Origin of the sequence: Bifidobacterium [indicum] DSM 20214 = LMG 11587 (assembly GCF_000706765.1) — a bacterium.
GTDB lineage: Bacteria > Actinomycetota > Actinomycetes > Actinomycetales > Bifidobacteriaceae > Bombiscardovia > Bombiscardovia coryneformis.
In genome coordinates this window covers 1,267,764-1,381,954 of sequence record NZ_CP006018.1, presented here as the reverse complement: position 1 = coordinate 1,381,954, position 114,191 = coordinate 1,267,764, and the positions used below count along the sequence as shown (strand labels likewise).

General features: G+C 60.5%; 99 protein-coding genes, 7 tRNA genes and 1 pseudogene (2 of these 107 cut by a window edge). 72 read left to right on the top strand and 35 right to left on the bottom strand.

What is annotated here, in order from left to right; all coding sequences use genetic code 11:
- From BINDI_RS05520 to BINDI_RS05485, 9 genes and pseudogenes are all read left to right on the top strand, one after another.
- Positions 1 to 139, top strand: the end of a protein-coding gene (locus BINDI_RS05520) for an Hsp20/alpha crystallin family protein (RefSeq protein ID WP_033490992.1). It extends 323 nt beyond the left edge of the window; the window shows 139 of its 462 coding nt (coding positions 324–462); the start codon falls outside the window, past its left edge; it ends in the stop codon at positions 137 to 139.
- Between the two features lie 295 nt (positions 140 to 434).
- Positions 435 to 653, top strand: a complete 219-nt coding sequence (gene infA, locus BINDI_RS05515) for a translation initiation factor IF-1 (RefSeq protein ID WP_004268611.1) — start codon at positions 435 to 437, stop codon at positions 651 to 653.
- A gap of 24 nt (positions 654 to 677) precedes the next feature.
- Positions 678 to 791 (top strand): 50S ribosomal protein L36, encoded by a 114-nt coding sequence (gene rpmJ, locus BINDI_RS07335; RefSeq protein ID WP_015022330.1) that lies wholly within the window; start codon positions 678 to 680, stop codon positions 789 to 791.
- 129 nt (positions 792 to 920) lie between these two features.
- Positions 921 to 1,298, top strand: coding sequence for a 30S ribosomal protein S13 (gene rpsM, locus BINDI_RS05510; protein WP_015022329.1), 378 nt, complete (start codon positions 921 to 923; stop codon positions 1,296 to 1,298).
- Positions 1,299 to 1,381: 83 nt separating this feature from the next.
- Positions 1,382 to 1,780 carry a 30S ribosomal protein S11 gene (gene rpsK / locus BINDI_RS05505; RefSeq protein WP_015022328.1) on the top strand — a complete coding sequence of 133 codons (399 nt, stop codon included), beginning with the start codon at positions 1,382 to 1,384 and terminating at the stop codon, positions 1,778 to 1,780.
- Between the two features lie 76 nt (positions 1,781 to 1,856).
- Complete coding sequence (locus BINDI_RS05500) at positions 1,857 to 2,852, top strand: DNA-directed RNA polymerase subunit alpha (protein WP_033490629.1); 996 nt, start codon at positions 1,857 to 1,859, stop codon at positions 2,850 to 2,852.
- Positions 2,853 to 2,983: 131 nt separating this feature from the next.
- A pseudogene (gene rplQ / locus BINDI_RS05495) lies at positions 2,984 to 3,478 on the top strand (50S ribosomal protein L17); the annotation flags it as partial.
- Between the two features lie 299 nt (positions 3,479 to 3,777).
- Positions 3,778 to 4,779 (top strand): tRNA pseudouridine synthase A, encoded by a 1,002-nt coding sequence (locus tag BINDI_RS05490; RefSeq protein ID WP_052108851.1) that lies wholly within the window; start codon positions 3,778 to 3,780, stop codon positions 4,777 to 4,779.
- An 88-nt stretch (positions 4,780 to 4,867) separates the two neighbouring features.
- Positions 4,868 to 4,956, top strand: a tRNA-Ser gene (locus BINDI_RS05485).
- Between the two features lie 392 nt (positions 4,957 to 5,348).
- On the opposite strand, the gene BINDI_RS07185 is transcribed toward BINDI_RS05485, so the two are convergent.
- The gene (locus BINDI_RS07185) at positions 5,349 to 6,284 is read right to left on the bottom strand and encodes a hypothetical protein (RefSeq protein WP_148301990.1); all 936 of its coding nucleotides are present in this window, start codon (positions 6,282 to 6,284) and stop codon (positions 5,349 to 5,351) included.
- A 71-nt stretch (positions 6,285 to 6,355) separates the two neighbouring features.
- Between BINDI_RS07185 and nusA the strand changes: the two genes are divergently transcribed.
- The 5 genes from nusA to ribF all read left to right on the top strand — a co-directional run bounded on the left by nusA (position 6,356) and on the right by ribF (position 13,796).
- Positions 6,356 to 7,414, top strand: coding sequence for a transcription termination factor NusA (nusA, locus tag BINDI_RS05475; RefSeq protein ID WP_033490626.1), 1,059 nt, complete (start codon positions 6,356 to 6,358; stop codon positions 7,412 to 7,414).
- A gap of 185 nt (positions 7,415 to 7,599) precedes the next feature.
- Positions 7,600 to 10,452, top strand: a complete 2,853-nt coding sequence (gene infB / locus BINDI_RS05470; protein WP_033490625.1) for a translation initiation factor IF-2 — start codon at positions 7,600 to 7,602, stop codon at positions 10,450 to 10,452.
- A 110-nt stretch (positions 10,453 to 10,562) separates the two neighbouring features.
- Complete coding sequence (gene rbfA, locus BINDI_RS05465; protein WP_237742934.1) at positions 10,563 to 11,198, top strand: 30S ribosome-binding factor RbfA; 636 nt, start codon at positions 10,563 to 10,565, stop codon at positions 11,196 to 11,198.
- A gap of 184 nt (positions 11,199 to 11,382) precedes the next feature.
- Entirely contained in the window at positions 11,383 to 12,519 is a 1,137-nt protein-coding gene (truB, locus tag BINDI_RS05460; RefSeq protein ID WP_033490617.1) for a tRNA pseudouridine(55) synthase TruB, read from the top strand.
- A 92-nt stretch (positions 12,520 to 12,611) separates the two neighbouring features.
- A complete protein-coding gene (ribF, locus tag BINDI_RS05455; RefSeq protein WP_033490615.1) occupies positions 12,612 to 13,796 on the top strand; it encodes a bifunctional riboflavin kinase/FMN adenylyltransferase in 1,185 nt (394 codons plus the stop codon).
- 214 nt (positions 13,797 to 14,010) lie between these two features.
- On the opposite strand, the gene BINDI_RS05450 is transcribed toward ribF, so the two are convergent.
- From BINDI_RS05450 to BINDI_RS05440, 3 genes are read right to left on the bottom strand one after another with little or no spacing between them, the layout of a single operon-like run.
- On the bottom strand, positions 14,011 to 14,784 hold the full coding sequence (locus BINDI_RS05450; protein WP_033490613.1) for an amino acid ABC transporter ATP-binding protein: 774 nt from the start codon (positions 14,782 to 14,784) through the stop codon (positions 14,011 to 14,013).
- Positions 14,781 to 15,638 (bottom strand): amino acid ABC transporter permease, encoded by an 858-nt coding sequence (locus BINDI_RS05445; RefSeq protein WP_033490611.1) that lies wholly within the window; start codon positions 15,636 to 15,638, stop codon positions 14,781 to 14,783. Before BINDI_RS05445 ends, BINDI_RS05450 begins: the two co-directional genes overlap by 4 nt.
- A 36-nt stretch (positions 15,639 to 15,674) precedes the next feature.
- Positions 15,675 to 16,538 carry an ABC transporter substrate-binding protein gene (locus BINDI_RS05440; RefSeq protein WP_052108849.1) on the bottom strand — a complete coding sequence of 288 codons (864 nt, stop codon included), beginning with the start codon at positions 16,536 to 16,538 and terminating at the stop codon, positions 15,675 to 15,677.
- A 243-nt stretch (positions 16,539 to 16,781) separates the two neighbouring features.
- On the opposite strand from BINDI_RS05440, the gene BINDI_RS05435 reads away from it, so the two are divergent.
- Positions 16,782 to 17,603 (top strand): 5'-methylthioadenosine/S-adenosylhomocysteine nucleosidase, encoded by an 822-nt coding sequence (locus BINDI_RS05435; RefSeq protein WP_158332604.1) that lies wholly within the window; start codon positions 16,782 to 16,784, stop codon positions 17,601 to 17,603.
- Here the strand turns inward: BINDI_RS05435 and BINDI_RS05430 are convergent.
- The 4 genes from BINDI_RS05430 to radA form a co-directional block, all read right to left on the bottom strand.
- On the bottom strand, positions 17,578 to 18,066 hold the full coding sequence (locus tag BINDI_RS05430; RefSeq protein ID WP_033490609.1) for a cupin domain-containing protein: 489 nt from the start codon (positions 18,064 to 18,066) through the stop codon (positions 17,578 to 17,580). The genes BINDI_RS05435 and BINDI_RS05430 overlap by 26 nt on opposite strands.
- Positions 18,067 to 18,092: 26 nt before the next feature.
- Positions 18,093 to 19,481, bottom strand: coding sequence for an amidohydrolase family protein (locus BINDI_RS05425; RefSeq protein WP_052108846.1), 1,389 nt, complete (start codon positions 19,479 to 19,481; stop codon positions 18,093 to 18,095).
- Positions 19,478 to 21,001, bottom strand: coding sequence for an adenosylhomocysteinase (locus BINDI_RS05420; RefSeq protein ID WP_033490608.1), 1,524 nt, complete (start codon positions 20,999 to 21,001; stop codon positions 19,478 to 19,480). Before BINDI_RS05420 ends, BINDI_RS05425 begins: the two co-directional genes overlap by 4 nt.
- Positions 21,002 to 21,069: 68 nt before the next feature.
- Positions 21,070 to 22,479, bottom strand: coding sequence for a DNA repair protein RadA (gene radA, locus BINDI_RS05415; protein WP_033490607.1), 1,410 nt, complete (start codon positions 22,477 to 22,479; stop codon positions 21,070 to 21,072).
- 131 nt (positions 22,480 to 22,610) lie between these two features.
- Here radA and BINDI_RS05410 point away from each other — a divergent pair, with 131 nt between their 5' ends.
- A complete protein-coding gene (locus BINDI_RS05410; RefSeq protein ID WP_033490606.1) occupies positions 22,611 to 23,234 on the top strand; it encodes a hypothetical protein in 624 nt (207 codons plus the stop codon).
- Between the two features lie 68 nt (positions 23,235 to 23,302).
- Positions 23,303 to 23,392, top strand: coding sequence for a 30S ribosomal protein bS22 (locus BINDI_RS07330; protein ID WP_003817716.1), 90 nt, complete (start codon positions 23,303 to 23,305; stop codon positions 23,390 to 23,392).
- 78 nt (positions 23,393 to 23,470) lie between these two features.
- On the opposite strand, the gene rpiA is transcribed toward BINDI_RS07330, so the two are convergent.
- From rpiA to BINDI_RS05390, 4 genes are all read right to left on the bottom strand, one after another.
- On the bottom strand, positions 23,471 to 24,169 hold the full coding sequence (rpiA, locus tag BINDI_RS05405) for a ribose-5-phosphate isomerase RpiA (RefSeq protein ID WP_033490605.1): 699 nt from the start codon (positions 24,167 to 24,169) through the stop codon (positions 23,471 to 23,473).
- 93 nt (positions 24,170 to 24,262) lie between these two features.
- Positions 24,263 to 25,381, bottom strand: a complete 1,119-nt coding sequence (locus tag BINDI_RS05400; RefSeq protein WP_033490604.1) for a ribonuclease H family protein — start codon at positions 25,379 to 25,381, stop codon at positions 24,263 to 24,265.
- An 81-nt stretch (positions 25,382 to 25,462) separates the two neighbouring features.
- Positions 25,463 to 27,136, bottom strand: a complete 1,674-nt coding sequence (gene pgm / locus BINDI_RS05395) for a phosphoglucomutase (alpha-D-glucose-1,6-bisphosphate-dependent) (RefSeq protein ID WP_033490602.1) — start codon at positions 27,134 to 27,136, stop codon at positions 25,463 to 25,465.
- Between the two features lie 64 nt (positions 27,137 to 27,200).
- Positions 27,201 to 28,289 (bottom strand): diacylglycerol/lipid kinase family protein, encoded by a 1,089-nt coding sequence (locus BINDI_RS05390; RefSeq protein ID WP_033490600.1) that lies wholly within the window; start codon positions 28,287 to 28,289, stop codon positions 27,201 to 27,203.
- A gap of 199 nt (positions 28,290 to 28,488) precedes the next feature.
- Here BINDI_RS05390 and BINDI_RS05385 point away from each other — a divergent pair, with 199 nt between their 5' ends.
- The 5 genes from BINDI_RS05385 to BINDI_RS05365 all read left to right on the top strand — a co-directional run bounded on the left by BINDI_RS05385 (position 28,489) and on the right by BINDI_RS05365 (position 32,259).
- Positions 28,489 to 29,169: a serine dehydratase beta chain gene (locus BINDI_RS05385; RefSeq protein ID WP_033490598.1), complete on the top strand. Its 681-nt coding sequence runs from the start codon at positions 28,489 to 28,491 to the stop codon at positions 29,167 to 29,169.
- A gap of 28 nt (positions 29,170 to 29,197) precedes the next feature.
- Positions 29,198 to 30,073, top strand: coding sequence for an L-serine ammonia-lyase, iron-sulfur-dependent, subunit alpha (gene sdaAA, locus BINDI_RS05380; protein WP_033490596.1), 876 nt, complete (start codon positions 29,198 to 29,200; stop codon positions 30,071 to 30,073).
- A gap of 85 nt (positions 30,074 to 30,158) precedes the next feature.
- Positions 30,159 to 31,445: a serine--tRNA ligase gene (serS, locus tag BINDI_RS05375; protein ID WP_033490594.1), complete on the top strand. Its 1,287-nt coding sequence runs from the start codon at positions 30,159 to 30,161 to the stop codon at positions 31,443 to 31,445.
- Between the two features lie 92 nt (positions 31,446 to 31,537).
- A tRNA-Ser gene (locus BINDI_RS05370) sits at positions 31,538 to 31,620 on the top strand.
- A gap of 141 nt (positions 31,621 to 31,761) precedes the next feature.
- Positions 31,762 to 32,259 (top strand): hypothetical protein, encoded by a 498-nt coding sequence (locus tag BINDI_RS05365; protein ID WP_033490592.1) that lies wholly within the window; start codon positions 31,762 to 31,764, stop codon positions 32,257 to 32,259.
- A 70-nt stretch (positions 32,260 to 32,329) separates the two neighbouring features.
- Here the strand turns inward: BINDI_RS05365 and BINDI_RS05360 are convergent, their stop codons facing one another.
- Entirely contained in the window at positions 32,330 to 32,941 is a 612-nt protein-coding gene (locus BINDI_RS05360) for a Type 1 glutamine amidotransferase-like domain-containing protein (protein ID WP_033490590.1), read from the bottom strand.
- A gap of 191 nt (positions 32,942 to 33,132) precedes the next feature.
- Between BINDI_RS05360 and BINDI_RS07180 the strand changes: the two genes are divergently transcribed.
- Entirely contained in the window at positions 33,133 to 33,792 is a 660-nt protein-coding gene (locus BINDI_RS07180; protein ID WP_051875712.1) for an HAD-IA family hydrolase, read from the top strand.
- Positions 33,793 to 33,879: 87 nt separating this feature from the next.
- On the opposite strand, the gene BINDI_RS05350 is transcribed toward BINDI_RS07180, so the two are convergent.
- A complete protein-coding gene (locus BINDI_RS05350) occupies positions 33,880 to 34,572 on the bottom strand; it encodes a LuxR C-terminal-related transcriptional regulator (protein WP_033490985.1) in 693 nt (230 codons plus the stop codon).
- A 124-nt stretch (positions 34,573 to 34,696) separates the two neighbouring features.
- Entirely contained in the window at positions 34,697 to 35,920 is a 1,224-nt protein-coding gene (locus BINDI_RS05345; protein ID WP_051875812.1) for an ATP-binding protein, read from the bottom strand.
- 269 nt (positions 35,921 to 36,189) lie between these two features.
- Between BINDI_RS05345 and BINDI_RS05340 the strand changes: the two genes are divergently transcribed.
- Together BINDI_RS05340 and BINDI_RS05335 are read left to right on the top strand one after the other, a co-directional pair.
- Positions 36,190 to 38,019 (top strand): PspC domain-containing protein, encoded by a 1,830-nt coding sequence (locus BINDI_RS05340; protein WP_158332603.1) that lies wholly within the window; start codon positions 36,190 to 36,192, stop codon positions 38,017 to 38,019.
- Positions 38,012 to 38,698, top strand: coding sequence for a Yip1 family protein (locus BINDI_RS05335; protein WP_033490584.1), 687 nt, complete (start codon positions 38,012 to 38,014; stop codon positions 38,696 to 38,698). Before BINDI_RS05340 ends, BINDI_RS05335 begins: the two co-directional genes overlap by 8 nt.
- Here BINDI_RS05335 and BINDI_RS05330 read toward each other — a convergent pair.
- The 4 genes from BINDI_RS05330 to BINDI_RS05315 form a co-directional block, all read right to left on the bottom strand.
- On the bottom strand, positions 38,688 to 40,304 hold the full coding sequence (locus BINDI_RS05330; protein ID WP_158332602.1) for an alpha/beta hydrolase family protein: 1,617 nt from the start codon (positions 40,302 to 40,304) through the stop codon (positions 38,688 to 38,690). The genes BINDI_RS05335 and BINDI_RS05330 overlap by 11 nt on opposite strands.
- A gap of 57 nt (positions 40,305 to 40,361) precedes the next feature.
- Positions 40,362 to 41,006: a DUF4125 family protein gene (locus BINDI_RS05325; protein ID WP_051875711.1), complete on the bottom strand. Its 645-nt coding sequence runs from the start codon at positions 41,004 to 41,006 to the stop codon at positions 40,362 to 40,364.
- A gap of 49 nt (positions 41,007 to 41,055) precedes the next feature.
- The gene (locus tag BINDI_RS05320) at positions 41,056 to 43,125 is read right to left on the bottom strand and encodes a DUF4037 domain-containing protein (RefSeq protein ID WP_033490580.1); all 2,070 of its coding nucleotides are present in this window, start codon (positions 43,123 to 43,125) and stop codon (positions 41,056 to 41,058) included.
- 252 nt (positions 43,126 to 43,377) lie between these two features.
- Positions 43,378 to 43,451 (bottom strand) — tRNA-Pro (locus BINDI_RS05315).
- A 108-nt stretch (positions 43,452 to 43,559) separates the two neighbouring features.
- On the opposite strand from BINDI_RS05315, the gene lysS reads away from it, so the two are divergent.
- From lysS to BINDI_RS05300, 3 genes are all read left to right on the top strand, one after another.
- Positions 43,560 to 45,218 carry a lysine--tRNA ligase gene (lysS, locus tag BINDI_RS05310; RefSeq protein ID WP_033490578.1) on the top strand — a complete coding sequence of 553 codons (1,659 nt, stop codon included), beginning with the start codon at positions 43,560 to 43,562 and terminating at the stop codon, positions 45,216 to 45,218.
- A gap of 74 nt (positions 45,219 to 45,292) precedes the next feature.
- Positions 45,293 to 46,276: a 1,4-dihydroxy-2-naphthoate octaprenyltransferase gene (gene menA / locus BINDI_RS05305; protein ID WP_081830812.1), complete on the top strand. Its 984-nt coding sequence runs from the start codon at positions 45,293 to 45,295 to the stop codon at positions 46,274 to 46,276.
- 308 nt (positions 46,277 to 46,584) lie between these two features.
- Positions 46,585 to 47,325, top strand: coding sequence for a phosphoglyceromutase (locus BINDI_RS05300; protein WP_033490576.1), 741 nt, complete (start codon positions 46,585 to 46,587; stop codon positions 47,323 to 47,325).
- Between the two features lie 124 nt (positions 47,326 to 47,449).
- Here the strand turns inward: BINDI_RS05300 and BINDI_RS05295 are convergent, their stop codons facing one another.
- Both BINDI_RS05295 and BINDI_RS05290 read right to left on the bottom strand, forming a co-directional pair.
- Positions 47,450 to 49,714: a hypothetical protein gene (locus tag BINDI_RS05295; RefSeq protein WP_033490574.1), complete on the bottom strand. Its 2,265-nt coding sequence runs from the start codon at positions 49,712 to 49,714 to the stop codon at positions 47,450 to 47,452.
- 168 nt (positions 49,715 to 49,882) lie between these two features.
- On the bottom strand, positions 49,883 to 50,896 hold the full coding sequence (locus tag BINDI_RS05290) for a LacI family DNA-binding transcriptional regulator (protein WP_033490572.1): 1,014 nt from the start codon (positions 50,894 to 50,896) through the stop codon (positions 49,883 to 49,885).
- Positions 50,897 to 51,241: 345 nt separating this feature from the next.
- Here BINDI_RS05290 and BINDI_RS05285 point away from each other — a divergent pair, with 345 nt between their 5' ends.
- The 3 genes from BINDI_RS05285 to BINDI_RS05275 are packed head-to-tail and all read left to right on the top strand — an operon-like array spanning position 51,242 to position 54,347.
- The gene (locus BINDI_RS05285) at positions 51,242 to 52,516 is read left to right on the top strand and encodes an ABC transporter substrate-binding protein (RefSeq protein WP_033490571.1); all 1,275 of its coding nucleotides are present in this window, start codon (positions 51,242 to 51,244) and stop codon (positions 52,514 to 52,516) included.
- Between the two features lie 14 nt (positions 52,517 to 52,530).
- Positions 52,531 to 53,439, top strand: a complete 909-nt coding sequence (locus BINDI_RS05280) for a carbohydrate ABC transporter permease (RefSeq protein ID WP_081830881.1) — start codon at positions 52,531 to 52,533, stop codon at positions 53,437 to 53,439.
- Positions 53,440 to 53,462: 23 nt separating this feature from the next.
- A complete protein-coding gene (locus tag BINDI_RS05275) occupies positions 53,463 to 54,347 on the top strand; it encodes a carbohydrate ABC transporter permease (RefSeq protein ID WP_033490569.1) in 885 nt (294 codons plus the stop codon).
- Positions 54,348 to 54,505: 158 nt separating this feature from the next.
- Here BINDI_RS05275 and phoU read toward each other — a convergent pair whose 3' ends face one another.
- Positions 54,506 to 55,183, bottom strand: coding sequence for a phosphate signaling complex protein PhoU (gene phoU, locus BINDI_RS05270; RefSeq protein ID WP_033490568.1), 678 nt, complete (start codon positions 55,181 to 55,183; stop codon positions 54,506 to 54,508).
- Positions 55,184 to 55,383: 200 nt separating this feature from the next.
- On the opposite strand from phoU, the gene BINDI_RS05265 reads away from it, so the two are divergent.
- A complete protein-coding gene (locus BINDI_RS05265; RefSeq protein ID WP_052108843.1) occupies positions 55,384 to 56,673 on the top strand; it encodes a sensor histidine kinase in 1,290 nt (429 codons plus the stop codon).
- Here the strand turns inward: BINDI_RS05265 and BINDI_RS05260 are convergent.
- Positions 56,639 to 56,893, bottom strand: coding sequence for a hypothetical protein (locus BINDI_RS05260; protein ID WP_033490566.1), 255 nt, complete (start codon positions 56,891 to 56,893; stop codon positions 56,639 to 56,641). The genes BINDI_RS05265 and BINDI_RS05260 overlap by 35 nt on opposite strands.
- A gap of 157 nt (positions 56,894 to 57,050) precedes the next feature.
- Here BINDI_RS05260 and manA point away from each other — a divergent pair, with 157 nt between their 5' ends.
- The 4 genes from manA to BINDI_RS05240 all read left to right on the top strand — a co-directional run bounded on the left by manA (position 57,051) and on the right by BINDI_RS05240 (position 61,862).
- Positions 57,051 to 58,454, top strand: a complete 1,404-nt coding sequence (gene manA, locus BINDI_RS05255) for a mannose-6-phosphate isomerase, class I (protein ID WP_033490564.1) — start codon at positions 57,051 to 57,053, stop codon at positions 58,452 to 58,454.
- Between the two features lie 292 nt (positions 58,455 to 58,746).
- Positions 58,747 to 59,649: a CHAP domain-containing protein gene (locus BINDI_RS05250; protein ID WP_033490562.1), complete on the top strand. Its 903-nt coding sequence runs from the start codon at positions 58,747 to 58,749 to the stop codon at positions 59,647 to 59,649.
- A gap of 291 nt (positions 59,650 to 59,940) precedes the next feature.
- Positions 59,941 to 60,522, top strand: a complete 582-nt coding sequence (locus BINDI_RS07715; RefSeq protein ID WP_052108842.1) for a C40 family peptidase — start codon at positions 59,941 to 59,943, stop codon at positions 60,520 to 60,522.
- Between the two features lie 284 nt (positions 60,523 to 60,806).
- Entirely contained in the window at positions 60,807 to 61,862 is a 1,056-nt protein-coding gene (locus BINDI_RS05240; protein WP_033490558.1) for a universal stress protein, read from the top strand.
- Between the two features lie 177 nt (positions 61,863 to 62,039).
- On the opposite strand, the gene BINDI_RS05235 is transcribed toward BINDI_RS05240, so the two are convergent.
- Complete coding sequence (locus tag BINDI_RS05235; RefSeq protein WP_033490556.1) at positions 62,040 to 62,453, bottom strand: OsmC family protein; 414 nt, start codon at positions 62,451 to 62,453, stop codon at positions 62,040 to 62,042.
- A 279-nt stretch (positions 62,454 to 62,732) separates the two neighbouring features.
- Here BINDI_RS05235 and BINDI_RS05230 point away from each other — a divergent pair, with 279 nt between their 5' ends.
- The 3 genes from BINDI_RS05230 (at position 62,733) to BINDI_RS05220 (ending at position 64,904) form a co-directional block, all read left to right on the top strand.
- The gene (locus BINDI_RS05230) at positions 62,733 to 63,605 is read left to right on the top strand and encodes a thymidylate synthase (protein WP_033490555.1); all 873 of its coding nucleotides are present in this window, start codon (positions 62,733 to 62,735) and stop codon (positions 63,603 to 63,605) included.
- 88 nt (positions 63,606 to 63,693) lie between these two features.
- On the top strand, positions 63,694 to 64,365 hold the full coding sequence (locus tag BINDI_RS05225) for a dihydrofolate reductase (RefSeq protein ID WP_033490553.1): 672 nt from the start codon (positions 63,694 to 63,696) through the stop codon (positions 64,363 to 64,365).
- Positions 64,365 to 64,904, top strand: a complete 540-nt coding sequence (locus BINDI_RS05220) for a low molecular weight protein-tyrosine-phosphatase (RefSeq protein WP_052108840.1) — start codon at positions 64,365 to 64,367, stop codon at positions 64,902 to 64,904. The genes BINDI_RS05225 and BINDI_RS05220 overlap by 1 nt, the downstream gene beginning before the upstream one ends.
- Positions 64,905 to 65,102: 198 nt before the next feature.
- Here BINDI_RS05220 and BINDI_RS05215 read toward each other — a convergent pair.
- From BINDI_RS05215 to galE, 3 genes are all read right to left on the bottom strand, one after another.
- Positions 65,103 to 65,178: transfer RNA gene (locus BINDI_RS05215), tRNA-Phe, on the bottom strand.
- Positions 65,179 to 65,225: 47 nt separating this feature from the next.
- Positions 65,226 to 65,299, bottom strand: a tRNA-Asp gene (locus tag BINDI_RS05210).
- A gap of 86 nt (positions 65,300 to 65,385) precedes the next feature.
- On the bottom strand, positions 65,386 to 66,396 hold the full coding sequence (gene galE / locus BINDI_RS05205) for a UDP-glucose 4-epimerase GalE (RefSeq protein ID WP_033490978.1): 1,011 nt from the start codon (positions 66,394 to 66,396) through the stop codon (positions 65,386 to 65,388).
- 148 nt (positions 66,397 to 66,544) lie between these two features.
- Here galE and trmB point away from each other — a divergent pair, with 148 nt between their 5' ends.
- Both trmB and BINDI_RS05195 read left to right on the top strand, forming a co-directional pair.
- Positions 66,545 to 67,360 (top strand): tRNA (guanosine(46)-N7)-methyltransferase TrmB, encoded by an 816-nt coding sequence (gene trmB / locus BINDI_RS05200; RefSeq protein ID WP_033490552.1) that lies wholly within the window; start codon positions 66,545 to 66,547, stop codon positions 67,358 to 67,360.
- Between the two features lie 150 nt (positions 67,361 to 67,510).
- Positions 67,511 to 69,484: an elongation factor G gene (locus BINDI_RS05195; RefSeq protein WP_033490551.1), complete on the top strand. Its 1,974-nt coding sequence runs from the start codon at positions 67,511 to 67,513 to the stop codon at positions 69,482 to 69,484.
- Between the two features lie 192 nt (positions 69,485 to 69,676).
- Here the strand turns inward: BINDI_RS05195 and BINDI_RS05190 are convergent.
- Positions 69,677 to 69,751, bottom strand: a tRNA-Glu gene (locus BINDI_RS05190).
- Positions 69,752 to 69,849: 98 nt separating this feature from the next.
- Positions 69,850 to 70,740: a glycosyltransferase family 2 protein gene (locus BINDI_RS05185; RefSeq protein WP_033490550.1), complete on the bottom strand. Its 891-nt coding sequence runs from the start codon at positions 70,738 to 70,740 to the stop codon at positions 69,850 to 69,852.
- Positions 70,741 to 70,857: 117 nt separating this feature from the next.
- On the opposite strand from BINDI_RS05185, the gene BINDI_RS05180 reads away from it, so the two are divergent.
- The 8 genes from BINDI_RS05180 to BINDI_RS05145 all read left to right on the top strand — a co-directional run bounded on the left by BINDI_RS05180 (position 70,858) and on the right by BINDI_RS05145 (position 80,754).
- Positions 70,858 to 72,327 carry an AI-2E family transporter gene (locus BINDI_RS05180; RefSeq protein ID WP_033490977.1) on the top strand — a complete coding sequence of 490 codons (1,470 nt, stop codon included), beginning with the start codon at positions 70,858 to 70,860 and terminating at the stop codon, positions 72,325 to 72,327.
- Complete coding sequence (locus tag BINDI_RS05175; RefSeq protein WP_033490549.1) at positions 72,327 to 73,553, top strand: glycosyltransferase family 2 protein; 1,227 nt, start codon at positions 72,327 to 72,329, stop codon at positions 73,551 to 73,553. The genes BINDI_RS05180 and BINDI_RS05175 overlap by 1 nt, the downstream gene beginning before the upstream one ends.
- A 108-nt stretch (positions 73,554 to 73,661) precedes the next feature.
- Positions 73,662 to 75,119 (top strand): D-alanyl-D-alanine carboxypeptidase/D-alanyl-D-alanine-endopeptidase, encoded by a 1,458-nt coding sequence (locus BINDI_RS05170; RefSeq protein WP_148301987.1) that lies wholly within the window; start codon positions 73,662 to 73,664, stop codon positions 75,117 to 75,119.
- Between the two features lie 31 nt (positions 75,120 to 75,150).
- Positions 75,151 to 76,260 (top strand): tRNA lysidine(34) synthetase TilS, encoded by a 1,110-nt coding sequence (tilS, locus tag BINDI_RS05165; protein ID WP_033490545.1) that lies wholly within the window; start codon positions 75,151 to 75,153, stop codon positions 76,258 to 76,260.
- On the top strand, positions 76,247 to 76,834 hold the full coding sequence (gene hpt, locus BINDI_RS05160; RefSeq protein WP_033490543.1) for a hypoxanthine phosphoribosyltransferase: 588 nt from the start codon (positions 76,247 to 76,249) through the stop codon (positions 76,832 to 76,834). Before tilS ends, hpt begins: the two co-directional genes overlap by 14 nt.
- Positions 76,831 to 78,999, top strand: a complete 2,169-nt coding sequence (gene ftsH / locus BINDI_RS05155) for an ATP-dependent zinc metalloprotease FtsH (RefSeq protein WP_052108837.1) — start codon at positions 76,831 to 76,833, stop codon at positions 78,997 to 78,999. The genes hpt and ftsH overlap by 4 nt, the downstream gene beginning before the upstream one ends.
- A 169-nt stretch (positions 79,000 to 79,168) precedes the next feature.
- Positions 79,169 to 80,233 carry a dihydroneopterin aldolase gene (locus BINDI_RS05150; protein WP_041031343.1) on the top strand — a complete coding sequence of 355 codons (1,065 nt, stop codon included), beginning with the start codon at positions 79,169 to 79,171 and terminating at the stop codon, positions 80,231 to 80,233.
- Positions 80,230 to 80,754 carry a DUF3180 domain-containing protein gene (locus tag BINDI_RS05145; RefSeq protein WP_033490539.1) on the top strand — a complete coding sequence of 175 codons (525 nt, stop codon included), beginning with the start codon at positions 80,230 to 80,232 and terminating at the stop codon, positions 80,752 to 80,754. Before BINDI_RS05150 ends, BINDI_RS05145 begins: the two co-directional genes overlap by 4 nt.
- Positions 80,755 to 80,834: 80 nt before the next feature.
- Here BINDI_RS05145 and BINDI_RS05140 read toward each other — a convergent pair whose 3' ends face one another.
- Together BINDI_RS05140 and ettA are read right to left on the bottom strand one after the other, a co-directional pair.
- Complete coding sequence (locus BINDI_RS05140; RefSeq protein WP_033490537.1) at positions 80,835 to 81,749, bottom strand: acyl-CoA thioesterase; 915 nt, start codon at positions 81,747 to 81,749, stop codon at positions 80,835 to 80,837.
- A 40-nt stretch (positions 81,750 to 81,789) separates the two neighbouring features.
- Positions 81,790 to 83,466 carry an energy-dependent translational throttle protein EttA gene (gene ettA, locus BINDI_RS05135; protein ID WP_033490535.1) on the bottom strand — a complete coding sequence of 559 codons (1,677 nt, stop codon included), beginning with the start codon at positions 83,464 to 83,466 and terminating at the stop codon, positions 81,790 to 81,792.
- Between the two features lie 300 nt (positions 83,467 to 83,766).
- Here ettA and BINDI_RS05130 point away from each other — a divergent pair, with 300 nt between their 5' ends.
- The 4 genes from BINDI_RS05130 (at position 83,767) to BINDI_RS05115 (ending at position 88,354) form a co-directional block, all read left to right on the top strand.
- On the top strand, positions 83,767 to 84,393 hold the full coding sequence (locus tag BINDI_RS05130) for an ECF transporter S component (RefSeq protein WP_033490533.1): 627 nt from the start codon (positions 83,767 to 83,769) through the stop codon (positions 84,391 to 84,393).
- Between the two features lie 80 nt (positions 84,394 to 84,473).
- On the top strand, positions 84,474 to 86,102 hold the full coding sequence (locus BINDI_RS05125; protein WP_033490531.1) for a peptide ABC transporter substrate-binding protein: 1,629 nt from the start codon (positions 84,474 to 84,476) through the stop codon (positions 86,100 to 86,102).
- Between the two features lie 70 nt (positions 86,103 to 86,172).
- Positions 86,173 to 86,249: transfer RNA gene (locus BINDI_RS05120), tRNA-Ile, on the top strand.
- Between the two features lie 893 nt (positions 86,250 to 87,142).
- Positions 87,143 to 88,354, top strand: coding sequence for a MalY/PatB family protein (locus BINDI_RS05115; protein ID WP_033490529.1), 1,212 nt, complete (start codon positions 87,143 to 87,145; stop codon positions 88,352 to 88,354).
- 27 nt (positions 88,355 to 88,381) lie between these two features.
- Here the strand turns inward: BINDI_RS05115 and BINDI_RS05110 are convergent, their stop codons facing one another.
- Positions 88,382 to 89,053 (bottom strand): acetoin reductase, encoded by a 672-nt coding sequence (locus tag BINDI_RS05110; protein ID WP_237742932.1) that lies wholly within the window; start codon positions 89,051 to 89,053, stop codon positions 88,382 to 88,384.
- Between the two features lie 311 nt (positions 89,054 to 89,364).
- Here BINDI_RS05110 and rpmE point away from each other — a divergent pair, with 311 nt between their 5' ends.
- The 9 genes from rpmE to BINDI_RS05065 all read left to right on the top strand — a co-directional run bounded on the left by rpmE (position 89,365) and on the right by BINDI_RS05065 (position 99,587).
- Positions 89,365 to 89,577, top strand: a complete 213-nt coding sequence (gene rpmE / locus BINDI_RS05105) for a 50S ribosomal protein L31 (RefSeq protein WP_033490525.1) — start codon at positions 89,365 to 89,367, stop codon at positions 89,575 to 89,577.
- A 93-nt stretch (positions 89,578 to 89,670) separates the two neighbouring features.
- Positions 89,671 to 90,759, top strand: coding sequence for a peptide chain release factor 1 (prfA, locus tag BINDI_RS05100; RefSeq protein WP_033490523.1), 1,089 nt, complete (start codon positions 89,671 to 89,673; stop codon positions 90,757 to 90,759).
- Entirely contained in the window at positions 90,756 to 91,691 is a 936-nt protein-coding gene (prmC, locus tag BINDI_RS05095; RefSeq protein ID WP_052108835.1) for a peptide chain release factor N(5)-glutamine methyltransferase, read from the top strand. Before prfA ends, prmC begins: the two co-directional genes overlap by 4 nt.
- Before the next feature lie 124 nt (positions 91,692 to 91,815).
- Complete coding sequence (locus BINDI_RS05090) at positions 91,816 to 92,475, top strand: L-threonylcarbamoyladenylate synthase (protein WP_033490521.1); 660 nt, start codon at positions 91,816 to 91,818, stop codon at positions 92,473 to 92,475.
- Positions 92,472 to 93,650, top strand: coding sequence for an MraY family glycosyltransferase (locus BINDI_RS05085; RefSeq protein ID WP_045921463.1), 1,179 nt, complete (start codon positions 92,472 to 92,474; stop codon positions 93,648 to 93,650). The genes BINDI_RS05090 and BINDI_RS05085 overlap by 4 nt, the downstream gene beginning before the upstream one ends.
- Before the next feature lie 36 nt (positions 93,651 to 93,686).
- Positions 93,687 to 95,234 carry an IMP dehydrogenase gene (gene guaB, locus BINDI_RS05080; RefSeq protein ID WP_033490519.1) on the top strand — a complete coding sequence of 516 codons (1,548 nt, stop codon included), beginning with the start codon at positions 93,687 to 93,689 and terminating at the stop codon, positions 95,232 to 95,234.
- Positions 95,235 to 95,482: 248 nt separating this feature from the next.
- Positions 95,483 to 96,184, top strand: a complete 702-nt coding sequence (orn, locus tag BINDI_RS05075) for an oligoribonuclease (protein WP_033490516.1) — start codon at positions 95,483 to 95,485, stop codon at positions 96,182 to 96,184.
- A gap of 60 nt (positions 96,185 to 96,244) precedes the next feature.
- A complete protein-coding gene (locus BINDI_RS05070) occupies positions 96,245 to 97,651 on the top strand; it encodes a PIF1 family DEAD/DEAH box helicase (protein ID WP_033490515.1) in 1,407 nt (468 codons plus the stop codon).
- A 121-nt stretch (positions 97,652 to 97,772) separates the two neighbouring features.
- Positions 97,773 to 99,587 (top strand): proline--tRNA ligase, encoded by a 1,815-nt coding sequence (locus BINDI_RS05065; protein ID WP_033490513.1) that lies wholly within the window; start codon positions 97,773 to 97,775, stop codon positions 99,585 to 99,587.
- Positions 99,588 to 99,729: 142 nt separating this feature from the next.
- Here the strand turns inward: BINDI_RS05065 and BINDI_RS05060 are convergent, their stop codons facing one another.
- Positions 99,730 to 100,584 carry an exodeoxyribonuclease III gene (locus BINDI_RS05060; protein ID WP_033490511.1) on the bottom strand — a complete coding sequence of 285 codons (855 nt, stop codon included), beginning with the start codon at positions 100,582 to 100,584 and terminating at the stop codon, positions 99,730 to 99,732.
- 357 nt (positions 100,585 to 100,941) lie between these two features.
- Here BINDI_RS05060 and BINDI_RS05055 point away from each other — a divergent pair, with 357 nt between their 5' ends.
- The gene (locus BINDI_RS05055) at positions 100,942 to 101,502 is read left to right on the top strand and encodes a single-stranded DNA-binding protein (RefSeq protein ID WP_052108833.1); all 561 of its coding nucleotides are present in this window, start codon (positions 100,942 to 100,944) and stop codon (positions 101,500 to 101,502) included.
- 58 nt (positions 101,503 to 101,560) lie between these two features.
- Here the strand turns inward: BINDI_RS05055 and BINDI_RS05050 are convergent, their stop codons facing one another.
- On the bottom strand, positions 101,561 to 103,654 hold the full coding sequence (locus BINDI_RS05050; protein WP_033490510.1) for a M13 family metallopeptidase: 2,094 nt from the start codon (positions 103,652 to 103,654) through the stop codon (positions 101,561 to 101,563).
- A 199-nt stretch (positions 103,655 to 103,853) separates the two neighbouring features.
- Between BINDI_RS05050 and BINDI_RS05045 the strand changes: the two genes are divergently transcribed.
- From BINDI_RS05045 to BINDI_RS05035, 3 genes are all read left to right on the top strand, one after another.
- Positions 103,854 to 104,537 (top strand): HdeD family acid-resistance protein, encoded by a 684-nt coding sequence (locus BINDI_RS05045; protein WP_033490508.1) that lies wholly within the window; start codon positions 103,854 to 103,856, stop codon positions 104,535 to 104,537.
- 141 nt (positions 104,538 to 104,678) lie between these two features.
- Positions 104,679 to 105,455, top strand: coding sequence for a type I methionyl aminopeptidase (gene map / locus BINDI_RS05040; protein ID WP_033490506.1), 777 nt, complete (start codon positions 104,679 to 104,681; stop codon positions 105,453 to 105,455).
- A gap of 191 nt (positions 105,456 to 105,646) precedes the next feature.
- On the top strand, positions 105,647 to 106,939 hold the full coding sequence (locus BINDI_RS05035) for a citrate synthase (RefSeq protein WP_033490504.1): 1,293 nt from the start codon (positions 105,647 to 105,649) through the stop codon (positions 106,937 to 106,939).
- Positions 106,940 to 107,007: 68 nt separating this feature from the next.
- On the opposite strand, the gene dapD is transcribed toward BINDI_RS05035, so the two are convergent.
- Positions 107,008 to 108,003 carry a 2,3,4,5-tetrahydropyridine-2,6-dicarboxylate N-succinyltransferase gene (gene dapD / locus BINDI_RS05030; RefSeq protein ID WP_033490503.1) on the bottom strand — a complete coding sequence of 332 codons (996 nt, stop codon included), beginning with the start codon at positions 108,001 to 108,003 and terminating at the stop codon, positions 107,008 to 107,010.
- A gap of 129 nt (positions 108,004 to 108,132) precedes the next feature.
- On the opposite strand from dapD, the gene BINDI_RS07710 reads away from it, so the two are divergent.
- The 6 genes from BINDI_RS07710 to smpB form a co-directional block, all read left to right on the top strand.
- Positions 108,133 to 108,264 (top strand): hypothetical protein, encoded by a 132-nt coding sequence (locus tag BINDI_RS07710; protein ID WP_258323549.1) that lies wholly within the window; start codon positions 108,133 to 108,135, stop codon positions 108,262 to 108,264.
- 177 nt (positions 108,265 to 108,441) lie between these two features.
- The gene (prfB, locus tag BINDI_RS05025; protein WP_033490501.1) at positions 108,442 to 109,581 is read left to right on the top strand and encodes a peptide chain release factor 2; all 1,140 of its coding nucleotides are present in this window, start codon (positions 108,442 to 108,444) and stop codon (positions 109,579 to 109,581) included.
- A 126-nt stretch (positions 109,582 to 109,707) separates the two neighbouring features.
- Positions 109,708 to 111,165 carry a cell division ATP-binding protein FtsE gene (gene ftsE / locus BINDI_RS05020; protein WP_081830807.1) on the top strand — a complete coding sequence of 486 codons (1,458 nt, stop codon included), beginning with the start codon at positions 109,708 to 109,710 and terminating at the stop codon, positions 111,163 to 111,165.
- Complete coding sequence (gene ftsX / locus BINDI_RS05015) at positions 111,162 to 112,085, top strand: permease-like cell division protein FtsX (protein WP_033490499.1); 924 nt, start codon at positions 111,162 to 111,164, stop codon at positions 112,083 to 112,085. Before ftsE ends, ftsX begins: the two co-directional genes overlap by 4 nt.
- A 90-nt stretch (positions 112,086 to 112,175) precedes the next feature.
- Complete coding sequence (locus BINDI_RS05010; protein WP_052108829.1) at positions 112,176 to 113,594, top strand: CHAP domain-containing protein; 1,419 nt, start codon at positions 112,176 to 112,178, stop codon at positions 113,592 to 113,594.
- A gap of 127 nt (positions 113,595 to 113,721) precedes the next feature.
- Positions 113,722 to 114,191, top strand: partial view of an SsrA-binding protein SmpB gene (gene smpB, locus BINDI_RS05005; RefSeq protein WP_033490497.1) — the 5' portion only. 7 nt of this gene lie beyond the right edge of the window; the window shows 470 of its 477 coding nt (coding positions 1–470); it begins with the start codon at positions 113,722 to 113,724; its stop codon lies off the right edge, out of view.

The following is a 114,191-nucleotide window of genomic DNA, read 5'->3' as shown; positions in this document are numbered from 1 at the left end:
CAGGAGTTTCTATGTGGGCGACCAGGTCCGTCAGGAAGACATCCATGCCAAGTACACCAACGGGACCTTGGCGATCAGCCTGCCCAAGGCCAGTGTCAAGCCGGTCGAGAACAAGAAGACCATCGCCATCGAGGACTGAGGTTCCCCTCTCGCCAAGGCGCTGAAGATCGCGTATCGGGCGGTTTAAAAGCTCCGCGGGCTGAATCGGGTAATCTCCACCACCGATCGGTCCGCGGTTTTTCATGTCTGCTGGCTGATTGGAGAAGCCGTTCCGATACGCTGCTATGATTGGATTGCATAGCGGGTCGTATGGGTGCGGCTTTTTTGCTATATCAACACGCCACTTTACTGAGCGTTATTGAAGGTGCTATACTTGCAAGTTGGCGTGTCTTCTGACACGTTGTGTAATCAGCCGAGGATCGGATAGAAGGCTTATGGCAAAAGATGGTGTGATTGAAGTTGAAGGGCGTGTCGTCGAGGCGTTGCCGAATGCAATGTTTCGCGTCGAGCTCGAGAACAAGCACATTGTCCTGGCCACCATTTCAGGCAAGATGCGCAAGAACTACATCCGTATCCTGCCCCAGGACAGGGTGGTGCTTGAAATGAGTCCCTACGATCTGAACCGCGGTCGTATTACGTACCGGTACAAGTGATAGGTACACAAGTAAAGGAAAACCATGAAGGTCAGCCCTAGTGTGAAGAGAATCTGCGAGAACTGCCGCGTGATTCGTCGACACGGCCGCGTCATGGTGATCTGCAAAAACCCGCGCCACAAGCAGCGCCAGGGCTGAGCGGATTTCCAGCGGCAATGAAACAAAGGCGCTAAGTCACAGCCGACAGGCTGAACCCCGGGTGCGCAGGCCCGGGCCGGGAGACCGGATGACTTGGTGCACGACCTGCGTAGAACAAAAGGAATCGCAATGGCACGTCTTGCCGGAGTCGACATCCCCAACGAGAAGCGCATCGAGATAGCCCTCACCTATATCTTCGGTGTCGGGCGCACTCGTGCCAAGGAAACACTTGCCGCGACCGGAGTGAATCCGGACACCCGCGTCAAGGATCTCACGGATGAGCAGCTGATTACGCTGCGTGATTACCTCGAAGGCAACTATAAGATCGAGGGTGATCTGCGTCGTGAGATTGACGCCGATATTCGCCGTAAGATCCAGATCAATTGCTATCAGGGCCAGCGCCACCGCAGGGGTCTGCCCGTGCGTGGTCAGCGCACCAAGACCAACGCCCGTACCCGTAAGGGACCGAAGCGCACAGTCGCCGGAAAGAAGAAGGCGACCAAGTAAGGCCGGATTCGGGATCGGGGGAGCGGTGCTCCGACCGTCCCGGGTAAGCAATTCAGTAATTCGTTAGAAGGAAACGAGGATCAATGGCAGCAGCAAAGCAGGCCGCGCGCAAGCCTCGTCGCAGGGACCGCAAGTCGGTTCCCGTCGGGCAGGCGCATATCAAGTCAACATTCAACAACACCATCATCTCCATCACTGACCCCTCCGGCGCAGTCGTCGCCTGGGCCTCCGGTGGCGATGTCGGTTTCAAGGGCTCCCGTAAGTCCACGCCCTACGCAGCGGGTATGGCCGCGGAGTCTGCCGCACGCAAGGCCATGGAGCATGGCGTCAAGAAGGTGGACGTTTTCGTCAAGGGCCCCGGCTCGGGTCGTGAGACCGCCATTCGTTCCCTGCAGTCCGCAGGTCTCGAGGTCGGTTCCATCTCCGATGTGACTCCACAGGCACATAATGGTGTCCGTCCCCCCAAGCGCCGTCGCGTCTGAGCACTAGAAAAACCATGGAATCCACCCGCGAAGACCGGTGTGTGCACCGCCGGTCGGAGCTGAAAGGATAGCAACAGTGCTTATTGCACAGCGTCCGACACTTACTGAAGAAGTCGTCAATGCCCAGCGCTCACGCTTCACCATCGAGCCCCTGGAGCCCGGTTTTGGTTACACACTGGGCAACTCGCTCCGACGTACCCTGCTGAGCTCCATCCCCGGTGCGGCCGTCACCTCGGTCCGTATTTCCGGAGCCCTGCATGAGTTCACCACCCTGCCCGGTGTGGAAGAGGACGTGACCGAGATCCTCCTCAACATCAAGGGCATCGTGCTGACCAGTGAGTACGACGAGCCTGTGGTCATGTACCTGCGTAAGAGCGGCAAGGGCGAGGCCACCGCCGGGGACATCACCCCGCCGGCCGGCGTCACCATCGCCAACCCCGACCTCCACATCGCCACCCTGGCCGATGATGGGGAGTTGGAGATTGAGTTCACCGTTGAGAGGGGTCGTGGCTATGTCCAGGCTCAGCTCAACAAGCAGGACGGCGACGAGATCGGCCGGATTCCGGTCGACTCCATCTACTCGCCCGTCCTGAAGGTCAGCTACAAGGTCGAGGCCACACGTGTTGAGCAGCGCACGGACTTCGACAAGCTGGTCCTGGATGTCGAGACCAAGCCGGCCATCTCTCCGCGTGATGCCGTCGCTTCGGCAGGTTCCACCCTGGTGGAGCTCTTCGGTCTCTGCCGTGAGCTCAACACCCAGGCCGAGGGCGTGGAAGTCGGCCCGGAGCCGGTCGTGGAAGAGGCCGATCCGGAGATGTCCGTGCCGATTGAGGACCTGAACCTGACGCAGCGTTCATACAACTGCCTCAAGCGCGAAGGTATCCATACCATCGGTGAGCTGGTTTCGCACACCGAGCAGGACCTGCTTGACATCCGCAACTTCGGTATGAAGTCCATCGACGAGGTCAAGGAGAAGCTCGAAAGCATGGGTCTCTCCCTGAAGGCTTCGCCTTTGGGATTCGATGCCAACAATCTCGAAGGGGGCACCTTCTTCTCGCCTGATGACGAGTGAGGATGCCGTCAGCCTTCGTAGGAGCGGATGCCGGAGTTCTGTCGCGGCGCCCGCTGAAGTAAGAGATCCCCGGGATCGGATGTTCGGGCGAATGCCCACCTGGTCACCGGGGCCTGTAAGGAGATAATCCAATGCCAAAACCCAGCAAGGGCCCACGTCTGGCCTCCAGCCCGGCCCATGAGCGGCTGATGCTGGCCAACATGGCCACCAGCCTGTTTGCCCATGGTCGTATCACCACCACCCTGCCCAAGGCCAAGAGGCTTCGTCCCCTGGCCGAGCGTCTGATCACCTTCGCCAAGCGTGGGGATCTTTCGTCCCGACGCAGGGTCATGAGGGTCATCCGCGACAAGTCCGTGGTCCACATCCTCTTCACCCAGATTGCAGAGCAGATGGAGCAGCGTGAAGGTGGATACACCCGTATCACCAAGATTGCTCCGCGTCGTGGAGACAACGCCCCGCAGGCTGTGATCGAGCTCGTGACCGAGCCCCTCTCCGCCAAGAAGGCCACCGTCAAGGAGGCCGAGGCTGCCGCCAAGGTGGCTGCCAAGGATGAGGATGCCGAGGTTGCAGCAGCAGCCGATGCCGCCATCGCCGATGGTGCTGCGGAGGATGCCGTGAACCAGGCTGTCGATGCCAATGAGTCCGGTGCGGACGTGGCCCAGGCTGATGAGGCCGCCGAGGATCTGGAGAAGACCGCTGATCAGGCTGACGAAGCTGCAGAAGCTGCTGAAGAGGCAGCTGACGTGGCCGAGGACGCCGAAGAGGCCTCCAAGAAGTAAGCCTCGAAAAGGCGCCAGCAGGTGCCGTTAAGGTCTGAACGAGGGTCGGGAGTTACTTCCCGACCCTCTTCCGTATTCCGTCCCTCTTGTTTTGTTGACTCCGGCTTGGAGTGTGGGGAGGGTATACCAAGTGCAAAGGAAAACCGATGGCTGAGAATCTGAGAGAGGGTAGCGCCCCGGAGGCGGATGAACCGTCAGATACCGTCAGGTTGCGCCTTGATCTGGCCTACCAGGGAGGGGACTTCTATGGATGGGCCAGGCAACCTTCGCTGAGGACCGTTCAGGGATGCCTGGAGGAAGCCCTGGCCCTGGTCACCCACCAACGGGGGAAGCGGGCAGACAACCAGGGAGTGGTGTGGAATCCCCGCCTGGTGGTGGCTGGTCGCACCGATACCGGTGTGCATGCATCCCATCAGGTCTGCCATCTGGATATGCCTCGACCCATCCTAGAATCCTGCAGGGGGCACATGGACGTGGATCCGGCAGAAGCCTTGAAGAGACGGCTCCGGCATCTTCTGCCCTCTGATATTGCCCTTCATGATTTAGGTCTGGCTCCAACAGGGTTTGATGCCCGATTTTCCGCACTTGAACGCACCTACGTCTATCGGGTCTGCGACCGGCCGGAAGACCTGGACCCAAGGATGCGCGGGTTTGTCCTTCCCGTTGATGGGCACCTGGATCTGGAGGCCATGAACCAGGCGGTTGGCTCCTGCCTGGGGTTGCATGACTTCGGGTCCTTTGCCACGGCCAACGAGGGTGGAACCACGATTCGGAAGGTTCTGCTGGCACGCTGGGACAGGGTTGAAAGACGCTCGCTGATTGAACCGTCCGCCAAGTCGATCGAGGGTGCAGGCTCTGGCCGAATGAACTACGACACACCGATGATGGAGTCAGGGCTGGTCTGCTTCACGATTGTGGCCGATGCCTTCGCCCACAACATGGTCCGATCCCTGGTCAATGCCTCGCTCCGAGTCGGGTTGGGCAAACGGTCCGTCTCATGGTTCGCCGATAAGGTGGAGCATCCCGTCCGGGAAGGATCGACAGGTCCCATTGCGGCTTGCGGTCTGACACTTGAGCATGTGCAGTATCCTCCTGACGACCAGTTAGCGGCACGGGCTGCGTCCATCCGGGCCAGGCGTACCCTGTAGCTCTGCTCCTGCGCCACGCGGTTTGTCAGACGGGGAAGGTGTGGCATAATGGAAAAGTTGTTGTTCGGCAGCGTCGTGCAACGACATTGGTTGAGTGTCCGAGCGGTCTAAGGAGCACGCCTCGAAAGCGTGTGAGGGCAACCCCCTCCGAGAGTTCGAATCTCTCCTCAACCGCCAATGAGAGCCCTGGGATTCCCGGGGCTTTTTCCTTATGTTCTGTCGGACTCGTGCACGGAGATGTTCGAGTGCGGAGTCCGGTAGAAGAACGAAGAGAGGCTGAAAGCGGTCTATTCGTCAGGTTTCTCGCACCATGCAAGCAGTTGAACCAGACTGATGAATCACCGGGACGGCTCAGTGAGGGTGGCAGCCGTATGCCGGACACCCGTCAACGCAGGGGAGCAGGAACAGTGTTCACCATCCCCTACGCTGACTTGGTGATACCCCCCGTGTTCCAACGGAATAGCCGCTCGGAACACGTTCTATCTTAACACCGTTAGATACCGTCAACACCATGAAAATCAACCGGGACAGGGGTTGAATTCCCGGCTTGCCCAACTGGAGGACCGGGGTCAGGATGCGGAGAGTGGCGCGAAGATGGCCGTCTTGGTATTGGGGTAACCGAACGCCAGGGAGAGGTATATGTGGGAGACGGCCAGGTCGGTCAACTCCCGCACGGCCTTCCGATGGTTCCTGGCGGCCTCGTCGGCCGAGCCTTCTTGGTGCTTACCGGTTCCTGATGTGGTCTTGGACATGGCATCGATGGAGGCCAGGATGGAACGGGCGGCGTTCATTTCCACAAGGGCAGTGGTTGGGGCCCGAAGCCCGTTGGCCTTGTCGATGATGGTGTCAGGGTGAGTCAGGAGTTCCTGGACCGAGTAGGTGCCTGGCCGCGGGTCGGCTTCCAGGTGGGAGACCAGAATCTGCCCGGCCGTGGTATGGGCGTCCGACAGGGACAGCATCCATTCCGCGCCGGCATGGCGTGCCGCCAGGACCGACATGGCGAAACCAGCCATGTCCTCGCCTTTGGCTGCCTGGGTGGCCGCCTCCTTCCCCATGGTTGCGGCGGCGGTATCCAGGTTGTCGGACGAGGAGATGGCGAGGCTTGTGGACGGCTTCGCCCCGGCGGCCTCCCCACTCTGTACATGCCAGGCTCGCATGTGGGCACGGGCGGCGTAGACGGCCGCTTCATCACGTCTGGAGGGGCACTCGACGGCTGCATCTATCCACGACTGGGCGGTTTCTTCATAAGACTCCGCCGTGGCGATACCGAAAGGCCCCATATCCAGGTGCTCCCGCGTGGAGGCCCTGGAATAGGCGGTTTCACAGGTACTGGTCCGGAGACCTCCCGGCTCCTGGACGGATACCTTGATGGGGGTGGGATTGGAACATGCAGCCAGGGCGGGAGTCAGCAGAAGTCCTGCAAAAGCCGTTGACATGAGACGGAGGATTCGCCCCCTCGAACGCCCTGAAGAGCTGGAGGGGCGGAAATCCTGGAGTGTCTGCATGAATGGCTAGAATAGTAGGGATTGCAGACCAGGAAGAAGCAGGGTCTGATAACTTCATAGGAGGTCTTGACATGGAACTGGACCTGGCTGAGATTCATCAGCTGGCTAACGAGCAAGGGATTGATGCCGAGACCTTGGACCAAGCCTTGAGCGAGGCCCTTTTGCTTGCCTACCAGAAATCGCCGCATGCAGCCCGCCATGCCAGGGTGGAACTGGATTCACGGGCAGGCACATTCACCGTCTGGGCCCAGGACGAAACCCCTCGGGAGCCCACAGAATACGATCCTCACCCCGGATATGACCTTGGGGAGGAATACGACGACACGCCCAAGGACTTCGGCAGATTGGCCGCTTCCACGGCAAGACAGGTTATTCGCCAGCTCTTCCGCCAGGCTGAGGATGAACGGATTTTCGGTGCCTTCTCCGGGCAGAAGGGACACCTGATTACCGGCGTGGTCCAACAGGACGCCAACGACCCGGGTAATGTGCATGTGGCCGTCGGAGACGTGGAGGCCATCCTCCCCAGGCGCGAGCAGGTTCCTGGTGAACGCTACAGGCATGGCGAGCGTATCCGGGTCTATGTGGTCAACGTGAACCGTGGACTCAAGGGGCCTGAGATTGTGGTTTCCCGGTCCCATCCCGAACTGGTCCGTCGTCTCTTCGAGCGGGAGGTGCCGGAGCTGGTGTCCGGGGCCGTTTCCATCATGTCCATCGCCCGCGAGGCCGGTGCGCGCACCAAGATTGCGGTCCGTGCCACCTCCAAGGGGGTCAACCCCAAGGGTGCCCTGATCGGCCCGTCCGGTGCCAGGGTCCGTGCCGTCATGGAGAACCTGGGACCCGAGAAGATCGACATCGTCGACTGGTCCGAGGACCCCGCAAAGTATGTGGCTGCGGCCCTCTCACCCGCTGTGGTGCGGCAGGTCGAAATCGTCAGCGAGACCAACCGCACGGCCATCGCCTTCATCAAGGATGCCCAGCTCTCACTGGCCATCGGCAAGGAGGGGCAGAACGCCCGTCTTGCCGCCAAACTGACCGGTTGGAAGATCGGCATCGAGTCCGAGGAGGCTCGCCAGCAGAAACTGCGCGAACAAGCGACGGGGGAGGCTTCTTCCACCGACGAAGAGAAGTGACCTGGAACATCCGACCAGGCGAGTATGCTGGACTTGATATTCCGAGCTTGGTGGCCCATGCCCCCAGCTCCGGCACTGAGACGAGGTAACACAATCATGGTCGCACGATGATACAGGATATGTTCGCCGTCATGGAAGAGTGATCGCGCCATTCATATGCGCGGTCCGGTAAAGGAGAAAAGTAAGTGCCCAAAGCACGCGTATATGAATTGGCCAAGGAACTTGGCGTGGACAGCAAGACTGTCCTTGAAAAGCTGAAGGACATGGGGGAGTTCGTCAAGTCCGCTTCCTCCACTGTCGAAGCGCCGGTGGTTCGCCGGCTCAAGAGCTCATTCCCCCAGGGCGGGGCCGGCCAGTCCTCCCCCGAGGGCGCAGCAAAGCCCGGACAGTCTGCCCGCGCAGCCTCGACGAATCGCACCAGTGCCAAGTCGGGCGCGGCGGCATCATCGTCGGAAACCGGTCCCAAGCCTGGAGCCCCAAGTCCCAAGCCAGGGCAGTCCCGCAAGGCCTCCCAGCCTGAGGCCCCTGTGTCTCAGCCCCAACAGTCTTCGGATGCACACACACCCAAGCCCGGTTCCTCCTCGGCCCGCGAGGACGGCAGGCCAGAGCGTGGAGCTCAGGCCCAGCCCTCCAAGGGCCGTGAGGACGGACAGCCCCGTCAGGCAAGGCCTGCCTCCTCCGCCGGCCGTCCCGGCCCGCAAGGGCAGCGTGGTGGTCGCCCCGGTGCAGCTACTCCCGGTGCTCCTGGTGCTCATGGTGGGCGTCCCGGTGCTTCGGCACCCCGCCCCGGCAACAACCCCTTCAGTCGCAAGCAGGGCATGAAGGCACCGGTTCCTTCCGATATCCCCAGGCCGCATCCCATGGCGAAGCCGACCGTCAACGACGGCCGCAGGGGCGGCGGTCATGGTGGGTTCCGCAATGGTCGAGGTGGCGGTGCTCCCAGAGGAGGCCAGGGTGCACGTCCGGGCCAGTGGGGCCATAACCGCCCCGGACAGCAGCCGCATCAGGGCGGTGGCAACAGGTTCGGAGCCTCATCGACTCCTGCTTCAGGCGGATTCCATCCTGGTGGCGGTAGCGCTGCCCCGCGTGGTCGTGGCCGGGGCGGTGCCGCAGGTGCATTCGGGCGCCAGGGCGGCAAGTCCTCCAAGGCCCGTAAGAACCGGATGGCCAAGAGGCAAGAATTCCAGGAGATGAAGGCACCCGTCATCGGCGGTGTGCGCATCCCCGCAGGTAACGGCCGTACCGTTCAGCTCCGTCAGGGCGCAACCCTGGCCGATCTGGCCGACAAGATCAACGTCAATCCCGCGGCCCTGGTCACGGTCCTCTTCCACCTGGGCGAGATGGCTACGGCCACGCAATCCCTGGACGAGGCCACCTTCCAGATTCTGGGTGAGGAGATTGGCTGGAACATCAAGATCGTCTCCGCCGAGGAGGAGGACAAGGAACTCCTTCAGCAGTTCGACATCGACCTTGATGAGGAGCAGCTGAGCCAGGACGACGAGAACCTGAAGCCGCGGCCCCCGGTGGTTACGGTCATGGGCCATGTCGATCACGGTAAGACGCGACTGCTGGATACCATCCGGCAGACCAACACCACGGCAAGCGAGGCCGGTGGCATCACCCAGAGGATCGGTGCCTACCAGGCCACCGTCAAGCTGGAGGGCGAGGATCGCAAGATCACCTTCCTGGATACCCCTGGTCACGAGGCCTTCACGGCCATGCGAGCCCGAGGTGCCGAGCTGACCGACGTGGCGATTCTGGTCGTTGCTGCGGATGACGGCGTTATGCCCCAGACGGTCGAGGCCATCAACCACGCCCAGGCGGCGCATGTGCCGATTGTCGTGGCGGTCAACAAGATCGATGTGGACGGGGCCAACCCCGAAAAGGTTCGTGGACAGCTGACCGAGTTCGGTTTGGTTTCCGAGGAGTACGGCGGCGACACCATGTTCGTCGACATCTCCGCCAAGATGGGCACCAACGTCGATAAGCTGCTCGAAGCCGTTCTCTTGACGGCTGATGCCGACCTGGATCTGAGGGCCAATCCCGACATGGACGCTCGAGGAGCCACCGTCGAGGCCCGACTGGACAAGGGCCGTGGAGCCGTGGCCACCGTGCTGGTCCAGCAGGGTACCCTGCACGTGGGCGATGCCATCGTGGCGGGTTCGGCCTATGGCCGCGTCCGTGCCATGTTGGATGAGAACGGCAAGCAGATGGATGCCGCGGGTCCCTCGACCCCGGTCCAGGTGCTTGGTCTCACCTCCGTGCCTACCGCAGGCGACCTCTTCCTTGTCGCCCCTGACGATCGCACAGCCCGTCAGATTGCCGAGAAGCGTGAGGCCACTGCCCGCGCGGCCCAGCTGGCCAAGCGTCGCAAGGTTGTCTCCCTGGAAAGCCTGAAGGAGCAGTTCGCCAAGTCCGAGGTCGACATGCTCAACATCGTCATCAAGGGCGATTCCTCCGGTTCCGTCGAGGCGCTGGAAGACTCCCTGATGAAGATCGAGGTATCCGACGAGGTTGGTATCCAGGTGATTCACCGCGGTGTGGGCGCCATCACCCAGAACGATGTCAACCTGGCAACCGTCGACAAGGCCGTTATCATCGGCTTCAACGTGCGTCCCAACCGTCAGGTCCAGGAGTTGGCGGACCGCGAGGGTGTGGAGATCAAGTACTACTCGGTCATCTACAACGCCATCGAGGATATCGAGGCCGCCCTCAAGGGTATGCTCAAGCCGGAGTACGAAGAGGCCACCACCTCCCACTCCGAGATCCGCGAGATATTCCGCTCCTCCAAGTTCGGCAACATCGCGGGTGTCATGGTTCAGGATGGTACGGTCAAGCGCGGCACCAAGGCTCGCATCGCCCGCAACGGTGTCGTCACCATCAACGACCTTGAGATATCCTCCCTGCGTCGTTTCAAGGACGATGTCAACGAGGTGTCCGAGGGGTATGAGGCAGGTATCAACCTGGGCTCCTTCAACGACATCGAAATCGGCGACATCATCGAGACCTTCGAAATGCGCGAGGTCGAGCGCAAATAATCACAGACAGACGGTATCGGGGGACCGATGGTTGAAGTCGCCGGTCCCCATCGGATGCCAGGTCTGGTCCTCCGCCCCGGTTCGGGTCATCCCGTCCGGGGCGGACTTCCATGACAGACCATGAGAAAGGAACCAGGATGGGAACCAATCCGCGCGCCGTACGAATCGCGGCGCTGATTCAGCGGGTCATTGCGTCATCCTTGGAATCACAACTGCACGATAAACGGCTGAGTGGTGTCACCATAACCGAGGTAAGGGTGACCAACGACCTGCAGATCGCCAAGGTCTACTGGACCCAGTTGGGCCGGGAGGGTCGAGAGCAGGGTGAGCGGAAGCGTGCCCAGCAGGCCCTTCGCCAGGCCAGCGGGCGTCTGCGCTCCCTGGTCGGTGCCAGGGCGGGCCTTCGCCTGACGCCGACCCTGCGGTTCATCTATGACGAGGTGCCGGCCGAAGCCACCGAAATCGAAGATGTGCTTACCGCCGCCCGTCACAGGGACGAGGAAATCGCCAAGGCCAGGGCCACCGCCCAGTATGCCGGAGACCCTGATCCCTACCGTCATGACGATGACGAAAACCAGGATTACGAAAACACGGACCAGGACGGGACCGCGACCGGTGACGTCGACTCGGGTACGGATGAGGAGCAGGCCGCAGAAGCTGCTGGGCTTGCTGAAGAACGGGACGATCAACCCCTCGGCCCCGCCTCCCGGACGGCTTCCATGCTGTCCTGGCCGGACGAGCAGTGACCGTTCCTGGTCTTTAAACAACCAGGAATGGTCTCATCCTCATGCTTACCGCCGCCGATGGTGTGCCGGTTTCGGCATCACCGGAACCGGCGCCCGGTGGTATCGCAGAGCACGAGGATGAAACCCGCTCCCCGTATGTAAGTTGCCCTGTATCGGTTGTATATGTGCCGGAAAGGTGGATGGTATGAAGGGTTCCGGACAGGAAAACCGGTCTGGTATTGTCCTGGTCGACAAACCCCAGGGGGTGACCAGCCATGACCTGGTGGCGGCTGTGCGTTCCAGGCTGGGCATGCGGCGGGTGGGACATGCCGGAACCCTGGACCCTATGGCCACAGGCCTGCTGATCATTGGGTTTGGGCAGGCCACCCGCCTGCTTAAGGTGGTCGTCGGTCATGACAAGACCTATCTCGCCACGATTCGTCTGGGACAGGCCACAACCACCGACGATGCCGAGGGAAGGATGCTTCCCTCCGGGCCGGACGTCCGGCAGGCAGTCAAGGGTCTGGACCGTGCAGCCGTGGAGCGGACCATCACCGACAGCCTTACGGGTGATATCAATCAGGTGCCCGATTCGTTCTCCGCCATCAAGGTGAACGGCCGCCGGGCCTATGATCTGGCCAGGCAGGGCAAGGAGGTCGAGCTGGCGGCTCGGCCCATACACATCGCTCGTTTCGAGGTGTTGGATTACCGCACCCTGGTCCTGCCGGGCAAGGACATGGGCGGTGTCGACCAGCAGCCTGAAACAGGTGAGTTCGATAGGTCGTCATCCTGCGAAGGTGCCTTACCTGCAGAAGCACCCGGTAGCCCGTCAGGCGGGCTGGAAGTGGTGGATCTGGATGTGGTGGTGACCTGTTCCAGCGGGACCTATATCCGTGCCTTGGCCAGGGATTTGGGTGACCTGCTGGGCACCGGTGGGCACCTGACCAGTCTGCGTAGGACCAGGGTAGGTCGGTTCGATCTTGAGGCTCCGGACCTGGAAGACAGGTTGGTCACCGGGCAGGTCTCGACCAGGACCTATACGGACCGTCAAGGTCAGACGGTCTCCAGGAACAGGGTCGATCTGGACCAGTCCTCCGAGGAGATACTGCGAGGCTCCATCAGCCTGGTCGATGCTGCCAGGCTGATCATGCCCACCATCGAGGTCGATGGGGAGGAGGCCGCCATGCTGGCAAACGGCCGCTTCCTGAAAGTGGGGGTCGAGGGGGCCACGGCCGCCATCGCCAGGGATGAAACAGGCCCATACCTCGCTGCCGTCCTGGTACCCCATGGGGGCCAGCTGTCGAAACCCGATGTCGTCTTCCGCCGTGATTCCCAGCGGTGAATCGTATTGCCTGGCTTTCCAGGCTGGGTTAAAGTGCTAATGAGTCTGGCCTTGTCCGTTCTGGGAAGGCCTCAACAGTCGACGGGACACAGATGAAAGTCAGCAGGTTGAAACCGAATCCGGCCGGTATCGTGGAGTGGCCGGTGCTGAGTACGACCAGGGGTTCCGTGCTGACCGTGGGTGAGTTCGATGGGGTCCATCGGGGTCATCAGGCTGTTCTGGAACGTGTGGTGGACCTTGCTGCCGAATCGGACTCCACAGCGGTGGCCATCATGTTCGACCCCAGTCCCAAGCGGGTTCATCTCTATGCGGACACGCATGCCATGGCTGATTTGCCCAATGACCTGCTGGGCCATGACTCCGAAGAGGTCATGGGGGTTGATGAGCGCGTCCGCCTTATGGAGGAGATGGGGCTGGACCGGGTACTGATTGTTCACTACACATTGGCATTTGCTGCCAAGTCATACCGCTTTTTCATCAGGCAGTTGGTCGACAGGCTGGGCATGCAGACTCTCGTTCTGGGCCGGGATGCTCGGATGGGTGCCGGGCGGACCGGCGATGTCGCTGCCATCGGAGACTTGGCGGAAGAGACGGGCATGTTCCGTTTGGATGTAGTCGACGACAGGGGTCCGGGATATGTCTCCCTGGGCGGGGACGGGGCAGTTGAACCCAGCGAAGCCTCCTCTGGTGAAGGGCGCCGGAGGGTCCGGGTCTGGAGCACCACGAACCTGCGTCACCTCCTGGCCGAGGGGCGTGTTCGGGAGGCTTCCGAGATTATGGGTCGAGTCCACTCGGTCGAGGGGCTGGTGGTTCATGGGGAGCAGCGTGGACGGGAGCTTGGTTTTCCCACTGCGAATCTGAGCAGTGAGCATAGCGGATATATGCCGATGGATGGAGTCTATGCCGGCTGGCTGGTCGACATGGGGCCGGTACGTGATGCCAGCCGAGATGGTGAGGGGGAGGGGCCAACCGGGGGTGTGGCCAAGACGCTTGACAGACATGTTCGTCTGGCTTCCGGTTCTCCCTGGCGGATGCCGGCGGCGATCTCCATCGGTACCAAGGAGACCTTCCAGTCCGAAGGCGGGCATGCAGAGCGGGTGCTGGAAGCCAATGTCATCACCGATAACTGGCTGGAACTGTATGGGCACCGGGTCCGTATCGAGTTCCTTGACTTCCTGCGTCCCCAAGAGCGGTACGCGGATGCTGACGAGCTCAAGGACCAACTTGCATTGGATGCTCAGCACACCGGCGTCTTGACCGACAAGGCGGTGGGGTAACCCGACAGGGCTCCGGTGTGATGCGACAGCCCCGCCCAGATTGGAATCGTGGATGGGGCCGGCCTGGCCGGGTGCTTGTTCCGGTTCTGAGATTCTGTCTGAGGTGATGACGATCGTGCCGCTCAGTACCGGGCTCCGAGTCGAAGATGAGTGATTGACATATGGGTGTGCCCCACCGGTTGCAACCGGTGGGGCACACCCATACATACCCTGTCTACAGACCTCGGAAGTGGCTGAAGAACTCCTTGGTCTTGGGATTTTCCGATTCGTCCATGACTTCGCGGGGAGTTCCGTTTTCGGCGATGACCCCGTTCAGGAGGAGGACGATTCTGTCTGCCGCGTGGTGGGCGAAGCTCATCTCATGGGTGGCCATAAGGATGGTGGTTCCCTTGTCGGTCAGCTCTGAGACCATCTCCAGGACCTCGCCAACCAGCATCGGGTCCAGAGCCGATGTGATTTCGTCAAGCAGAAGGAGCTCGGGGTCGGTCATCAGGGACCGCACGATGGCCACACGCTGCTGCTGGCCTCCGGAGAGCTGGTCGGGATAGGCGCCGGCTTTCTGCTTCATGCCAATCCTGTCCAGGAGTTCCAGGGCCCTCTCCCTGGCCTGGTCCTTGGGGACACCGTGGACCTTGATGGCACCCAGGGTGACGTTCTTCAGAACGTTCATATGGGGGAAGAGGTTGAACTGCTGGAAGACCACACCAATCCGCGACCTGCACTGATCCCGGTTCACCCGCGGGTCGGTGATGTCGGTGTCGCCCAACCAGATCTGTCCATCGTTGACCCGCTCCAGCAGGTTGATGCACTTCATCAGGGTGGATTTACCCGACCCGGAGGGACCCAGGAGGGCTACGGTCTCGTGGGGCTTGATGTCGAAGGAGATTCCCTTGAGAACCTCGTTGCCTCCATAGGACTTGCGAACCTGGTCCAGGCGCAGGACCGGGGTTTCCCCACCGGTTTCGGGAACGCGTGTCGTGGTGCTCATACCATCCCTCCACTCTGCTCGCGCTTGCGAAGTCTGTTGGAATACCAGTCATTGAGAAGAATGAAGGGCACCGAGGTGCAGATGAAGAGGACCGATGCAACCACATAAGGTGTGAAGTTGTAGCTGGTGGCAACCACGATTTGGGCGGCCCGTACCGCGTCGACGGCACCCAGGACCGAAATCAGCCCCACATCCTTCTGCATGGAGATGAAGTCGTTCATCAGGGCAGGGGCCACCTTGCGCAGGGCCTGGGGGATGACCACGATACGCATGGTCTGGCCCGAGGTCAGGCCCAGGGAACGGGCCGATGCCCGCTGTGAAGGGCTTACATCCTCAAAGCCGGCCCTGAGGACCTCGGCCACATACGAGGAGTAGGAGAGAATCACGGCCACCGTGCCCAGGAGAGCCACCGGAATCCGGCCGAAGATGGCCAGGCCGGGAATGCCGAACCCGATCAGGTAGAGGACCACAATCATGGGGATACCGCGCATGATTGTGGTGTAGACCTGGGCCAAGGCCCGGAGCGGGAAGAGGAAGGGGGAACGGCTGGTCCGGATCATGGCCAGGAGGGTTCCCAGAATCGCCACCCCGATTACTGCGAAGAAGAGGACCTGGAGGTTGAGCCAGAGTCCCTGGAGCACCTTGGGGAAGGCGAGGGCGAAGTACTTGCCCGAGAAGAAGGATTCCTTGACCCTGGGCCAGCCCGGGGCGTAATGGAGACCCAGGGCCACCAGGAAGGCCAGCACCAGGGTGCTGACGATGCTGGTGGCCACTGACTTCAGGTTCTGGTGACGGTCATACTGCTCCCGTTCCCTCTGAACCTCACTGATGTGTATTTGCGCGGTTGAAGACATACCTGACCGATTCTGATCCGTCTGTTCCGACTCTGGTCAGCCCAGGGTGGGGGTGGAGGTGTACTCGTGCAGCCACTGCTCCTGCAGCTTCTTCAAGGTGCCGTCCTTGTCCAGTTCGGTCACGGCCTTGGAGGCTGCTTCCGTCAGCTTGGAATCCTTGGGGAGGACGATGCCCATGCCCTCGGGATCCTCGGACCCCTTGATCTGACCGAGTACGGCGCCCTCCTTGACCTGCTTGGATTCGACGATGTTGTAGGCCGAAGGGGTATCGATGACCAGTGCGTCGATCTGGTTGGTATCCAGTGCCTGGGCCAGGGTGGCGTTGTCGTTGAAGGTCTGGACGTCCTTCTTGAGCTTGTCCTGTGCCACAGTGTATGAGGTCGAACCCACCATGGCGCCGATCTTGGCGTCCTTGAGCTCGCTCAGGGACTTCACCGAGGCGTACTTGGAATCCTTGTGGACAACCAGGGATTGGGTGGAGTTGTAGTAGCTGGGGGTGAAATCGACGGCATTCTTGCGTTCTGAAGTGATCGAGAACTGCTGGATGTTCATGTCGAAGTCCTTGGTGCCCGGGGCGATGGCGGCATCGAAGGAGGTGCGGGTCCACTTGACCTTGTCCTTGCTGAAGCCCATCTTCTCGGCGACCGCGTAGGCGACGGCGGCCTCATAGCCCTTGCCGCTCTCGGGATCGTTGTCTTCGACGTAGGGCGTGTATGCGGGATCCCCCGTGGCGATGGTCAGGGTACCGGGATTGATGGTCTCTTCGGTGATGGCTCCCGACTTGGTGTCGTCCTTGGCCGAGGACGAGCCGGAACCGCAGGCCGCTCCCGACATCAGGGTGGCGAAGGTGAGTGCTGCGACCATGAACCTGGTCGTTGTCTTCCTGGTGAAGAGGGTCATGTGTGGATTGCTCCTTAGTGACAATGACTGTGGTGGCTACTGGGATCGGATCCGGTCAACAACCAGTCTCGGCGATAATCTCCTCAACCGTCCGGACGGGAACCATACTAGCGGCAAAGGTCTACCGGAGCGCGCCCGTACAGACATCCATATGGAGGATAGCACTTCAGTTTTTCTTATAAGGGCCTCTAGATTTCATCTATGCGACCAATGTTTGTCGGCCATGTCGGCGACCATCGAACCATGGACAGGAAACAGATCAGCACCGTGACCATTCAATGCGCCTTGGACAGGGAAGCGGCCCCAATCAGGGCCGCACTGGAGGGGCGGCAGGAGCTTGCCCTGCTTGGGAACCATGTATGGACCGGAACCTATGCCGGCATGAATCTGGCGGTCTGCGTCGGTGGTATGGGAGTGGCCAATTCGGCCTCCTGCGCCCAGTTCCTGATTGACCGGTTCAATCCGCAGGCGGTGATTTTCAGCGGAATCGCAGGATCGATCAACCCCAACCTGGCCATTGGAGACCTGCTTATCGGGGCCGAGCAGCATTATGCGGAAACCAACACGGCAATCATCGCCGAGTGTCCTCCCTACCTGGAGTACTTCCCGGCTGATTCGGACCTTCTCCAAGCCGCCACTTCAGCGGCCGAGGCACTGGGCTACCAGCGGGCTGAATCCGTAGGGGACCTGGTCGCATCGGGGCGTTGGAGGGGACGCGATGCCCGCCCGGCACCGATAGTGGAACCAGGAGGGGAAAGGAGTGGCCAGGAGACTCATTTTGTGGTCGGCAACATCTCGACCAGCGATCGCTTCAACACCGCTCCTGAGGTGTTGGACGAGCTGGTCACCAGGTTCCGGGCCGACGGGGAGGCCATGGAGGAGGCCTCCGCGGCTCAGGTCTGCGGTAAGTGTGCGGTGCCCTTCCTCTGTGTGCGGGGCATCAGCAACCCTTGCGGCCAGGCCTATGATGACCTGAACAGCCATGAGGCCGATATGGATATGGCCGCCGATGCCGCCGCGCGTGTTGCCCTCAAGACGGTCAGTCTGTTGAATCCTCAAGGATGAAGCCGTCGAAGGTGAAGCCGGGGCTGACCACGCAGGAAACCAACGCATCGCCCTGGCCCGGGAGAGTCCGCTGCCAGCATCCCTCAGGAACCAGATAGTGCCCGCAAGGGGTTGCATCGGCTGCGGTGTCTCCGCCCTCGGTCAGCTGTGATCCCAGCGTGATATCGGTCAGCTGGTCCGGCTCCCGGGCGGGGGAGTCGCCGTATCCTCCCAGTTGCAGATGGACGGGTGCCGGTCCGTGCCAGAGCCAGATTTCGTCGGCATCCACCTTGTGCCATGCGCTGGCATCGCCCTGGGCCAGGAGGAAGTAAATCAGGGATGAGAGCGGCCTCTCGCTGGCGGTGTCCATACGGGTGCTCCGCCAATCACTCACATACCAGCCGCCTTCGGGGTGGGGCTCCAGTCCCAGGCGGTCCACCAGGGAACGTGCGTAGGGACTCATGTCCTGTAGTGCCAAGCTCATAAGGGTCTCCGTCCTTCTCGGTTCAATCAGAAGATACCGGCATTGTAGGCCACCCGGCCGGATATGAGGGTGGCTCGGTTGTGGCCGCCGCCGGAGGCGACCAGCTCTTCCAGGGTCCGATCGATGGCGTCCGCGTTTTCCGTCCTGACGGGAATATCCATGAAGGCGAGATCGGCCAGTGATCCGGCGTTGATCTGCCCTATCCGGTTGGCTGCCAGATGCAATCCCATGGCGGAGGCCCCGTTCAGGGTCAGCATGTGGATCAGTCTGCGGGGGAGGTCCCTGCCTCCGTACCCTTGTTGGCGTGCCAGCCGGTACAGCGCAGCGGCCTCGTCCATAAGGTCCAGGCTGGGGGAGCTGGAGAGGGAATCGGTACCCACGCAGAGGGCGTTTCCCTCCTTGAGGTACCGGCTTACCGGTGCGTCCTTGCCGGTGTTGGTGATTCGGTTGGACCTGGGGCAGAGGGCCACGGAGACCTGGCGCTGACGGAGGGTTCGACGGTCCTCCTCATCCGCCCAGACCCCATGGGCGATGTGCACGTCCGGCCCCAGGGAGCCCAGCTGGTCCACGAACTGGATGGCCGAGAGTCCCTGTCCCTCCCGCTTGTATTCTCGATAGCTGGTCCAGGTCTCGTCGCCTCGGATGGCGGACGATATGGCCCGTTCCGATTCAGGGGCCTCCGTTCGTGCCTCCAAGGGTGTTTCAGCCAGATGGATGTGGAGCCGCATGTTCAGACGCCTGGCGATGTCGGGCAGGTCCACAAAAGGCTCGGCCTCCAGGGTGTAGGGGGCATGGGGGCTGATGCCCAACTGCCGGACGTGCTCCTCCTCCAGTCGATGCAGCTCGAGGTTGAGGCGGTACCGGCCCCTGTCGTCCCAGTCCTCGTTTCCCCAGCCCATGACCTCCCAGTAGGTGATGCCGTGCATACCTTGGGACACCATGCCCGCGGCCGCGTCCAGGTCGGTGACGATATCGGCCGCGGCCGTGGTGCCGGACTCGACACACTGACGGGCTCCCTCCACGGCCCAGTAGCGCCAGGCGTGGGGCAGGCTCTCATCGTCGTAAATCAGGTTGAAGGCCTCTTCCCAGGCGTGGAAGTCCTTGTACTCGCCCTGACCCACCTCGGCCATGCCCGTGTACTGCAGGTGGGTGTGGGCGTTGACCAGACCCGGCATGAGAATCCCGTCCCAGTACCGTTCGGTCACCTTGCCCCCGGGTGCCTCCTCCTTGAGCTCCTGGAGGACCCAGGCCCGTGTGCCCACATGGACCACCCTGTCGCCGCTTACCGCAACGGCCCCATTGACGATGACCGGTGCGGTGACGGGGATGACGAGCTTGGCGGAGTATACGGTCACATCCGCCAAGCGGTCTTCTCCCAGCCCCAGGTTGCCCAGTGCCGATGATGCTGTCTTCATGCCTGCGATTTCTCCCTTCGGGCATCAAAACGGGTGGTTCTCCAATCCTGGACGGTCTCGGATGCCTGATGGCGTACCTGGTAGCCGCGGGCCTCCAATGCCAGTGAAGCGATGCGCCTGTCGACCTGATCGGGGAGCCGGTGGACCCTCCGATCCAACTCCCTGCCATGCCTGATCAGATGGGCCAGGGCGGATACCTGGACGGCGAAGCTCAGGTCCATGATTTCAATCGGATTGCCGCCCCCTGCCGTGTAGTTGACCCCATCACCCTGGCTGATCAGGGTGAGCTCCGGCCCGTCCGGGACACTGATGGTCATGACCTCATCGACCTGGGAAGGGAGCCAGTTCGGGATTCGGTCCAGGGCCACCTCATTGGCGATTCCCCCAATGACGGCCAGGACCGCTCCCGATTTCATGGCTTGCATGTCTTCCAGGTCGATGGTGTGGGTGACCCCCGTGGCCGAGATGACCATATCGGCCACGGGCAGGGCCTCCGAGGTGTCCTGGGAGGGGAAGCCATCAAATACCGCACGGAGCGCGGCCCGGGGGTCGGTGTCGCTGACGCTGACATGGGCGCCCAGAGCCCGGGCGCCCAGGGCGAACCCGCGCCCGACAGGTCCGTATCCGACAACAAGGACCCGCTGCCCTTGGAAACAGTGTGCCCCCAGGAGTGATTGCATGGTGGTCAGGCAGGTCTCACCGGTGCCGTGGGCGTTGTCGAAGTCCGTCTTCATCAGGCTGTCGTTGACGGCGATGACCGGGAAGGTCAGGGCTTCATCCCTTTCCATGGCGGCAAAGGCCCTCACTCCGGATGTGGTCTCCTCGGCGACGCCCATCAGGTCCGCAGCCATGTGCGGGCGCTCGCGGAGAGCCAGGCGGGCGAAGGAGGCGCCGTCATCGATGATCAGGTTGGGGTTGATCCTGTCCATCAGGTCCAGGGCACCCTGCCTGGCCTGGTCGTCGTCCCAGGAGGAGTCGGCGCATACGGTGATTCCCTCCTGCTTGAGCTGATCGGCGACACGCTGGTCCACGGCCCCGGGTTCGCAGTAGACACCCACCTCGGCCCCTGCACGCTTCAGCTCCCTGAGCAGCACGGCGGTCTTGGGTTCCAGGATCAGACAGGTGGCGATCCGTGCCGAGCCGAAGTCCACTTCGGACTTGAGCCTTGCCATAAGCCCGGTCAGGATGGGCATCCGGGATTGGGCCCAGTCTATGGCCTCGCCCCCGCTGGACCGACGCATATCCACCATGGTCTCCGTGGGGCCGAATGGCAGGTCGAAGTCAGCGGGATGGGGGCGGGCGGAATCCTCGGATGCGGTGGCGTCCACACTGTCGACATCCTGCACGACCATTCCCCACTCCTGGGCCTGGCTGATCAGTCGCTGTCGCTGGCAATCGGTCATGGTGTCGTCGGGCAGCACCAGCCTGGCTCCGGCCAGTGACCGGTTGCTGGTTTGCGACATGGCTGCCGCCCAGGTGGGGAAGTCAGGGACTTCCCCATGCGCGTGATTGATGGGCATGCTCTCTCCTGAGACTAGGGTTTCCTGCCATCTTATAGCCTTTCGGGCACCGGCCCGTATGGCTGTGGTCAGCGGACCCCCAGGGCATCCAGGGCATCGGTCAGGGTGGATACCTCAACAACCTCCAACCCGGGAATGGGCTTGGTGGTTCTTTTCCCCCTGGCGACAGGTATCAGGGCACGGGTGAATCCCAACCGGGCGGCCTCGTTCAGCCGATGGTTCAGTTGGGGCACCGGCCGTACCTGGCCGGTCAGGGAAATCTCTCCGATGGCGCAGGTGGTCTTTTCGATGGGCTTGGCGCTGGCGGCGCTGGCCAGGGCCGAGACGATGGCCAGGTCGCAACCCGGCTCCTTGGCCAGCCCGCCGGCAATCGTGGACACGTACAAGTCCTTGGTAAGCAGGTTCACATGCCCGTGCCGGTAGAGGACCGCAGCCAGCATGGACAGACGGTTGGTGTCGATGCCGTTGGTGTTCCGCCTGGGTGTCGGCAGGACGGAGGCTGTGACCAGTGCCTGGATCTCGATGGGCAGGCTCCTGTGTCCGTCAAGTGTGAAGGTGACACAGGTCCCATCCACCTGGTCCTGGGAGGCCGAAAGGAAGAGGCCGGTGGGGTCGGTCACCTCTTCGATGCCCTGCTCGCCCATGTCGAAGCAACCGACCTCGTCGGTAGGACCGAACCGGTTCTTGGTCGCTCTCAGCATGCGCAGGGCGGTCTGGGAGTCGCCCTCGAACTGGCAGACCACATCGACCAGATGCTCCAGGGTGCGTGGACCCGCAATGGACCCATCCTTGGTTACGTGACCCACCAGGAGGACGGGAATGTCATAGGTCTTGGCCATGTCGATCAGGGATATGGCCACCTCCCGTACCTGGGTCGACCCTCCCGAGATTCCATCGACCTTGTCGGAAACGATGGTCTGGGCCGAATCGACGATGACCAGGTCGGGCTTCTCCTGTTCGATAAGCCCCAGCACCGTGGCCAGATCTGTTGTGGAGGCCAGGAGGAGTGAATCCTTGACGGCCCCGACACGGATGGCCCTCATGCGCACCTGGGCCTGGGATTCCTCTCCGGATACATAGAGGACCTTGGTGCCGTCATTGTTCCTGCCGGCCACCCGGCCAGCCGTTTCCAGGAGAAGTGTGGACTTGCCGATTCCGGGCTCCCCGGCCACCAATATGACCGACCCGGGCACGATCCCACCGCCCAGGACCCTGTCGAACTCGGTGAATCCGGTGGGTACCCTGGTGGGGTCTTCGGAACCTACCCGGGTGATGGGTTTCGCCTCTTCCGAGCCGGGCTTGGCCGGGCGTGTGTGACCTCCGCCTGCGGCGGAACCCGGCCCCTCCGCACTCCTGGATCGGGGTTCGCGGAACTCTTCGACGGTTCCCCACTGCCCGCATTGAGGGCAGCGCCCGAACCACTTTGCGCCGGTCCATCCGCAGTCGGTGCAGACGTATTGCAATCCAGTCTTGGCCATACCAGCACGCTATCCAAATTGAGCGACAAGGGGTAGTCATATTCACTCGGAGGTGGATGGTTCATCGAAAGGCGAATCGCTTGCAACGACTCTTCGCATCGGTCGCGTCGCGCCTATGAGAGAATAGGGGTATGCCAACTACTCCATCAACTGCTGTTCGTCGTCGCCGTATCAGGCTGGTCATCGCCCTGGCTGCCGTGGTTGTTCTGGTCCTTCTCTCCGCATTCGTCTGGCCTCATTGGGCCGTTAAGGGTCAGGGGCCAAACGCGGGAGCGACTGCAACGGCCGGGCAGAGCCAGGGGCAGTCAGCCAAGCCCAGTCCCAGGATCGCCGCCGTGCCGCTTCCGGAGAACTCAAGTGAGCTGCTCAAGGCCATGCCCGATGCGGTCTCCGATTTTGCCCGTACCAAGGCCGAAGCCGCCACGGACTGGGGGACCAGGGTGCCGGTCGAGGAATATACCCTGGTCTATTCCACCGGTCAGGACGGCGAGGAGGTGACCCTCCACCTGGCGCAGTGGACCAAGGCCGCTGATGCCAAACAGGCCTACGACGCCTTTGCGGCCGGGATGACCGGCAAGGAGCTTGCTTCCGGCAGGGTCAAGGCCGAAGGCGGCGCCACCGGTGTCTATGTGGAGAGGGAAGTCGCCGGGGATGCCAAAACCGCCCAGGCGCTATGGCAGAATGACACCGTTGTCTTCCAGGCTCAGGGGCCCAAGGCGGCCCTGGAAGCCTTTTACAAGGCATTCCCTCTCTAGTAGTCGCCCAAGCGGTGTACTATTGGGCAAGTTGGACACTTCCAGGTATATAAGGATCGGAGGCTCGGATGGGTTCTGTCATCAAGAAGCGCCGCAAGCGGATGAGCAAGAAGAAGCACCGCAAAATGCTGCGTAAGACTCGTCACCAGCGCAAGTAGCTTTATGACTTACGGCCCCCAGGGTCGGAGAAACCCCCGAATCGGTTTGATTCGGGGGTTTCTTGTTTCTTCTGCTGCCTACTTGTTGGAGTTCGTCATGACTCGTGGGCCGTTGGGGTCGCCGACAATGACGGTGTCGACCATGTTCAGGAAGAGTCCATGCTCCACCACGCCTACGGTGGTGATCAGGTCCTGGGCCAGATCCTCGGGATGCTCGATCTTCTCCATGTGGAGGTCGATGACGTGATTGTGCTCATCGGTCAGTACCGGCTGGCCCTGGTCGTCGAGACGGAGGACGGGTTCGTAGCCCCGCTCCTTGAAGCGGTCCAGGACGTGGCGCTCGCCGAAGGGGATGACTTCCACGGGCAGGGGGAATCGGCCGATGGTGTCAACGACCTTTGACTCATCGACGATCCAAACGATCTTGCTGGAATTGGTGGCGACGATCTTCTCCCAGAGCAGTGCGGCGCCGCCACCCTTGATGCCGTCGAAGTTCTTGTCAACCTCGTCGGCGCCGTCGATGGTGATGTCGATATGGTCCACATCATCCACGTCAACGATGTTGATGCCGTACCCCTCGGCCTGTTCCTTGGTGCGGAGGGAGGTGGTGACCCCTGTGAACGTCAGCCCCTCCTCCTGTACGCGGCGACCCAGTTCATCGACGAAGAATCGCACCGTCGATCCGGTGCCCAGGCCGACGATCATGTCGTTCTCGACCAGCTTGGCCGCTTCGATGCCGGCGGCCATCTTCAGCCTGTCCTGTTCGGTCTTGTCCATTGTTCTCCTTATCCAGCCCCATTACGAGGTGTGGCCTATACAAAGCTTGGTTCCATAGTACGCGAACCCGTTCGTCATCTTGCTGCCGGGCGGTCAGTCATCGATTTCGATGCCGTGCAGGCGGAAGGGGGCCTGGTCGATGACCACCCTGCCCTCCTGGTCTATGTACCCGTCGATTTCAATCGAGCCGGTGATGTGGAGCCTGTGTCTAGCGAAACTGGGGCTCTGCGAGGGAGGCGGGGTTATGACGACCTCGCCCTCGGTCAGCAGTCCCCGGGAGGTCGGGGGAGTGTCCGTCGGCTCTGCTGATGATGGGGCCCTGTCCTCTTCGGGCGGACAGGCCATGTCTGGTTCTGTGCTCTCCGGGGAATCAGGGACCTGTGCGTTCATTGCCTGTGCCGACGCATCGTCATTCCGCTCCTCAGGTGCTGCATCTGCCGATTGTTTTAAATCATCCTGCCCTTCCGGCTCCGCTTGTTCATTGATGTCAGAATCGTTTTCAGGCGGCTGTTCGGCTTGCGACTGGGTGTTTGTGATTGACGAATCTTCTGCTTCTGCGGTCGTTGCTTCCATCTCTTCCTCCTCGGCGGGAAGCGGCCGGTCGTCGGAGCTGGTGGCGCTGCGCTTGCGTCCCCGGGCATCCAGAACGGCAGGTCCCCCATCCAGCTCCTGCTGTACCTCATCCGGTACCTGCAGCCCCTGGGTGTAGTCGGAGCATAGGAGCGACTGCCACCCCTCGATGGGCAGGCATCCGGTGCGTCCACCGTTCTTGGCTGATTCGGCGTACCCCCGGGCCAGGGAGTCGACCTTTTCGTTGAAGGCATCACCGGCATGGCCCTTGACCCATACGAAGGTCACGGACCCCTGGCGTTGCCTGATTTCCTTGTCGATGGCCTCAATCAGCTGGCGGTTCTTGACCGGCTTGCCTGCGGCGTTCTTCCACCCCTTCTTCTTCCATCCGTGCACCCACTTGGAGGAGCAGTTGATGGCGTACTGCGAGTCGGTCTGAATTACCAGGGAGTCGCTTCCGGGGTGGGCACGCAGGGCCTGGAGCACGGCGCAGAGCTCGCCGATCTGGTTGGTGCCGTTGCTGGCCCCTCCTGCGTCTGCATCCCCACCCTGGTGGTCGGCCCAGGCCCATCCCATGGGTCCGTTGGGATTGCTCAGGGCGCTGCCGTCTGTTGAGACGACCACGGTCTTATCGTTTGTCATGGTTTCCAGATTAGACAGCATGTCAGAAAACCCCCGCAACCAGCCAGTTTGGTTGTGGGGGTATGAGATTTCGTATATGGCTCAGCCCAGGGCCTTGTCAACCACCTGGCCGGCCTCGTCCAGGACCTGGTCCAAGGCCTCGGGGGAGACGAAGGACTCGGCGTAGACCTTATAGATGTTCTCGGTGCCGGAGGGGCGGGCGGCGAACCAATTGTCCTTGGTGGTCACCTTGATGCCGCCTATCCTTGCCTGGTTGCCCGGTGCCTCGGTCAGCTTGGCGGTGATGGGTTCACCGGCCAGGGTCGAAGCGGTGACGTCGTCGCCGTTCAGACGGGCGAACTTCTGCTTCTGTTCCAGGGTGGTGGGGGTGTCGACACGCGTATACCAACTCTGACCGAAGCGTTCGACCTGCTCCTGGTGGAGTTGGGCCGGGTTCTTCCCTGTCCGCGCCGTGATTTCCGCGGCCAGGAGGTCGGGAATCAGTCCGTCCTTGTCCGTCGTCCAGACCCGGCCGTCCCGACGCAGGAAACTCATGCCGGAGCTCTCCTCGCCGCCGAAGGCGACCTCACCCTTGAAGAGGGGGTCAACGAACCACTTGAAGCCCACGGGCACCTCGACCAGTCTTGCCCCAATGGAGGCGGCCACGCGGTCGATCAGGGATGAGGAGACCAGGGTCTTGCCGATACCGGCGCCCTCGGGCCATCCGGGCCGGTTGCCCGAGAAGAGGTACTCGGCGCAGACGGCGATGTAATGGTTGGGATTCATGACTCCACTGCCCGGGCAGACGATGCCGTGACGGTCCGCATCGGGGTCTGTGCCGCCTACCAGGTCGTAAGCATCCCAGGCCCCGGCTTCGAGCCTGTTCACCAGGCCCTTCATGGCAAAGGGGGAGCTGGGATCCATCCGTATCTTTCCGTCGTGGTCGACGGTCATGAACCGCCAGGTTGGGTCCACCTCAGGATTCACGACACCGATGTTCAGCCCATACCGTTCGTTTATCAGGGGCCAGTAGTTGACCGATGCACCGCCGAGCGGGTCGATGCCCAGACGTACGCCCGAGGAGCGAATCAGGTCGAAGTCGATGACATTGCCCAGGTCGGCCACGTAGTGCTCGCGGAAGTCGAACCGCTCCACCAGATCGGACTCGATGGCCTGCTCGAAGGGAATCCGCCTTACCTGCCGGTAGTCGCCCAGAAGCTCATTGGCTCGTGCGGCGATGGCATTGGTCGTCTCGGCGGGGGCCGGCCCCCCTGTGGGCGGGTCATACTTGAATCCGCCGTCGGTGGGCGGGTTGTGTGAGGGGGTCACCACGATTCCGTCCGCCAGGTCAGAGCCAGTGAAGCGCTGGGTTCCGTCAGTGGCACGGTTGTGGGTCAATATGGCTTGGGAGACGGTGGGGGTGGGGGTGTAGTCGTCGTTGGCGTCTATCCGGACCCGGACCCCGTTGGCTGTCAGTACCTCGATTGCGGTCTTCCATGCAGGAAGGGATAGGCCGTGGGTATCCCGCCCGAGGTAGAGGGGGCCGGTGACCCCCTCGGCCTTGCGTCGTTCGGCAATTGCCTGGCTGATGGCGACGATATGAGCCTCGTTGAACGAGGTGGTCAGGGCCGACCCGCGATGACCTGAGGTGCCGAAGGAGACCTTCTGGGCATCGTTGCCGGGATCGGGAACAAGGTCGTAGTACTTGCCGATCAGGTCGTCCAGGTTGATCAGATCATCAGGTGTGGCGGGCATGCCCGCATTCTGTGCTGCCATGCCTTCTATCATGCCACCGGCATGGGAGAACTATCCGAGGGGAGTGGAGGCAGGGAGGAAGGTGTCAGTCGGTCTGGGGCACCCGGACGTTCAGGGCCTGACGCTCCACCTCAAGGGCGATGTGGCGGGTCTCTCCCAGGATGTCCCCGTCAACCTGTGCCAGGGCAGGGTCATCCAGTTTGATTTCCGCCCGGGGCCCCTGGAGCTGGACGATGGTCGAGTTGGTGGAAAGAGGTGACTTGCTGGCCTTGCGGGTGATGGTCTGGTGCATGACATCGCCGAACAGGTTGGCCCAGCCTATGAGTCCCGCCGAGGTGTCGATGATTTCGAAGTCCAGGTTTCCGTCGTCCCAGGACGCGTTGGGCATCAGGGAGAATCCCGGAATCTCGCCGCAGTTGCCGGCCATGAAGGTGCGGAAGGTCACTGATGTGTTGGTCTGGGTCACTTGGTCGGGGCGGGTGATGGATATGTCGCCGGTGTATTTGGGGGCGAACAGGTGCTTAGCTCCACTGATGAAGTAGGCCAGCCAGCTCACGGTCTTCTTGAGATTGGGGTCCGTGTCGTCGATCATCAGTGCGTCGAACCCGATGCCGGCGATGATCAGGAAGGCATGTCCGCGGTCCTTGTCCTGTCCGTCCAGGAGGAACATGCGGCCCACGTCCACCAGGTTGGATCCGTGTGAGGTCGCCACGGTCAGGGCGGCGTCCAGATTGCCGACGGGAATGCCCATGTTCCTAGCGAAGAGGTTGCCGGTTCCGATGGGAATGATGCCCATGGCCTGCCCGGTTCCAGCCAGGGCGCTTGCCACTGTCCGAACCGTCCCGTCGCCACCGACGGCGACGACCACCTGGGCCCCCTGTTCAAGTGCCATCAGGGCGCATGCCTTTCCATCCCTGTCCAGCCGGGTCTCAATGAAGCGAACCTCACGGATGTGTTTGGCCTTGCAGTAGGCCTGGATGTGTTTACGGGTCTCGGCGGCCTGGGGTTTGGAGGGGTTGATGATGAAGGCGTAACTGACCTGGTCGTCGTCCCTGGCCTCCAGTCTGCGAGCGAACTCCCGCTGTTTGTAAGCGCGCATGAGAAGGGCCACCGCCGCAAAGACAATGGCAAGTCCTGCCAGAGTGCACAGGAAGACGACTGCTGGAGTTGGCATGATTCCATTGTGCCGTCCCTGGCGGCGAGGCATCGGGAGCCGGCCAGACATGAACGAATCCTCTACGTTGCCTGTCACCTTGCGCATTCATGATTCGGGGTGTAAACAATGCAAGGACGTGATGTGCCGCTTGAAGTCGGGCGTGACTGCCGATGCAGGTGAGAAAACGATGGTTGAAGGGTGATGATGGGGCTCAGCAATGGGTAAGTACCGCAGTGTGTTCGACATCATCGGCCCTGTGATGATCGGGCCCTCCAGTTCCCATACGGCGGGGGCCGTCTCCATCGGGAGAATCGGTCATATCCTTGCAGGTGGCATACCCGACAGGGCCGTGATTCATCACTATGAGTCCTTTGCCCGGACCCACAAGGGGCACGGTACCGATTACGCCATCGCCAGCGGTCTTCTTGGCCTGGCCCCGGATGATCCCAAGGTTCCCAACGCCTTGGCCATCGCCTGCGGTATGGGTGTGGATATCGAGTTCATCGAGGAGGATGGCGACAGCCCCATCCACCATCCCAATACGGCCGTCCTGGATATGGAAAAGGACGGGAAGGTCGTCTCCTTCTGGGCCTGTTCCATCGGCGGAGGGACCATCGAGGTCCGTCGAATCCGAATGGATGGTTATGACATGAGGCCTTCTGGTCTCCTGCCCATGCTCTTCATCGAGGAGAACCATTCCCGGAGTGACTCCGACAAGGCGCTTTCAACCGTTGAGGCAATGCTGGGCCGGGGCGGCCATGTCATGCAGAAGACCATATATCCCAAAATTGATGGCGAGGGTCGGCGGATGATTGGTTTTGAGTTGGAGCATCCCCTCTCCGCGGATCAACAGGACGAGATCGATGTCCTCGCGTCGCGGCTGATCTACCTTCACTGAATTCAAATCGAGAAATAAGGAATGTGTCATGTTCGGTTCGATTGCTGAGTTGGTCGGCGCTGCAGAGAAGACAGGGACACCCATCTCCGAGCTGATGATCCAGCAGGAGTGCGCCAGATCGGGGCGGACCCGGGACCAGGTCTGGTCGAGGATGTCGCAGGATCTGGATGTCATGCTGGCCGCCGCCAAGAAAGGGTCGGAGGGCCGGGGCGTTTTCTCCAAGACCGGGCTGAGCGGGGGAGAGGCCGCGCTCCTGGACAGGTATAGGCGAAGTCGGACCACCTTGAGCGGTGACACCATGGTCGGGGCGGTGGTTGCGGCCATGGCCACCAATGAGGTCAACGCCGCCATGGGGGTTATCTGCGCAACGCCGACGGCAGGTTCCTCCGGCACTCTGCCAGGGGTCATCAATGCCCTCAGGGAGCGGATTGACCTTTCCAGGGAGGGGCAGGTCAGATGTCTGTTCACTGCTGGGGCCTTCGGTCTGGTTACTGCCAACAAGGCGATGATTGCCGGGGCCACTGGTGGCTGCCAGGCCGAGGTCGGGAGTGCGTCCGCCATGGCCGCGGCTGCCGCGGTCGAAGCCGCAGGTGGGGATCCGGCAACCTGTGCCGAGGCATTCGCCATGGCGTTGAGCAACCTCCTCGGCCTGGTCTGCGATCCGGTGGCCGGACTCGTTGAGGTTCCTTGTATCAAGAGGAACGCCATAGGTACGGCCAACGCCCTGATTTGCGCCGACATTGCCCTCTCCGGAGGGACAAGCAAGATTCCTGCCGACCAGGTGGTTGCGGCCATGAAATCCATCGGAGAGGCCATGCCTGCATCCCTGCGCGAGACCGGGGCGGGTGGTCTGGCCGATACCCCTGCCGGCAGGGAGTTCAGAAAGACCGTTTTCGGCGAATAGGTGCCGTAGGCGGGGTGGTCCGATTCGTTGATTACCGCGCCCCGGCGAAGCCATCCGTGTCGATTGGCGGAAGTAGAATCCAACTATGCTAGATATCCAGTTCATTCGCGAGCATCCCGATGTGGTTAAGGAATCCCAGCGAAAGCGCGGCGAGTCCGTGGAACTCGTCGACGAGGTTCTCAAGGCCGACGACCAGCGCAGATCGGCGCTCCAGGCCTACGAAACCTCCAGGGCCGAGCAGAAGTCCTTGGGCAGACAGGTGGCCTCGGCATCAGGTGATTCCAAGGCGGAGCTGATTGCCGGGACCAAGAAGCTGGCCGAGCAGGTCGGACGCAACAAGACCGCTGCTGATGAGGCTACGGCCAAATACACGAATCTCCTGTGGCGATTCAGCAATCTCGTGGAGCCCGAGGCACCCGAAGGCGGCGAGGATGATTACGTGGTCGTCAAGCAGGTCGGCACGCCGCGGAACTTCAAGTCCGAAGGCTTCGACCCCAAGAACCATCTGGACCTGGGTGTGGGTGTGGCCGGAATCGACATGCGCCGGGGCGTCAAGATCTCAGGATCCCGCTTCTACTTCCTCCGGGGAGATGTGGCCCGTATGGAGATCGCCATGCTGACCATGGCCGTGGATCAGGCGCAGGAGCATGGCTTCATCCCGACCATCACCCCGACACTGGTCCGCCCCGAGGTCATGGCAGGCACCGGCTTCCTCAATTCGCATGCAGATGAGATATATCGTCTGCGTGAGCCCGATGACCAATACCTGGTGGGCACTTCTGAGGTGGCCCTTGCCGGTATGCATGAGGGCGAGATTCTCGATTTGTCCGATGGGCCCCTGCGTTACTGCGGATGGTCCAGCTGCTACCGCCGTGAGGCAGGCGCCGCCGGCAAGGACACCATGGGCATCATCCGTGTCCATCAGTTCAACAAGGTGGAGATGTTCGTCTACTGCAAGCAGGAGGATTCCCGCGAACAGCACCAGCAGCTGCTGGCCATGGAGCAGGAGATGCTGGAGAAGGTCGACGTGCCCTATCGCATCATCGATACGGCGGCGGGCGATTTGGGATCCTCTGCCGCAAGGAAGTTCGACTGCGAGGCCTGGGTGCCTACTCAGAACCGTTATCGCGAGCTGACCTCCACCTCCAACTGCACCGAGTACCAGGCCCGCCGTCTGAACGAGCGTGAACGCCTGGAAGACGGGTCGACCCGCTCGGTCAGCACCCTGAACGGCACGCTTGCCACGACTCGCTGGCTGGTTGCCATCCTGGAGAACCACCAGAACGCCGACGGATCCATAGTGGTACCGGAGGCCATGCGCTCCTATATGGGTGGCAAGGAGGTCCTTGAACCCACCAAGTGGGAGGTCTGAGCCAGATTTGCGGTGCGGCCCGCGACCCTCGGCGGAATGTCGATGGAGCGGATGTCGTATCATGATAGTTGTGCCTGATGGTTCAGGCTCATGGACAGGTGTCTGAGCGGTCGAAAGAGACGGTCTTGAAAACCGTTGAACGAAAGTTCCGCGGGTTCGAATCCCGCCCTGTCCGCACGGCTGGCCCTGGAAGAGATTCCAGGGCCTCTTTGTATATGGGGCGACGGGCGTGAAATGCGCGAGGACGGTGCGTCTTGGCCCTGTATCGGTACTATCGTGGCAGCGTCGGCGATGTTCATATGAAAGGTGCAGAATCATGACCTACTTCGTCACTATCGTCTCCCTGTTGGGTGACTGGCTCCTTTTCACCTTCCCCCTGTATCAGGGGCTGATGGAGCTGAACGACTACCAGGAGCTCCTGGTGGGTTTCGATGAGATAAGCGGGAAATGGAAGATGATATCACCCTGGTGGTGGTTGGTTCCCGTGGTCAAGATACAAAAGGAACGTACCCGGGGGTACAGGATTCTGCGCGAGGCCACCAAGAGCAAGAGTGAACGGCATCGGGCGCTCAGTTTCATCGATAAGGCCACTGCCTGGTACTTCGTCGCACTGGCCGGATGGTTGAAGATGATTGCCTCCTCCTACGAGGTCCTGGAGGCCTTTGGCTGCGGCGAGGCAGTTTGGCTCCTCATCGTCATGGTTGTGCTGATGACGGTCGGCGGCCTCTTCAATGCCTACTACCGTATCGGGAAGAAGCGTGTAAGCCGTAAGGAGGAGGAGTTCAAACCTGGGGATGAAGTCACCAACGACTGACTCTTCGCCGCTCATCCCATCCCCGCGTCAGGACAGCTTACGCATGGGTTTCAGATGGTGACCAAGCGATTCAAAGGATGGACAGGCACCTGTCGCATACCCTGATGACCTGGCTGTTGGTGATGGCGACGATGGGGAGGGAATCCCGGTACTGCTCGATGATCTGGTAGTTGGTTTCGGCGAAGGGTTCCTCGGTGTAATGGGGTAATGGATGGAAATCCACCAGGTTGAGTCCCTCGGTGGAGGTCAGGTCCGGGGCTGCCGATCTCGGGTCCATGGCCTCCAGGTAAGCGATGTCCGGTCCGGTGACGACGGAGCCTGCTGACTCGCCGATGTAGAGTTTGCCGCGGTTGACCTGGTCCTTGATCTGCTCGCCGGCACCGGTCTTCTGCAGTTCCTGCAGGAGAAAGAAGGTATTGCCTCCTGACAGGTAAATCAGCTCATCCTCTTCCAGGCTCTTCCTGATGGTGTCCTGGTCGGCGGTCGATATTTCCAGCTCGTCAATCCGGCATCCTAGGTCGGCAAAGGCCTTACGGGCATCCCGTACGTACCAATCGGATTCCTCTGGCAGGTTGGCCGTAGCAATGAAGGCGACGGTCCGTCCTTTCAGGGAATCTCCGGCAGCGTCTTCAACCTTGTCGGCTACTTCGGCGAACGATGAAGTCAGGAAAAGCTGTTTCATTTCTGTCCTTAGGCATATGGGCGGGGCTCCGTGTCCCGGTTATGCAGACCCGGTTTCCGCTCCATTGCGCGGTCCGCCTGTTCACTTGTGTACATCTGGCAGTATACCCGCCGGTTGTTTCCTCGCCTGCCCAGGTCGGGGTGGGGCATTGGAGGAGCGACTTGTAGTTCAGCCTGGTTACCATATGGACCATGGGTACGCAGGGAGAGGGAATCGGCGGTTTTCAAACGGATGAAGAGGACGGACGCATCCGTCATCTGCTGTTTTCCGCACGAGGGGTGCTGGTCGATTGGAACCCCCGCAAAGCGCTGGCAGGGCAGTATCCTCAGGGTGTCATCGACATGGTCCTTGATCCTTGCGACGAGTGGGGAATCTGGCGTTACCGGACCCTGATGAATCTGGGCTGGGACGAGGAGCGTGCCCTGACCGATTACGAGAGCACCCATGGGCCTGCCGTGGCCTGGGTATTCCGCCTCTACCTGGAGCGATTCGCCCTGACGATCACGGGAATGCAACCCGGCATGGACGAGCTGCTTGATGGCCTTCACGATCAGGGCTTCACCTTGTGGGGACTGTCCAATACCACACGGTCCCATGCCAGGTTGGCTGAACGGAAACTGGAGACGCTCGGCCTCCTGGATGGCGCCCTTATATCCGCTGAAGAGCATGTGCAAATGCCTGATTCTCTGTTCTTCCAGCTTGCCCTGCGCCGGTTTGGTATATCTCCCACCCAGGCGGTTTTCATCGGTGACTCACCAGATCAGGTGGAAGCCGCCGAGTCCTGCGGAATAAGGAGCATCCTCTTCAAAGGCGCAGACCATCTTCGTGAGGAAATACTGAAACTGTCATGACTTCCTGACTTTGATCCAGGGATCTCAACGTACGCATACAGCAGGCAGATGCGTCTTATCGGTAGGCGCCCGAATGCCTGTCCTGCATCAGACGATGCGGCGGTCAGCCGCCCAACGCGTGAGCTCGCTCCGGTTGGAGAGCTGGAGTTTGCGCAGCACGCTGGAAACGTGGGTCTCCACCGTCTTGACCGAGATGAAGAGTTCGGAGGCCACCTCCCGGTAGGTGTATCCGCGAGCAATCAGGCGCATGACCTCCTGCTCCCGGGAGGAGAGTCTGTCCAGTTCATCGTCCTGGGCGGGTAGGCCGGTCTCTGTGGTCTCGTCGTCCTGGAAGGCCGAGAGGACGAATCCCGCCAGTTTGGGTGAGAAGACCGCATACCCTTCGTGAACCTGGCGGATGGCTGAAATCAGATCGTTGGAGGAGATGGTCTTGGTCACATACCCCTGAGCACCGGCCCTGATGACCGAACCGACGTCCTTGGGCGAGTCGGAAACGGACAGGGCCAGGAAGACGGAGTTCGGCGAAAGGGGGTGGGACCTGGTCAGGATTTCAGCGCCTCCGCCACCCTGCCCGCCCGGTACGTGAACGTCGAGGAGGACAACATCCGGCTGGGTCTCCCGCACCATGAGAATGGATGATTCCACATCCGGGGCCTGCCCGACAATGATGAAGTGGGGTTGGAGCGTGGCGATGACGCCGGTGCGGAACATCTCATGGTCGTCAACAACGGCGACACGTATTGACTGAGTGTCATCCGGCCTGCCGGCGGAGGCATCAATGCCCGGATCCGGACCGTCCCCGACTGTCCTCCGACCGCCGTTCTTTGCGGTCAAATCATGGTTTTCCACAAGCAGAATCCTATCATTCCGTCGTCTGTCGGAGGTCTCGGCCTCCATTGGTCTCTTACTGTTTGCCCGCCTGCTGGCTGGCTGTCGAAAGAGGCATGTGCATCCTCACCTCTGTGCCCCAGCCAGGTCGTGAAACTATCTCGACCGTACCGCCCTGTCGCTTGATACGCCCCACGATGGACTGCCTGATGCCCAGACGGTCCGGTGGCACCTTGTCCATGTCGAAGCCGGAACCGTGGTCTCGCACGAACAACTCGACCTTGCTGTGCCCGGCCTCGCAGTATACCGATATGGGTTCGCCCCCGTGGGTCACCGCATTGACCAGGGCCTGGCGTGAGGCATCGAGAAGGGCGTCCGTCTGGGCGCAGGGCATGGCATCGCCGACGGTGACCACCTCGATTGGCCTTCCAAACGAATCCTCGATCTCGGCGGCTATGTCGCGGATGCCGGTCCCTACCGACCGCTCCGAGGGGGTCCGGTCCTGGTAGAGCCAGTTGCGCAGGTCGCGTTCCTGGGACCTGGCCAGGGTGAAGACGGTCTGGGGATTGTCGGCATGGAGCTGGATGAGTGCCAGGGTCTGCAATACCCCGTCATGCAGGTGGGCGGTCATGTCGGCGCGTTCCTCCTCGCGTTCCTTCAAAGCGCTCTCCCTGCTGAGTTGGTGGATCAGGGAGCCGATCCAGGGTACGGCGACGGCCGTGATTCCCAACAGGAGTATGGCTGCCATCGACATCATGGTCAGCGCCCGGTTGAGCGGGAGGGTGGAAAGGAGGAAGGTGATGACCGAAGCGAGTATGAGGCCCAGGCTGGTCAGTAGGAGGGGGATGCGGAGACCGGAGTCCCCGGTTTGGATCCAGGAGAGGCCGATGCCGGTCAGGAAGAGGAGAGCCGGTATGACGACCGCGGGTCTCACGTTGCCGATGAGCATGAAAAGGGCCAGAAGCAGAAGGATGATGCCCAGGCCTGCTATCAGTTTCGGCTTGGAGGTGTTGCCGAAGAGCCGGCCCAGGACAGTGTGCTGCCTTTCTTCGGGGTGTTGCCCCGGAGTGGAGGTTGTGTTGCCCCGAGAGAGCGGGGACTGACTTTGGGGAGGGGCCATTGCTGCGGCAACCGGGTCTCCGGAGGGAAGTGTCAGCCAGAGAAAGACATACGGGATGGCGCCCACAATAGTCAGAGCCAGGAGGAGGGCGACGATGCGCACCCATCCCACCTTGATGCCGAGATGAAGACTGATTCCTTTGCAGACACCGCAGACCATACGTCCGTCTTGGGGGCGCATCAGAGGAAGCCTTGCAGGATGGATGGGGGCCGGGAACTGTTCCGGATAAGGGCGTTCCTGCCATTGGTATACCTGCTGGGGCGGCACCCCCTGCCGGTCTTCAGGATTCTGTTGCGAACCAAACCGACCTTGGAAGTTCCTCTGTGTCGAGTTCATGCTTCCATTATTTACCGTCGGGAGTAATCAGGGGGGAGGTTTCAGGGTTTTTCAGGGTCGAATCAGGGTGTTTCCCTATGCCCGGGCAGACTTCTTTCTGCTGTAATACAAGTATGAGCGGATATCAAAACAATCGTAACGGGCAGCCCGATGAAAGGCTGAGCGATAAGCTGTTCCGGATGAGCCGGGAATCCTACCTGGTGCGTCCGGATGACAGGTGGATTGGTGGGGTCTGTGGTGCCATCGCCCGGCGTATGGGCTGGAACGTGGCCCTGGTCAGGGCCGTGATGATTCTCTGCATATTCCTGTTCGGGGCTGGTGCAGCCTTCTATGGGTTCGCCTGGTTCGTGTTCCCTGACAGTTACGGAGCCATCATCGCCGAGGACATACGTGACGGGCAGTGGCAGGGTTCCATGGTCGGCATCATCATCTGCTGGCTCTTGGCTGCAGGGGCCTTGGGAATCGGAGTGGCTTCCTTCCTTATTGCGGGACTCCTGCTGTATTGCCTCATCAGATGGAGCAGGCAGGAGGCCTTACGGTATTTTGCCGGCAACGCTGGCCCCGACGGAGGTCCAAACGCCGCTCCTGGGTATGGCTCAGGACCGCTCGGTCCCTCTCCGGCAGGTCCTGGCCCATATGCTCCCGGGCCATATGGTGCACAGGGGCCATACGGAGCAGGTCCTTACGGTTATGGTGGCAATGGTTCCGGCGGTTTCAACCCGGGTGCGGGTGCCTCAAGTGGTAGTGGCCCCGACCCTCGTGGTCAGGGGATTCAGAACCCCGGCCCCTACGCCTTGGGTTCCGGCGTTCCCGGTTGGCAGGGCGGACAGCAGCCTCAGGCCGCGTGGCAACCCCATTCCACCGGAGTTGGTCCGGACCAGCATCAGTCCGGTACCGGTGGCGGACCCGCTTCCCCAGGCGTTCGTGCGGCTTCTTACCCCTCTGCGAGTGCTCCGGCTCCGGCCTATACAGGTCTGTCGCCGGAGCCTCGGCCCCGTGTGCGCAGGCTGCGTCGGAAACCCGCAGGCCCGGGGTTGGTCAGCCTGATGCTGGGGCTGATACTGGTCTCTGGCGGAGTCGTCTGGATAGCTGCCGTCAATCCATACCGCGGCCTCCCCGATACCATACGGATGGCGCTGGTCTGGGCTGCTGCTGTGACCCTGGTGTTGGGAATCACCATCCTGGTCCTTGGATGCATCGGGCGGCGTTCCGGAGGGCTGACCCCGATTGCGATTATTTCGGCCTTGGTGGTTTTGGTTTTGAGTTGCATCAGCATAGGGGTCGGTAATGCGGAATACGCCATTCGCTCCAACCTGGATACCTACCACACGATCCGCGTGGGTGAGAGTGGTAGGAAAATGGGGTCGACCAGAGAGGAGATGGAGAGGTACAGGTCCGGAATTCTCCTGAAGGGTGATGTCGACCACCGGGGCAAGGCGGTCATTGACCTGACCGACTTTGAAAAGAACAATGGCACCCATCAGGTCGAGATGACCGACTCGGACATTTCAACCTCAGGCTGTCCGACCGGTGAAATCCGTCTTGCTGCCTTATTCGCCGATATTGAGGTCATCCTGCCCCAAGGTTGCACGTATTCCTTTGCGCATCCGGGCGACGATCTCCTCAACTACGGACCCGATGTCGAGCCGCGCCTACTGATGAACAGGGACTGGTGGAAGCAGCAGATACAGGACCGGAAAGAGAACGGTCTGGTGCCTTGGTATTGGAGTAATTTCGATCAGGGCGACGAAAAGCACATGCCGGACAATCCGGAGTTGAATATCATGCTTCGGCCGGACATCGGAGGCCACCTCGAGGTCACTACAAGGGGTACCGCCACCCTGCCTGAGAGGAAGACGGTTAACAACGACAACCACCGGAACAGGTACCACGACGACGATGAAGATTGGTACACGGATCAGGGGGATGAGGACGATGAGTGAGCGGACCGATTCCGAGAGGGGTAAGAACGAAATGGGTGCGGAGGAAGTGAAGCCAACCGGGCCGGAAACCACTGAGATGGAATCGACGGGCACAGACCCATCCGAGCTGAATACGGCTGAGATGGGTGAAACCGCAAGGGGTGCCGAGGCGCATCTTGGAAGCGGTGCACCCGTTGATGCCGCCGATAAGGGTGGGTCGGATACCGATACGCTACGTATGGATGAAACAAACATGACCGGGGCAACGGCACCGGGGTCGGGCCCTCAGAAGGCTCCCTTCCAGCCCAACTCCGCTCCCATGTACCGGGCCCCCAGACAGCCCGACCCTGAACCGATACGACCAACCGGGGCAAGCACCCCGACCATCGTTCTGGGGTGCGTCATTTCGCTCTTCGCCCTTGTTTTCCTTATCCTGGGCCTGATTTACCTCCACTACGGGCAGAAGATGACAGAGGTCCTCAACTGGTCGGTCATCTTCCCTGTCTTCTTTGCGGTCATCGGCTGCCTTCTGGTGGTCATTGCCATCATGTACTGGATGTCTGGAGTGTACAGGAGGCATCGAGATTCCAAGGACCTGCGAGGAACAGCCGAATTCCATGAGGACCAATCGTCACAGGTGAGCGAGAAGGACGCTTCGGCGGTCAATCGGTCAGATACCGGGCCCACGGTCAGAAGCTGAACAGCCCCCAGAAGGCCAGGGTGGCGAGAATCATGATGGATCCGATCACGGTCAGGACCAGGGTGAGCCAGTGTCCCCAGCCTGCGGCCAGGTGGATTCCACGGGGCGGCACTTCCGTCCCCTCCTCCTGATGATGCGAAGAGATTCTGGTCACGGCCCGTGTAATCAACGAGGCCAGGACCAGGGGCAGGACCAGGGCCAGGCACCTGAGCCCGGTCCATCCGGCCACGGCCGCCGACGACAGGGGTTCGAGGGTCAGGGCGTGGCGCACCACCCGCAGTGCATACCAGACCAAGAGCCCCATAACCACCAGTGATCCCAGGCCCAGGCCGCATAGTCTGGCGGCGATCCCACTACCGTATCCGGTCGTTCCGGCCCGAGTCCCCTCCGGGTTGCGCTGCAATTTCCGCTTCCTGACCCAGGCTGCCAGGGCCGTCCCGCAGGAAGACAGGAGCGCAAGCAGGAGAAGGACGGGTCCGCCCACCATCAGTATCAGGAGTGTGTTCAGCGAGCGCAGGAGCCCAGGGCTGGTCTTCTGGGGTGCGGCAAAGAGCTGATTGGGGCTGCTTCCGGCAATCATGGGTGTTGCCCACTGGTCGGCTCCGGTGCCCTCGGCAACCCCGTTGATCCAATCCTCCAGGTCGTGCGTGTAATGGGACTCCAGCGGGAGCCCATCCTTGGCCAGGCGCGATCCGGTTCTGATTTGATGGTTGGTGGGGTAATACCGGACGGTCACGTTTCGGTTGCCGGCATCCCGGGCGCGGCGCATGATTTCCCTGGCCCCCTGTTCCACCGGCATGGAGACATCCTCGGTACCGTAGTTGACCAGGGTCGGCTGGGTGATGTGGTCAAGATAGGGGAGGGATGCAAAGTCGGCATATTCGAGACCCAGGGATGAGAAGTCCATCCCCAGGAGTTTCGGTATGACCTTCTTGATGCCCGACGGGGCCTTGATCAGATCGAGATATGAGGTTGCGGCCATGGGCATCTGCTGGCGCCCCGGATAGACGGGGGCGGAGGTCAGGATGGTGTAGGCCACGTCATGTCGGAGGGCGGTCATGATGCTTGAAATCCATGTGCCCTCGGATTCGGCGTATATGCCGACCATGGCCGGGTTGACTCCGGGCCAGGACCTCAGCTTCTCGAAGGACTTGTCGTAATCTCGCGACATGGCCTCGTAGTTCCTGTGCAGGGTGGAGTACGTGTCCATGCGCTTGTCGGGTACCAGGGTGGTGATGCCTGCCGAGGCCATGGCTGAGGCAAGATCTCCGTATACCTCGGAAGCCTTGCCGGTTCCCGCCCCGTGGATGAAGAGGCAGGCCGGTCTGGGGCCGGGGGCCCCCACGGGTTGGCGCACGATGGCATCGATGGCATGTCCAGGAGCCAGCTCGATTTGGATTTGGCTCTCCCGTACCTTATATGTGCCTTCAGGGGTGGTCGGCCCTTTTGTGGAGGCGATGGCCGTCTTCCTGGTGTCGACCTTGATATGGTCCTGGTACCGTTCCACCTGCCAGTTCGTGTTCATGGCCGAACCCAGCTGGACAAAGGCCACCAGGATGATGATGTATGTGGCCGCCAGGACCATCAAGCGTTTTCCGATTCGCACTGGACCAACTTTAGCGAGTCCCTGACCCATACATGGTGCGAGGAGGTCTCGCCCTGCCTAGGACTGCGCCCGCTCAGCCTCATCCAGGCTGTTGAACCCGTTCTGCTTGACTGTGAACAGGATTGTCTCCGCCGTCAGATTTCGCCCTTGGGAGACCATGTCGGCAATCATCCGCTCATACAGGCCCAGGGTCCTGGCTGAATAGGTGCTCAACTCCCCTCGGAGGTAGGTTTCGAACGAGGTGGAATCAGGGGTGTCCTGGCTGGTTCTGAGCACCCTCATCTCCCTGCCAAGTCTGGGGTAGCGCTCGCGGAATTCCTTGGCCCAGGCCACCTGCTGGTCGATGATGGCCTCCTGTCGGGTCTGACGCTCGATGCCCAGTTTCGGCAGGTAGGGGGCGATGTCGCGCCGGTACTGGTCGGGGACCGTGGACTCCATCATCCTTCCGTACTTCTCGGTCAGGAGGTTGCGCCCCGTGGCATCGGCCTGGTTCAGATCGTCGCCATAGCTGGATAGGAGGTCGGCCGGCCAGGTCATGAACTGGCTCAGTCTCATCTGGTGGAAAATCGGCCAGTTCCCCTGGCAGTTTGCAGGGCCGCCCTCGTTGTTGACACCTTGGAACTGAGCCCACTCGTGCCTGACGATATCCTCCCGCAGGGATTGGTCATCCCGCTGGTCTTGTTCGTCGTCTTCGCTTGTCATTCGACGTCCTTTCCGGATTCGCCCCGTTTTGCTGCCCTTCGCGGGTCCCTTAGATGCTGTGCAGGACCGGGTCGGTGCCATGGATATGTGCCTCGATATAGGGGCGCTGCCATTCCAGGAAGGTCTCCTGACTGTTCGTGAGCCCCTCGGCCTGCAGTTCATGGACGATCCGAGCGCAGATGCCCTCTATCTTCTCCTGTACCTGCTTGGCGGCAGGGCCTGCCCCCTTGCCACCCTCGCCGAATCCGGCTCCGCCGTAGCAGGCGGCCGAGGCGAGCCTGAGAACGTCCTCCAGTTCCTGGGTGACCTCTCCCAGTCGGGCGGCCATGAGTCTGCTGAGACGACGCAGGGCCGCGAACTGCCACTTGTAGTAGGGGAGGTAACCGACGGTCAGGGGGTTGTTGACCAGGAAGACCAGGGAGGCGGTGGCCCGAACGAATTCGTTGATGGAGAGCATCGCCGCCGCCCCATCCCCACGTGCCAGGGACCTGGGAAGGTTGTACTGACCCGCCTGGGATATCATGCCCAGGCGGCGCGATATGAGGCTGAAACGCACGTCATCCGGCATGTTCTTGAAACCCTGCCGGACTGAGAGCATCCTGCCCAGGGGGTCGGCGAAGATCTTCCCGTTCGTGGCGGCGGCCAAGGTCGGCTCGTCCAGGAGGAGCCACTCGTGAGGATGATCCTCGGGAGGCGCCTGCCTGTACCCGGTCAGGGATTCGAAGAAGTCGCCGATTTCAAAAACGCCGACCCTCCTGTTGGCCCCCTTGGCCCGGACACTGTCGGTACGGGGATGGAAGCCCATGAAGTCCTGGGGGAGGGCCAGGTAGTCGGCTTCCAGATCCTCGCCAATGGCCTGGTAGTCCTCCTCCGTCAGCCAGATGCAGAACCCGGGTCCGAAATCATGGTCCCTGGAGACGGCATCGTCAAAACCGTAACAGTCCGACCCATGCCCCATCAGTCCCACAGCCATACGACTGAAATATCGGGGGTACCTTTCCTGAATCATGGGTTTGCCGACTTGCTCCCAGTATGCCTTTGACAGGGCCAGACCACTGATGTCAGGTGTGGTCGAAGTCTTGTAGGAATCCAGATTGTATCCGGTAACTGAATCGTTGTCGGTGCCGGTATTCCTTCCATTTGCCAACGGACGTGTGGCAGTGGGGAGGGAGGCTTCGACGGCATCGGGATCCTGTCTGGCCTCCTTGGCTGCCTCTTCTGCCTGCTCTAGGTTCTGACTGGTGATGGTGTAGTAGTCGCTGCCTTTGCCGTACCTGGACTCGATGATTGCCAGGGATTGACGATAGGCCTGTACTGCCTGGTCGAACCGGCCGGCGAAGAATCTGACCTGGGCGTATCCAGCCAGCGCCGAGGCATAGTGGGCGCTCTCCTCCAGATGACCTTGCCGGTAGATTTCCAGGGCTTTGACGGCGTGGTTCGTGGCATCCTGAACGATTGCCTCGCGTTTATCCTCGTGCTTGCCGTCCGTACCCTCCTGGAGGAGCAGGAGAGCCAAATTGGTGTTGGTTGATGCCAGATCCAGGTCTGCTGAGGGATCGGGGCTTGAGTCCTTCAATATGGTCATCGCCTGGCGTAGTTCCTGCTCGGCCTGGTCGAACCGCCCGGTCTCGCTGTAGAGCATGGAGAGGTTGTTGTGCAGGGCCGCCAGTCGCCTATCGTTGGGCTTCAGGGTTTTTGCGGCCGAGGACAGGGCCTGCTGGTAGAGGTCCTCTGCCTGGCCATACTGTTTGGCTGCGCGCAGGCCGGTGGCTGCATTGATCAGTGTGGTGGTCCAGGCCTCGGAGCCTTCGATCCGCATCCGTGTGGCCAGCTCGATGGCCCGCTGAATAATCCACATGTTCTCCTTGTGCCGTCCCTGGGAGCGGTAGAAGCCCATGGTCTCGTTGAGTACGGTCAGGAGTCCTGCGTCGTCTCCGGCATTTTCGGCATCCACCAGGGCCTGCTGGAGGTAAGGTTCGGCATCGTCCTTGGCCTTGCCTGCCTGGAAGATGGCATCCAGACCGTCCAGGAACGCCTGGCTGTCAAATTCCCCGTCAGTCTGCATGTGTACTGCGGAGTCTTCCCCCTGATGATTGTCGGCCTGCCTGTCGTCGACCATGTGGCCTCCCTCGCCTTTGATGACACTGCGAACCTGGCGGTACGTAGAGCAGTGTTCCCATTCTAAAGCCGCTAGCATGACTGAACGCGGGAAACGGACGTTGATTTGGTCACACCGTTGCCGTGGTCTTGTCTGCATCGGTGATGGAAGTGATTACGTGCAGAGGAACGTCCGGTTGCGATTACGGATAGACGCATCAGGGCAAATAAAACGCAAGGGCAGACGATAACCGTCTGCCCTTGCGTGTGTCCGTCGGGGTAGGGGGATTTGAACCCCCGGCCTCTTCGTCCCGAACGAAGCGCGCTACCAAGCTGCGCTATACCCCGTGACAAGTCCTTGATTTTACACGGTGGGGTGGTACAAGACCATTCGGCGTGGCGGTTGGGGCTCATCTATAGGTGCCGTGTATCGGCTTTTGCGTACACTGTTGGGTTATGAGTGAGACTAGCGAAACCACTGAAAGACCACAGGACCAGGAGCCCGGCGAAGAGGGCATGAATACCATCCAGCGTGCCCAGATGCTGCTGGATCAGGACAACGCCATCGCTGCCCGGGTTGAATCCGGAGCCAGCCCCGAAGAGGCCATAGACTCCAGCAACAAGGAATTCGGTCCCCAGGCGCATCCCGAGCAGGTGCAGATCCGTGTGGCCAAGCGTGCGCAGATGCTCAAGGATGGCCTTGAGCCATATCCGGTTCATCTTGATGTGACGGAGACCATCAACCAGGTTCGGGACCGTTATGAAGGCAAGCTTGAACCCGGCCAGGAGACCGAGGACGTGGTCGGCATCGCCGGGCGCGTTCTCTTCCTCCGCAACGGCGGTGGTCTCTGCTTCGTTCAGCTCTCCTCGGGCGACGGTACCCGTATTCAGGGCATGGTCTCCAAGAGGGAGATAGGTGCCGATTCCCTGAAGCGGTTCAAGCAGCTGGTCGACCTGGGCGACCACCTGTACCTGCGCGGCAGGGTGGTGTCGTCCAAGACCGGTGAACTCTCGGTCTTCGCCACCGAATGGGATATCGCCGCCAAGGCATTGCGGCCCATGCCGGCCCTCCACAAGGACCTGACCGAAGAGCAGCGTACCCGCAAGCCCTACCTGGCCATGATCGCCGATGAAAAGGCGCGCGATATGGTCAGGCACCGTTCGGCGGCCGTCTCCTCCCTGCGTCGCACCTTCGACGGGCATGACTTCATGGAGGTGGAGACCCCCATGCTGCAGACCGTCCATGGGGGAGCGGCGGCGCGACCCTTCACCACCCACATGAACGCCTTCGATATCGATCTCTTCCTGCGCATCGCCCCTGAACTCTTCCTCAAGCGTTGCCTGGTCGGAGGCATTGAGCGGGTCTTCGAAATTAACCGTGATTTCCGCAACGAGGGTGCCGACGGCACCCACGCCCCGGAGTTCACCATGCTTGAGGCATATCAGGCCTATGGCACCTACGACACCATCGGTGATCTGACCAAGGAACTGATACAGAACGCCGCCAAGGACGCCTTCGGCTCCATGGAGGTCACCCTGCTCGACGGGCAGAAGTACGACTTCGGTGGCGAATGGAAACAGATCAGCATGTACGAGTCCCTGTCTGAATCCTTGGGTGAGGAAATCACCCCGGAGACAGGCAAGGATCACCTGCGGGCCATCGCCGACAAGCTGGGCCTGGAGGAGGAGCCGGCCGAAAACCACGGCAAGCTGGTCGAGCATCTCTGGGAGCACTTCTGGCAGGACAAGCTGTACGAGCCCACCTTCGTGCGGGACTTCCCCGTAGAGACCTCCCCTCTGGTCAAGGCCCACCGAACCAAGAAGGGCGTCGTGGAGAAGTGGGACCTCTACGTGCGCGGGTTCGAATTGGCGACCGGATATTCCGAGCTGAACGATCCGGTGGTCCAGCGTCAGCGCTTCGTAGAGCAGGCCAAGATGGCGAGCCAGGGCGATGTGGAGGCCATGGATATCGACGAGGACTTCCTGGAGGCTCTGGGTGTCGGTATGCCGCCGGCCGGGGGTATGGGCATGGGTATCGATCGGCTTCTGATTGCTCTGACCGGTGCCTCCATCCGGGAGACCATCACCTTCCCCCTGGTCAAGCCCCTGGCTTGATTCGTCCCACCGGCGCGACCGGCGGATACAGCTGGGCCAGGTTTGTGGCAATTGCCAATGCATGAGGAGTTGCGATGAATACAAGATTGTGGATTAACGGTATGAGGCCCAAGACCCTTCCTGCCTCGGTGGCGCCTGTCTGTGTGGGCATGGCCGCCGCTCTGGTGGTCCGGGCCCGCCTTCAGGAGCAGTGCAACAGTGGCTGTTCGGTCACCCCTCCCGATCCCAATCTGATTCAGGCCACTCCCGGCAGGATTGCAGTGGTCTTCGTCCTGCTCGTCTTCCTGGCCCTGTCCATGCAGATTGCCGCGAACTTCTCCAATGACTATTCGGATGGCATACGCGGAACCGACGAGAATCGCGGGGCTGCCGAGGCGGTCTCAGGGAAGCCCCAACGCCTGGTCGCAGCAGGGGTGGATCCCCGGAAGGTCCTTCGAGCCACCCTGATCGCTGCTGGAATTACCTGTGTCATGGGGCTGGCTGTCATGGCCATCACCGGTCATTGGTGGATGATTCTGGTGGGCATCTGCTGTCTGGCTGCCGGATGGTTCTATGTCGGCGGCAAGCACCCGTACGGATACCATGGCCTGGGTGAGCTCAGTGTCTTCATCTTCTTCGGGCTGGTGGCAACCCTGGGTACCGAGTACTTCATCATCGGGTCCGTGGACCTGACCGGAATCCTGGCTGCCTGTGTCTGCGGGCTGAACTCCGTGGGCCTGCTCATGGTCAATAACTATCGCGACATCGACTCGGACCGGGAGGCCGGCAAACACACGTATGCGGTCCTGGTGGGAAAGAGGATGGCGCGTATTTCCCTCTATCTGGTCTATGCAATCAGCATTCTGATTTCCCTGGTCCAGTTCGTCACGATTTCCTGGACCTTCGGCACGGTTTCCGTCCCGGCTGTCATCATCGTCATCCCCATCGCGGCCTTCCTCCTCCTCATTTGCATGAAGTTCGCCAAGGGGCATCAGTCCAAGGCCTCTGTGCTGGCAGGCAAGGGAACCTTGGTGTCGGCTCTGTGCTGGACTGTCGGGCTTCTTCTGGAACTGGTGTGACTCTCAGCCGACGAGTGGTAGGTCTTTGAACCGTCGGTAGCTCTGTGACAGGTTGCGTTGCAGTGCTCCGCCCGTCTTGTTGGCGCCGCACTGATTTGGATGGTCGACTGCGGCGACACTCAACCACTGGGGCCGGGCGATTTCGGGATATCGCCCGGCCGATAGGCCCTCTGATGAGATGTCTCATTCTCCCGCGATATGCCGTGTACTCGGGAGAACCTCGGTAATCCCCTCCGCTTGTTTCAGGAAGGGGAGCAGGTTGAGATAAACCTGGTCGGGAGTCCCACTCAAGTCTTAGACTCTTGTATATGACTTACAAACTAGTACTGCTCCGGCATGGCCAGAGCGCATGGAACAAAACCAATCAGTTCACCGGTTGGGTGGATGTCCCGCTGACCGAGCAGGGTGAGGCTGAAGCCAAGAAGGGCGGCAAGCTCCTCAAGGACAAGGGTGTTCTGCCTGATATCGTCTTCACCTCCCTCCTGCGTCGCGCCATCAACACCGCTAACATCGCCCTGGATGAGGCGGACCGTCTCTGGATTCCCGTCAAGCGCGACTGGAGGCTGAACGAGCGTCATTACGGAGCCCTGCAGGGTAAGGACAAGAGCGAGATTCGCGAAGAGTACGGCGATGAGAAGTTCATGCTCTGGCGTCGCTCCTATGCCACCCCTCCGCCCGAGATCGATCCGGACGACAAGTACTCCCAGTCGCATGATTCCCGTTACGCAGGCGATCCCGTGCCTCGTGCAGAGGCTCTGGCCAACGTGGTCACGCGCGTCACCCCGTATTGGGAGAGCGATATCGTTCCCGAGCTCAAGACCGGCAAGACCGTCATGATTGCCGCCCACGGCAACTCGTTGCGGGCCATCGTCAAGATGCTTGACAACCTGACCGAGGAAGAGATTGCCAAGGTGAACATCCCCACGGCCATCCCCCTGCTCTACGAGCTGGATGAGAACTTCAAGCCCATCAAGCCCCGTGGTGAGTATCTGGACCCGGAGGCGGCCGCCGCCGGTGCCGCTGCCGTCGCCGCCCAGGGCCAGAAGTGATTCTGAGTCGGTAATTCAGTCCGGCCTGGTATCACCAGTCCACATAAAAGGTGGTGCCCCCTCAATGAGGGGGCACCACCTTTTATATACCGGGCGAGTCTGGTGTCTTCCCGATGCCCGGTGATTATCTGGTCCTGATCTGCAGGTTGATGCTTGTCCCGGGGGCGACTTTCTCTTCCACTCTGACGGCGGACCCGTCATGCAGGTGGAGCACGCTGGCCTGGTATCGTCTGCTCTCGCCATTCAGCGTCACATCTTCCAGCATGGTGTTTGGTTGCATGGCGATCTGAAGGCTGACATGGAGGGTTTCGTCGGTCCGGTTGGTGAAATGGAGGGTGTTCCCATCCTGTCCGAAGTCGATTGTCCCCCCGCAGAAGGCCAACCCCTCCCAGGTGAAGCTCCCCCATGGCGTATAGGGGGCCACCTTGATGCTGCGGGTATCCTGGTCGCGCTCGATGCCCATGATGTCGTGGAGGAAGAAGCTGACGAATTCGCCGGCGCACCAACCGCACTTGCCCAGACCGCGCTTGACTCGGGTCGGGTCCTGCTCGGCATGTTCAAAGGGCCACCACCAGAATGAGCCGTCCAGGTCGGTGGTCTTGCGCAGTTCGAGCAGGCTCCGATTGAGCTCCTCCCGGGTGTTCGCCCGGCAGAGGCCATGGATGTGACCGGGATAGGTGATTCCATTGCTGTCATCGAAGTCCCAGAAGTCGATTCCTCCGGTAACTGGGGCGTAGTAGGGGTCGCTGGTGCTGTGGGCCCAGATGGCGTGATTGCGGATTCGTTCGTCGTCGCGGCTGGCGAACCCATAGACCGATGCCAGGGTCAGGTCGCTCTCCTCCCCATCATGGACACCGATGATGGTTCCATCCTCGTTGGCTCCTTCCACGTACATGGGCATGCCGTCGATGGTTTGGACACACTCGTCGTTCAGTGACCGGCGAAGTTGGTCCGCTATGTCGTCCAACTGCTCAGCCTGGTCTTCGTCCAGGAGGTCGGTGAAGTCCTCGGCCATGGCTTTGGCCGCCTTCCAGGCCAGTATGTTGGATCCGGTGTGGTAGTCGCCGCGAGAGGGTCCATCCGAGATATACAGAGTCTCATAAAGGCGTCCGGGTGCTGGTCGCTTTGCAATCAGGTCCGAGGCGAGTCTGCGCACGTAGTCGGAGAACACCGCTTGGTTGACTTGGAGGGCCTTTGCCCCGTGCCGGTGCGTCAGCATCGAGGCCAGGATGACGGCCAGGCAAGAGTTACCCAGAGAGTGTTCGAATCCGCTGGCATCCGGATGCATTCTGGCCTCGCGTTCCCAGGCCTGCTCTGGTATGCCGTATTGGGCCAGGAACTCAATCATCGGGTTGGCCAGGTCTGGATTGCTGTCGACCAGCCCCATGGCGCAATATCCGAAGTCGCGGGTCCACACATCCGGGAGCGGGTTGGCGTTGGATCCCCAGAACGAGCCGGCAGCCCGCCCGTCGTCAAGGAGCAGGAGACTCTGCCGGGCCAGTTCGGCTGAGCGGGTCACAAGTTCGCCGTACCAGGGATCCTCGGGAATGGTCATCCTTCCCAGGTGGTTGCGCCGGACGGTCAGGGTCTCTTCAAGGGCCTTCCGGCAGTCTTGGACGCTTGCATACGTGGTTAGATTCCTCCGGTCTTCGGAGAAATCGAGGACGGCAGCCACGTCCTGGCTCTCACCTGCTTCCAGATGGATCCTTCCGGTTCCTTGAAGGGGTATGTCAGGTTTTGAGGCATCCCGGTCGATACGGTCCTGGCTCTTCGGGTGGTCGTCCAGGAGATTGACCGACAGGGGGAGGGGAGCCGTTCCGTCCTTTCCTTGAACGGAGGTGAGGGTGGACAGGTCCACGTCCACCGGCCCACTGCCCTTGTTGGTCAGCCTGCACAGCTGGATCATGCTCAGGGGCCGCCGCCCGCCCTGCTGCGGCACGAAGACCGTGGTCCGACTGTGAAGGCCGTCGATGCTTGCGTCGAAAACGGGAATGAGGTCATCAATGAAGGAGAGTGCGGGGGACTGGCTCCTGCGGCCATGGCAGGAGACCTGCAACCCCATGTGTCCCTGGCAGAATGCCATTTTCTTATATACGTAGACACCGGGAATGGTCTTGCCTCGTACGTCATCGAGTCCGACCGCGGTAACGGCTCTTCTGACCTGACCGCTCCTGTCCAGGGCGGCCAGGAGTCGGTTGTTGGACACATCCACGCTGAAGGGGTAGTCGGTGAACCTGCCCAGGTCGCACTCCATGACCATACCGTCGGGCCATTCGAGACCGGCTGCGGCGAAGAGGCTGGTCCTGTTTCGTGCCGCCCCTTTCCGGTCGTATCCCATCAGAGAGATATCGGCGGTGGTTTCCTGGGTTTCCGGGGTTGGAACCGGCATCAATTGCTCCTTCCAGCAAGAGTGTGGAAAGTCCGTATCGCGCCGGGCATCGATCCTTGGCCGGCACACGTTCCAGGAGTCCCCTCATTGCGGATTCCTGCTTTCCTCAGCCAATGATAACGTATACATCGATAAAATCAAACGTCGGGATGACCTGACGGATACCTGTCAGTGTTCCGGGGGTGCCGTGGTGCTGCGGACAGCCAGGAAGGAGGGTTGGATCCGTACGCTCTCGGAGGGCTCCTGACCAGCGAGCAGTCCAAGGAGGGTAGTGGCCGCTGACCGTCCCATTTCGTAGGGGTCCTGGTGAATGGTGGTCAGCCCGATCTCGCGAGCATAGGTCGAATCGTCGAATCCGACCACCGACATGTCCCGGGGCACCATCCAGCCTGAGCGTTGCATGCAGAATATGAGTGGGAGGGCGTATTCGTCGTTCATGCAGATTACGGCCGTGGGGGGTCGATTCATCCTGGACAGCTGGGAAAGGGCGTAATCCGCCCGCGTCTCGTCCTTGGGCGCATGGATGACTGTGGGTTCCACCTGGTCGCCGAGCTTGGAACACGAGGAAAGAAAAGCCTGGAGTCGAGCACGGCCGTTCCACTTGAAGGACTCGGTATCCGGGTCCAGGCATACGTAGGCAATGCTGCGGTGTCCCTGGTTGAACAGGTGGTTGACAACCAGTTCCATGCTGCTGGTCTCGTCAATGCCGACCGTTGCAGAGAACTCCGGAATCGGCTCGGTGTTGATTCCCAATAGGGGGATGCCGGTCGTTGCCAGTTTGTCCGCTTCAGTGTGGGATATCTGGAAGGACACGACCATGACGGCATCAGCGTTGCGTTTGATGGACATGTCGGAGAAGAAGGCGTGACGCTCCTGAACATCGGATACGGCATAGAGGGGTATGTCGTACCCCTCGTCATGGAGGATGGAGTTCAGTCCCGCCAGGACGTGGGAGTCGTACCAGGAGTCCAACTCCCCGCCTGTCAGGAAAGCGATTCGTGATGACTTCCCCGATTTCAGGGCCGATGCGGATCTGGATATGGTGTAGTCAAGTTCCCGGGCGGCTTCGAGGACCTTCTTCCTGGTTTCCGGAAGCACCTTGTCGGGGAGGGTGAAGGTCCGGGAGACTGTGGCTATGGAGACCCCGGCCCGTTCGGCCACGTCCTGTATGGATGCTCCCACGATGCCCCCTCCATTCCCCCGCTCAGGCTTGCAATACCAAGGGAATACTATCATGGGGAGCTATGTGAGTGGATACGTATACATAGAATGCCTGGTTTTTAGTCAGCGCTCATCTCTTTCCCCGTAGCGCGAGTTTTGGTAGAGCGCTGATTTTAAGCCATTCCATCGTGACGACCTTATAAGGCTCTGATGTGCTTGCCAATCGCAGAAGCGGGTGCTAACGTTTACATCAACAATCGGGGTGCCAATGGCGGTTCAGGTGTTCACCATCCCGATGGGTTGCAATCGCAAGTCGAACTTCGGCATCAATCCAGGCCGGTTCGGACGGGCAGAGGAGAACTGTCAATGAAGATAAAAGAGAACAAGCTGATGCGTGCCATTACCGTGGGGCTTGCCGTGGTGGTTCTGGCACCCCTGTCTGCGTGTGCCGGCTCGGGAGGGGGCGAAGTGACAACCCTGAGCTTTTTCCAGACCAAGCCTGAAGCAGTGGAGGACTACTCCAGAATCATCGCCGATTTCGAGAAGTCGCACCCGAATATCAAGGTGGTGCAGAATCAGGTCTCATCCGCAGATACGGCTCTGAGGGCCCTCCTGGTCAAGGACCGCACCCCCGATGTCATAGCTCTGAACCCAAATGGAAGCATGGGTAAGATGGCCAAGGCCGGCGTCTTCTATGATTTCAGCAAGACTTCGATCGCCCCACGGGTGCGGCCGGCCATGCAGTCTGTGATTAACGGGCTGGGGCGCGACGGTGGGCAGATCAATATGCTTCCCTACGCAGGCAACGTCTGCGGCATCACCTACAACATCGATATTTTCAAACGCTACGGCATTGAGGAACCACGTACCTGGAAGGACCTTGAAAATGCCGTGACCGTGCTGGAGGCCAACGGAGTGGCTCCCTTCATCGGCACCCTTGGCGACCCCAACCGTGTTTCCACGCCCTTCGACGGCCTGGCACCTTATTACGACAATGACGGGTTCTGGGACAAGATGCGTGACGAGGGCAGGAGTGTGGGACCGGATTCACCCGTCTCCTTCGAAAAGAACTTCAAGCCTCTGTTGGAACGACTCCATTGGATATACCAGCACTCGACCAATGATGTCAGAACCATGACATACGAGGACGGCAACTCGGCCTTCGCCAGGGGCGAGGGGGCCATGCTCCTGGCCGGGAACTGGTCCATGGCCCCGGTCACGCAGATCAACCCCAAGATACATATAGGCTTTTTCCCCTATCCGACGGACGACGCCAGGGATGCCATCCTGGTCTCGGGAGGGGATGTGGCCATCACCATGGGTGCCGATCCCAAGCATGAGAAGGAATCAATGGCCTTCATCGACTATCTCTTCTCCGATGAGGTGCAGCGCAGATTCGTCAAGTCCCAGCAGCTCATCCCCTCCCTCTCGTCCATTCCGGTCGATGAGGTCCCTACCCTGAAACCGGCGCAGTACTGGATCGATTCCGGCAGGATCAAGGGGTATGCGGATCATCAGATACCCTCAAGCATCAGTTACAACCCCATTCTGAACAAGGCCATGCTGGATGGCGACCTTGATTCGGCCCTGTCCACACTCGACAAGGAGTGGGGCAAGGTCGCGGCCAGGACCATCGAGTGAGCGGAGGCAATCCCATGACTATGACACAGGCTCGACCCGCAGTGGGCGGGGGTACGATGAGGCGCAAGCGCCGCAAACTGGCGGAGGCAACCTATTATTGGATGGTCTGGCCCTTTGTCATTCTGTTCGCCATCTTCCACACCATCCCCATGCTGGCCGGCATCTTCTTCAGCTTCACGAACTATGCCGGCTACGGCAAGTGGCGCATGGTAGGGTTCTCGAACTACATCAACCTCTTCGGGGACGACAGGGTTATGCACTCCTACCTGTTCACCATATTCTTCTCCTTGGTGGCCACGATACTGACCAATGTCATTTCCCTGGCGGTCGCCCTGGCCTTGAATGCCAAAATCAAGGCCAGGAACTTCTTCAGGGGGATATTCTTCATACCCTACGTCCTGTCCATGCTCATCATCGGCTATGTCTTCCAGTTCTTCTTCTCCAAGTCGGTGCCGAGGATATTCTCTTCGATTCCCCTGCTCAGGGACAACATCCTGACCAACGAGCACTGGGCCTGGATTCCCATCGTCATCGTGACGGTCTGGCAGGCCTGTGCTTTCGCCATCATCATCTATCTGGCGGGTCTGCAGACCATACCCGAGGACCTGTATGAGGCCGCCTCGCTTGATGGGGCCACGGGGTTCAAGGCCTTCAAGTCCATCACCCTGCCCCTGATCATGGGGTACGTGACCATCAACGTGGTGCTCAACATCAAGAACTTCATGCAGGCCTTCGACCAGATAGTCGCCCTGACCGATGGAGGGCCTGGCATGGCCACCGAGTCCGTGACTTTGCAGATATACCAGGGAGGGTTCACGGGAGGGGAATTCGCCTACCAGTCCGCCGATGCCGCGATTCTCTTCCTTATTATCACGGCCCTCTCCTTTATCCAGCTCCGTTACCTTAATCCGAAGGAGGATTAAGAGCCATGACCGCCAGTCAAGTTATGAACTCAGCCCCGGCACAGTCGACCGATGCGTCGCCTCATACCGGAAGAAGCTTCGGCAGGCGCCTCCACGGTGTCAATTGGTGGTTGACGGCCCTGGTTGCCGTTTGCTCCCTGACCGTTCTGGTGCCGCTTTATTTCGCTGTTGCCATTGCCCTGAAGAGCCCTGAACAGTTGGCCCAGGGAACCGGCTTCGAGTGGCCGAACCCGGTGCACTGGAGCAATTTCGCCGAGGCCTGGGAGCGGACCAACTTCCCCAGCGCCCTGCTGAACACGGCACTGATAACGGTTTGCTCTGTGGTTCTGACCCTGCTGACCAGTTCCGTATTGGCCTATGCTCTGGCAAGAAACATGCACAGGCCGTTCTTCAAGATCGTCTACTACTACTTCCTGGCAGCCATGTTCATCCCCTTCCCGATCGTCATGTTGCCGGTCGTGAAAGAGACGGGTCTGCTCGGGTTGGACAATCAGGCCGGACTGATTGTGCTCTATACCCTGTATGGGTTCTCGATGAACATCTTCCTCTACACGACCTATCTGCACTCCATTCCCATGGAGCTGGAGGAGGCCGCCCGGGTTGATGGCGCCTCTACCTGGCGGGTCTTCAGGCAGATCATTTTCCCCCTCCTGATGCCGATGAACGCTACGGTGGGCATCCTGACCTGTGTCTGGGCATGGAACGACTTCATCATGCCCTTGGTGGTGCTGACGGACCCTAGCGCAAGAACCCTGCCGCTGGCCCAGTACGTCTTCCAGGGTCAGTACAACACCAACTACACCGTGGCATTTGCTTCCTATCTGATGGCCATGGCGCCACTGCTGCTTGTCTATATCTTCTCCCAGCGGTGGGTCATCTCCGGTGTGGTTCGCGGCTCCGTCAAGTAGCCGGATGGTTTGACCGGTGGTCCTTTTTATCAGTAGAGCTGTCCGACACCAGGGTGCCGGACAGCTCTGATTCATGCATCGATTGTTTTACTCCGCTCAGGGAGCGTATGGAAAGGCGGCCCCTTCCAATGTCGGCTACGCCAGATGCGGGGGAGGGGTCAGTCCAGGTCGGAGTCCAGGTCCCTGGGGTCCTTTGACGGATCGAATCCCGATACGATGTAGACCACGCGGCGGGCGGCCGAGACGCCGTGGTCGCCAAGGCGCTCCATGAAGCGGGCCACCAGGACCATATCGATCAACTGTTGCCTGGACCCCCTCCAATCGTCGGAAAGCGCATATTCAAACGTCTTTTGGTGGAGTTTGTCCATTTTGTCGTCGTTGATGATGATCCGCTCGGCAATGGTCGTGTCCCTGTCGGAGAGCATATCGACCAGGCGGTCGGCCAGGACGTCCAGGAACTCCTGCATCTGCTGGAAGAGGGGGACGACCTCTTCGGGCAGGGTGGGGTCGGGGTAGGACCGGCGGGCGGTCTCGGCGATATGCCGTGCCAGGTCACCCATGCGCTCGAAGGTCGCCGAAAGACTCAGCGTGGAGACCACTACACGCAAGTCGGTGGCCACAGGACTCTGCTTGGCCAGTAGCCTGATGCACTGGTCGATGATACTGGCGTGGAGGCGGTCGATGTCGGCATCGCCGTCGATGACTTCCTGGGCGGTCTCGACGTCGCACTTCAGCATGGAACGACCGGCCTTCTTGATGGCATCGCGGACACTCAGAGCCATACGGTCGAGGTCGTCGGCAACCAGCCCCAGTTCCTCGTTGAAGATCACTCGCATGTCTGTTCCCTTTCGGCCTTGGTCAACGGTATGGTTCCAGTCTATGCGACCGGGGCGGCAAGGAAAAGTCCGGAGCAAGCGGCGGGTGGGTGTGCTGAATCGGAATCGGGTATGCGAGAATGGTGCCGAAACGATCAATGGCAATCGGTCCACGACACGACGTCCACCGTCGGTGCAGAGAGACCGGAGGGAGTCGGCATATGGCATCGATCATGGCACGTCTGTGCAGCTTCCTGGGAGACCATGAGGAGGATGACGATCAGGAGGAAGAAGAGGACCTGGACGATTCGACCGAGGCCCTGCTTTCCCTGATTCCGGCAGCCACTGTGGTGGTCGATGGGGACGACGAGGTGGTCAGATCCAGTCCTGATGCCTACAGGCTCGGCATCGTCGGGAACGACGAGATATGCGACCAGCGAATCCTTGACGCAATCGCGCAGGTTCGCCGGTCCGGTGGGCGTCGGAGCCTGTCGCTGACGACAAGGACGCCTACGGAATTCGCCGTCGATACCGTGGCCTCGATCGGAACGGACCAGGATGATAAGAATCCTCAGGGTACCGGTGCATCGGATGAGGGGTTGCCGGAAGATGGGGATGAAGAAGACATCGTCCGCGCCCGGGCCGTATCCAGGACCAACTGGCTCAAGGTCACCCTGGGACGAGTAAACGACTCCCTGGTCGTGGTCCTCATTGACGATGTGAGTGAGTCGGTCAGGTTTGCGCGGACCAGGGATGCCTTCATGACCAATGTCTCGCGGCAGTTGCTCAAGCCGGTCCAGGCCCTGGAGGGGCTGGCCGCACAGCTCAAGACCACCTCAGATCTGGAGGGTGACGACCCCGACCTCCTCCGTAGTCACCTGCGCAGCGTCTCAAAGGATGCCTCCTCCGTGCAGCGGTACAGCGCCTACCTGGGGCACGTACTCAAAGACCTGCTCCTCCTGATTCGTGCTCAGGAGCGAATCAAACCCAGCAAGGAGAACACCCTGGATGTGGCCGGGGAAATCGAGGAAGTGGTTCGCGATGAGCGGGATAGCGCGGACCTGGCCGATGTCAGGTTGCAGTGGCGGTGTGACAGACCCCTGACCATCCATGGCGACGGGCAGCAGATCAGGGTGGCCCTGGCCAAACTGGTCGAAAACGCCATCTCCTATTCACCGGAGGGCTCGACGGTCTCCCTGGTGGCGCAGCCGTCCAAGGACGGGCGCTTCGCGATCATCAGGGTCATCGACCGCGGCAGGGGCATAGACAAGGCCGACCAGGGCCGGATATTCGAGCGGTTCTATCGTGCCGACAATCAGAATAAGCAGACAGCCATCGGTATCGGGCTGGGATTGTCCATTGTCAAGCATGTAGCCCTGACCCATCATGGCTCCGTGACGCTATGGAGTGCGCCAGGACAGGGGAGTACCTTCAGCCTGATCCTGCCCCTGGCCGGGGAAGGCAACGAAGAGGACGTTACTCGGCCAACCGGCGATAATCCCAACGATTGAAATGCTCCCAGACAATCAGGAGTATGCCGACTCCCACACCGGAAAGGCAGACAATCAACGGCTTCGTGGTTTCGAATCCGATCAGTTTGAGGACTGCCATGACGGCCAGGACCAGGGTCCACACCACTGTTCCGAAAAGGAAGATCTTGCGCAGGTCGACCTGGACCGGCTTGGGGGAGGGTCTGCGTACATCCGGGTCGAAAATTGGGGCAAGCTTCATGGTTACCACTGTATCCGATTTCTCGACATCGGGCCATGTAGGTAACACCCGCGTCTTTGTCAATCTTGCTCCGAAACCGAGTCCTGTCATATCATGACGTGATTGGCGGGGGCCTTGTGCCCGATCTGTGCAATGACTTCTTCAGAAAGGGGCTTGTGTGTTTCCGATCCGAGCCGTGGAGAAGCATTACGCCTGGGGGTCCTATGACCGACTGCAGCAGATGTTCCACCTTGGTCAGGAGGGTGGCGGCAGCTCCGAACCCCTGGCAGAGATGTGGTTCAGTGGCCACGCTGAATCCCCGTCGGCCCTGACTCTTTCCGGTGGGGACACGGTTCCCCTGACCGATGCCATCCGGCGCGATCCCATGACCATGCTGGGCGAGCAGGATTCGCGGCTCTTCGGCCCGACCCTGCCCTACCTCTTCAAGGTAATATCCGCCCGGATACCCCTATCCCTCCAGGTTCACCCCTTGGATTTCGAAGCCCGGGCAGGATTCAACCGGGAGAACGCCGCCGGCATACCCCGGGAGGCGCCTGACCGTTCTTTCAAAGACACCCTGGCCAAGAACGAGATGGTGGTGGCGTTGGAGCCCTTCACGGCCTCTGTAGGTTTCTCGCCGGTGGCTTTCCAACTGACCCTCTTGCGCGCGGTCGACCACCCGCTGGCCCGATTGATGGCAGAGGCCCTGACTGCGCGGACCTTCCACATGGGGGTTCCCCCGGCCCAGTTCGCCCAGGCCGATGCCATGATGCCCGTCTCCTCGCTGATATGGCCGGACTCCAGGCGACGAGTCTTTCGGGCCTTCCATACCGCCATCACGGCTCCGGAGGAGTCATCCGCCGCGCTTGGTGCCGCCCTTGAGTCGGCCAGCCAGAAGGTCAAGGGGCGTAAGGCCCATGCCGTCATGGACAACGCACTCCAGGCCGCACAAGCCTTCCCGGGAGACCCGTCGGTCCTGTGTCTGCTGATGCTCAACCCGGTCTGTCTGGAGGAGGGTGAGTCCGTTTATATTCCTGCGGGCACCCCTCATGCATATATCCACGGTACGGCGGCTGAGATCATGACCAACTCCGACAACGTGCTCCGTGCCGGCATGACCCCCAAGCACCGCGACATCCCCAACCTGTTGCGCAGTCTGGATTGCCAGCCCAACGCCCCTATCGACCCGTCCAGCTCCATGATCGCCACCCTGATCATGCACAACATGGTGACCTACAAACCCAAGATCAGCGAGTACATGCTGGTATATGGGAATGTGTCAGCGGGTGAGGCGGCCTGGCCCCTGATGGCAAGACTGAACCAGCGGTACGGTGACCTGATCGAGAAGCTGGGGCCGCGCCGGCTCATGATTCCCCGCAAGGGTCCACGCATCCTCCTCTGTACCGAGGGGGCGATCCAGTGTTCGACCGAGTACAGCTCCGTTACCTTGAAGCAGGGTCAGGCCGTCTTCATCCCGTCGGAGGACGGGCGGGTTGTCGTCACCATGCCGCAATCTACCGTCCAGGAGACTGGAACGGCGACGGAGAACGGCTCCTTCCTCCTGGCCGCGACCCCTGTCTGAGTAGCGGCACCAGTTCGCTTTCGGTGGATAGAAAGGCCGACACGCCCGGATAAACACGCCGTAATTGAATGTCGCTGGCCACAATTGACCAACTTCTCGCCAGTCCGTATAATCCTTATGAACATGCGGTTGCTCAAGTTGGGTGGCGTACAGGGAGTGGGTTGAGTACGCCAGTATGGACAACCGATCACAGTTGTCGAACGTAGTGGTTTGGTTTAAGGTGTTCACCTGTGAAGTTTTAGAGTGGTACGACACGATAGTCGTGTTGGAACGCAATAGGAGTGATTGATATATGAAGCATGCTGCGCACAGGGCTCCGGCCAGGAAAGGCGCACGTATAGGCAGATTAGTGTCCCCTCCTTCGAGCTCCACCCAACAGGATGGCATGGATGCCGATGATGCCCTGGTTGCGAAACTTAATGAGGTGGCCCCTCCTACACGTCGCTCCATTCGCCTGGCCGCCAAGGCCGAGGCACGTCGCGCACACCTTGTGACCGGTTCGGCCCTGACCGTTCTGGTCGGTGCCGCAGCTTCTTCTCTGACTTTCTCGCAGAACAGGAATGATGGGGTTTCCCCCATGGCCAGCAGTACCGGGAGCTATCTGGCCACTCCGGCCGGGTCCCTGGATTCGACCGTCTATGGCAGCACCACCGTTTCCCGTTCGGAGACCCGTCAGAGTCTTCCCACCGAGTCCCAGACGAATGAGGGTTCCTGGCAGCTCGGTGATAGTGATCTTGATGCTAGCCAGATGTCCAAGTCTCTGGCTGAGAATCCGGTTGTCGCCAACCTGATGGACGAGAACCGGGACGCGATTCCCGAGGGGTTCAACCCGAACCATGCCACTGGTGAGAGAGGCAACGCTTACGAGTTCAGCCAGTGCACGTGGTGGGCCTATGTTCGCCGTCATCAGCTGGGCCTGCCTGTCGGTTCCCACCTGGGCAATGGCATGAACTGGGCTAATTCGGCCAGGGCGCTGGGGTACTGGGTCGACAACACCCCCCGCAATGTCGGCGATGTGATCGTCTTCCAGCCGGGTCAGGAAGGGTCCGACATGACCTATGGTCATGTGGCAATCGTCGAGAAGATCAACCCCGATGGTTCGATAGTTACTTCGGAGTGCGGTGCCGTCATGAACGGCAAGACCTATTCCCGCACCCTGACCAATGTTCACGCGCTGCAGTACATCCACTACTGAGCGCAATCCCTGAATTCCCGGGCGGTCTGTTCGGGAGTTCATCACTGTGCCGGGCTTCCCGCCACCTCGGTGCGTTCGCTCATTTCGTATCGGATGCACCTGAGGATTGAACAGTCATCAGTTGTTGTGTTAGGATTGTAATTGATGAATAACTTACACAAAAAAGTGACTCGTCTTGTGACAGCAGCCCTGTGCGGTTCCTTGCTTGCAGGTATCCCTGCTGTGGCTAATGCCGCTGGTAGTGCGGATTCTGCTGTTGCCTCGTCACGATCTTTCACACCTCATAACAGGGTGAAGGCAAACCTTCTTGATGAGTCGATTTCGACTACGGTCGAAAAGGACTCCAACTGGGGTGGCATTGAATCCCTGGATGTTCCTGTGACCAAGTCCCAGGCGGAAAAGGATGCCGAGGCCCGTCAGGCGGCCCGCGCTGCTCAGGCTGCCCAGGCCGCTCAGAACGCCCAGACAAGGAGTCAGTCCGGAGTTGCCAGCCGCTCCAGTCAGCGGGCTACTCAGCAGATTGCCGTTGATGATGCCCCGGTGACCGGGACCGGTCAGGATGTCGTTAGCTACGCCATGCAGTTCCAGGGTGTCCCTTATGTCTTTGGTGGTGAGACCCCGAGCGGATTCGACTGCTCAGGATTCACCAAGTACGTTTTTGCCCACTTCGGAATCGCGCTTCCGCACAATGCCGATGCTCAGGCCGGATTCGGCACGCCGGTCAGCACTCCTGCCCCCGGTGACCTGATGGTTGCTCCCGGGCACGTAGCCATCTATGTGGGTAACGGATACATGATTCATGCCCCCGCTCCGGGCCAGACCGTCAAGGTACAGGCTCCCTACCGGTCTTTCGAATACAGGAGACTGGTCTGACGTTACCGAGGTCGGTTAAGCAAAAAGGCCGACTGGAATAGGACTTGCCAAGCGCCCCCCTTTTGGGGGCGCTTTTTGTGTGCAGGTCAGGTTTCTGCGGGCCGGTTGCGGCAGTTGGCATGAGTGCTGGAATCCCTGTCGCGGCAGACGCAGGTCATGGAAGGCGTTTTGTCCTTGGGCGTGTTCCCCGTCCGCCGACTTATTTGTGGAACGCGAGTGAGCTATTCTGACAGTAGAGCGATACCGGGTTGCAGTATCGCCTTTGAGCACAAGGAGGTCGTCTCATGAGCAACGATAAGGCTGTTCTGGTAGGTGTCGACGGTTCGGATGCGAGTTACAAGGCTGCCTGGTGGGCTGCCAATTTCGCCAAGCATGCAGGTCTGACTTTGCAAATCGTATGCGCATACTCCCTGCCAAGCTATGCAGCGGTTTCATTCGATGCCACCTATACCACCATGGGCGATGATGTGGCCGCCCACAATGATGCTCAGGAGATCCTCTCCAAGGCCAAGGCCATCGCTGATGACCAGGGTGTCAGCGCGGCGACACTGATTGTCACCGGCGACCCCTCCTCGGTCTTTGTCGAGCTCAGCCGTAACTACAAGCTGATAGTCATAGGAAACAGGGGCAAGGGTGGACTGGCCGAGCGTCTGTTGGGTACCACCAGTTCAAGTCTGCCTGCCTACGCCTACTGCCCGATTGTGGTCGTGCCCTATACCGACGATGATGGGAACCTGATGCACCTGAACAATCAAATCAGGAGCGTGGCAGTCGGATCGGACGAATCGAAGTGGGGACTGAAGGCCCTGCAGATTGCTGCCGGGTTTGCCGACAGCTGGGGGGCTGAGCTGAACGTCATGTCGGCCGTTCCCAACATCTCGGGCCTGACGGGTACCGGATCGGCGGAGGAGCAAAGCGTCATGGAATCGTACATGGACGATTTGAACACCCGTATCGCCCCTCTGCTGAAGACCTACCCCAATCTTCACGTGACCAAGAGTGTGGTGCCTGGTTCGGCTGTCGAGGCCCTTACCCAGGCCAGCAAGACCCATGATGTGGTGGTTGTCGGATCCCGAGGTCGCGGAGGCTTCACCGGTCTCCTGCTGGGGTCAACGAGCCAGGGCCTGCTGCAGCATGCCGTGAGCCCGGTCTATGTGGTTCCCCGTAAGTACGTGGAGGCCGAGGAGTCCGGGCTCAAGGCCGCCGCAGAGGGTGGTCTGATTGTCGAAACGAAGGACATCGATCAGATAACCGGAGTGGAACAGGTCTCCGTCGATACGGCGAAACCTGAGCAGCTGGCCGATATCGAGTCCACGATTGACCCGGAACGCCGGAAGTAAGGGCGAAAGACCTGATCTCCTGACATTCGCGTAAGGAATTGAGCCTAGACGGTGGTACGTCGGCTGACTTTATGATTGCCGGGCAGGATTCAGATACAAGAAAGACCCTCTGGGCTGGAGTTCCTCCCAGAGGGTCTTCCTTGTATGCGAGTTGACTTGCGCAGACCTCGTCCGGTGTCAGTGACGAACCTTGACGGACAGCCTGACCGGGGTCTCATGCTCATAGGTGTGCTCGACCGTGCAGGCCTTGGCAATGTGACGACGGATCCGCTCCTCGAGCTTGTCGGCATCCTCCTGGCTCAGATGGGCATCGGTGGCATCCACGTCCACCTGCTCTGTGAAGTTCAGATAGGCGTCGTCATCAGGGTCATAGGTCCCGTCGACGACTATCCTGGCGCCCTTACCCTCGCCAAGTGAGTTCTCAATGGCGAACTGGCTGGACAGGGCCCCACAGCCGGCCAAGGCGATTTTCATCAGGTCGCCGGGGTTGAACTGCCCCTTACCCTTGCCGAACTTGATGTGGGCGCCCTCATCCGAATAAGCGTCCCAGGAACCATCCTTGTTGCGTTCCACCCACAGTCTCTTTCCCATGTTTCCTCCTTGGTCGGGTATCCCATAAAGGGGCACCGGTCGCCGTCGGCACCTGCCGTCGGTCCCGTTTTCTTCAATCTACCCTAACCGACCACATTGGCCGTTATTCTTTGTCACCGGCGTAGAGGTGGTGCAGGAAGGCAGCAGGCAGAGGATGAGGCGTCGATCCGGGGGAGGGGCAATGACCGACGTCCGCGGTTGGGACTGCGGGAGGAGTCCTCCCGCTCCAGTCCAGAGATTCAGCTCCTGGGGAGGATACGGCTTGGTAGACTGGCTACCATGGTTTTGTCCCAAGAACAGTTGCAGGAAATTCGTTCCAGGATTCCGGAACGCCCACAGACCGATATCCCCATGCCCTATGAGGATCTGGTCCGCAGGATACTCATGGAGGGCAACCTCAAATCGGACAGGACCGGGACGGGTACGATCTCCCTCTTCGGTCAGCAGATGAGGTTCGACCTCTCCTCCTTCCCCCTGCTGACGACCAAGAAGGTCTACTTCCGCGGCATTGCCTACGAATTGCTTTGGTTCCTCAAGGGGTCGCAGAACGTGCGCTGGCTTCAGGAGCACAACGTGCACATCTGGGACGAATGGGCGGACCCGGAGACTGGCGATCTGGGCCCTGTATACGGGGTGCAGTGGCGCAGCTGGCCCGCGCCGACCCCGGATGACCCCAACCGGACCATCGACCAGATTCAGAAGGTCATCGACCTTATCAAGACCCATCCCGACTCCCGTCGGATGATTGTCAGCGCTTGGAATCCCGCCGAAATCGATCAGATGGCCCTACCGCCCTGCCATGCCCTCTTCCAGTTCTATGTGGCAGACGGTCGCCTGAGCTGCCAGCTGTACCAGCGCTCCTGTGACATGTTCCTGGGCGTTCCGTTCAACATTGCCTCGTACTCGCTTCTCACCATGATGATGGCCCAGCAGGCCGGCCTTGAACCCGGGGAGTTTGTATGGACCGGTGGGGACTGCCACGTTTACGACAACCATATCGATCAGGTCCTGGAGCAACTCTCCCGTGCGCCCTACCCCTATCCTGGGATGCGGATCCGGAAGACTCCTTCGATTTTCGAATACCAGTATGAGGACTTCGAACTGGTCGACTACCAGAGCCATCCGGCCATCAAAGCCCCGGTGGCCGTCTGAGAGTATGCCCGGATAAGCTTGCGCCGTCAGTGCAGGCGATTATCATGGACTCGTATATCCAACTCTTCACGAGGAGTGAACGCAACAGATGGAGCATGACAGTAGTAGCCGTAGCGGCTATCACGAACCCGAGCCCGGGCAGGCCGGGCTTTTAGGTGGTGAGGATTGGCAGGATCTGGAAGGTGACATCGAACGTCCTTCGTCCGTCAATCTGATCTGGGCACAGGCGAGGTCCATGGATGGACGGCCTGGTGCCATAGGAAATCAGAATGGGATGCCCTGGCATCTCAGTGAGGATATGCGGCACTTCAAGGAGCTGACCATATCCCACCCCGTGGTCATGGGGCGTAGGACCTGGGAGTCCATGGGGTCCAAGCCGTTGCCCAACCGGGACAACATCGTCGTCACGACCGATCCCCGGTACCGGGCACCGGGTGCCACGGTGGTTTCGGCCGCAGAGGATGCCCTGGATCTGGCCCGGCAGGAGACCATACCTGCGGACGGGATGGACCGGGGGGAGATCTGGATCATCGGTGGGGCCAAACTCTTCGAGCACTTCTTCTCCCTGGCCGACCGTGCCTTTGTGACAGACCTGGACCTTGAGGTCCCCGCCGATACCTTCATGCCCGACATGGATGATTTGGTCCAGAAGCGGTTCTGGCGGGTGGCCGAGCAGGGGGAATGGCAGGTCCCGGCCGATTCCGAACAGCGCTCCAGGATTGGACGGTATCGTTTCACGACATATGAGAAGGTGCGATGATGGGCACAGGCAAGAAGGAAGGCACTCGCGAGTCGGGGCCATATACGGTCATGACGGTCTGCACCGGCAACATCTGCCGCTCGCCCATGGCGGAAATCATCCTCCGGAAGTTCTTTGCTGATCGGGGGTTTGAGAGCGATAGGGTCGTGGTCCAATCCAGTGGGGTCAGCGACGAGGAGTTCGGCAACCCCATAGACCGCCGTGCCCAGAAGGTCCTGCGTGATCGGGGGTACGAGGTGCCTGCCGATCACTTCGCCCATCGCATCAGCCGGGAGGAGGCTGACGAGTCGGATCTGCTTCTGCCCATGACCGCTGAGCATATGAGATCCCTGCTTCGTCTTCTTCCGGCGGAAAAACGTCAGGCCGTCCACCTGTACAGAAGCTTCGATCCGGATCTGCCCAAGCCGGCACCCGGGCAGGAGAGCAGGATTGATCTGGTCGACCCCTGGTACGGCGGCTCCCGTGAATTCGAAGTGGCCATCGACCAGATTGAGCACACGGCTCCTTACATTGTCGATTGGGTGGTTGAGCGGCTCTGAATGAGGAGGGGCTGCAACACTTCTGTAGTTGCGCCCATTGTTGCCTCTGCAGGATACGCCTGGGGTTGCTGATTGTGGTGGTGGTCGGGGCAAATCTGCCTCGGACACCATTGTCTATTGGACCGCCTCGCCTAAGCGATGGTCGCCTCGGCAAGATATGGAAAATCCCTCTTACCGCAAGGGGAGAGGGATTTGTGCTGGTGGCTCCGAGCGGGATCGAACCGTTGACCTAGCGATTTTCAGTCGCTCGCTCTACCAACTGAGCTACAGAGCCATGAACAGTCGAAAAGACCCGGACGAACCGGGCCAGACCATTCAGAGCGACTCCGGCCGGACTTGAACCGGTGACCTCCGCCGTGACAGGGCGGCGCTCTAACCAACTGAGCTACGGAGCCGTGGCTGCGTGAACAGCCAAGAGAAAAGTCTACATGACGGCCGAGGGATTGCAAGCCCCCGGCGCGTCGTTGATGGAATCGCCGTATCAGTCGGTCTGGTTCCAGGTGGCCACGTCGATGTGGTGGTCTGGATTGGCCTGCCATGCCTCCCATGCGGACTCGACGATGTCGTGCACGTTGTACTTGGCATGCCAGCCCATTTCCGTATTGATGCGGGAGGGGTCGCCGATGAGGTGTGGCGGGTCGCCCGCGCGGCGCGGTTTGACGGCCTCGGTGAAGGGGAGACCGGTGACCTTCTTGACCTCGTCGACGATTTGGCGGACCGAGGTGCCCTCTCCGGTTCCGACATTGAAGGCGTCGTACTTGCGTTCATCCTGGTTCAGGTATCCCAGGGCTGCGATGTGGGCATCGGCCAGGTCGGAAACGTGGATGTAGTCGCGTACGCAGGTGCCATCGGGGGTGGGGTAGTCGTCGCCGAAGATGGCCGGCGCCTTGCCCTGCTTGAGCCTATCGAAGAGCATGGGAATGAGGTTGAGGATGGCGGGATCTTCGAGTTCCACGGGTCCGCAGCCGGCTACGTTGAAATAGCGCAGGGCGCAGAAACGGATGCCATGAGGTTTTTCGCAGGACCGGGCCATCCACTCGCCAACGAGTTTGGTCTGCCCGTAGGGGTTGATCGGGAGCATGGGCTGAACGTCCTCGGGCACCACGTCGACAGGGGGCTCGCCGTAGGTGGCGGCCGAGCTTGAGAAGACCAGCTTCTTGGCGTCCGTCTTGGCCATGGCTGCCAGGACGTTGATCATGCCGTTCAAATTCTGTCGGTAGTACCAGATGGGCTTTTCCATCGATTCTCCGACCTGTTTGCGGGCGGCGAAGTGGATGACCGAGTCGACCCCGTTCTCCCTGATGATTTCGATCAGGCGCTCATCGGCTCCGGGTGCGGCTACGTCTGCTCCGTAAAGACGGGCATTGCCGATGCGGGTGGGTTTGCCGTAGCTCAGGTCGTCGACCACGACGACCTCCGTGCCGGCTTCCTGCAGGGCGTGGACCACATGGGCACCGATGTACCCACATCCACCTGTAACCATAACTGACATGCGCATGCCTTTCCTGTCGATAACCGGCCCGGAGGCTTGTTCGGTTTTGCAATATTGTGTTATCTTTTGTTACATATTGAGTATATCACGGGCACATATTCATGCCATGCCCATGTTCATGCACGTTCTAGGATATATAGGAGATGTGATGAGCACAGAAACACAGAGCAATGCCGGCCGGCGGTCCATCGTCTCTTATGTGAGGCGGTCCGAGAAACTCAACGACCGACTGGCGAGGGCCTGGTCTGAGTATTCCTCCCGTTATCTTCTCGACCTGGGCCAGGCAGAGGGTTCGCTGGCGGTAGGTGAGGGTTTCCGCTTTGATTCCGCAACGGTCGAATCGATCTGGGGCAGGAAGGCCCCGCTGATTGTGGAAATCGGATCCGGTCAGGGGGAGAATGTTGTTGCTTCGGCCCGGGAGCACCCAGATTGGAATTATCTGGCCCTGGAGGTCTATCAGCCAGGTTTGGCCCATACCATGCTGATGGCAGGAAAATCCGATCTGGATAATCTGCGTCTTGCCCAGGTCAACGCCCCGGACCTCCTGGCCCGAATGGAATCCGGGCTGATCACCGAAGTCTGGACCTTCTTCCCCGACCCCTGGCCCAAGATGAAGCATCACAAGCGTCGTCTGGTGCAACCGGCTCTGGCCGATGACCTGGCGGATTGCCTGGAACCTGGAGGGGTCTGGAGGATAGCGACCGACATCGAGGATTATGCGCTGCATGTGCACGAGGTGATGGACGCGAATCCGCGATTCAGAAACCTGGGCAATCTGCAGATAAGTCTGCCCACCCAGCATGTCGGCAAGGGAACGGCAGACCAGGCCGAGACCCTGCCTCATGCTGCCTTTATGGAGTCTGATCGGTTCGACGGCAGAATCGTGACCAACTTCGAGCGGAAAGGCATCGAAGCAGGTCGGGTCATCCATGATCTGACGTATCAGGTCTCTCCCGTACGGTGACCCGGCCCGAAGGATATCTCGCTTGAATCCTCCGAAGCGCGCGGAAGGCGGCGGGTGCCATCGGTCGATCGCGAAACTTGTCGAGGAGGTTCCCGGGAGGGCGGGTATGTGCCTGGTCGTTTCTGTCTGGGGGAGTGAGGGAGGCCCGCGATGGTCAAGAGGATAGTGGTGGGGATGCTGGCCCATGTCGATGCCGGCAAGACCACGCTCTCAGAGGCCATGCTGTATCAGGGAGGGCGGATTCGCCGTCTGGGCAGGGTCGATCATGGCGATGCCTATCTGGACACCTCGGATCTGGAGCGGCGGCGTGGTATCACCATCTTCTCCAAGCCGGCCCAGCTGACCTATCGAGATGTGGATCTGACCCTTGTCGATACACCCGGCCATGTGGATTTCGCCGCCGAGATGGAACGGACCTTATCGGTGTTGGACTATGCCCTTCTCGTTATCGACGCCACCTCCGGGTTGGAGGGATATGCCGACACGCTTTGGCGACTTCTGGCACGATATGGGGTACCCACCTTCATCTTCGTCAACAAACTCGATGCAGTAGGTGCCGATGCCACCCGCATTCTCGATGCATGCAGGCATCGTTGGTCTCCGGGCTGCTTTGATTTGAGTCGAGGACTTGATTGCAACGACGCGGAGGATGTGGCCCTGCTCGACGAGGGCGTCATGGATGAATACCTCAAGTCCGGATGTATTGCGGATGAGAGTCTGGCAAGATTGGTGGCTGATCGCCGTCTCTTTCCCTGTTTCTTCGGATCCGCCCTTCGGCTGGATGGGGTGGATGCCCTTCTTGAAGGACTGGAGCGGTACACCCTATCGCCCGTGTACGGTACGGAGTTCGGTGCCAGGGTCTTCAAGATATCGCATGACGACAAGGGCGCCAGATTGTCCTGGCTTAAGGTGACTGGTGGTGACCTGCCGGTCAAATCCTCTTTGGATACGGAGGTGGGCAGATCCACCGGGGATTCCGGGAAGGCCGACTGTACGGGGACCAACGAGACGGTTGATCAGCTCCGAGTCTATTCCGGGTCCACCTATACCTTGACGGACTGTGCCCGGGCAGGCGGTGTCGTGGCGGCAACCGGCCTGGATCTGACCCGACCTGGGCAGGGTCTCGGGTGTGAGAGGAAGGACCAGACGCCGGTTCTGGAACCGGTGCTTACCTATGCTGTGGTGACTGAGGGGTTGGACCCGCACCCGGTGTTGAAGGCATTGCGCGTCTTGGAGGATGAAGATCCCTTCCTGCACGTGGTCTGGCAGGAACGGCTCAGGGAGATTCATCTGCGCCTCATGGGACAGGTTCAGTTGGAAGTGATACAGGAGGAACTGGATCGACGGTTCGGTATACAGGTCTCCTTCAGTCAGGGCGGGATCCTGTACAGGGAGACAATCGCGGCTCCGATTGAAGGGGTCGGGCATTTCGAGCCCCTCCGACACTATGCCGAGGTCCACCTGCTCCTGGAACCCACGGAGCCGGGGAGTGGTCTCAGTTTCGCCTCGGACTGCAGCCTCGACCGCCTGGACGGGAACTGGCAACGACTCATCATGACCCACTTGGCCGAGAAGGAGCACTTGGGGGTACTGACGGGAGCGCCCATTACCGATATGCGCATCACCCTGTTGGACGGCCGCGGGCACATCAAGCACACGGAGGGTGGCGATTTCCGCCAGGCCACCTATCGGGCCGTCCGACAGGGGCTGATGAAGGCGCGCAATATCCTGCTGGAGCCTTGGTACCATTTCAGGCTCACCATCCCCCAGTCGAATCTGGGTAGGGCCATGTCGGATATCTACCGGATGAAGGGGAACTTCGCGGAGCCGCAGACGGACGGCGATACTGTCGAACTGGAGGGGGACGCGCCGGTATCGCAGATGCGCGATTACGCCACGGAGGTCAGTGCCTACAGCCATGGCTGTGGACATCTGACTTGCGTCTTCAACGGTTATCGACCCTGCCAGGACCAGGACGCAGTGGTGGATTCCATCGGTTATGACCCTGAATCCGATCTGGAGAGCACCCCTGACTCGGTCTTCTGCGCCCACGGGGCCGGGTATACGGTCAAATGGAACAGAGTGGAGGATTTCATGCATCTTCCCGGCGGTGCGTATATCTGAATCCCGGAGTCCCCGTTTTGGAAAGTGCGGATCGGGTGTTCTCCAGGCATGGGTTATGCCGTGACCAATAGTGGAACAAGTGTGTACTAGGTTGGCTCGGAATAGCCTGAAACAGCTTGATTCGCGTTATTTGAGTGCAGTCTGCCAACTTCTGATTAGCGGTTGAATTCCGCCATTTTCCGGCCTTTTCTCTGGTACCCCCGGAGAGAGTCGAACTCTCGTTGTCAGATTGAAAGTCTGGTGTCCTAACCGTTAGACGACGGGGGCGAACGTGCCTATAATACCTGGCTCCCCCGGACCAGGCAAGCCTGGTGTGCCGTGTCGGGGGAGAGAGGCTGTATAGGGGGGCATGGAAGACGGCTTGATCAGTCTTCCTGATCCATCTCCTGCTCATGGCGGTGGAAGAGCTCCATCTGCTCGCTGATCCATACCCGTTCCGCCGGGTTGATGTCAGCTGATTCCAGGTACTTCTGGTAAACGGGGTAGAAGGCCCGCAGAATCGGATAGAGGGCGTAAAGCGTGTGTTCCGGCTTCTGTTCGCGAGTGTGCTGGGGGTGGGCGTCGAAGGTGTTCTTGAACCGCTGCATGTAGTGGCGGAAGGAGGTGAAGGAGGTATCCATCCTGCGGGCCGATATGCCTGCGTTCATGTCCTTACAGTAGACGGTTTTGAATCCCTGGTCGATCAGGTGGAGGGAGACATCGACATCCTCGTGCAGAATATCGGCCTTGTCTCTGCAGACCTCGTTGCGAATGGCCTTCCATGCCGTGGCGCGAAGTGCCATGTTGGAGCCATACAGCAGGTACTGGCCATCGTCGGCACGATAGATGGCCTTACGTATGGTGTCGTCGCCCTTAAGGCCGATGTTCTTTCCGGGCATGTCGTAGTATGCGACAGGGCCGGTGGCCCCCATGGCGTCCGGGTCCTCGGTGAAAGTACGGCTGACCACCTCGACCCAGTTCGGTCTCAGCATGCAGTCGGCATCGATTCGGCCGAGAATGTCGCCCTTGGCCCTGTCCAGCCCGTAGTTCCGGCTGGGAATCAATCCCTGGTCCTTGTCCTGATGGAGAAGTTCCACATGCTGGTCGGGATTGCGGTCGATGAAGTCCTGGACGATGGCCGCTGTGCGGTCGGTGGATTTGTTGTCCACGACCAGAACCTCGAGCGGGGCCTGACTTTGCCTGGTGGCATTGACGAGGCAATCACCTATGCGATCCTCCTCGTTCCAGGCAGGAATGACTATGGAAACGGTCAACATGGTTTACAGGATACGTGTCACGGGATACACCGGCAGAAAATCGGCAGGCCGGACGGATTCCCGAGGGCTCTTTCCCAGGGGTCGAATCATGTCAGCATGATTGGGATAATGGAGACCATGGCGAACGATAAAAAGCAGCTGTTCGATTTTGCGACTGTCTTCCCGCCCAAGGGTGACCCTCGCAGACCACCGGAGTGGTTCGGTCGGGCCCTCTTCTATGTGGTCATCGCGGTGTTCCTGGCTTGGTTCGCCTATTCATCCTGGTGGAAGCTTGAATTCCTGGTGCTGGACGTGATTATCTCGGTCTTCGTCGCCCTGGCCATGGAACCCCTGGTGGTCAACCTGGTCCGGCACGGTTGGAAGCGAGGTGCGGCGTCGGCCGTCACCCTGATCGGGTTGATTGTCGTTGTCATCATCCTGATGGGGTTGTTCGGCAACCTTTTCGTCAAGCAGCTGATCGGCATGGTCAATGGGGCTCCGGCCTTTTATGACCAGATAGTAGATTTCATGGGGAAGTACACCCAGTGGCGCATGCCTCCCATGCAGGATCTGGGGGGTGAGATAGCCAAGAACATCCAATCCTCCTGGGTGACCGACTTCGCCGGGCAGGCCGTGAATACGACCGTGGGCTTCTTCGGGGTCATCATCAACATGATGACCGTCCTTCTGGTCACCTACTACATTTCCGCCGCCGGTCCGAAACTGCGCAGGAGCCTCTGCCAGTGGCTGGGGCCCAACAGCCAGCGGCGTTTCCTCTTCGTGTGGACCATCGCCCAGGACCAGATTTCCAGCTTCCTCTTCAGCAGGACCATCCTGGCCCTGATCTCGGCAGCCTGCATGTCGGTCTTCCTGGTCGCCCTCAAGGTGCCCTACTGGTTGCCGCTGGCCCTGTTCTGCGGTCTTGTTTCCCAGTTCGTTCCCACCATCGGCACCTATATCGGAGGTGCCATACCGATTGTGGTGGCCTGGGGGAGCAAGGGGCTCCTGATCGCCGTGGCTGTCCTTGTCTACATCATCATCTACCAGCAGATAGAGAACCTTATCCTGGCGCCGAAGATATCGGAGCGGACTATGGACCTGAATCCGGCCGTGGCCTTCCTTTCCGTCCTGGCATTCGGCGCTGTCTTCGGAGCTCTCGGGGCCTTCCTGGCTCTGCCTCTTGCCGCCAGCTTCCAGGCGATTTTCAACGCTTCCATCAAACACTATGAGCTGATTGATTCTCCGCTGATGCAGGATCCCAAGCCGGTAGGAAAGTCCAAGGTGGTCGAGAGCGTCGAGGCCTTCAACGAGCACGTGGTCCAACCGGTCACCAATCACGTAGGTGCCCGGTCGGCCAAGGGGAGCAGTGCCCGGGTGAGCGTTCAGGATCCTGTTTCCAGGATTGCGGAACAGCTTTATCGGCCGCCGACGGCGGAGGACCTTGACGAGTCACGGACCGTTGCCATTCCCAAGTCCGACAAGGCCCAGGCCAAGGGCAAGAGTCCGCTCAAGGGGACCGAGGGTGGTGAGGCAGGGCAGGGAAACACTGAATCCGGAAGCCCTGCGCAATCCTCCCAGGAGGCTAATCCGCGTAAGGAGTGGCGCTGATGGCCTTTTTGAAGGTGCTTGACATCCTCATGATGATTCTGGGGTCGGTCGGTGTGATCTATCAGGCCATCTGCATCGTGACCTCATTCGTGTCCAAGCCTGTAGTCTTCCCCAAGGCCCCTTATGACAAACGTTTCGCGGTCCTGATTTCGGCCCGTAACGAGGAGGGTGTGGTCGGGACGCTGATCGACTCCATCCAGTCTCAAACCTATCCCAGCAGTATGGTCGACATCTGGCTGGTGGCCGACAACTGCACCGATGATACGGCCGGGCTGGCCCGGTCCAAGGGCTGCCACGTGGTCGAGCGGCAAGACTCCGAACGGATAGGCAAGGGGTACGCCCTCTCCTATCTTCTTGACAACATCATCAGCCAGGGGTACTCAAAGCAGTATGACGCCTTCTTCGTCTTCGATGCCGACAACCGGCTTGACTGTCACTACATCGAAGAGATGAACAAGGCCTTCCAGTCCGGGTTCCGTATCCTGACCAGTTATCGCAACTCCGTCAACTTTTCCGACAACTGGGTTTCCTCGGGGTCGGCCCTGTGGTTCATCAGGGAATCGCGCTTCCTCAATTCCTCCAGGATGGTCTTCGGGTCCAGCTGCCACGTGGGCGGTACAGGATTCATGTTCTCCAGGGAGGTCATGGAGCGCAACAATGGTTGGAAATTCCACCTTCTGACCGAGGATCTGGAGTTCACCATGGATTCCGTTCTCCACGGTGACAGGATCGGGTATTGCGGCACCGCAATCCTCTATGACGAGCAACCCGTAACCTTCAAGCAGAGCTGGCGACAGCGGTTGCGGTGGAGCAAGGGCTTCCTCCAGGTCTTCCGCTACTACGGGCCTGCCCTGATAAGTCGTGCTTTCAGGGAACGTGACTTTTCGGCAGTCGATCTGACCATACTGATCTGCCCCTTGACCGTTCTTGCCGTCATCCGTTGCGTCTTCGGCGTCCTGTTCCCCGCCCTCGGCTTTGTGACCTGGGCGAGTCAGATAACGGAACTGGTTGATTGGGTGGCTTCTGCGCTCCTGGGCATTCTTGCATTGATGGGTCTGGCTGCCATCACCGTCCTGGCTGAGCGTGACAAGATCGGCGCCTCCAACAAGGAGCTCTTCGCATACTGCCTGAGTTTCCCAATCTTCATGTTGAGCTACCTGCCCATCTCCTTCCAGGCCATCTTCGCCAACCCTGGGTGGAAACCCATCGAGCACAGCGGGAAATAGGCTCTCCACGGAGACCCGGGCGTGAGGGCCGGGGCCGGGGTGGACTAGGCTGTCTGATGTTCATACCCGTTCCCCCGGGGTGGGGGTCTTCCTCGCAGGAGTGTTCAATTGGATGGTAGACACCAAGTGGTGCAGACCCGAGGGTCGCTGGTGGCGCGGCGGTGGAGAGTGGCCCTGTCCATCCTGATGTCGGTGATCCTGATCGGTGGGTATGCAGTTGCGGACGTCATGGACCTCCTGCCAGGTCCCTTGACCCTGGAAACATCCAGAACCAGAACCATATCGCCGGCCAGATCCATCCGTACACCCGCAGATGACCTGGGGGATGACGGTGCCGGTGGTCCTGTTGACCAAGCCGTGGCCCGGCAGCTGGTAGAAGAGTTCACCACCAGTCCTGGGTTGGGGCATGACTACTCCTTGGTCGTCCACCAGGCGGATGGGAGGCCGGTCATTGAAGAGTCTGCCCAGGTGGTGCGGCAGCCCGCTTCGACCATGAAGACCCTGACGGCCGCCGCAGCCGCCTCCGAACTGGATATGTCATCCTGCCTGACCACCGATGTGCAGCTCAGAGAGGTCTCGGGCGACCACGCCGTGCTGGTGCTCAAAGGACATGGCGATATGCTGCTGGGGACAGGCAACAATGATCCCGCTCATGTCAACGGCCGTGCAGGTCTGTCCAGCCTGGCCGCGAAGACGGCTGGAGCCCTGCGTAAAGCCGGTGTCAGCCGGGTGTGGGTGGCCTATGACGACAGTCTCTTCGGTGAGGAAGGGGAACCCGAAGGAATCCAGGAAAACAATCCCGACGGTGTTTACTTCCAGCATCCCACTTCCATGGCCATCGACCAGGCCCGTGACTGGACCGGCATCCAACAAGGTACCGATCCGGATGCAGGCGGTGTATATCTGCCCAGGGTTGTCGATCCGGCGGCAGAGGCCACCAAGGTCTTTGCCAGGGTCCTGGCAGGCAACGGTATAAAGGTCGATAATCCGGATCAGCCCAATCAGGCCGAATCCGGACAAGGGTCGGTCATCGCCAGTGTTCAGTCAGCTCGTCTCAGCGAAATCATGGCTCTGATGCTCAGAACATCAGACAACACGCTGGCAGAGCTCTTCGGCCGACTGACCGCAGCCAAACTGGGCAAGGAGAACAGCCCTGGTGGAGCCGTAAAGGCCGTTACAGAGGCGCTTGACCACCTTGGAGTGAATACAGGTGGGCTGGTCATGGCCGATTGCTCCGGACTGGCCCCCGGATCCGAGCTGAGTGTGAACACCCTGGTTCAGATACAGGAGCTTGCCCTTGAATCCAAGGGAATCACCCCCGTTGCCAAAGGACTCTCAGTCGTTGGGTTGACTGGAACCGCAGCGGAGAGGAAAGTGAATGATCTCGCAGACGGTCTGGTCAGGGTCAAGACCGGCACCCTGGATCAGGTCACATCCATGACGGGCAACGTTTCCCGAAGATCCGGCGGGAGTCTGGTCTTCGCCGTCATCGTCAACAACCCGGAGGATATGGCTGCCGCCCGGCAGGCCGTGGATCGGCTGGTCACCTCCCTGGACCGTTTGTAACCGTGCGTACGCCGAGGAGGGATGGTGCATCGTGGTGTATTCCGCTCAGATGAAGAAGGCTGTGGGAGCCCTCCGCTCCAGTCTTGAGGATGCCGGGCTGGGCAGGCAGGGCGATAGGTTCACCCGACACGGCAGCCATCTGCCCGACCCCGATGCGCCGCTCGTACTTGTTGCCTGCTCCGGCGGGCGGGACTCCATGGCTCTGGCATCGGTTGCTGCTACGGTCTCGGCCATGTTGGGTCTGCGATGCGGGGCGATCCTGATTGATCATGGGCTCTCCGAGGGGTCCGATCGAGTCAGCCTCGAAGCCGCAGCGAACTGCCGGAAGCTGGGTCTGGACCCTGTTCTGGTTAGGTCTGTCCAAGTGCGCCGCACCAGTGCAGGTCTGGAGGCCGATGCCCGTGAGGCCAGGTATGAGGCCATAGGGGAAGAAGCCGGACGCGTCAACGCCTCAGCCGTCCTTTTGGCCCACACGATGGATGACCAGGCCGAGACCGTGCTCATCGGGCTTATCAGGTCCCAAGGTCTGGATGCCATCACCGGCATGAACCATCGGATGAAACGGGACGGGCTCGACTATCTGCGCCCCTTCCTGGGACTTACCCGGCAGGAGACGACGGAGATATGCCGGCAGCAGGGGCTCTCCTGGTGGGATGACCCCACCAACGGCGACGGGTTCCCTGACGACCAGCCCCTTCCTGCGGACCTTCCCCTGCGCTCGCGGGTGCGGCATGACCTCCTGCCTGGGCTGAGCCGGTTCGCCGGTCGCGACATGGTCCGTCGTCTGACCCAAGGGGCGGACCTTGCCAGGCGGGATGCCGAATATCTGGACCGGCAGGCGGATGCTCTGGCCGACCAGGTGGTCATGCCCCCCGAACCCGATGACGCCGACCAGGGGATTCTGGCTCGTCTGGATGCCCGCAGCCTTTCCACCCGGGATTCGGCCCTTCGCTTACGGTTCCTGGCCCACCTTCTGTCGAATCTGGGAGTCCCGGCGAGCTCCCAACAGGTTGAATCGTTGGATGCCCTGGCTTCGGATTGGCACGGCCAGCAGGGGCCTGTTTTTCCCAGTTCGTATTCAGCTTTTCGTAAGTGTCAAGTCATTCTCATATGCAATGATGGAGTCCATGCGAATCGCTGATATTGAATCCCACATTGATCATGAGTTGGTATCCAAGCAACAGATAGAGGACCTGATTCAGAAGACGGCCGTCCGTATCAGCAAGGATTATCAGGGCAAGGACCTGATGATGGTGGCCGTGCTCAAGGGGGCTTTCAATACCCTGGCAGCCATCTCCCAGGCCGTTACCATCCCGGTCCAGATCGAGTTCATGAGCATCTCCAGCTATCCCGGTCAGAAGACCACGGTTTCGAACGGTGACATTACGGTGCGGATGGATCTGGGGTGCGATGTACGCGGCCGGCATATTCTGATCGTCGAGGACATCATCGACTCCGGATACACCCTGCACTGGCTGGTGAACGAGCTGAAATCCCGTGGGGCCGCATCCGTAGAGGTCTTCGCCCTGCTCGACAAGACCGTCAGGCATGAGGTCGAAGTGGACGTCAAGTATCCCGGATACACCATTCCCGATGAGTTCGTAGTCGGCTTCGGTCTTGATTATGACGAGCAATACCGTAATCTTGACTCGATCGCCGTGCTCAAATCGGACGAGTATCTGACGCAGGAACAGAACCAGGGGGAAAGCGCATGAGCTACTCGCAGGGACCACAGCAGGGTCCGCCCAGGAACAACGGCGGCAACCGAAATGGGGGAAATGGCCCAGACAAGGGCAACAACCCCTTCTTCAACTTCAACCAAAACGGGGGAGACGGGAAAGGGCCGGACTCGAACCGGTCCTTCTGGCGTTCTCCCTGGCTCTGGGCGGTACTGGCCGTACTGATCATGATGGGCATCTTCGGCTTCTTCAGCAGCCAGAACGGCCCTCAGACCATCGACACCAAGGATGGTCTGGAGCTTCTGGCCGGTAACCAGAGGAGCGGGGCGGTCAAATCCGCTGAGATAACCGAGAAGATGCAGGTGGTCGAGCTCAAGCTCAACGACGATTTCACCAAGGACGTCGAGGGCTTCCAGGGGAAGAAGACAAACAAGAATTTCGGCAAGGACGTTCAGTTCTACTACGTGTTCGACCAGGGTCCCCAGGTGGTCAAGGCCGTCGAAAAGGCCAACCTGAGCGAGGGCTACAACTCGGTTGTTCCCCAGACCAGCATGATGAGCCTGTTGATTTCCTCGGTTCTGCCCATGTTGATCATCCTTGGTGTGTTCTGGTTCCTGCTTTCCAGGATGTCCTCGGCAGCCGGGGGCAACATGTTCGGCATGGGGGGCAAGAAGAACTCGGCCCGGCTTAATGACGGGCAGACCCCGAAGACGAAGTTCGCCGATGTGGCCGGCGAGGAGGCCGCTGTACAGGAGGTCGAGGAGATCAAGGACTTCCTCAAGGACCCCTCGAAGTACAAGGCGCTGGGTGCCCGCATACCTCGCGGTGTCCTGCTCTATGGCCCTCCTGGAACCGGTAAGACCCTTCTGGCCCGGGCCATAGCCGGTGAGGCCAGCGTTCCCTTCTACTCCATGGCAGGTTCTGACTTCGTCGAGATGTTCGTCGGTCTGGGTGCATCGAGGGTCCGTGATCTCTTCGACGAGGCCAAGAAGAACGCACCGGCCATCATCTTCATTGACGAAATCGATGCCGTGGGTGGCAAGCGCGGCTCCGGCATGAGCGGTGGTCATGATGAGCGTGAGCAGACCCTGAACCAGCTTCTGGTCGAGATGGATGGTTTCGACAACGATACGAATCTGATCATCATCGCCGCCACCAACCGACCCGACATTCTGGATTCGGCCCTGCTGCGTCCCGGTCGTTTCGACCGTCAGGTGGCCGTTGAGGCACCTGACCTGGAGGGGCGTGAGGCCATCCTCAGGGTTCATGCCAAGGGGAAGCCGTTCGTGCCGGATGTCGACCTGCACACCGTTGCGGTCCGCACCCCCGGATTCACCGGTGCGGACTTGGCGAATGTTCTGAATGAGGCCGCGCTCCTGACGGCCCGCTCGGATGCGCAGCTGATCGACAACCGGGCCATCGACGAGGCCATCGACCGTGTGCTCAGCGGTCCCCGACGTCGTACCAAGGGGATGGCCCTGGAGGAAATGCGCAATACGGCCTACCACGAAGGTGGTCACGCCATGGTTGCCGCCGCCCTTCACCACACCGATCCGGTCACCAAGGTCACCATCCTTCCTCGTGGCCGTGCTTTGGGCTACACGGCCGTCATGCCCACCCAGGACCGTTACTCCCAGTCTCGCAACGAACTCCTGGACCAGATGGCCTACGCCATGGGTGGCCGTGTGGCCGAGGAGGTTGTCTTCCACGACCCGACCACCGGAGCCTCCAACGACATTGAGAAAGCCACCAGCATCGCCCGTCAGATGGTGGTCGAGTATGGGTTCTCATCCAAACTGGGTGCCATCAAGTGGGCTGATGGAAGCGATCAGGATTCCGGTCTTGACGCCCTGAAGCCCCGGGCCTACTCGGAGCAGACTGCCGAAGTCATAGACAGGGAGGTCCTCGACCTGGTCGAGACCGCCCACACTGAGGCCTGGCAGATCATCAGCAGGAACAGGGATGTGCTGGATGAGCTGGTCCGTCAGCTCCTGGTCAAGGAAACCCTGAACAAGGATGAGCTGGCTGCAATCTTCGCCAATCTGAGAAAAGCGCCTGAGCGGGAGCTTTGGCTCTCCGATGTGAATCGGCCCGATTCCGAACTGCCACCGGTGGAGATCCCCAAAGAGCTTGAGCGGAGTGTGACCGGCACGACCTCCCCGTCCGGTCCGGCATCGAATACCACCCCCGCACAGGGGTAGTGGGTTTTCGGCGCCACAAGCGCTGTGTGGCCTGTCGCCCTGGTCGTGATGGGGTGTGGGGATTGCTGTGCCGCTGAGAGGGGCTGACGCATGGATTCGATTCAACTGAGCGGACTCAGGGCCAAGCCCCTGAGTCCTCCTGATGGACACGATTACACCTACCAGGTCGATGGCCACGCTTTTCCTTGATTTGAGCGAGGCCGGCAGGTTTGATGATGCGACCGCAACCGTGGATTATGTCCAGGTGGTCAATAGGATTATCTCCCTGATTGAGCATGACTCCACGGATCTTCTTGAGGCCCTGACCACGAGAGTGGCTGATGCCATCCTTCTCTCGCATCAGGTCAGGCGGACCAGGGTATCGGTAACCCGTCTAGGCGCCGATGATCAGACCGAGGCGGACTTTCAGGTGACCGTGACCATCGAAAGGGCTGCTGAAGGGGATGGTCAGGCCACCCTGGCCTCCCTGGTTTCAGCCCAGGAGCATGGGGCTGCCCCGGTGGAGCCAGGAAGCGGGGAGGCCCGCCAGACGCAGGCACGTTCCGCCTCTCATCCGGCCTTGGGCGTGGGGCTCGCCAGACATCATGACGAGGCGCGGAACCGGCACTATGCGGATGAAGACCATATGCGAATCGGCTCAGGCGCGGATGTGGATGACACGGATGGCAGGTGGCCGTCCGAGCCGCAAATGGATACGTCCGAGGCTGAAGGTCCCGTTCAGATGCATCAGGCGGTTGTTGCCATGGAGTGCGTCGATGAGAACTCCAAGCAGGCCATGTATGTGGCCCTGGCATCCTTGGACGGGGTCCCGGGTAGTCAGGTAGTCGGGATATCGCCTTTGTACTCTTCCGTCCATCCGGGTGCCGGGCGTGGCCCCAGCCTCTGCGCCGTGGTCATGGTGCAGACACCGTTGGGGCCTCGGGACCTCTATCGGACCCTGACCATGATTGAGTCCACTTGCCGGGGCGGAGACCCCGGATCGGAGGGTTCCGGCCCCCTCGTCTTGAGTGTCGTCGATTACGAGGGCTTGGAGGTCGATGAGGACGGGTTGAGGTTGCCCCTGGCCGGGGCGGCTACCAGGGCTTCGGTCCTAGTGCCTTGGGCCGCCCTGGATGCCGATGCTGTTCTGGTCGGTCCAGACGGCGGATCCGTGGCTGAACTCTCGCGGAGGGCACCGGATGTGGGAAGCCTGCATCTCCTGTCCGAGGACTGGATATTGGATGGTTTGTCATGAGAACACGTCGTACGCCGTTGGCCTACTACCTGGTTGCGCTGATTCTGGGAATAGCAGGAGGCCTGACCATATCCGAAATCAGCATGTCATCCCGAACCGACCTGATGGGGGCGCCCTGGTTGGTCTCCCTCCTGCTCTTCATCCTCGGTGTCATGATTCTGCTTATGGCCATCCAGGTGCACAGGTACGCCAAGGGCGAGCGAAAAGAGATGGATTCCCGTTTTGCCGTCAACACGCTGGTCATGAGCAAATCCCTGGGAATTGCTTGCGCTGCCCTTCTTGGGTGGTATGGCAGCCAGGCCCTGGTCAGCATGGGTCATTCCAGCGCGCCCTACTATGCAGCGGTCATGCGGGAATGCCTGGCTGCTTCGGCAGTGTGTCTGATTGATGTGGTCATCGGGGCTGTGGGGGAGTGGCTCTGCCAGCTACCTCCGGATGAGGGGCCCGAGAATCCCAAGAAGCGGAATTCCGCAAAGCGTCGCTTGCCGGATGCGGCTCAGAAAGAGAGCATGGACCGCTGAGCCATGCAGCAATCTACATGTGACTCCGGCCTCTCAACGACGTGGACGGAGTCACATGAGAGGCCGGAAGCAACCAGATATCAGGCCTTCTCCTGGTCGTCCTGGGGAACCCGAATCATGGCCTCCTGCACCATTGTGGCGGCAAGAGCCCCATCCTGGGTGTAGACCTTGGCCACGCAGAGGCTGCGGCCATGGTCGGCAACCGGGGAATCCTGGACGAAGAGGTGCCACTGGTTGAGATCGATGTCCTGATACCACCACATGGAGTGGTCGATGGAGGCGAAGGAGATTCCCCTGGTGGTGATTCCCAGGCCGGAGCGCCGCAGGGCGGGCTCCATCATGATTTGGTCGCACTCAAGCGCTAGGAGGGCACGGTTCATAGTCTGCGACATGTCCAGGTGCCCATCGGTCCGGCTCCATACCATCTGACGACCGGAATCGTTGGCAACGGCCTCCTTGTCGACACCCATCAGGACGGTCCTGCCCAGGTGGCGGATGTCGAAAGGCGACTGGGTCACGTAATAGTCGGCGAAGGGAGACTTCTCGGCATAGGGACGCATCAGGTCCTTTGCGCTGGTCAAATCCTCGGGGTCGGGCAGATCCGTGGGCATGGGGTCTGCGTACCTGACGCCCTGCTGTCCGGGCTCCTGATAGGAGAGGATGGTTGTCAGTATCGTGCCCTTGGACTGGGTCACATCGGCACGGCGCGAGGAAAAGGACCTGCCGTCACGCATGGTCTCCACATCGATTCCGACCTTCTCCTCGATACTGCCTGTACGGAGGAAGTAGGCGTGGGCAGAGTTGGGCTGCCGCCCCTCGGGGACGGTCCGTGACCCGGCCATGATGGCCTGGGCCACGATCTGCCCCCCGTATATTCTCTTGGTGGGGAAGTAGAGAGAGTCCCCCTCAAACAGGGTGTGGGCACCCTCCTGGCCCGTCCCTGCGACATCCAGGACCTTTACCACGTGCTCCAATGGAGTTTCTTCAATGGTCATATTCTCCCCCATCCCTTGATGATTGTGCGCCGGAGCCGGTTCAACGGGTCAGCTTGCGGTGAATCCTGTGAGGTCGTGATGCTTCCTCGCCCAAACGCTGGATCTTGTTCTCCTGATAAGCCTGGAAGTTGCCCTCGAACCAGTACCAGTTTGCCGGGTTCTCATCCGTGCCCTCCCAGGCAAGGATGTGGGTGGCGACCCTGTCCAGGAACCAGCGGTCGTGGGATATGACCACTGCGCAGCCGGGGAATGCCAGCAAGGCGTTCTCAAGGCTTTCCAGGGTCTCCACGTCCAGGTCGTTGGTGGGCTCGTCCAGGAGGAGGAGGTTGCCCCCCTGCTTCAGGGTCAGAGCCAGGTTCAGTCTGTTGCGCTCACCACCGGAAAGGACCCCGGCCGGCTTCTGCTGGTCCGATCCCTTGAACCCGAAGGAGGCCACGTAGGCGCGGGTGGGAACTTCGACGCCGGCCACTTCGATGAAGTCCAGACCGTCGGAGACCACCTCCCAGAGGTTCTTCTTGGGGTCGATGCCTTCGCGGTTCTGATCCACATACGAGATCTTGACCGTATCGCCGACCTCCAGGGAACCCGAGGTCAGGGGCTCCAGGCCTACGATGGTCTTGAAAAGGGTCGACTTGCCGACGCCGTTGGGGCCGATGACGCCAACGATGCCGTTCCTGGGCAGGGTGAAGCTCAGATCGTCAATGAGGACCCGGTCGCCGAAGGCCTTATGGATATGCTCGGCCTCCAGGACCTTGGATCCCAGGCGGGGCCCCGGTGGAATCTGAATCTCGGAGAAGTCCAGTTTCTTGTTGTTCCTGGCCTCGATCTCCATCTGCTCATAGCGCTCCAGGCGGGCCTTGTTCTTGGCCTGCCGGGCTTTGGGGGAGGAGCGGACCCATTCCAATTCGGAGTTCAGCCGCTTGGCCAGGCGGGCATCCTTCTGCCCCTGGACCTCAAGACGCTTGGCCTTGGTGTCGAGATAGGTGGTGTAGTTGCCCTGATACGGGTAGAGATGTCCACGGTCCACCTCGCAGATCCACTCGGCCACGTTGTCAAGGAAGTACCGGTCGTGGGTCACGGCCAGGACGGCTCCCTTGTAGGTGTGGAGATACTGCTCCAGCCAGAGTATGGACTCGGCGTCAAGGTGGTTGGTGGGCTCGTCCAGAAGCAGGAGGTCGGGGGCCTCAAGCAGGAGCCGGCAGAGGGCCACGCGGCGGCGCTCGCCACCGGAGATGACCGAAACCGGGGTGTCCGGGTCGGGGCACTGCAGGGCATCCATGGCCTGATCCAACTGGGAATCCAGGTCCCATCCGTCTGCCGCGTCGATCTCCTCCTGGAGCTTGCCCATCTCGGTCATCAGCGCATCGTAGTCGGCATCGGGGTTGGCCATCTCCTCACCTATCTGGTTGAAGCGATGGACCTTCTCCATGATGTCGCCGTATGCCATGCGGATGTTCTCTCCGACGGTCTTGTCCTCGTCCAGGGGCGGCTCCTGCTGAAGGATGCCCACCGAATAGCCCGGGGTGAGCTGGGCCTCGCCGTTGCTGACGGTCTCCAGGCCGGCCATGATCTTGAGCAGGGTGGACTTGCCCATACCGTTGGGGCCCACCACGCCAATCTTGGCTCCCGGGAGGAAGCTCAGCGTGACGTCATCGAGAATAACGCGGTCGCCGAAGGACTTGCGCGCCTTGATCATCTGATAGATAAATTCGGCCAAGGAAACTACCTCGCAAAGGGTTGGAAAACGACGGTTCAAACTCCATTAATCGTAATGGAGACTTCCGACTTACGCAGCAGGCCATCTGGGTCTCATCCCATGAGGGGCCTATCAATTTTCCCTATACCCGCATGCGGGATTTGCTGAGCGGCAGAGGGTAGCCTTGAGGAGGTGTTCCCGCCCGACATGCGCAGGTCAAGGAGCGCCGACCGGGTCTTTGCCGATACGGATGGGACCGGGCCTTCGGCTGTGCGCATGAGGAATGGGCCGTGAGTTGTATGCGGTCGCAAGGGAGTATCAATGACAGAGAAACGGCAACATGGTTGGATTTCCGCAACTCATCGGTTGCGCTGGAGGCCTCTTGATATTGCGGTCGGCGCTGGCCTGGGGGCGGTGTCAGGGTTGATTTACTGGGCTGCCAGTCTGCTCTCCTCATGGATATTCCCGTTGATGACGGCCATTCTTCCCGGGATGGCGGCCCTCCTGCATGGGGTCTTCTACTTCCCCTGTACCTTGTCCCTGCTGATATTGCGCAAGCCCGGCGCAGCCGTCTATGTTGGAATCATCAGCGTCCTGGTCGAAATTCTGCCAGGCAACGCATATAACGGGCCGATGATTTTCGTGCAGGCCATCGTCGAGGCCCTCTGCGCGGAGCTGGCCTTCGGGATATTCCGCTACCGCCGGTGGACCCTGGGAACGACCATTCTGGGAGGTCTCCTGATAGCCCTGGCGTACAACGCCTTCCTCCTGGCTTTCTACTACCAGGGAGTCTCCCCGCTCAGCCCAAGGGGGATCATCGGCACCATCTGTGAACTGATCAGTGGGGTGGTCCTGGCTGGTCTGACCAGCTGGTTCCTCTTCCGGGCCATCGGCAGGACCGGAGCGCTGGATCGGCTTGCATCCGGGCAGGATGTCAGGCGGGTCTGAAACCGACTCCTCTGCCTCAATATTGACCATATGTTTGTGAAGTTTTGACAAGGCCCGTACCGGGCAGGAAGGGTCCAACCATGACCAACCTTCGCTCCTACTTTGCGGCAGCGGTACTGCCGCTCATCCTGGCAGCGGGTGCCTGCGGCCCCTCCCGGACTTCCGAAGAACACCGGATTGACCCCCAGGCCGCCGTCAGTGTCAACAATGTCGAACCCACGGCTCCCCTGATTCCTTCAAGCACCAATGACACCGCAGGTTGGAAAGTGGTGACCCAGCTTTTCGACGGGTTGGTCACCTTCGATGCCAAGGGTGGGATGACGCTGGTCGAGGCCAAATCAATCACCCCCAATGAGGATGCCAGCCGGTACACGATTGCCCTCAAGCCAGGACTCACGTTCAGTGATGGGGAGAAGATCACCGCCAAGACCTATGCCGATTCCTGGTCCTTTGCGGCGAATGTGGCCAATGGGCAGCTGGGGGCTTCGGCCTTTTCGACCATCGCCGGATATGAGCAGGTGCAGGATGAGCAGGGCGACCCCAAAGCGCCCCTATCCGGTCTTCGGGTGGTTGACGACCTGACCCTGGAGGTGACCATGGAGAAGCCGGATTCCTCCTTCCCCTACAAGGTGGGAGATGTGGCCTTCCTTCCCCTGCCATCGTCCGCCTACAAGGACATCAAGGCCTTCGGTAAGAACCCAATCGGGAACGGGCCCTACCGCTTCAAGTCATGGGTGCCCAATCAGGGGATTAGGTTGGAGAGGGATCCCGCATACAAGGGGCCACGCAAGGCCCGGAACGGAAGTCTGGAGTTCAGGGACTACCAGAGTCTTGATGCCGCTTATGCCGATGTTCAGGCCGGACATCTGGATGTGCTCGATACGGTTCCTGTTTCCCGCCTGAAAACGTTCCATACTGATTCGGGCCTGCATCCCTTGGTCAAGCCGGGGCCGGCCTTCCGGTCCCTGACCATCCCGCAAGGCCTGCAGCATTTCCAAGGGCAGGAAGGCGCCCTGCGCCGGGCGGCCCTGTCGTATGCCCTTGATCGTGCGGAAATAGCCGACAAGGTCTTCGCCGGTTCGGTCACTCCAGCCACCGATTTCCTTGCCCCCACCATCAGAGGGAACGCCTCCGACATCAGAGGTAGGGAGGTGTTGGACCACGATCCGGACCAGGCCCGTAGTCTCTGGGAGGAGGCTGACGCCATCTCTCCATGGGAAGGTACGCTCCGCATTGCCTACAGTGCCGACGGGACCGACAAGGACTGGGTCGATGCGGTTCTGCACGAGTACGCCCAGGTTCTGGGCATCAAGACGGAGTCGAACATCTTCCCGACTGGCAAGGAGTTCAATACGGCGGTTCATAATCGCCAGGTCGACAGTATTTTCAATTCCGGCATCACCTCGGACTATCCCCATCCCGAGGGTTACCTTGTTCAGGGATATGCCTCCAGTCAGGCGAACGGCAAGGGGTTGAACAACGGGGACTACAAGAGTGCGGAGTATGACACCCTTCTTGCCCAAGCCGCCTCCAAGACCGACCAGGACGAAGCCATGCAGGATTACCGCCAGGCCGAGGCCGTCCTCCTCAGGGATCTTCCGGTGCTGCCGCTCTGGTACAGGAAGGTCTCCGCAGTGGCCGGCAAGCAGGTTCGTCAGGTTCCCTTCGGCTACATGGGTCTGCCGGTCTACAACCAGGTCACTAAGTAGGTTCGACGAACCGTACCTGGCTGATGACGAGTCGTTTTGATACCATGACTCTGGCCGATGTGATCGGCGCGGGGCCTTAGCTCAGTCGGTTAGAGCAAACGACTCATAATCGTTCGGTCCAGGGTTCAAGCCCCTGAGGCCCCACCAAAGAAACCCCTACAGGCACAAAGCCTGCGGGGGTTTCTTCATACTCGCAGGCGAGGGGTTTGAGGGCAAAATGTATACCATTTGTATACTAAAGTGCATCGGAAAATCCGGGCACTCCCAGGTATAGGAAAAGCCCTACCGATTGCCTTATGGAGCCGTGGCGAGATGTTCATGTGGGGACTTTGCCCTGGAACCGCTGGTTGTTGCTAGGCTTATTGAAAGGACGGACCGTGAGTGGTTCGCGGTCCGTCCTATCGCAGCCTAGCTCTAGCACCATGCTGTGTGCCGATTCCATAGGGATCGGCGAACATGGCAGCCGGGGGAAATGGAGCTAGGCGCGTTTCCTTGTATCGAACCAACCTCTTCACTTCCCGGCCTGCGGCTGCCAGGTGAACGGGGTGATGAGCATGGTTCGGAATTGGTCTAGTGACCAAAAAGCTGTATATCGACTGGGCATATGGGCAGAGATATGCCTGATCCCTGGCACAGTCTGATAGTGATTGCGGTATATAGCCGCACAGATGGGAAAAACTGATACATGCGCTCTCCATACTGAGACTCTGCATAAGGCAGATTCTCAAGCGAAACTATCGTGTATACGTTTTCCCCCGTATAGAGATATTCTCTGGGTTACAGCATACACCCGCCCGTATCGGTGTCAAAGGGGTCGAGGCGTATTCCAGATTCAAATGGTCGTACACTCCGGCATACTGGAGGAAGCGGCTGGGTAGGGCCCTGTCCAGGGCGGAATCGTCAGGCCGGGCTTTGGTCATGAGTGTGTTCGTGAAGAAGGCTCCCGGTAGAATTCAGGATGGACACCGTTCCGGCGACGGCTACCGTCCTCTGATTGCAACTGGTGGATACCGGCCTGTCATCCGAGGGAAAGGAAAACGATGAAGTACGATTTCACAACGATTATGGACAGGCATGGCAGGGATTCCATAGCGGTGGACGGGCTGGGTACGGAGCCCGGTTTCGCCCCTGATCCCCCAAAGGCCGGGTTCGATGTGATTCCCATGTGGGTGGCCGATATGAACTTCCCGACCGTACCCACGGTCCAGGAGGCAATAATCGAACGTGCCAAGCATCCGGCGTTCGGGTACTTCGATCCGACTGATGAGTATTACGATGCCATCATCGATTGGCAGCGTGCCCGTAACGGTGTGGAAGGTCTGACCGCTGAAGACATCGGTTATGAGAACGGGGTTCTGGGTGGTGTCGTATCCACCCTGACGGCATTCGCAGCGCCTGGAGACAAGGTCCTCCTGCATAGTCCGACCTATGTGGGATTCACCAACTGCATCGAGAACAACGGATACCATATCGTCCACAGCCCCCTGAAGAAGGATGAGCAGGGTGTCTGGCGGATGGACTTCGAGGACATGGACCGCAAGCTCAAAGAGAACAACATCCATGTGGCTGTCTTCTGCAACCCCCATAACCCTTGCGGGCGCGTCTGGGAGAAGTGGGAGATCGAGAAGGCCATGGAGATATACAAGGAGAACGACTGCGTGGTCATCTCCGATGAGATCTGGTCCGATCTCATACTGGCTGGCAACAAGCACACCCCCACCCAGTCGGTGAGCGAGGATGCCAGGAACAGGACGGCCGCCTTCTATGCACCCAGCAAGACCTTCAACCTGGCCGGTCTGGTGGGCTCCTACCACATCATCTACAACAAGTACCTTCGCGACAGGGTGGTCTCCAAGGGCTCCAAGGCCCACTACAACGATATGAACGTCCTGTCCATGCATGCCCTGATTGGAGCCTATAAGCCAGAGGGGCAGGAGTGGGTCGATGAATTGCGTCAGGTCCTGACCGGAAATGTGGACTATGCGTGTGACTACATCTGCAGGCGTTTCGAGGGGGTGGATGTTTCCAAGCCCCAGGGAACCTACATGCTCTTCGCGGACTGTTCGCAGTGGTGCGAGTCCCACGGCATCAGCCTGGACCAGCTGGAGAAGCGAGCCTGGGATGTCGGCGTGGCGATCCAGGACGGACGGCAGTTCAAGGCCCCCTGTGCCGTACGCATGAACCTCGCCCTGCCGCTGAGTCGGGTCGAGGAGGCCATGGAGCGTCTGGACAGGTACGTTTTCAACGCTTGAGTGACAGGGGGCTGCACAGCCCTGTAGTCACTGGAACTGCATGCCTCCATCAACGATCAGCGTCTGCCCGGTGATGTAGTCGGAATCATGGCCGGCCAGGAAGGTGACGGCGTTGGCCACATCGCTGGGCTCGGAAAGTCGTCCCATGGCGATGCCATCGGAGAAGGTCGACATGCCCCACTCGTCGTCCTTGCCGGCATTCTTGCCCACCTGATGGGCAATGTCCATCATCATGGGCGTCTTGACGATACCCGGGGCGTAGGCGTTGGCGGTGATTCCCTCCTTGGCCAGGTCACGTGCGGCGACCTGTGTCAGGCCACGGATGGCGAATTTGGTGGAGGAGTAGAGCATCAGATTCGGATTGCCCACCACGCCCGCCTGGCTGGTGGCGTTGATGATCTTGCCGCCGTGGTGCCGGGCACGGAACTGCTCGACCCCGGCCTGTATGCCCCATATGGTGCCTGCCACATTCACGTGGTAGACCTGATCGAACATCTCGGGGGTAATGGACTCGATGGGGGTGGTGGGTCCGAGACCGGCGTTGTTGACGATGACATTGAAATCACCGAGCTGTGTGGCGGCCTTTTCGACGGCGGAGCGGACCTGGACCTTGTCGGTCACGTCCAGAGTGACGGCGATGGCCCTGCCCCCGTCCTCATTGATGGAATCGGCGACGCTGGTTGCCTTGTCGCCGTTCATGTCGGCCACGGCCACAGCGAATCCGTCTGAGGCCAGACGCCGCGCAATGGCCTCCTCCTATGCCTTGGGCGGCCCCCGTGACAAATGCGACTTCCTGTGTCATGCTCTCCTCCTTCATTGGATGAACCGCCAATCAGGTGGTCTGGTTGTTTGATTATAGGTACGGAGTACTGGAATCTCGGGGAAACCGTTCGGCGTGTGGCGCAATAGGTTCGGTTCTCCTGAAGGTGCGCTACAATTGTCTCCGGTTCCGGTTCACGTTGACCATAGGGGTCGGCGACCCGGTGCCCTTTGTCTCCTAGGAGTCCAATATGAAGCAGGGAATTCATCCCGATTACCATCCCGTAGAGGTCACGTGCTCGTGCGGCAACACCTTCATTACCCGTTCGACCGCCTCTGGCGATCATATGACGGTTGATGTCTGCTCGCACTGCCACCCCTTCTACACCGGCAAGCAGAAGATTCTGGACACCGGTGGGCGTGTGGCAAGGTTCGAAGCCCGTTACGGCAAGAAGAACAAGTAGCATTTCAACGCCAGTCCCGACCCGGGTCGTCTGCTATGCCCGGTTTGGAACTGGCGTTTTTCTATGCAAATCGGCCAGAGAGGGCAGGATTCGATGAGTGATGAAGAGTTCCCGGCGGCCAAGGTCGCCCTGGAGGAGTACCAACGCCTGGAGCATCAGATGAGCCAGCCCGAGGCGGCTTCGGATCCGGCCCAGATTCGTAAGCTGGGGCGTCGCCATTCCGAGCTTGCACCTATCGTCGAGGCATATCGCAGATATAAGGGTCTTCTCGAAGACCATGAAGCCGCCCAGGCCATGGCTGGTGAAGATCCTGACTTCGCCCAGGAGGCCAAGGACCTGGCCGACCGGATTCCCGCCGCCCGGGAACGCTTGCGGACTGCCCTGATTCCGCGCGATCCCGATGACTCCCGGGATGCCATCATGGAGATCAAGGCCGGAACCGGTGGCGAGGAGGCGGCCCTCTTCGCTGGTGATCTGATGCGTATGTACATCCGCTATGCCGAAAAGCGCGGATGGTCCACTGAAATCATGAATGAGAACCGCACCGAACTGGGTGGGGTCAAGGACGCCGAAATGGCTATCCGTGCCAGGGGACAGGTGGCCCCTGCCGATGGGGTGTGGGCCTCCATGAAGTACGAGGGCGGCGTCCACCGCGTCCAGCGTATCCCCGTTACCGAGTCCCAGGGGCGGATCCAGACCTCGGCGGCAGGTGTGATTGTCTTTCCCGAGGCCGACGAGGACGATGACGAGATTCAGATCGACCCCAAGGACCTGAAGATTGATATCTTCATGAGTTCGGGGCCGGGCGGTCAGTCCGTCAACACGACATATTCTGCCGTCCGCATGACCCATATTCCCACCGGAATCGTGGTCTCCATGCAGGACGAGAAGTCGCAGATACAGAACCGTCAGGCGGCCCTGCGGGTGCTCAAGTCCCGGCTGCTGGCCATGAAGCATGAGGAGGAGGCCGCCCAGGCGGCCGACATGCGCCACTCCCAGGTGCGCTCCCTGGACCGGTCCGAGCGGATTCGGACCTACAACTTCCCAGAGAGCAGGATTGTCGATCACCGTACCGGGTACAAGGCCTATAACCTGGAGCAGGTGCTGGACGGGGATCTCCAGGCCGTCATCGATTCGGATATCCAGGCCGATGAGGCCCAGAGAATGGCCTCCCAGGAGTGACTTCCGCAGGCGGCGACCCCCAGGGCCTCCCAGCCCTGGTGCAGGAAGGGCGGAATGTGCTCCGTGCCGCCGGTTTGGAGGCTGCCGAACACGATGCCAGGGTCCTCCTTGCCGAAGCTGCCGGTGTAGACCTGCACGATCTTGACAAGGGACTTCTGCTCGGGTGGGACCTTGACCAGCTGGCAGTCCCGACAAGGAACGCGGCGCAGGCTCTAGGGGACTACCGCAGCTGGTTGCAGAGGCGGTCTGAACGTGAGCCCCTTCAGTACATCCTCGGCCATACGGCATTCAGGATGCTTGACTTGGCCGTGGGGCCAGGCGTTTTCATTCCCAGGCCCGAGACCGAGACCGTGGTCCAGACGGGATTGGATTGGATTGCCGCCCAGGGGTTGTCGGAACCGGTAGTGGTCGATCTCTGTGCCGGCAGTGGGGCTGTGGGACTTTCGGTCGCCACCGAGGTCGGCGGGGCCCGGGTCTGGGCTGTGGAGGCTTCGGATGAAGCGGCTGTCTGGACCCGCAGGAATGCTGATGCACAGTCTGAGGCCCTCGCTCGGTCCGGCTCTTCATATCACCTGGTTCACGGTGATGCCACCAGCGGGACGGTGCTCGCCGAACTTGACGGTCGTGTTGACCTGGTCATCAGCAACCCCCCATACATCCCCATGGATCGGGTGCCCACCCAGCCTGAGGTCAGGGACTGGGACCCGGCACTGGCCCTATACGGAGGCTCTCCCGATGGATGCCTGATACCGGAGGGCATCATCAGGCGGTCGGCGGATCTGCTCCGCCCCGGGGGCCTTCTGGTCATGGAGCACGACTGCAGCCAGGGGAGGGCACTGCGCAGTATGGCCAGGCAGGCTGGGTACGTGAATGTCTCAACAGGACGGGACCTCGCCGGTCTGGATCGGTATCTCCTGGCTCAGGTCATATGATTGGACTGGCAACGGCCCTGACCATGGGGCACAATGGTGAGGTACGACCGAGATCGCCCTTCGACGGGCGGTGGATTTGTGGTTTGCCGATTGGTCGGCAGAAGCGGAAAGGGCGGTGAATCGGATGAGTCAGGTGCTGGATTGCAGCCATGATTCCTTGCTGCGTCTGGCAGAGGTCATCGGCAGGGGGGAATTGGCGGTTGTCCCGACGGATACGGTCTACGGCATCGTCTGCGACCCCTGCAACGACCAGGCCATTGCCAGACTCTTCGCTGCCAAGCAGCGGGCAAGAACCAAGTCGATACAGGTGCTGCTGGATTCCGTCGAGGCCATACCCGCCCTGAAGCTGAGCCTGCCCAGTCCCTTGGATATCCTGGCCGACCGCTTTCTGCCTGGTTCATTTTCGCCGATTTGCCTGGTCGGGGAGGGGTGTGGGCTCTGCACCCCCCGCCAGGAATCAGATTGCAGGACACAGGCCGTAAGGGTGCCTGATTCCGACGTGTGCCGCTCCCTTCTTGGGATGACCGGGCCCCTGGCCGCTTCCAGTGCCAACAGGTCCGGCAACCCCAGTGTCCGCACCGTTGAAGAGGCCCGAGAACAGTTGGGGGACTCGGTTGCGTGCTACCTGGACGGTGGGCCGACCCCCGGTTCGGTGGCCAGCACGGTCGTTGAGGCGGATGCCGGCGACCCCGATGGCATACGTATCCTTCGTCAGGGAGTGATTGACCAGGCGGCCCTGCGCAAGGTCATCAGGGAAGTCGCTGCGGAAGGCGGTCGGGCATGAGGGTCTATCTGTTCATCGCTGCAATCGCTGGCGGGGCCACTTGGCTGGTCATGCCCATGGTTCGGCATATCGCCATCCGTATCGGAGCGGTGGGGGAGGTCCGCGCTCGCGACGTGCATACCATTCCAACACCCAGATTGGGTGGCCTTGGCATGCTGATCGGGTTTGCCGTCGCCATGTTCTTTGCCTCGCGAATACCGTTCATCACGGGTCTCTTCCAGACCGGCCACCAGGCCTGGGTCATCCTGGGCGGGGCCGTGGCCATCTGCCTGCTGGGCATGGCCGATGATCTATGGGACCTGGACTGGATGCTGAAGCTGGCCGGTCAGCTGCTCATATCGGTATTCGTCTCCTGGGGAGGGGTGCAGATCATCTCCCTTCCGCTGGGCTCCCTGGTGGCAGCCTCACCCAGCCTTTCCATGGCCATCACGGCCTTCCTGATTGTGGCCTCCATCAATGCCGTGAATTTCGTGGACGGCCTGGACGGCCTGGCGGCGGGGATTGTGGCCATCGGTGGCATCGCCTTCGCCATCTACTCTTACATCATCGCCCGCATTTCGCCTGACTACGCCTCCCTGGCCACCCTGATCGATGTTGCCATGGTGGGGACCTGCGTGGGATTCCTCCTCCACAATTGGCACCCCGCCAAGCTTTTCATGGGAGACTCGGGGTCCATGCTTCTGGGATACCTGATCACCTGCGCCTCCATCGTGGTCACCGGTCGTCTGGATCCAGCCACCATCCATACCAGCATCTATCTGCCGGCCTTCATGCCCATCCTCCTGCCCATCCTGGTCCTCTTCCTGCCGGTGCTCGATATGTGCCTGGCCATCGTTCGCAGACTCAGTCACGGTCAGTCGCCCATGCATCCCGACCGGATGCACCTTCACCACAGGATGCTGCGCATCGGTCATTCCGTCCGCTCCGCCGTCCTGATTCTCTGGGGCTGGGCGGCACTGATATCGTTCGGGTCCCTCTTCATCCTCTTCTATCGTCCGCTCTATGTGGGCATAGGCTTCCTGATTGCCACACTCATTCTGACCTTTGCCACCCTGTATCCCTATTACCGCAGGCGCATTCCTGAAATCCGGCAGGAAAACGCCCGCCTCAAGACGCAAGGGGCCGGTCATGCCGGGGACCTTGTTCGTCATGATGATTCGGACCGGGAAGACTGAGTATTCCCGGTCAACCAGGGTCTGTAGAATAACGACATGGCCTTAGATAATTCAAATATCGACTCTGCCCCATACTCGCCACTTCCCCCGATGTTCCAAAAGCTCGGACTCGCTTACGACGACGTGCTTCTGCTGCCCAACGAATCCGATGTGGTTCCCTCCGAGGTGGATACCACCACCCACCTCACCGGGAACATCACCATGAAGTCCCCGGTGCTCTCCGCGGCCATGGACACCGTCACCGAAGCCACCATGGCCGTAGCCATGGCCCGGAACGGCGGTATCGGCGTCCTCCACCGCAACCTGAGTATCGAGGACCAGGCCAGCCAGGTGGATATCGTCAAGCGGTCCGAATCCGGCATGATCTCAGATCCTCTGACCGTCACCCCTGATGCCACCCTGGCCGATTTGGACAAACTCTGCTCGGTCTATAAGGTGTCGGGCCTTCCGGTCGTCGACCGTGAACAGCGCCTGGTCGGCATCATCACCAACCGTGACATGCGTTTCGTCAATCCTGCTGATTTCGACAGGCTCAAGGTCAGCGACGTCATGACCAAGGATCACCTGGTTACCGGACCGGCCGACATCACCAAGGAAGATGCCCACGCCCTCCTGGCCAAGTACAAGGTGGAGAAGCTCCCACTGGTGGATGGACAGGGCAAACTTGCGGGCCTGATTACCGTCAAGGACTTCGTCAAGACCGAGCAGTACCCGCAGGCCACCAAGGATGAGCAAGGTCGCCTGAGGGTGGCCGCAGCGGTCGGATTCTTCGGAGACGCCTGGCAGCGTATCACCGCTCTGACCGATGCGGGCGTGGATGTGCTCGTGGTCGATACCGCCCACGGCCACGCCAAGCTCATGCTGGACATGATTCGCCGGATCAGGTCCGATCACGCCTTCGACCATGTCGACATCATCGGTGGCAACATCGCCACCAAGGAGGGCGCCCAGGCTCTCATCGATGCCGGAGTGGATGCGGTCAAGGTCGGTGTGGGCCCCGGTTCCATCTGCACCACCCGCGTGGTGGCGGGTGTTGGTGTGCCCCAGCTCACCGCCGTCTACGACGCCGCCCAGGCCTGCAAAGCCGCCGGTGTCCCCCTGGTGGCGGATGGTGGTATCCACTACTCCGGCGACATAGCCAAGGCCATCGTGGCCGGTGCCGATACGGTCATGCTGGGTGGTCTCCTGGCCGGTACCGAAGAGGCCCCGGGTGAGAAGGTCCTCCTGCGAGGCAAACAGTACAAGGTCTATCGCGGCATGGGCTCGCTGGGTGCCATGGCGCCTCGTGGCAAGAAGTCCTATTCGAAGGACCGCTATTTCCAGGCCGATGTGACCAGCAACGACAAGGTGGTTCCCGAGGGCGTGGAGGGAGAGGTTCCCTACCGCGGGCCGCTCAACTACGTGCTGTACGAGCTGGTGGGCGGACTCCACCAGACCATGTTCTACACGGGTGCGCGCACGATTGCCGAGCTTCAGGAGAAGGGCCGCTTCATCCGCATCACCGACGCGGGTCTGCGCGAGTCCCATCCCCACGACATCGTCATGACCAAGGAAGCCCCGAACTACTCCGGCTTTCATGACTGAGTGACGCATTTCCACTCCGGAGATGAACGGCGCAGGACCTTTGGTGGTCCTGCGCCGTTTTGCATAAGCGTGCACCATCCGGTCGGTTCCCGCCTTGCGGATTTCGTAGCGCACAGGTATTGCCGGAAAAGCGGAATCGCCGAAGGGAAATCCGTTTCCGGTCATGTCCTGGCGGTATCTTGAAATGTTCCGTCCAAGGTGGCGGAAGGAGTGACCCGGGATGCCATCCGGGTCTGAAAGGTGAGCAGATGAGCGACAAGAGTGATCTGACCTTCAGTGCCGAGGAATCCCGCATGATCTGGATTGATTGCGAGATGACCGGTCTGGATATCTTCCATGACGAGCTGTGCGAGGTCTCCGTGGTTCCCACCGACTTCAACATGAAAGTTCTGGACAAGGGCATCGACCTGGTCATCAAACCCTCCCAGTCGGCCCTGGACCATATGGATGACTTCGTCAGGCACATGCATACTTCCTCCGGACTGATCGAGGAGATGAAGACCGGTCTGACCCTGGACGAGGCCCAGCGCCAGGTCATCGAGTACATCACCCCCTTCCTTCCCGAGCATGGAAAGGCCCATCTGGCAGGGAACTCGGTAGGCTCCGACAAGAAGTTCCTTGACCGGTACATGCCCGACCTGATGGGGTTGCTGCACTACAGGGTCATCGACGTCAGCACTTTGAAGGAGTTGTCGCGTCGCTGGTATCCGGATGTATACAGGAACAAGCCGGCCAAACATGGTGGTCACAGGGCCCTGGCCGACATCATCGAGTCCATGGACGAATTGCGGTACTACCGCTCCATGTTCTTCACGCCCGCTCCCGGCCCGGATGCGGCCCGGTCCAAGGACGGGGCGGCGGAGATCGAGCGGACCAGCCTGCTTCGGCATTACGAAGAGTCCGGCAACCCGATCGAGGACGCTGGCAGTCCCGAGAAGACCGACTACTGACCACAGTTCTGTCCGAGTCTGGGTACGACCCATGTACCTCAGGCATGGCACCATGGAGACATGCAGCAATCCGAAGCCCTGACCATATTGAACGCGGGGGCCAACGTCTTCCTGACCGGTGCCCCCGGAGCGGGTAAGACCTATGTTCTGAACGAGTTCGTCAGCCAGGCCCGCAAGAACGGGGCGGCCGTATCCGTGACCGCCTCGACGGGCATAGCGGCCACCCACATCAATGGTCAGACCATCCACTCCTGGAGTGGGGTGGGCATCTCCACCTCCATGACGGAGTCTCTGTTGCGCCGCATCAAGACCCGGCGGGGTCGGCAGATCGAAGGAACCGACATCCTGGTCATCGACGAGGTCTCCATGATGCACGCCTGGCTTTTCGACATGGTGGACCAGGCCTGTAGGGCCGTTCGCCACAGCCCTGAACCATTCGGGGGAATCCAGGTGGTTCTTTCAGGGGACTTCTTCCAATTGCCGCCTGTGACCCGGCCCAACCATGTGGGTGGCACGATTCCCGGGCCTGAATTCCAGGTATCGCGGGAGCGTTACGCACAGATGGGTAAGGACCCGGAGGGGTTCGTCACGGAATCCCTGGTCTGGGACGACCTTGATCCGGTCGTTTGCTATCTGACGGAACAGCACCGTCAGGATGATGGGCAGTTGCTGACCGTGCTGACCGACATCAGGGAGGGCGGGGTCACCCAGGAGGACCATGATGTCCTTGCCACACGGGTGGGTGCAGTACCGGCGCCAGGCACGGTGGCGGTGCATCTCTTCCCTGTCAACAGGCAGGCCGATGCCCTCAACGATCAGCGTCTGGCGGCCATAGGCGAGGAGGCCCACCACTACGAGGCCACATCGCGGGGTGAAACCAAGCTGGTCGAGCGGTTGAAGAAGAACATGTTGGCCCCGGATGACCTGACGCTGAAGACCGGAGCTGCGGTCATGGCCCTGCGCAATGACCAGGATCACCAGTACGTCAATGGTTCGATAGGCACGGTAAAGGGGTTCACCAGCCAGGCCAAGGGGGGCTGGCCGATTGTGTCCTTCCAGAACGGGAACGAAGTCACGATGAAGCCGGCGGCTTGGGAGACCATGGACGGGGACACGGTGTTGGCCGCCGTCAACCAGGTTCCCCTGAGGTGCGCCTGGGGAATCACCATCCACAAGTCCCAGGGTATGACCCTTGACCGGGCGGTCATGGACCTGAGGCGCACTTTCGCCCCCGGTATGGGGTATGTGGCGCTCTCTCGTGTGGAGGGTCTGGATGGGTTATACCTGGCTGGCATCAATGAACACGCCTTCCTGGTTTCACCGGATGCCGTTGTCCTGGACGCGGACCTCAGAGCCAATTCCAAGGCCGCCTGTGCCCGGCTGGAGGATGAGGGTGCCCGGTCCTTCACCAAGCGGGCGGTCGGTCAGGCTCCTGAGGATGAGTTCTCCCAGGACCAGCTCTTCTGACCCGGTGCCGCAGCTTTCCTGATTCAGGGGTGGGCGGGAATGCGGAGTTGTTCCGGGTTGCTGTGCGGATGAGGCTTATATTCGAAGGGGTATGTCCCTTTGCGCGAATATCTTTGAGGATATGAGAACCAAAGCCATGCGCATGTCAACACTGTTCCTGAGGACCCTTCGCGAGGACCCCGCCGATGCCGATGTGGACTCGGCCAAACTCCTGCAGAGGGCAGGATACGTGCGCAAGGTCGCGCCCGGCATCTTCACCTGGCTCCCCTTGGGACTGAAGGTGCTCGAAAAGGTCCAGGATGTTGTCCGCGAGGAGATCAATGGAATCGGGGCACAGGAGGTCCACTTCCCGGCCCTCCTGCCGCGAGAGCCGTACGAGGCCACCCATCGCTGGGAGGAGTACGGCGAGAACCTCTTCCGTCTCCAGGACAGGCACGGGGCCGATTACCTCCTGGCTCCCACTCACGAGGAGATGTTCACCCTCCTGGTCAAGGACATGTATTCCTCGTACAAGGACCTTCCCGTGGCCCTCTATCAGATTCAGACCAAGTACCGTGACGAGTTCCGTCCACGCGCAGGGCTGATTCGTGGCCGTGAGTTCGTTATGAAGGATGCCTACTCCTTCACGATGGATGAGGAGGGGCTGCAGAAGGCCTACCAGGACGAACGTGGGGCGTATGAGCGCATCTTCAAGCGGCTGGGCGTGGACTACGTGATTGTCCATGCCGTCTCCGGTCCCATGGGTGGATCCCAGTCCGAGGAGTTCCTCGCCCCCCTGCCCATCGGCGAGGACACCTTCGCCCTGGCTCCTTCGGGGAAGGCCTGGAATGTTGAGGCGTTGACCACGCCCGAGCCCGAGGGGATCGACTTCTCGGCCACCCCTGATGTGGCGGAAGTGGATACGCCTGATTCCAAGACCATCGAGAGCATGGTGGGCCGGCTGAACGAACTCCATCCCCGCAGTGATGGGCGCGAGTGGACCGCCGAGGACACCCTGAAGAACCTGATCATCGCCGTCAGACATCCGGCCGATGATGACCATCCTGACGGATGGCGGGAGCTTGTGGCGATAGGTCTGCCCGGAGACCGTAAGGTCGATATGAAGCGGCTTGAAGCGCAATTCGCCCCGGCGGAAATCGAGGAGGCCAACGAGGTCGACCTGGCATCCCATCCGGAATTCGTCAAGGGATACATCGGACCCAGGGTCCTGGGACCGCAGCGTGATGACACCGAGTCCGCCGCCCATGTGAGGTATCTGATTGATGCCCATGTGGCTTCCGGTTCCGAATGGGCAACCGGGGCCGATGTTGAGGGGAAGCACCTTGTTCATGCCGTCTACGGGCGTGACTTCCAGGCTGACGGTGTGGTCGAGGCGGCGGAGGTCCGTCATGGCGACATGAGTCCGGATGGTTCGGGTCCTCTGAGCTTTGAGCGAGGAGTGGAGATTGGACAGGTCTTCCAGTTGGGGCTCAAGTACTCCCAGGCCCTGGACCTCAAGGTCCTGGATCAGAACGGCAAGGCGGTCCCTGTGTGGATGGGCTGCTACGGCATAGGGATCTCGCGGGTCCTGGCCTGCATCGCCGAGATGCACCACGACGAGCAGGGGCTGGCTTGGCCTCTGGCGGTGGCCCCGGCAGCGGTCCATGTGCTGGCTACAGGCAAGAAGGAGGAGGCCTTCCAGGCCGCCGAAGGACTGGTCTCCCAGCTGGAGGAGCAAGGGGTTGAGGTGCTCTACGACGACCGCCCCAAGGTATCGCCCGGGGTCAAGTTCAAGGATTCCGAGCTGATTGGTGTGCCTCTGGTCGCCATTGCAGGCCGTGACACCATAGAGAACGGGACCATTGAAATCCGCAATCGCGACGGTTCCGACTCGGTCTCAGTGCCTGTTGATCAGGCTGCCCAGGTCATCATGGACAGGATTGCCGCCCTGGGCTGATGTGAATCAGGGCACTTTGCCGGAGCTGTGGATGAGGAGCGGCCCGGGTCTGCTTTCGAGCATGACCCGGGCCGCCCGCTTGTATATGAAGACCGGGGGCCAGCCCGGTTCATCGCCTGCACCAGAGGCTGGTTGATTCGAATCAGATTCTGAGCAGGATGGGCAAGTGGTCCCTGCGTGAGCCGGTATCGACCGGTTCGCAGGCCTGGACCCTGTCGGCCAGACGGTCGGAGGTCAGCCAATAGTCGATTCTCCATCCGGAGTTGTTGGCCTTGCTGGTCATGGCCCGCTGGGCGAACCAGGTATAGATGCTTCGCTGATTATCGAAGAAACCCGCCGCCTGGCCATGCACCTTCCGGAAGGTGTCGGTGAAACCTGCATCCAACAGTTGCCCGAATTTGCTGCGCTCCTGGTCGGTGAAACCTGCTGAGTGGTGGTTGGACTGGGGGTTGGCGATGTCGATCTCCTCGTGGGCCACGTTGAAATCGCCGCATGCCAGGACCGGTTTGCTGGCATCCAGTTTCTTCAGATAAGCGCGGTAGCAGTCGTCCCAGTGGCCGCGGGGTTCAAGGCGCGCCAGTCCGGAACCGGCGTTGGGGGTGTAGACCGTGGTGACAAAGCAGCCGGGGAACTCCAGGGTGATCATCCTGCCCTCGTCATCCATGGTGTCGGGAGCGCCAATCTTCGGATAGGTGACTTCGGGTTTCGGCAGGTCCTTCCTATAGAGCATCATCGTGCCGGCGTATCCGCGCCGGGCCGGCGGCTCGGAAATCCGATGGACTTCCTCATAATCGGGGAAGTACTGCATCAGGGCTTTGAGTATTGTATCGGTCTTCTTCCGGTCATCATTGAGCTTGGTCTCCTGGATGGCCAGAACATCGGGGTTCAGGTCCCTGATGGATTCCACTACGTTCAGAGAGAGGGACCCGCGGGCACTGTTGCCGAGCAGGGCTGCGTTGAGGGAGTCGATGTTCCAACTGACCAGTGTGTGCACCATGAGTGATGATCCTTCCGTGCCGGTATTCACTGTCTGTTTTCCTCAGTTTATCGTCGTTGCCCTCAAGCGGGGCCTGCTTTGCTCTGTGGGCTGCCGGGCCGGACTTACTAATGTTCCGCTCGTTCGCACAGGTAGTCGATTTGTTCACAAGTCATGGCTGAGGTGATGTTCGACCACATGGTCTGGCTGCAGGGAGCGAAAGGTCCTTCCGGGCCCATGATGGGTCTACCACTTGATGGGATGCACCCGGAACGGAGGCCGTGTCCCCTTCCCCCGCTCTGGCAGTCGGTTCTTCCGGTCAGGGCCCATCGAGTGGCATTCAACGGGGATACTCGGTCACAGCGAAAGAGGCAAGAGATGGCAGCCAACGAATCAAAGGTCAGCATGTTCGGATTTGTGGGGAAGGCCCCTGTGCGAATCGGGCAGCCAGAATCCGCTCCGGTATGTACATTCAGGCTGGGTTCCACCCCGGCCTATTACGACGCGGCCAGGGGAGCATGGGTCAGAAGGCCCACCTCCTGGATTACGGTCAAGGCTTTCAGAAACCTGGCTGTGAACCTGTTTCACTCTCTTCACAAGGGCGATCCCGTCATAGTGACCGGCAGCCTGGTTACCGAGGAGTGGACCAAGGAGGGGCAGTTGCATTCGGCTCTGGTTCTGGAAGCCGACGGGGTGGGTCATGATCTGAATCTGGGACAGGGTGCCTTCACCAGGGTCAAACCGGAAGAAGTTGATTCTCCGGGGCGCAAAGACCCCTGGGACGATAGGGCCGATTTGGGGGCAGGGAGCACTCGCGATGATTCGGAAGCCCTTGGAGCCGGCACCGGGGGAGGGGGTTCTCCAGGACAAGGGATGGCGGGGTCGGATACCGCAAATGAAAAGGCGAAGGCATCCACACAACCTGTGGATGCCTTCTGAACCTACGCGTCAGGTCCTGCCTGCGAGTTGACCGCAGTCATGACCGGAACCGCACGACCTACCAGATATGGACCCGGTCTTTCGGTTCCAGCCACATGCCGTCTGAGGTCTGCACGGTAAAAGCGTCATAGAACTTGTCGACGTTTCTGGCAATTCCGTTGGTTCGGAATTCGGCGGGGGAGTGGGGGTCGATCTGGAGATACTGCTCGGCCAGTTGGTCCCGGTTCTTGGTTCGCCAGATGGAGGCGTAGGAGAGGAAGAACCGTTGCAGGCCGGTATAGCCGTCCAGATACGGCGCCTGCTCCAGGGCCTCGTCCATCCCCCGGGCGCTGGTGTCGATATCGTTCCCCGTCCCGTCTTGCAGGGCCAGGGCATAGGCCTTGATGGCGATGTTTACCCCGCCCAGGTCGCCTATGTTCTCGCCGATGGTCAGGGCCCCGTTGACATGTGGTGCCTTATCGGGTTCGTCCGCGTACTTCTCCGCCAACTGTTCGGGAACGAATCCGTTGTACTGCTCTATCAATGCCTTGGTCCGCTTTTCGAAGTTGGCCCTGTCCTGGGGGGTCCACCAGTCGTTGAGTCTGCCGTCTCCGTCGTACTTGCTGCCCTGGTCGTCGAATCCGTGCCCGATTTCGTGTCCGATTACGGCCCCGATGCCCCCGTAGTTGGCGGCATCGTCGGCTGCGGGGTCAAAGAAGGGGGGCTGTAGGATGGCGGCAGGGAAGACGATGACGTTCAGGGTCGGTTCATAATAGGCGTTGACGGTCTGTGGGTTCATCAGCCACTCGTCATTGTCGACGGGCTTGCCGGCCTTGCCGAATTGATATCCGGACTCGTACAGGTTGGCCTGGCGTACGTTCTCCACCAATCCTGCATCCTCCGACACCCGCAGCGCCGAGTAATCGCGCCACTTGTCGGTGTAGCCGATTTTGGGAGAGAACTTGTCGAGCTTGGTCAGTGCTTTGAGTTTGGTCTCCTCACCCAGCCAGTCGGAGGTTGAAATCGAGATGCGGTAGGCCTCGATCAGGTTACCGACCAGCTCCTCCATGCGTTCCTTGCTGGACTGGGGGAAGTGCCGCCTGACGTATTCCTTGCCCACCTCTTCGCCGCTGATTCCGTTCACCAGGGAGACAGCCCGCTTCCAGCGGTCACGCATCTGGGTGGTGCCTGAAAGGACCTTTCCGTAGAAATCGAAGCGGGCCGTGTCGAAGTCCTCGGTCAGGAAGCTGGCCCACTCAATCAGGACGTGCACCCGGGACCAGAGTTTCAGATCCTCAAGGTCGCTCTCCTTCCAGAACCCGTTGAAACCCTTCAGGAAGGTCGGCTCATGGACGATGGTGTGGTCCAGGGCCGCGGCCAGGTCTACGGGCTGCCATGCCGACGCCGTGCTGGCATCGTAGGCCGCCTGCCAGGCCTTGATCCAGGCGGAGAGGTTGAAATCCGACAGGGTCTCCTGCAGCTGGTCCATGTCAGTGGGGTTGTAGGTCTTGTCCTCATCCCTGGTCGATACGTTGTCCCAGTGATGGGAGGCGATGCGGGTCTCCAGATCCAGGAACCTGTCGGCCTGGTCCATGGCCTGGCTCTGGTCAGGGGCATAGGCGGCCAGCCTCAGGAGCCTGGCGACCATCTCCTTGTACTCCTGACGGACCGACTGATAGTTGGTTTCGCGGTAATAAGCCTCATCGGGTAGTCCCAGTCCGGCCTGCTCGATGTGGGCCACGTTGGTGCCAGGGTTGCCCGGATCGCCGTAGATGGCTATTCCGAAGAAATCGGGGCCGCCGGTGGGATTGAGCCGCCCCAGGAGGGACGTCAGTGAGGTCTTGTCCCTGGCGGCGTCGATGGCTGCCAGGTCGGATCGAATCGGGTCCAGCCCCGCCGCCTCAATGGCTTGGGTGTCGAGGAAACTGCGGTAAAGAATGGCCGATTTGGTGGCGGGACTGTCTGAGTCCTCCAGGATGTCCCTGATCTGACTTTCGGCATCCTCGGCGAGTTTGTCGAAGGACCCGAACCGGGAGCGGTCCTCGGGAAGGGTGTAGGTATCGATCCAGGGCCCATTCACATAGCGGAAGAGGTCGTCTTGGGGCCGGATGACGGAAGAAAAGGATGTCGGGTCCAGACCGGACCTGACAGGTGATTGTGCTGCGTGTCTCATACCTTGCAAGCCTAACTGTTTTTTATGACATGGGCCATCAATGCCCACCGGCGCCTGGACCTGGTCGATCCAGGGCGGCATGGCATTGCGTAGGGTGAGCGCACGGATGAAAAACGCAGTCGGGACTTCTGCCTCGCCTAGACTGGGCATAGGAGCGCGCACCTGTACAGGTGCGCCAACACCATCTGAAAGGGGCATCATGTCAGATCCCAACCAGGGCCAGGATCCGGATTGGTACAGCGACGGGCAGTACCAGGGTCCGTACGGTAACGGGAATCCCCAGGCCGGATACCCGCGGTCGGGGTCCATGCCCACCATGGACCCCTTCAGACTGATTGTCGAGGACATGGCCGGCGGAACCATGAAGGCCATACGCATCGTGCTTGGGGCCATGGGCGCCCTTGGAGTGGTTCTTGGCCTGGCTCTGCTGCTCTGGCCCGATAAGACCCTGATTGCCCTGACCGTTATTCTCGGTATCTACTTCATCATCTCCGGTGTGGTCAGGTTGGCTACCTCCATCGTGGCCCAGGGTCTGCCGGGCGGATGGCGCATTCTGGGGATTCTCTTCGGCGCCCTGATTGCCATCGGCGGCATCGTCATCATCAAGAACACGGCCCTGTCGGCATCGGCCCTGACGATTCTGGTTACGATGATTGTCGGCATTGGCTGGATCATGGAGGGCGTCATGAGCCTGGCCGCCTCCTGGGGGATGCCTCACTCCGGTTGGGCCATCTTCTCCGGAGTCGTGTCGATCCTGGCCGGCATCTGTGTCATGATCTATCCGCTGGGTTCGGTCATGTTCCTGGTCATCTTCAGTGGATGCGCCCTTCTGGTTCTGGGCATCGTCTCAATTATCAGGGCGTTTTCGTTCGGCAGACGATGACCCTCGTTCCATCGGTCCCTATTGCAGGATAAGACTGATACCAGAGCATGGGTGGGCCGGGCGGAGCGACGGCCACTCAGACCTGGTAGCCGCAGAATCAAGGGCGGCGAGTGTGCGGAGAACCCGAAAGGATGTACAGGCATGATTGAGCTGAAGACCAAGCAGGAGATCGAGGAGATGAAGCCGGCCGGCAGGTTCGTTGGTCGTATCCTCAAGGAACTCAAGGCCATGAGCAAGCCCGGGGTCAATCTGCTGGACCTGGACAACCATGTCAAGGAGCGCATTCAGTCCCGCAAGGGGGCCACGTCCTGCTACGTAGATTATGCGCCAGACTTCGGCACCGGCCCCTTCGCCCACTACATCTGCCTCTCGGTCAATGACGCGGTCCTGCACGGTGTTCCCTTCGACTATGACCTCAAGGACGGTGACCTGCTTTCCCTTGACTTGGCCATCAATGTCGACGGGTGGGTCGGTGATTCGGCCATCAGTTTCGTGGTGGGTGATGATGCCGACCCCGAGGACCTTCGTCTGATCAAGACCACCGAGGATGCCTTGGCGGCCGGTATAGCCCAGGCCCAGCCCGGTAATCGTCTGGGCGACATATCCGCTGCAATCGGCGAGGTGGCCCACGAAAACGGCTACAGCGTCAACCTGGACTTCGGCGGGCACGGCGTGGGGCGCATCATGCACGGAGATCCGCATGTCCCCAATGACGGCACCCCGCATCACGGATACAAGCTGCGTCCCGGGTTGGTCATCGCCATCGAACCCTGGTTCCTGGCAACCACCGACGAGATATTCCAGGATCCCAAGGACGGCTGGACCCTGCGCTCAGCCGATGGTTCCCGCGGTGCTCACAGCGAGCACACCATCGCCATCACCGAGGACGGGCCGGTCATCCTGACCAGTCGGGACTGAACTCCCGCCACACCATGTTGCAGGACTTTCGCATCGCACGATTTGACATCATCTTCCGGTAACGGAAGGAGTGATTCCGTCTGTTAGTATGACCGAAATTCCGCGCCGGTATAGGGAAACACCGCATCGTCGCCAGGATCCTGGTGGCTGTACTGGCCAGACGGTCCGTCGGTTGCAGATGGAGGTGTCGGATGTCAACAGCCCATTTGGTTGTCGGAGATGCGAAGTTCGATCTCCCTCTGGTCGAATCCACCGAAGGACCCAAGGGCATCCTGGTCTCCTCCCTCCGCAACGACGGATGGGTCACCTTGGACCCGGGGTTCCTGACCACGGCCCAGTGCGAGTCGGCCATAACCTTCATTGACGGCAGACGTTCCATCCTGCGCTACCGGGGATATCCGATCGAGGAGCTCTGCGAGGGGTCGAACTTCCTGGAGGTGGCCTGGCTCCTGATTCATGGGGATCTGCCCGACAAGAGGCAGTATGACGAATTTCGCGAGCGGATACTCCACCACACCTTTGTCGGGGAGGACTTCCGTAATCTCCTCTCCTCCTTCCCCAGGAGCGCCCATCCGATGAGTGTCCTGGCCTCGGCGGTCAACGCCCTGGCCACCTTCCATCCGGATACCTGCGGATTCGGCGACCCCGACGGGTTCGAGGAGGCCTGTGCCATCATCATGGCCAAGGTCCGCACCATCGTTTCCCTGATCCACCGTCGTCGTCGGAACGAACCGCTCCTCTACCCGGATGAGACCCGTGGCTACGTGGAGGACTTCCTCAGGATGAGTTTCGCCATTCCCTACGAGCCATACCAGGTCAACCCGCTTATGGTCCAGGCGCTCGACAAGCTCCTTATCATCCATGCGGACCATGAACAGAACTGCTCCACCTCGGTCGTCAGGGTGGCAGGATCCGCCCATGCTAACCTGTATTCGGCTGTGGCGGCGGGTATAAACGCCCTCTCGGGGCCCCTGCACGGTGGTGCCAATGAAGAGGTGCTTCGACAATTGGAGGAGATTCGGGACTCGGGACTTGGCGTCCGCGCCTTTGTCGAGGAGTCCAAGAAGGAGGGGAGCAGGATTTCGGGCCTGGGACATCGGATATACAAGTCCTATGACCCCAGGGCCGCAATCGCCAAGAAATGGCTCTATGCCGTCATGGACGATGAGGTGAGCCAGCTGGGTTCAGCCGACAGGTCCCTCTTCGACGTGGCCCTGGAGTTGGAAGACATGGCCCTTCATGATGACTACTTCATCGAGCGGCATCTCTACCCCAATGTGGACTTCTATACCGGGCTGATTTATCGGGCCATCGGATTCGATCCCCAGATGTTCACGACCCTCTTCGCCTTGGGGCGCATACCTGGATGGATAGCCCAGTACCACGAGATGATGAACGATCCCACCTCGAAAATCGGACGGCCCCGTCAGGTCTATACCGGGCCGGGCAAGCGGGACTTCATTCCCATCGAGCAACGCCGGTGATCAGGGCATGCAAATGGACCGGCGAAGGAATCGAATCACTTCAACCGGTCCATTGTGGTGAGGCGGGGTCAGTTCGCGTGGAGGCTGTCGTTCAGTTCGATGCCCTTGGTCCGTAGACGGACCTGGACCTGTCCGGTCTGGGAGTTGCGGATGAAGAGCAGGTGGTCCCTGCCGCTGATTTCGGACCCCTTGACCGTGTCCTTCCTTATCCCCAGGAACTTGGACGCTTCACTTTCGGCACCCAGGGTGATCTTCGTTCCGGCGGTGACATAGAGGCCGGCCTCCACCACGCAGTTGTCGCCCAGGGATATGCCGATTCCTGCATTGGCTCCCAGGAGGGAGTGCTCGCCGATGGAGACCCGGTGTTTGCCACCGCCGGAGAGGGTGCCCATGATGGAGGCCCCACCACCGATGTCGGAACCATCGCCCACCACGACCCCTTGGGAGATGCGACCTTCGACCATGGAGGTGCCAAGCGTACCTGCATTGAAGTTGACGAACCCCTCGTGCATGACCGTGGTGCCAGGCGAGAGGTAGGCACCCAGGCGGACCCTGTCGGCGTTGCCGATGCGAACACCCGAGGGAACCACATAGTCCACCATCCGGGGAAGCTTGTCGATGGCGAGTACGGTCACGTCGGTTACGGGGATTCCCGGCATGGATCGGGCTGCGGTCCCGAGCAGGTCGGTCTTGCGCAGGGTGAAATCCTCAGGGGCGAAGGGGCCGTAGTTGGTCCAGACCACATTGGTCAGCTTTTCGAAGATCCCATCGAGGTTCATCGAGTTGGGCTTGGTCAGACGCATGCTGAGCAGGTGGAGGCGCAGGTAGGCATCGGCCGCGTCCTTGATGGGCTTGTCAAGATCGGACACCGTAAAGACGGGCTGCCTGCGGACACCGCGGGCATCAGGCTGGTCCTGCACAAGGTCCCCGAGCCCGTGTGCCGGACGATTCTCCGGACTGGGTGGGGTTGATATCTCCGCCTTGGGATACCAGACATCCAGGGTCCTGCCCTGAGCGTCCAAGCTGGCCAGACCCCAGCCCCATCCTGTAGCTGCTGCTGTCATCGCGACTCCTTACCTGTCGTCCGGCGGGCCATCCGGTCCTCGCGTGCTCCACTCAGGATAGAACAGGATCGGTTCAGGGCTCCGGGCGGTCTTGGAGGTTGGGACCGGTCCTGGCTAAGATGGTGCCCCGTGAACAAGTACAGGGATGAACGTGAGCGCCGCGAGCGCAGACGCAGGAATGTGGCCCGGGTGGTCTGCCTCGTCATAGCCGTCGCCCTCCTGGGTTCCCTGCTTGTTCCTGCTCTTTTCAGTGGTCTTTGACACCACGCTTGTCGGTCTGCCCGCAGGGTCCGCTGTCGGGGGAGTGGGGAGAGTGCCTGGTGGGATCGGCGCTGCTCCGGTAATGGGCGGTCGGGATGACCGTATCCGGATGAAACAGGTATGAAAACGTATGTTGTCGGCATGGTTCGGTGCCGACGTTTGGAATGGTGAAACAGTATGGCAGAAGTTGATTTTTCACAGGCTCTGGCTCAGGCCCGGGCAAAGTACGAGATGATCGCCAAGGCACTGGACCCGGAAGGTCTGCGCTCGCGGATTGCCGATCTCGAAAAGGAGGCCAGTGCACCCGGGCTTTGGGACGACCAGGAGAACGCCCAGAAGGTCACCAGCAAACTCTCCTCCCTTCAGTCCCAACTCAAGCACCTGGAGTCAGCCTCCAGCAGGCTGGATGATGTGGAGACCCTGGAGGAGCTGGGGCGCGAGGAGAATGACCGGGATGTCCTGGCGGAGGCCAACAGGGAGGTCGAATCCCTGAATTCCGACCTGGCTGACATGGAGATTCAGACGCTCCTCGACGGCGAGTACGACGAGCGTGCGGCCGTAGTGACCATCCGCTCCGGAGCGGGTGGCGTCGATGCAGCCGATTGGGCGCAAATGCTCCTGCGTATGTACATGAGGTGGTCCGAGCGGCACGGATTCAAGACCAAGATCATGGACACCTCCTACGCTGAGGAGGCCGGTATCAAGTCGGCCACCTTCCAGGTGGACGCTCCCTACGCCTACGGTAGGCTCTCGGTCGAGGGCGGCACCCACAGGCTGGTCCGTATCTCCCCCTTCGACAACCAGGGCCGCAGGCAGACCTCCTTCGCGGCAGTCGAGGTCATCCCCCTGGTGGAGCCCACCGATCACATCGATATTCCGGATTCGGACATCCGTGTGGATACGTATTGCTCCTCAGGACCCGGCGGACAGGGTGTCAACACCACCTATTCGGCGGTCCGTATCACCCACTTACCCACCAATATCGTGGTCACCATGCAGGATGAGCGCAGTCAGATCCAGAACAGGGCGGCCGCCATGGCCGTCCTCCAGTCCCGTCTTCTGGTTCTCCGTCACGAGGAGGAGGCCAAGAAGAAGAAGGAACTGGCCGGCGACATCAAGGCCAGCTGGGGTGACCAGATGCGTTCCTATGTGCTCCATCCCTATCAGATGGTCAAGGACCTGCGCACTGGCTATGAGACCTCGGATACCCAGGGGGTTTTCGATGGAAACATCGACGCCTTCATCGAGGCCGGCATACGTTGGCGCCACCAACAGCGTCGCGAGCAGCAGGAGGAGCGCGAGGCTGCCGGAGAGTGAACTCCGGCTCGACGACGTGGAGATGATGCCATGATTTCGCCCCTCGGGCCTGATTGGGTGCCTCTCCGGTGAGTAAGGTCGTATTAGTTGATAATGTCGGTGTGATTACCGGTGAACGGAGGGTCCATGGCGCTGATTTCACTTGATGGCGTGACCAAGATCTACCCAAGGGGGTCCCGCCCTGCCCTGGACAACATCAGTCTGGCAATCGATCGGGGAGACTTCGTCTTCCTGGTGGGCGCCAGCGGTTCCGGCAAGACCTCCCTGCTCCGTCTGCTCCTGCATGAGGAGGAGGCCACCGAGGGTGAGATCAGAGTGGCGGGGAACGACCTGCGGAGGTTGCGCAACAGCGAGGTCCCCGGTTACAGGCGTTCCATTGGTTTCGTTTTCCAGGATTACAAGCTCCTGACCAACAAAACGGTGTGGCAGAATGTCGCCTTCACCCTGGAGGTCATCGGTGCCCGTCGTTCCACCATCAAGACCCTGGTACCGCAGGTGCTGAAGACGGTGGGGTTGACCGGCAAGGAGGACAACTATCCTCACGAGCTGTCCGGCGGTGAGGCTCAGCGTGTGGCCCTGGCCCGTGCCTATGTGAACCATCCGCAGATTCTTCTGGCCGATGAGCCTACGGGCAACCTGGATCCAACCACGTCCCTGGGCATCATGGAGGTCCTCGATGCCATCAATCGCACGGGGACCACGGTGGTCATGGCAACCCACAACGAGGAGATCGTCAACTCCATGCGCAAGCGGGTGGTGGAGCTCCATGCCGGCAAGATCATGCGTGACCAGGCGCATGGCTCATACGATTCCTCGAAGTTCTTCCCCGACGCTGAGGTGGAGGCCAAGGCCCACCATGCCATCGGAGACCCGAATGACGGGGATGCTCTCGATGATGCCCGGCAGGGAGCACGCCCGAAGGTGCGCATCAGGGTTGAGGCTCCAAGAAACAAACCCATAAGCGATGGGACCAAGGGTGCCGTCGAGGTGGTAGAAGCCGTGGCTGAAGCCGTCCATGATTCGCAGTACGGGGATGAGGGAATAGCACGCCTGGCGAATTCCGTTCACTCAGGTCGGACCGGACGCTATGGGGAGGTCTTTACCTCCGTGGAGAACACCCTTACCTGGGGCAAGGGAATCAAGAATCTGGATGAGGCCGGACAGGCCCAGGAGGCGGAAACGGGCGCTGAATCCCGCCAGGGGAGCAGTTCGTCCGATGGGCAGGCTGTTGGGACCGATAGGCAGGCCGATGCGGGATCTAGGAAAATGGACGCGCAGGTGGACGGGACCCAAAAGACCGGTGGCATGGCCCAAGAATCGCCCGCTTCTCGAAGCGGGGTGGAACCAAATGCCGCCTATGACCGTTTCAGACCATCCACGGAACGGCCGGTCGTCTCAGACGGCGGGCCGAGCCAGGCCGCTGTGCGTGACTCTGCCAAGGCTCCGCATCCGACTTCCGGGCACCAGGTGAAATCCGCAGGCAAGGCGGGCACCGTCCCTGTCCAGGCGCCGCCCGCCCCTCCGTCCCCGCCTTCGCAACCAGGGGCGGCAAAGGAACGTGTTCAGGAGGACGATAGGCAATGAGACTTCGGTTCATTCTTTCCAGCACCTGGGATAACCTCCGACGGAACGGGTCCATGATTCTCTCCGTCATGTTGGTGACCTTCATATCCTTCCTCTTCATCGGGGCCTCAGGTCTGATGCAGGCCCAGATCACCAAGGCCAAGGGGGACTGGTACGAACAGGTCGAGGTCGTTGTCTGGCTCTGCCCGGACGGGACCAGCCAGGCCACATCATGCGCTACCGGCAAGGCTCCGACAAAGGACGAGATCGTCAAGTTGGAAACCACGATTCGCAACGAACTTCATGACTCGGTGGCAAAAATCACCTACCAGAGCCGTGATGAGTTCTTCAAGAACACCTTCCTTAAGCAGTACCCCAACGGGACCTATGAAGGCCGAACCCTGACGGCGGCCGATATGCAGGATTCCCTCCGTCTGAAACTGAAGGACCCGACCAAGTATCAGGTGGTCTCCGAGGTGCTGAATGGGCGTGACGGGGTCGAGGAGGTCTCCGACCAGCGGCAGATATTCGACCCGGTGTTCAAGATCCTGAACAGGGCGACCGTGGTCACTCTGGTCCTGGCCGTGGTCATGGTGGTGGTGGCCATCCTCCTCACCGGTACCACAATCAGGATGAGTGCCGCCTCAAGAAAGAATGAAACGGAGATCATGCGTCTGGTCGGTGCTTCGAACTGGACCATCCGCCTTCCCTTCATCCTCGAAGGTGTCGTTGCCTCCTTCCTGGGATCCCTCCTGGCTGTGGGGGCCCTGAGTGCCATCGTCAAGATCTTCATCACCGATTGGCTGGCTCAAACCGTTCAATGGATGCCGTATATCAACCAGACGACGGTCATGGTCATGGCCCCGGCCCTGATCTTGGGCGCCATGGTCCTTTCCACTCTGGCGTCCTCCATCTCCCTGCGCCGGTATCTCAAGACCTGAGAGGTCTTGTGATGAGATTCCCGGGAATCTCCTGCCGGAAAGAGAAACTGACATAATGTGTACTGATTACTTGGAAGTGAATGAAAGGCCATGAACATGAAGCGTGCGAAGCGGATTGACACGGCGCTTGGCCTCGTGCTGTCTCTGTCGACCCTGGTGGGCACCCTGGCCTTTGGGTATGTCAACCAGGTGCCGCAGGCCCAGGCCGCCCCGACCTGGTATGACCTCCAGCAGAAGGTGCGGAACAATGAGGCTCTGAAGAGCCAGCTGGCCGGCGTGAACGAGGATTTGGCCAACCAGATTCTCAGTTTGAACGATCTGAACTCCAACCAGATTCCCGCAGCCCAGAAGGAAGCCCAGGACGCCCAGCAGAATGCGGAGCAGGCCAATAGCCTGGCCCAGGCCACCAATGACCGTCTTGAGGCGGCCAGGCGAGACAAGGCTGACCTGGAAAAGAAGATCAAACAGACCGGCATTGATTATGACGATGCCAAGGACGGCGTGGCCCAGATGGCCCGCAAGGGGTTCCATGGGTCCGATGCCTCCCAGGTCATGGACATCGTGACCAAGTCGTCCAGTACTCAGGATTTCGTCGATAAGATGCAGTCCGACGCGGCAGTAACCAGATCCGAGACCAACGCGGCGAACGATGCGGCCAATGCACTGAATTCCTCCATGAACCGCAAGGAGCGATTGGAGGCCATCGAGAAGCAGATCACGAGTCTAAAAGCAAAAGCCGACCAGCAGGCCGCCGAGGCGCAGCAGGCTGCGGCCCAAGCCCAGGCCAAGCAGGACAGTCTCCAGGCCCTGCGTGATCAGGGTGCCCAGGTCAGGGCTGAGCTGGAAAGTCAGAAGGGTATGTTGACAACCCAGGCTGCCCGTGAAGCTGCTGACATTGTGGCCACCCAGTCGATGATCCAATCCCTGAACCAGCCAGGTATAGGTGGGTCCGCGAACCCTTCGGCGGGTGGTGCCCAGCAGATCGGAGGCGGCGGGGCGCGTCCTCCTGCAGCTACTCCTCCCTCCGGTGGTGGCGGCGGTAATGCGGGCGGTAACGGTGGTGGTGGCTGGGCCAGCGGTATGAACTACGCCGTTCCCGGTAACTGCCCTGCAGGATCGGGATACTGCTACGGACACTCCACCGGGAACACCGTTGGCGGTTCCGCCTATGACGACCGCCAGTGCACCTTATGGGCGTACATCCGTCGTTCGCAGCTCAGCCTACCTGTTGGTTCATACATGGGGCATGGGTTCCAGTGGGCGAATACGGGCCGAAAACTGGGCTACCTGGTCAACAACATCCCGCACAAAGGTGCCGTCATGGTCTTCGCCAGGGGTCAGCGTGTTGGGAATTGGAATGCCGACTGGACCTATGGACATGTTGCAATAGTGGAGCGTGTTAATGCTGATGGTTCAGTGGAGATTTCCGAGGGCGGGACGGGCTTCGCCTCTTTCCCCGCCTCTGAGACTGTTTATGGGTCCAGCAACTACCAGTACGTGCACTACTGATTTCCTGCTTCCGAATTCGGTCGGGAACCGCAGTTTGTTGCAGGCGCCTTCCTTTCGGGAGGCGCCTTTGTGCTATTCTCGGTGCAGCATAGCCCTGGAGCAATGACCAAGACGGAAGGAGGATGCCATGGCTAAGGAGACCGGAACGACCCTGATTGCGCAGAACAGAAGGGCCCGTCACGATTATCAGGTCGAGGACAGATTTGAGGCCGGCATCGCCCTGACCGGAACCGAGGTCAAATCCCTCCGCGAGGGGAGGGCCTCCCTGGTTGAGTCTTTCGTCAGTATTGACAGGCATCATGAGGTCTGGTTGGAGAACGCCAACATTCCGGAGTATCTGAACGGCACCTGGAACAATCATGCCCCGAAGCGCAAGAGGAAGCTCCTGCTGCATGCCCGGCAGATTGTCAATCTGGAGCGGCAGGTTCAGGCCAAGGGATACACCATTGTTCCCCTGAGCATCTACTTCAAGGACGGCAGGGTCAAGGTGGAGATTGCCGTCGCCAGGGGCAAGCGGGAGTATGACAAGCGTCAGTCCCTCCGTGAGGAGCAGGACAAGCGCGAGGCTCTGAGGGTCATGCGCTACAAGAACAGGCG

What these genes read in the sequence shown, in the direction of transcription:
- infA (WP_004268611.1), top strand. Translation starts at nt 435, where the DNA reads ATGGCAAAAGATGGTGTGATTGAAGTTGAAGGGCGTGTCGTCGAGGCG.
- rpmJ (WP_015022330.1), top strand. Translation starts at nt 678, where the DNA reads ATGAAGGTCAGCCCTAGTGTGAAGAGAATCTGCGAGAACTGCCGCGTG.
- rpsM (WP_015022329.1), top strand. Translation starts at nt 921, where the DNA reads ATGGCACGTCTTGCCGGAGTCGACATCCCCAACGAGAAGCGCATCGAG.
- rpsK (WP_015022328.1), top strand. Translation starts at nt 1,382, where the DNA reads ATGGCAGCAGCAAAGCAGGCCGCGCGCAAGCCTCGTCGCAGGGACCGC.
- BINDI_RS05490 (WP_052108851.1), top strand. Translation starts at nt 3,778, where the DNA reads ATGGCTGAGAATCTGAGAGAGGGTAGCGCCCCGGAGGCGGATGAACCG.
- BINDI_RS07185 (WP_148301990.1), bottom strand. Translation starts at nt 6,284, where the DNA reads ATGCAGACACTCCAGGATTTCCGCCCCTCCAGCTCTTCAGGGCGTTCG.
- nusA (WP_033490626.1), top strand. Translation starts at nt 6,356, where the DNA reads ATGGAACTGGACCTGGCTGAGATTCATCAGCTGGCTAACGAGCAAGGG.
- rbfA (WP_237742934.1), top strand. Translation starts at nt 10,563, where the DNA reads ATGACAGACCATGAGAAAGGAACCAGGATGGGAACCAATCCGCGCGCC.
- truB (WP_033490617.1), top strand. Translation starts at nt 11,383, where the DNA reads ATGAAGGGTTCCGGACAGGAAAACCGGTCTGGTATTGTCCTGGTCGAC.
- ribF (WP_033490615.1), top strand. Translation starts at nt 12,612, where the DNA reads ATGAAAGTCAGCAGGTTGAAACCGAATCCGGCCGGTATCGTGGAGTGG.
- BINDI_RS05450 (WP_033490613.1), bottom strand. Translation starts at nt 14,784, where the DNA reads ATGAGCACCACGACACGCGTTCCCGAAACCGGTGGGGAAACCCCGGTC.
- BINDI_RS05445 (WP_033490611.1), bottom strand. Translation starts at nt 15,638, where the DNA reads ATGTCTTCAACCGCGCAAATACACATCAGTGAGGTTCAGAGGGAACGG.
- BINDI_RS05440 (WP_052108849.1), bottom strand. Translation starts at nt 16,538, where the DNA reads ATGACCCTCTTCACCAGGAAGACAACGACCAGGTTCATGGTCGCAGCA.
- BINDI_RS05435 (WP_158332604.1), top strand. Translation starts at nt 16,782, where the DNA reads ATGGACAGGAAACAGATCAGCACCGTGACCATTCAATGCGCCTTGGAC.
- BINDI_RS05430 (WP_033490609.1), bottom strand. Translation starts at nt 18,066, where the DNA reads ATGAGCTTGGCACTACAGGACATGAGTCCCTACGCACGTTCCCTGGTG.
- BINDI_RS05425 (WP_052108846.1), bottom strand. Translation starts at nt 19,481, where the DNA reads ATGAAGACAGCATCATCGGCACTGGGCAACCTGGGGCTGGGAGAAGAC.
- BINDI_RS05420 (WP_033490608.1), bottom strand. Translation starts at nt 21,001, where the DNA reads ATGCCCATCAATCACGCGCATGGGGAAGTCCCTGACTTCCCCACCTGG.
- radA (WP_033490607.1), bottom strand. Translation starts at nt 22,479, where the DNA reads ATGGCCAAGACTGGATTGCAATACGTCTGCACCGACTGCGGATGGACC.
- BINDI_RS05410 (WP_033490606.1), top strand. Translation starts at nt 22,611, where the DNA reads ATGCCAACTACTCCATCAACTGCTGTTCGTCGTCGCCGTATCAGGCTG.
- BINDI_RS07330 (WP_003817716.1), top strand. Translation starts at nt 23,303, where the DNA reads ATGGGTTCTGTCATCAAGAAGCGCCGCAAGCGGATGAGCAAGAAGAAG.
- rpiA (WP_033490605.1), bottom strand. Translation starts at nt 24,169, where the DNA reads ATGGACAAGACCGAACAGGACAGGCTGAAGATGGCCGCCGGCATCGAA.
- BINDI_RS05400 (WP_033490604.1), bottom strand. Translation starts at nt 25,381, where the DNA reads ATGACAAACGATAAGACCGTGGTCGTCTCAACAGACGGCAGCGCCCTG.
- pgm (WP_033490602.1), bottom strand. Translation starts at nt 27,136, where the DNA reads ATGGCAGCACAGAATGCGGGCATGCCCGCCACACCTGATGATCTGATC.
- BINDI_RS05390 (WP_033490600.1), bottom strand. Translation starts at nt 28,289, where the DNA reads ATGCCAACTCCAGCAGTCGTCTTCCTGTGCACTCTGGCAGGACTTGCC.
- BINDI_RS05385 (WP_033490598.1), top strand. Translation starts at nt 28,489, where the DNA reads ATGGGTAAGTACCGCAGTGTGTTCGACATCATCGGCCCTGTGATGATC.
- sdaAA (WP_033490596.1), top strand. Translation starts at nt 29,198, where the DNA reads ATGTTCGGTTCGATTGCTGAGTTGGTCGGCGCTGCAGAGAAGACAGGG.
- serS (WP_033490594.1), top strand. Translation starts at nt 30,159, where the DNA reads ATGCTAGATATCCAGTTCATTCGCGAGCATCCCGATGTGGTTAAGGAA.
- BINDI_RS05365 (WP_033490592.1), top strand. Translation starts at nt 31,762, where the DNA reads ATGACCTACTTCGTCACTATCGTCTCCCTGTTGGGTGACTGGCTCCTT.
- BINDI_RS05360 (WP_033490590.1), bottom strand. Translation starts at nt 32,941, where the DNA reads ATGAAACAGCTTTTCCTGACTTCATCGTTCGCCGAAGTAGCCGACAAG.
- BINDI_RS07180 (WP_051875712.1), top strand. Translation starts at nt 33,133, where the DNA reads ATGGGTACGCAGGGAGAGGGAATCGGCGGTTTTCAAACGGATGAAGAG.
- BINDI_RS05345 (WP_051875812.1), bottom strand. Translation starts at nt 35,920, where the DNA reads ATGCGCCCCCAAGACGGACGTATGGTCTGCGGTGTCTGCAAAGGAATC.
- BINDI_RS05340 (WP_158332603.1), top strand. Translation starts at nt 36,190, where the DNA reads ATGAGCGGATATCAAAACAATCGTAACGGGCAGCCCGATGAAAGGCTG.
- BINDI_RS05335 (WP_033490584.1), top strand. Translation starts at nt 38,012, where the DNA reads ATGAGTGAGCGGACCGATTCCGAGAGGGGTAAGAACGAAATGGGTGCG.
- BINDI_RS05325 (WP_051875711.1), bottom strand. Translation starts at nt 41,006, where the DNA reads ATGACAAGCGAAGACGACGAACAAGACCAGCGGGATGACCAATCCCTG.
- BINDI_RS05320 (WP_033490580.1), bottom strand. Translation starts at nt 43,125, where the DNA reads ATGGTCGACGACAGGCAGGCCGACAATCATCAGGGGGAAGACTCCGCA.
- lysS (WP_033490578.1), top strand. Translation starts at nt 43,560, where the DNA reads ATGAGTGAGACTAGCGAAACCACTGAAAGACCACAGGACCAGGAGCCC.
- menA (WP_081830812.1), top strand. Translation starts at nt 45,293, where the DNA reads ATGAATACAAGATTGTGGATTAACGGTATGAGGCCCAAGACCCTTCCT.
- BINDI_RS05300 (WP_033490576.1), top strand. Translation starts at nt 46,585, where the DNA reads ATGACTTACAAACTAGTACTGCTCCGGCATGGCCAGAGCGCATGGAAC.
- BINDI_RS05295 (WP_033490574.1), bottom strand. Translation starts at nt 49,714, where the DNA reads ATGCCGGTTCCAACCCCGGAAACCCAGGAAACCACCGCCGATATCTCT.
- BINDI_RS05285 (WP_033490571.1), top strand. Translation starts at nt 51,242, where the DNA reads ATGAAGATAAAAGAGAACAAGCTGATGCGTGCCATTACCGTGGGGCTT.
- BINDI_RS05280 (WP_081830881.1), top strand. Translation starts at nt 52,531, where the DNA reads ATGACTATGACACAGGCTCGACCCGCAGTGGGCGGGGGTACGATGAGG.
- BINDI_RS05275 (WP_033490569.1), top strand. Translation starts at nt 53,463, where the DNA reads ATGAACTCAGCCCCGGCACAGTCGACCGATGCGTCGCCTCATACCGGA.
- phoU (WP_033490568.1), bottom strand. Translation starts at nt 55,183, where the DNA reads ATGCGAGTGATCTTCAACGAGGAACTGGGGCTGGTTGCCGACGACCTC.
- BINDI_RS05265 (WP_052108843.1), top strand. Translation starts at nt 55,384, where the DNA reads ATGGCATCGATCATGGCACGTCTGTGCAGCTTCCTGGGAGACCATGAG.
- BINDI_RS05260 (WP_033490566.1), bottom strand. Translation starts at nt 56,893, where the DNA reads ATGAAGCTTGCCCCAATTTTCGACCCGGATGTACGCAGACCCTCCCCC.
- BINDI_RS05250 (WP_033490562.1), top strand. Translation starts at nt 58,747, where the DNA reads ATGAAGCATGCTGCGCACAGGGCTCCGGCCAGGAAAGGCGCACGTATA.
- BINDI_RS05240 (WP_033490558.1), top strand. Translation starts at nt 60,807, where the DNA reads ATGAGCAACGATAAGGCTGTTCTGGTAGGTGTCGACGGTTCGGATGCG.
- BINDI_RS05235 (WP_033490556.1), bottom strand. Translation starts at nt 62,453, where the DNA reads ATGGGAAAGAGACTGTGGGTGGAACGCAACAAGGATGGTTCCTGGGAC.
- BINDI_RS05230 (WP_033490555.1), top strand. Translation starts at nt 62,733, where the DNA reads ATGGTTTTGTCCCAAGAACAGTTGCAGGAAATTCGTTCCAGGATTCCG.
- BINDI_RS05225 (WP_033490553.1), top strand. Translation starts at nt 63,694, where the DNA reads ATGGAGCATGACAGTAGTAGCCGTAGCGGCTATCACGAACCCGAGCCC.
- BINDI_RS05220 (WP_052108840.1), top strand. Translation starts at nt 64,365, where the DNA reads ATGGGCACAGGCAAGAAGGAAGGCACTCGCGAGTCGGGGCCATATACG.
- galE (WP_033490978.1), bottom strand. Translation starts at nt 66,396, where the DNA reads ATGTCAGTTATGGTTACAGGTGGATGTGGGTACATCGGTGCCCATGTG.
- trmB (WP_033490552.1), top strand. Translation starts at nt 66,545, where the DNA reads ATGAGCACAGAAACACAGAGCAATGCCGGCCGGCGGTCCATCGTCTCT.
- BINDI_RS05195 (WP_033490551.1), top strand. Translation starts at nt 67,511, where the DNA reads ATGGTCAAGAGGATAGTGGTGGGGATGCTGGCCCATGTCGATGCCGGC.
- BINDI_RS05185 (WP_033490550.1), bottom strand. Translation starts at nt 70,740, where the DNA reads ATGTTGACCGTTTCCATAGTCATTCCTGCCTGGAACGAGGAGGATCGC.
- BINDI_RS05180 (WP_033490977.1), top strand. Translation starts at nt 70,858, where the DNA reads ATGGCGAACGATAAAAAGCAGCTGTTCGATTTTGCGACTGTCTTCCCG.
- BINDI_RS05175 (WP_033490549.1), top strand. Translation starts at nt 72,327, where the DNA reads ATGGCCTTTTTGAAGGTGCTTGACATCCTCATGATGATTCTGGGGTCG.
- hpt (WP_033490543.1), top strand. Translation starts at nt 76,247, where the DNA reads ATGCGAATCGCTGATATTGAATCCCACATTGATCATGAGTTGGTATCC.
- ftsH (WP_052108837.1), top strand. Translation starts at nt 76,831, where the DNA reads ATGAGCTACTCGCAGGGACCACAGCAGGGTCCGCCCAGGAACAACGGC.
- BINDI_RS05150 (WP_041031343.1), top strand. Translation starts at nt 79,169, where the DNA reads ATGGCCACGCTTTTCCTTGATTTGAGCGAGGCCGGCAGGTTTGATGAT.
- BINDI_RS05145 (WP_033490539.1), top strand. Translation starts at nt 80,230, where the DNA reads ATGAGAACACGTCGTACGCCGTTGGCCTACTACCTGGTTGCGCTGATT.
- BINDI_RS05140 (WP_033490537.1), bottom strand. Translation starts at nt 81,749, where the DNA reads ATGACCATTGAAGAAACTCCATTGGAGCACGTGGTAAAGGTCCTGGAT.
- BINDI_RS05130 (WP_033490533.1), top strand. Translation starts at nt 83,767, where the DNA reads ATGACAGAGAAACGGCAACATGGTTGGATTTCCGCAACTCATCGGTTG.
- BINDI_RS05125 (WP_033490531.1), top strand. Translation starts at nt 84,474, where the DNA reads ATGACCAACCTTCGCTCCTACTTTGCGGCAGCGGTACTGCCGCTCATC.
- BINDI_RS05115 (WP_033490529.1), top strand. Translation starts at nt 87,143, where the DNA reads ATGAAGTACGATTTCACAACGATTATGGACAGGCATGGCAGGGATTCC.
- BINDI_RS05110 (WP_237742932.1), bottom strand. Translation starts at nt 89,053, where the DNA reads ATGAACGGCGACAAGGCAACCAGCGTCGCCGATTCCATCAATGAGGAC.
- rpmE (WP_033490525.1), top strand. Translation starts at nt 89,365, where the DNA reads ATGAAGCAGGGAATTCATCCCGATTACCATCCCGTAGAGGTCACGTGC.
- prfA (WP_033490523.1), top strand. Translation starts at nt 89,671, where the DNA reads ATGAGTGATGAAGAGTTCCCGGCGGCCAAGGTCGCCCTGGAGGAGTAC.
- BINDI_RS05090 (WP_033490521.1), top strand. Translation starts at nt 91,816, where the DNA reads ATGAGTCAGGTGCTGGATTGCAGCCATGATTCCTTGCTGCGTCTGGCA.
- BINDI_RS05085 (WP_045921463.1), top strand. Translation starts at nt 92,472, where the DNA reads ATGAGGGTCTATCTGTTCATCGCTGCAATCGCTGGCGGGGCCACTTGG.
- guaB (WP_033490519.1), top strand. Translation starts at nt 93,687, where the DNA reads ATGGCCTTAGATAATTCAAATATCGACTCTGCCCCATACTCGCCACTT.
- orn (WP_033490516.1), top strand. Translation starts at nt 95,483, where the DNA reads ATGAGCGACAAGAGTGATCTGACCTTCAGTGCCGAGGAATCCCGCATG.
- BINDI_RS05070 (WP_033490515.1), top strand. Translation starts at nt 96,245, where the DNA reads ATGCAGCAATCCGAAGCCCTGACCATATTGAACGCGGGGGCCAACGTC.
- BINDI_RS05065 (WP_033490513.1), top strand. Translation starts at nt 97,773, where the DNA reads ATGAGAACCAAAGCCATGCGCATGTCAACACTGTTCCTGAGGACCCTT.
- BINDI_RS05060 (WP_033490511.1), bottom strand. Translation starts at nt 100,584, where the DNA reads ATGGTGCACACACTGGTCAGTTGGAACATCGACTCCCTCAACGCAGCC.
- BINDI_RS05055 (WP_052108833.1), top strand. Translation starts at nt 100,942, where the DNA reads ATGGCAGCCAACGAATCAAAGGTCAGCATGTTCGGATTTGTGGGGAAG.
- BINDI_RS05050 (WP_033490510.1), bottom strand. Translation starts at nt 103,654, where the DNA reads ATGAGACACGCAGCACAATCACCTGTCAGGTCCGGTCTGGACCCGACA.
- BINDI_RS05045 (WP_033490508.1), top strand. Translation starts at nt 103,854, where the DNA reads ATGTCAGATCCCAACCAGGGCCAGGATCCGGATTGGTACAGCGACGGG.
- map (WP_033490506.1), top strand. Translation starts at nt 104,679, where the DNA reads ATGATTGAGCTGAAGACCAAGCAGGAGATCGAGGAGATGAAGCCGGCC.
- BINDI_RS05035 (WP_033490504.1), top strand. Translation starts at nt 105,647, where the DNA reads ATGTCAACAGCCCATTTGGTTGTCGGAGATGCGAAGTTCGATCTCCCT.
- dapD (WP_033490503.1), bottom strand. Translation starts at nt 108,003, where the DNA reads ATGACAGCAGCAGCTACAGGATGGGGCTGGGGTCTGGCCAGCTTGGAC.
- prfB (WP_033490501.1), top strand. Translation starts at nt 108,442, where the DNA reads ATGGCAGAAGTTGATTTTTCACAGGCTCTGGCTCAGGCCCGGGCAAAG.
- ftsE (WP_081830807.1), top strand. Translation starts at nt 109,708, where the DNA reads ATGGCGCTGATTTCACTTGATGGCGTGACCAAGATCTACCCAAGGGGG.
- ftsX (WP_033490499.1), top strand. Translation starts at nt 111,162, where the DNA reads ATGAGACTTCGGTTCATTCTTTCCAGCACCTGGGATAACCTCCGACGG.
- BINDI_RS05010 (WP_052108829.1), top strand. Translation starts at nt 112,176, where the DNA reads ATGAACATGAAGCGTGCGAAGCGGATTGACACGGCGCTTGGCCTCGTG.